This is a genomic window from Komagataeibacter ossonobensis, assembly GCF_057359305.1.
Map to the genome: position 1 here is coordinate 1 of NZ_JBXAYQ010000006.1, position 106554 is coordinate 106554.

Below are 106554 nucleotides of genomic sequence, written 5' to 3' on the forward strand. Positions count from 1 at the left end.
AAAAGCTTCAAAAAGAATGCCGCCTTTTTGAAAAAAGGCGGCACCCGAAAACTTTTACTGCTTTCTCAATAATCGCCCGGCGATCATTCGCCGCCGTTATCGGCGGGCTGGAACGGCATGACCGGGTATTTGCCGCTCTTGGCAATTTCTTCGGGATCTTCGGTCGCGGCGGGGAGGTACACCGACGGCAGCGCCTGATTCAGATAGGTCACGACCTGGTCGCTGATATCAAGGCTGTTGTCATGCAGGGCGGCAGTACCAGCCTGCAGCACCATGGTCATGCCGCGGGCTGAGGCAATGGCGCTGACAATCTGCTGCATTTCACGCTGCACCTGATTCAGGGCAACCTGCGCGTCTTCTTCCAGAATCCGGTTCCGGTTACCGAATTTGGTGCGATCGGCGTTCACGCGCTTCTGCAGTTCCTGCTGCTGTTCGGGCGTGGGGGCCTTGCCTGCCTTGATGATGGACTGGCGTAGGGCCTGAAGCTGTCCATCCTCGGCCCGGACGTCACGCACCAGTGCTTCGCGCCGGGTGCCCAGTTCGGTCTGCAGCTTCTGCACGGCAGTGGACTGCGCCATGATCTGCTGGGTGTTGAAAATGCCGATGACAGGGGCCACAGGCTTCGTGCCCGGGGGCAGCGGCTTGAATTCCGGCACGGGCGGCATGGGCAGTATGGGGGCCTGCTGCTGGCCGCCACCGGCATCCTGCGCCATGGCAAGGACAGGGGTCAGGGCAAGTGCCGCCCCACAAACCGCGCCACATAGCCGCGCGTATCCGGTCCGGGCCATAATGCTGCTGCGCATACCTGTCATTATCCGATCCATTATTGTTCCGCTATCGTGGTTTCTGCGTAGCGGATCGTATGGCGAATGAACATACCCGCACAGCCCAAAAAACGCATTTTCCCCTAAATGCGCTCCGCATCACAGCGTTACAGCCGCCAGATCAGCGGGGTATGCGACAGGAAAATCAGGCACAGCCCCCCAAGGAACAGGACACGGAACCCGCGATTGGCCCCTTTTTCCAGAAGTTCGTCACGGGTGATGATCTGCATGAAGGAATCGGATATGCCGCCGCGCGCCTCTTCCGGCAGGGCGGCCAGCCTGCCACGCCATTCGTTGCGGTGCCGCGCCTGCTCGGTATGGGAAATGTTGGCGCGGCGATAGAGGCTGTCCACGTATTCGTCCAGATCCTCGATCCGGAACATGACCCCGCTCTTGTTGCGCATGGCGGCGTGCGGCCCCGCATTCACCAGACGCAGGCTGCGCAGCCGCAGCAGCGTGATGCCCACATACTCCGCAGCCTCGCGCACCGACAGCATGCGCTTGAGGGGGAACATGTGAACTGTCGCCTGCGGATCGCCTACGCTATCGGATGATGGGGGAAGGCTCATGATGTCCCAAAGGGTCAACCATCCATCCGGACCAAGTCAATCGGAATATGGCCCCTGCCTGCCCGCCCGCGACATATGACCCATGCAGCGTGTCATGAGCCAGGTGCTAGCGGCAGACCCGTCGGCTGCCATCGGCGGCGATATAGGTGCCGGTCTGCGCATCGAAACACGCATTGGCGGCACAACTGCTGGTGGTGGGGGTGATGTCGGGGTGCACGGTGGCGCCGATGCTGTTCGCCTCCCGTGCGGCATGGCCACATAGCGGCGTATCCGCAGGGGCCGAAGGGTCATTGGTCAGGATGGTGCCCTGTGGCGGCGCGCCTTCTTCCCCCGTCAGTCCGGGGGCGAAATCCTGTGGCGGGATGCGCCCCGGCGTTGTGGCCTGCCCCACGGCGGGACGGGGGGCGGACCGGTGCGCCGCGTGCCCCGCGCATCCCGCCAGCAGCAGGGCGGCGCCCATGGCGCAGAATCGTGTCGTTATCGTCATGTTTCGTGCCCGTATGTGCATTACAGATCCAGATGCCCCTGCTGCCTGTCCTCCGCCCCGATGGGACGGGCGGCGACCTGGCCATCGGCAAAGGTCAGGGTCACCTGTTTCGCCCGGCGCGCCTGCGCCGCATGCGCCAGCGGTTTGCCCGCGCTGTCGGTCACCAGCACATAGCCGCGTTCCAGCACGGCCTGCGGGGAAAGGGAAGCCAGTTGTCCCGCCGCCCCGGCAAGGCGGCTGGCGCTGGCGCGCAACTGCGCCACCAGCATGGCGGGCGGCACGCGCAGCCCCCGCAATGTGGACACGCGGCGGTGCAGGTATCCGGCCATCGCCTGCTGGCACGCAGCATCAACCCGCGCAAGGTCGGCGCGGCGCAGTGCAAGAACCATCTGCGGCGCGGGCAGCCGGTCGGACGCATTGCGCAGGCGGCTGCGCAGCTGTTCCATGCGTGTCGGCAGCGCCAGATCCAGCCGGTAAGCCCGATCATCCAGTCGCCGCCGGGCGTTTTCCACCACGGCGGGCAGATCCGGCAGCCCCGCCGCCGCCCGGTCCAGACGCGCGCACGCCAGTTGCAGCGTGCGCCCAAGTCCACCGCGCAGGCGCGCGTCACGCTGCGCCAGGTCCGCCTCCAGTTCGGCACGCACCGGCACCGCCATTTCGGCTGCCGCCGTTGGCGTGGGCGCGCGACGGTCAGACACGAAATCAACCAGGGTCGTATCCGTTTCATGCCCGACGGCGGAAATGACCGGAATGCGGCACGCCGCCACCGCGCGCAGCACCGCTTCGTCATTGAAGGCCATGAGGTCTTCCAGCGACCCACCCCCACGCGCGACGATCAGCACATCAGGGCGCGGCACCGTGCCGCCACCCGTAATCGCGTCAAAACCCGTAATGGCATGGGCGATCTGTTCGGCGGCACCCTCCCCCTGCACCGCCACCGGCCAGACCAGAACGGGATGGGGAAAGCGGCGGGCAATGGTAGTGCGGATATCATGCAGCACCGCACCCTGCGGTGACGTGACCACCCCGATCACACGCGGCAGGAAGGGCAGTAGCCGCTTGCGGTCCGCATCGAACAGGCCTTCCGCCGCAAGGCGCAGGCGCAGGCGTTCGATCCGGGCCAGCAGCGCACCCTCGCCCGCGTATTCCAGCCGGTCGATCACCATCTGGTAGGAAGAGCGTTCGCCATAGGCGGAAATCCGGCCCGTGGCGATGACCTCCACCCCGTTTTCCGGCTTCAGCCCCAGCCGGGGCACGGTGCCCCGCCAGACGACGGAGGATAGCTTGCCCCCTTCATCCTTGAGCGCAAAATACAGGTGCCCGGACCGTGCACGCATGAATTCCGTGATTTCACCACGCACGCGAATGCGGCCGAACGTGCCTTCAAGCACACGGCGGATGGCCCCTGAGATCTCGGCGACCGAAAATTCAGGGGTATTGCCGCCCATGGCGCGGCCGGAGTCGGGAAACTGTTCATCCATCCGCGCAAGGTATGATAGAGACGGCCACCCCGAAAGGGCAGAGATGAAAAACGGGAGAAACGAGTGATGCGGGTGCTGCTGGTTGGATCAGGCGGACGGGAACATGCCATGGCCGCTGCCATTGCGCGGTCGCCATTGCTTGATGCCCTGTTCATTGCGCCGGGCAACCCCGGCACGGCAGTGCTGGGCACGAACTGTCCCGTCCGCGCCGATGACGTGCCGGGCCTGATCGCGCTGGCGCAGCGTGAACGCATCGACCTGATCGTGCCCGGCCCCGAAGCGCCGCTGGTGGCGGGCATTGCCGATGCCTGCGCCAAAGCGGGCATCGCCTGCGCCGGTCCCACGCAGGCTGCCGCCGCACTGGAAGGCAGCAAGACCTTTACCAAGGAAGTCTGTGATGCGGCGGGCATCCCCACCGCGCGGTGGGAACGCTTTGACGCGGCCGCCCCTGCGCTGGATTACGTGCGCCGCCATGGTGCGCCGGTCGTGGTGAAGGCCGATGGTCTTGCGGCAGGCAAGGGCGTGGTCGTGGCGCAGAGCGTGGCAGAAGCCGAGCAGGCGATTACCGACATGATGACCGACGGCACGCTGGGACAGGCGGGCCACAGCGTGGTGATCGAGGACTGCCTGATGGGCGACGAGGTTTCCCTGTTCGCCTTCTGCGCGGGGGAAACCGCCGTACTGATCGGTGCGGCACAGGACCACAAGCGCATTGGCGATGGTGACACCGGCCCCAATACCGGCGGCATGGGCGCGGTTTCCCCCCCCACCGGGTTTGACCACGCGCAGCAGGAAGCGGCGCTGGACCTGCTGGTGCGCCCCATGCTGCGTGAAATGGCGCGTCGCGGTACGCCGTTCACCGGCATCATTTTCGCGGGCCTCATGCTGACCCCGACCGGCCCACAGCTGATCGAATACAATGTCCGCCTTGGCGACCCGGAAGCGCAGGCCCTGCTGATCCGTCTGGAAAGCGACCTGCTGGCCGCCCTTGCCGCTGTGGCGAAGGGCCAGCTGGAACACACCGATATCCGCTTTTCCAGCCAGTCCTCGATAAGCGTGGTCATGGCCGCGCGTGGCTATCCCGGCAAGCCGGTGACGGGCGGCGTGATCCGTCATATTGCGGCGGCCGAGGCCATGCCGGGCGTGCATGTGTTCCAGGCGGGCACGAAACGGGATGCGGCGGGCGAACTAGTGGCGGCAGGTGGTCGCGTTCTGGCGGTCTGCGCCACGGGGGACACGCTACGGCAGGCGCGTGACCGGGCGTATGAGGCCATAAAGGCCATTGACTGGCCCGATGGCATTTACCGCCATGACATCGGCCTGCGCGCGCTTAACGCACAGGGCTGACCGTACGACCCTGCCGCACCATTTCCCCTGCATCCGCATGGATGTCGGGGGCGTTGCGGTAGAACCATGTTACGTTGCATAGACGCAACAGATGACTCCCGCCTGAAAAGCCGCTGCCATGCCCCCCCGATCCCCCCCTGTCCTGACCGAAGGCGAAGGCCTGCATGGCGCGGCCCGCGTCCGCGCTGTGACGGCGGTGGCGCTGTCGGTGCTGCTGGCGCTGCTGGATTACGCCATCGCCAACGTCGCACTGCCCACCATTGCGCAGGATATTCATGTCTCGCCCGCATCAGCGGTGTGGATCGTCAATTCCTACCAGCTGGCCAGCGTGGTCTCGCTCCTGCCCATGGCGGCACTGGGGTCACGCATCGGCTTTGCGCGGCTGTGCCAGATCGGGCTGGCGCTGCTGACGGTGGCGTCACTGTTCTGCGCGCTGTCGCATTCGCTGCTCATGCTGGCACTGGCGCGCGCGGTACAGGGCGTGGGTGGTGCGTGCATCATGAGTGTCAGCATCGCGCTGATCCGCTTCATCTATCCCCATGCCATCCTTGGTCGCGGCATTGCACTGAATGGCGTAATGGTGGCGCTGGGCGTAGGCGGGGGGCCGACGGTGGCCTCCATCATCCTGACGGTCGCCACATGGCCATGGCTGTTCCTGATCAACATTCCGCTGGGGCTGACGGCCCTTGTGCTGGCACTGGTTTCCCTGCCGCGCACGCCCATCAGCGCGGGCACGTTTGACGGGATCAGCGCCCTGCTGAACGTGCTGGCCTTTGGCGCGCTGATCATGGCGGGGGATTCGGTGGCGCACCATGCGGGCATGCCACAGGTCATCGTGCTGCTGTTGACCGGGATTGTCGCGGGCTGGCTGCTGGTGCGCCGCCAGCGTGGGCGCGCACATCCCATGTTTCCGGTGGACATGTTGCGTATTTCCGCCTTCCGCATGGGCACGCTGGTGGGATTCGTAGCCTTTGTGTCCTCCAACCTGTTCATGATCTCGTTTCCGTTCACGCTGCAGTCCATGTTCCATTACCCGCCATCCATCGTGGGGCTGCTCATGACACCGTGGCCGGTCGGCATCATGGCCGTCGCCCCCGTCATAAGCAGGCTGACGGACCGGGTACCGGCCGCCATCCTGTCATCAGTCGGGCTGTTCATGACTTCGATGGGGTTCCTGACGCTCTATTTCCTGCCGCCCCATCCGCAATGGTACGACATTGCGTGGCGCATCACGATCGCGGGCATGGGCTTTGGTGTTTTCCAGCCCCCCAACAACCGCATCATGATGATTACCGCGCCACCGGGGCGTTCGGGCAGCGCATCGGGCATGGTGCAGATCGCGCGCCAGTGCGGACAGGCCACCGGGGCCATGTGCGTGGCCATGGCCTTTGGCCTGATCGCGCATGACGCGGAACGTAGCTGCCTGGGCTTCGGGTCGGCTGTCGCCTTCATCGGCATGCTGTGCAGCGCCAGCCGGCTGATCAGCCGCCGGGCGGCATCGCCAACAATTTCAAAATAAAGGAAATTTCAAGGTATTGCGGTTTTTCAAAAAAGTGGCGTCCCTTGAAGCTTCTTGAAAAAAAGCTTCACCAAAAACGTCTTCACACAGGGTCAGGGGGCGGCGCGTTCGTCCACCCTGTCCACCACGCTTTCGACATCCGGCGCGCTTTTTCCCACAATCAGGTTCATCAGCACGCCCGACAGGATACACAGCAGCACGCCATTGCCCAGTAGCAGTCGCGCCAGCCCGTTCAGGTGGGTAAAAAGATCCGGGCACGCCATGGGCAGAACACCCAGACCGATGGACACGGCGGCAATCAGGCCATTGCGCGTGCCCTCGAAACGGACATGCAGCAGTTCGCGTATGCCACCAATGGTGGTCATGCCGAACATGACCAGACCACATCCCCCCAGCACCGGCGGTGGCAGGGCCGCGATCAGCGCACCCAGCTTGGGAAACAGGCCCAGCCCGATCATGACCACGCCAGCGGCGGCCACGACAAAGCGGCTGCGGATATCGGTTATGGCGATCAGCCCGGTATTCTGCGTAAAAGCGTTGTAGGGAAAGCTGTTGAACGTCCCGCCCAGCATGGTGGACAGGCCATCGGCCCGCAACGCGCCCGCAATGGTGGCGTCGGTCACCGGCACATCGACCACGCGGCCAATGGCCAGGCAGTTTCCGGTGGTTTCGGCCACGATGATGACCATGCTCAGCAGCATGATGACCACCGGCATGGCATGGAATTCAGGCAGGCCGAATGCAAAGGGCATGCTGACGGCAAACCACGGGGCATCGGCCACCATGCCATAATGCCCCATGCCGCACAGGGCCGCGAGGATACTGCCCGCGATCAGCCCCACCAGAACGCTGATATTGGCCACGAACCCCTTGCCCCATGCCTGCACCCCCACGGTGATGAGGATGGTGACAAACGCCAGGCCCAGGTTTGCAATACTGCCGAAACCGGGCGCACCGGGCGTGCCACCGCCAATCCACCGCCCCGCCACCGGCACCAGCGTCAGGCCGATGATGGTAATCAGGCACCCGATCACCACGGGTGGGAAAAACCGCATGAGCCGCGCCATGACCGGCGCCAGCACCACCATTGCCAGTCCCGCGCCAATGACCGCGCCAAAGACAGAGCGTACCCCGTATATCTGGCCGATCAGCAGCATGGACGCCAGCATGGCGAAGGATGACCCCTGCACAATGGGCAGGCGGGAGCCGAACCTGCCGATCCCGATGCTCTGTATGATCGTGGCGATGCCCGATGTCATCAGCCCGCAATTGATCAGCAGGACAGTCTGTGCCGGTGACAGATGCATGGCCGCGGCAAAGACCAATGGCACGGCGACCGTACCGGCGTACATGACCAGCGCATGCTGCAGGCCAAAGGCAAACAGCATGCCTGCGGGCAGCATTTCATCAACGGGGTGTACCGGGCCTGTTTTCACAATCCATTTCCCATACTGACTGCCCCCGCGTTTTCACCACGGCGGGACAGCATTGACACAAAGAACCCCGCCTTTTGGAAAAAAGGCGGGGTTTGCCGTGTGTGATGACGATCAGAAGGAAGTGGAAATCGTGCCGGTCATGGTGAAGCGCGGCTCGACCATGAAGGAGTTGCCGTCTGCTGCACGACCCGTGGGGCTGGATGCACCATAGAACACCGGGTAGCTGCCACTCTGGCTGCCGGCATGATAGATGGCCCCCATGGCCCCTGTCCGCACGATGGAGCCGGTCAGGTTGGTAAAGTTCAGCTTGAAAGAAGGCGACTTGGCATACATGAACGGCTTGAAGTGATACCCCAGCGACAGGGTATCGGTCACGTAGCCGGGCATGCGCTCACTGTTGTCCAGCGCGACAGACTGCGGACCCGTGTAGTGCACGGCAGCATTGGCAAAGAAACCCTTGTATTTATAGGTCAGGCCAAAGTTTGCCATCACATGCGGCGCCATGATGGCCTGCTGGCCTTTTGCCGCAATCGTCTTGCCGTAGCTGGCATCAAACGGGTTGGAGTCCACCACATTGGAATCCTGCGTTGCGTGCAGGTATTCAAACGAAGCGTAGGGACTGAACCCGTGGAACGGGCGGCTAGCGATCATGACGTCAAAGCCACGCATGGTCTGGTTGCCACCCTCGATCGGCATGTACTGGTTGGCGCCCAGATAGGTGCTGAGAATACGGTTCGTCACATTGTAGTTGAACAGTGACAGGTCAAGCATCACGTATTTGTCGTGATAGCGATAACCCAGCTCTTCCTTGATGGAATACTGGTTTTTCAGCATGGGTGAACCCGTCGTGGGTGACAGCCAGCCCAGATCCGTAGCACTCGGCTGACGGTAATCACCTTCGGCATTCACATAGATCTGGTGATGATCGTTGAAAGTGTAGCTGATGGAAAGCTGCGGCAGGGGTTCGGTCGTATTGGCGCCGTTATGGCCCGTTTGGTGCCCATTCTGGCCATAAACCCACTTGCGCGCATCGGAATTGGCTGCCCAGCCCTTGTTCCATGCATCAGACATGACGAATTTAAAGCCCGCATGGATCTGCAGCTTGTCGTTAAAGTACTTCGCGGTATCCTGAATGAACAGCGAATGCAGTTCATAACCGGCATCAACACCGGTAATACCGTACCCATTGGCGGCCGTACCCTGATATTGCTGCCAGTTGGGGCTGGGTGCTGCCCCGTTCGCCATGGTGTACCCGGTGGGATAATTCTGGATGGTCTGGTTGTTTTCATACCAGTACCCAAACGAAAGATGGTTGTGCCGATCGATGTCGTAACTCACCTTGGCGACCGCACCGACCTGCCGGGCTTCGTTTTCCAGGAAATAGCTGGTGTAGTTGCGGTTTTCGGACGCACTCCAGTTCTGGCCGTACAGGGTATTGTTCCCCGGTGAGGCATCCCACCCCTGACCGAAGCTGAAATAAGGCTGCAGGTCGAAGGCGAATTTTGCAGGCAGCACGACATGGATCGGCGCCGTCAGGAAGATCTGGTTCCAGTGGTCGTTATTGTTTTTCCAGTAGTTATCGCTGGTCGGGTCGGAATTACGGCCGTAACCGGTGCCCGTGTGCTTGTAGTTATAGAACGCCGTGCTGTCGGGATAGGCGTCGATGGTGAAGTCCTCGGAGTTCCATGACACAAACAGCTTGGCATTGGATCCGTTGGCCCAGTCCTTCTGCAGCCCGAAATCAATATGCTTGCGCTGGTTGATACCAGATCCCATCCACGAACGTGAATGCGTGTTGGAGAACGAGAAGTAGCTACGGATACCGGTCCTGCCGATGTCACCCGATTCAAGGCGGATGAACTCACGCGACATGTTGTTCGTCCCGTAGGAGAAATCGGTCATGCCACCGAATTTGTGCGATGCCGTGTGAGAACGTTCGTTCATCACACCGCCTGCAGCGGACATGGCGGGCAGGTCCGTGGCGGAACTGCCGGGCGTGACCTCCACACTTTCCAGGTTTTCGGAATCGATATCTTCGTTAAGGTACTTCGCCGCTGCTGCTGGTGCGCCATCCAGCATAAGTCCCATATCCAGATCAGTCAGACCACGGGTCTGGATCTGGCCGCCTTCCATGCCCGACGGGTCGGGTGTGGTCACGTTCATGCTGGGCAGGTTCTTGACCAGATCCAGTGCGGTGCTGGTCGGGCTGCGCATTTCGATGAACTGCTTGCCAATGGTCTGGACCGCATGCGGCGCCGTTTCCAGCCGCATCATGCCGCCGCCGCCATCACGCGCCTGACGGGACGAGGCGACACGGATCATTTCCGGCCCCTGATGGTCCACGATACCTGCAGGCTGTGCCGGGGCGGCAGCCTTTGGTTGTGCCGCCGCAACATGTCGGGGCGTGACATGGCGGTGCTGCTGCGCCGGTGTGGTGGTGGGCGTGGCCGTCTGTGCCCACGCATCCGCCCCCGTGGCGATACAGACGGTCCCCACCAGGCAGGACATGGCACGCAGCCGTGTCTTCAGCCCCGGCATCCGCAGACCGGCAAGTCCGGCGCGCGCTCCCGTGACCCGTACCTGACGTTTTACTGCGCTATAGATATCCCGGCCCGTCTTCATGTATTCCCCCGCAAATATATGTGGTGCCCGCGCTCACGGACACAGCCATACGGTTTCCAGTGGCAGCCATCCCCGTCTGCCTTCCTGTCCACAGCCCCGTCCCGTCCGGTCATGTGAAGTAATTACGGAAACTGAACATCCCGCCTGTCTGTTGACTTATGAAATACACATGCGCAGGCAAAGTTTAAAAAATGCAACACGCTGTTTATCTATCTGACCATAGGCCGCCGACCCCGACGGGTATCAGCACGTATCCCGCACAAATACAACGATTTTTGCATTTTTTCTGTTTTGGGGAACAGGTGTCGGGCGGCCTGGAACACGCTGAACAATGTGGTCTGTGTGTCTTTGATACCACAGGGTAAATCACCAGAATGCCTTAAAAAACAGCATTTCTTACGGCTGGAACCGGGCATAAAAAAACGGCCCCTCCCGAAGGAGGGGCCGTTGCGCTGATTGTTATACAGTAATCAGGAACTGACTGGCTTACTGCGCATCCATGAACTGATCGCTGCCCATGATACCCAGCTTGCTCACACCCAGGCGCTGCGCATCCGCCAGCACCTTCGCCACGACCTTGTAGCTGGCCAGGCGATCGGGATGGATGTGCATTTCCGGCTGGACCGGCTGGGCTGCCGCGTCCTTGAAACGGGCCTGAAGGTCCGCGTCACCGGCAACGGGTTCGCCATTCCACGTGATGGTGTTGTCAAAATCGATCGCCACCGTGTCCACAACCGGATCCGGAGCGGTGGAAGGCGGGGGATTGCCCTGCGGCAGATCGATCGAGACCGAATGCGTCTGGAGCGGAATGGTGATGATCAGCATGATCAACAGCACCAGCATGACGTCAATCAGGGGCGTGGTATTGATATCGACAATACCTTCGTCCTCGGTCGTGCTGTCTGAGCCGATATTCATGCCCATGGTCTACTCTCCCGAAATTGGCCGGGGCACACAGGCCCCGGCCGGGAATGGATATCAGCCGTGCGGCTGCTCGGTAATGAAGTCGATGTGGATGATACCCGCCTGCTGACAGGCTGCAATCACCTTGCCCACACCTTCATATTTCGCCGCCTGGTCACCACGGATCTGGATCTGTGGCTGCGGGTTTTCCGCCGCCACGTGTTCCAGATGGGATTCCAGGTCGGCATAACTGGTAAGCGGCGTTTCGTTCCAGTATGCCTGCCCCTGCGGGGTCACCGCGATGACGATGTTGTTCATCATCGTCCGGGTGGGCTGGTTAGCATCCATGGGGAGGCTAACCTTGATGGTATGTGTCGCGACGGGGATGGTGATCAGGAAGATGATCAGCAGCACCAGCATGACATCGACAAGCGGTGTGGTGTTGATGGCGGACACCACCTCGTCTTCATCGCTGCCACCTCCAACTTGCATACCCATGATCAGGCCACCCGGTTATCGATAGTCGTCGTGGTCGGGGAGTTGTCCGGATGAATGGTGATGTCCGCACCATGGCGATAACCACCCATCAGGATCGACTGCACGTCAGCGGCGAAGTTGCGGATCTTGTCCATTGCACCCTTGTTGCGGCGGACCAGCAGGTTGTAGCCCAGAACCGCAGGCACGGCGGTGCCCAGGCCGATGGCGGTCATGATCAGCGATTCACCAACCGGACCGGCAACCTTGTCGATCGAGGCCTGCCCCGCGATGCCGATGGCCGTCAGCGCGTGATAGATGCCCCAGACGGTCCCGAACAGACCCACGAACGGGGAGGTCGAACCCACGGTGCCGAGGAAGGCAAGGCCGCCCTGCAGCTTGGTCTGGATCACGTCAACCGAACGCTGGATGGACATGGTGGTCCAGGAATGCAGGTCGATGGATTCCTGCATCGTGCCTTCGTGGTGTTCGGCGGCCTTGACGCCGGTATCGGCGATATAGCGGAACGGGGAGTTCGCGGGCAGGGCGGCAGCACCGTCCTTGATGGAACCCTTGGTCCAGAAATCGCTCATCACCTGCTTGGCGGCGTTCATGACACGCGCCTGCTCAAAGAACTTGGTGATCATGATGTACCATGTGCCAAGCGACATGAAGACCATGATCAGCAGGACGCCACGGGCGATGAAGTCACCATTGGCCCAAAGCGCGCCAAGGCCGTACGGGTTACCCTCGGGCGCCTTGGGGGCGTCGGCCGGCGGGGCTTCAGCAGCGGGGGCAGGCGCAGGCGCCGGTGCGGCATCGGCCGGAGCGGCTGCCTGCGGGGCCGGGGCGTCCGCGCCGGGTGCCGGGGTGGCGGCAGCGCCGCTGCCATCGGTTGCAGGGGCGGAAACCGCCGGTGCCGTGGCCGCATCGCTAGCGGCCGGGGCGGCATCCTGGGCCAGCGCGGCAAGCGGGGAAGCCGCGCACAGCATGGCAGCGAAAGCAGCCGAGGCAACAAGAGTGTGTTTACGATGCAGTCTGATCATTTAACCAAAATCCTCTGGAGCAGGATGTTTTTTCCGAGGCGGCGGGGTGCTGCCGGCCCCCGCCGTGCCTGACCTAACATTCAGGCTCAGTCATTCAGACTGAACGTGATCGTATAGAGATGGTGGAACTCCTTGACGGGCACACCATTTTTGACAGCCGGCGCATAACGCGAACGGCGGACTGCCTTCAGCGCGGCGTCAGCGAATGCCTGACCGCCCTTTACATTGACCACCTGGCAGTTGCTGGTGACACCGCTGGGTTCCACGTCACATGCCACGGACACAACGCCTTCACGACCTTCTTCCGACATTTCTTCCGGATATTCCGGAACGACATGGTTCAGCGGCGACGTGCCGGCCATGTGATCGGGTACCGGCGGGGCGTTGGACACGGGCGCATCAGCCGGCGGGGTCGCCTTTGCGGGCGGCATCGCCTTCGGCGGCTTCGTGTGGGTCACCTTCATCGGCGGCGGCGGCGTCGGCACCTGGATCTTCGGCGGCGGAATATACGGCGGCGGCGGCTGCGTAATTTCCGGCGGCGGTGGCGGTGGCGGCGGCGGTGGCGGCGGTGGCGGCGGTTCCTTGATCATGTGGACCTGCACCGGCGGCCGCGGCGGTTCCTTGGGTGCATCCGGCGGGGAGCTAAGCCCGAACAGGAGCGCCAGCACCAGCAGCCCTTCAAACACCAGGACAAGCGCGAAAACGATTACCTTTTGTAGTCTATTATCACTCTGTTCCGCATACGTCATACCCATACCTCACTCAGAACGGCATAGTTTTAGGAAGGAATTATTACAGAATTTGTTCTGGATGTTCTGATTTCACCAATTTTACTACGGGAGTATGACCAGATTTCTACGAAACGACTGATGCGATCCGCCTTGTTCTCCCCGGCTCAACCCTGAAGCACGATACCCCCCCTTTCCGGCGGAACGGAAAGGCACGACCATCGCCACCTCCGGCAGTGCATATGCCAATGCATGGACATCGCATGCACCCTGCCCTGACAGGCCAAGCCACTCATTCATCACGCTTTATCCATAAACATTATTAACATCTCGAAATCAACCCTGATCTTGTATGAAATAATCTCGGTATGAACGTCCTGCCCGACACATCATGGCCCATGGCGCGAAACGCCTTATGAAACAGCCCCTGTCAGTGCCCGGCAGGCCAGTAAAAAACTCTTGCCTGCCAGCTTGATCAAAAAAAAATCCCAGTCAAGCAAACTGTTAAAAAATGAAGGAAAAAAATCTGCCATTCCTGCTGGAATGTCCCGTTTCCCCACAAAACGTTGCTATTTCGATACAAAATAGCAGTCGGCAAATATAAGCTGCAACGATAAATTCATTTCACTGTATTTTCAGGTGAAATGAATCAGCTCCCGTCCCGCCCTGTCCGGGTCGCCATGCCGCTGAAACGGGGCAGCGTTTCCGGTGCGGCCTGATAGGCCAGCGCCTCCCCCTGCTTCACCATTTCCAGACAGGCGGCGAACGTACTGCTCCATGCCGAACGCCGCTGTCCTGATGACATTTCGGCAGCCGGACCCGCGCGCACGGAATCGGGCAGCATCCGGTCCAGTGATACCGGCTCGTCACGGGCCTGCGCCAGACATGTGCGTACACGCGCGCGGGCGTCCTCCACGGAAAACAGGTCAAGCTGCACGGGGGCGTAGAACGGTGTCTCAACCGGCATGACGCCCCAGTTCCCGTCGAATACCGCAAGGCATCCCCACAGGAATTCGATCCGGTCCACTTCCCACTGCACCGATTCGTCCCCTTCGGGGGCAACCGCGCCGCCAAAGGCATGTACATCACGGCCAAGCTGTTCGCGCACCGCAAGCCAGCCGGCAAGGCGGACGGCATCCTCCGCCGCCAGAAGGCGGGTGCGCAGGTCGGCTGCTTCCTGTGTCGCCTGCTGCTGGCGCGGATCATCCGCAGGCAGCATGAGGCGCGAACGCAGCAGCAGCAGCCCCGACGCCATGACCGCCCACTGCGCCTTGATCCCCAGCGGCAGCGATGTATGCGTACGTGCCGCTTCGGCCAGCTGGTCGATCAGGGTAACGATATCCAGCCGCGCCAGGTCGATTTCGCGCGCATGCGCCAGTTGCAGCAGGTGCGACAGGCCACCGTGGTAGATATCGAGTACAATGACCGGGTCGCCATCGGGCAGCTTTCCGCTGAACAGGTCGGCCTGCCCCGTCATGCCAGCGACCGTTCCGACAGGCGGAATGTCAGGGTGGGATAATGTTCCTCCATCCGGCGGATCACGGGGGCAGGCGTGCCCATGCGGGTGAAAAAGCCATACACCATGGCCCGGTGGCCACGCGGCAGTCGGCGGCCCGCCTTGCGCCCCGGCAGATGGCGCACCTGCCGCGGCGCTTCGGTCAGGCCCCAGTTATCGCGCAGCCAGGACCGCGCATCGGGATGGGTGGCGCCAAGCTGGAGAATCCGCTCCGGCACCGGGACAAGCTGGTGGAAATCCAGCGGGCAGGCCTTTTCCGCCCGCAGGCCCAGCCGGGCGTGACGGGCCTCCGCCGCCGCGCGGAACTGGCGCGCCAGGATCCGGCAGCCGTCAATGGACAGCCCGGCCCGCCCGCGCGCGGGCGAATTGGCGCCGATCGCCAGCGCGAACATGTCTTCCTCCACCCGTTCGGCGTCAAACGGCCATGGGATCAGGCCGGGACCGGCGGCCTCCGCCACAAAGGCGTCCATGCCCGCATCCGGCCCGTAGACCAGCAGGTGCCACCATTGCCATGGCGAGGGTTCAGCCGGCTGCGGCCACGCGGAAAGCGGACGCCGCCCCCGTCTTCCCGGTGTGCGCCGCGCAGTCTCGGCGGTCTCCTCCTCCCGTGCGGTGGCAGGGGGCAGGTCAGCCCAGGGCAGGCGCAGGTTTTCAGTCATGGGCCAGCAGGCGTTCATAAGGGCGCAGGGCGCGCGGGTCACGATAACGGGTATGCTGGCATAGCGCGTCGGTTTCCATGCCCTGCCGCAATGCCGCGACAATATAGCCAGAGCGCAGGGCATGCGCGCTTAACGTCGCAACGATATCCGGCTGGATTTCCGCCATCAGCGCGCGGCGTTGCAGGATACGGGTCACGGCGTACGGGGTCAGCGCACGGCCGCCCACGCGCTCCCCCTTGGAAATGGCGCGGAACAGCGGTCCGGTCTGCCGGTGCGCCACATGCTGCCACGCGGCGAACGCCGCGGCAGGACACAGTGCGCCATCGGGTGACAGGGGCAGGGTGACGGACTGTGCGGCATCTTCTTCCCGAATGGTCAGCACGACCGCCGTACGGTCAACGCGCACGTCTTCCACCTGCAGTCCCACCAGTTCCGAACGCCGCAGCGCCCCCGCGAAACCGAACAGCAGCAGGCAACGGTCCCGCAGGCCCCGTGGGGATCCGTCCGCACAGCATTCAACCATGGCGCGCAGCATGTCCGGCGTCACCACCGCAGGCGGTGCGGCCTGGCGGCTGGCACGTTCGGTCATGTCTGTCACCGCCGCGCGGAGAACGGGGTCGGTCACGTCCCACGCCATGTCGTTAAAACGGTGCATCTTGCCAATCGCAGCCAGCCTGCGCCGGATGGTGGCAGGCGCGAATTCGGTCAGGCTGCGCAGATAGGTCGCCACGACCTGCGCTGTGGCGGGAATGGGGGACACGGCATGGACCGCGCACCAATTGGTGAAATGCACCCAGTCCGCACGATAGGCACGCAGGGTGGCCACGGCTTCGCGCGCGGGGGCGGCGATATCACTGGCCCCTGTCATGGGCTGCTCCTGTATCGTGACCGTGTCAGACCAGTTCCATCCGGTTGACATCCACCATGCCGAAATCCGTGATCTTGAGGTGCGGGATGACCGGCAGCGGCAGGAAGGCCAGTTGCAGGAACGGCTCATCAAGCTGACAACCCAGCGCGCGGGCGGCGGCGCGCAGTACCTCCAGCTGGTCGCGCACGGTCTCGAACGGGGCGTCGCTCATCAGGCCCGCCACCGGCAATGGCATGTCCGCCCCCACTTTCCCGTCGCGCACCACGACAAAGCCGCCGCCTGTTTTTTCCAGATGGTTGACCGCAATCGCCATATCCGCGTCATTCATGCCCACCACACAGATATTATGACTGTCATGCCCGACCGAGGATGCCAGCGCGCCCCCCGACAGGCCGAATCCCTTAACAAACCCGCGCCCGATATTGTCATTGTACCCATGCCGCGCCACCACGCATATGCGCGCGATATCCTGCGCCGGGTCAGGCTGGACAATGCCACCCGCCACCGGCAGGTCGGCATGCAGGAACGGGGTGATGATCTGCCCCGGCAGCAGACCGATCACCGGGCGCTGCGTGCCACTGCCCGCAATCTGCATGTCTTGCGCACTGACGGGCGCGGGCAGGCTTATGCTGTCAGTACCGACGGGGGGAATGATGTCACGCGTGGCAAACAGCGCATCATTCACCAGCCGCCCCGCGCTGATCACGTCCGATACCCGGCATTCCCGCAGGTCATCGAGCAGCACGATATCCGCCCGCCGGCCCGGCGCGATCATGCCCCGGTCGCGCAGGCCGAACGCGTTGGCCGCACTGAGCGAGGCGCTGCGATACGCCGCCAGCGGTTCCACCCCCAGCGAGATGGCAAGGCGGATCAGGTAATCCAGATGCCCCTCATGCGCGATTTCCAGCGGGTTGCGGTCATCCGTGCAGAAGGCGAAGAATGGCGATGTCACCGGATTGAGCAGCGGCACCAGCGCGCGCAGGTCCTTGCACACCGACCCCTCGCGGATCAGCACCATCATGCCCTTGCGCACCTTTTCCAGCGCTTCTTCCGCCGTCGTGGCTTCATGGTCGGTGGTGATGCCTGCCGACAGGTAACCATTGAGCTTACGCCCACGCAGCAGCGGCGCATGGCCGTCAATATGGCCGTCAGCAAAGGCCTCCAGCTTTTCCATGCAGACCGGGTCGCCATTCAGCACGCCGGGAATGTTCATGAACTCGGCCAGGCCAATGACCTTGGGGTGGTCGCGATACGGCAGCAGGTCAGCCGCCCCCAGTGTCGCACCCGATGTTTCAAGGGCAGTGGACGGAACACAGCTGGACAGGTTTACCCGCAGGTCCATGACCGTCCGCATGGCCGCTTCGGTAAAATAGTCCAGCGCCGGGCGACCCAGCACGTTGGCCATTTCATGCGGGTCGCATATGGCGGTGGTCACGCCATGGGGCAGGACGCAGCGGTCGAATTCAAACGGGGTGATGAGCGAGGATTCGACATGCAGGTGCGTGTCGATAAAGCCCGGCACGGCAATGCGGCCATGCCCCTCGATCACGTTTGTGCCCTCGTAATGATCCAGCGTGCCGACAATGGTGTCACCACATATGGCAATGTCGGTCGGCAGCAGTTCGCCCGTCACCAGATCGAACAGGCGGACATTGCGGATCACGGTATCCGCAGCCTTCCGTCCGCTGCCCTGTGCAATCCGATCGGAAATCACGCTACCTACCATGCTGTCCTGCTTCCCCGCAAAAGATGAATATTCACAAGCAGTCTAACACAACCGCGCGGCTGGCAAATCGGCACACGAATTCTTTTTCATCCCGCCCGTCCGCACCCCTTCCGACAATGTTGACAAGTACCGGGTGTTTCATGATCCTGAAATGACCAAGGGGAGTCCCGGCAAGGGGCTGAGATACCGCTGGCATGGGCCGACCATGCGCGCGGGGACCCTTCCGGGCGCACGATGCGTTCCGGGGAACCTGATCCGGCTCATACCGGCGGAGGGACTGGTGCAGACAATCGGCACGATGCGTCAGACCTGACGATACTGCGCACATGATCCATGTGCCGTTCCGGTTTTCTCCCCCACACCCCCTGTCGGAGAGAAAACGAGGAGCATTGTCATGACTACCGTTGCTTCGCCTTCATCTCCCGACCATGTCACCACCGGCCCCATCATGGGGTCCACCAAGGTCTGGTCCACGCCCGAAGGGCATGCGCATATCCGCGTACCCTTCCGCGAAATCGCCCTTGAACCCAGCGCCAACGAACCGCCTGTCCGGGTGTACGACACCTCCGGACCCTATACCGACCCGCATGCGCGGATCGACGTGCGCGCGGGACTGGAACCGGTCCGCACGCCATGGATCGCGGCCCGCAACCTGCCCACCATTACGCCACGCGCCGTCCGGCCCGAGGATAACGGCTTTGCCAAAGGCGAAAACCTGGTCCCTGCCTGCCCTGCGCCCCATACGGTGCATGAAGGCAGGCCTGGGCAGATGGTCACGCAGTACGAATTCGCCCGTGCCGGAATCATTACCGAGGAAATGATCTACGCCGCCCACCGTGAGAACCTTGGCCGCGCCACCATGGACGCAGGGGCCGAGGCACGCCGCGCCGATGGCGAGGATTTCGGGGCCGACATCCCCGCCTTCGTCACCCCGGAATTCGTACGGTCCGAAATTGCCGCAGGCCGCGCCATCCTGCCCGCCAACATCAACCACCCCGAACTCGAACCAATGGTGATCGGGCGCAACTTCCTGGTAAAGGTCAACGCCAATATCGGCAATTCGGCCGTGACCTCATCCGTGGCGGAAGAAGTGGAGAAGATGGTCTGGTCCATCCGCTGGGGCGCGGATACGGTCATGGACCTGTCCACCGGGCGCAACATCCACAATATCCGCGACTGGATCCTGCGCAATGCGCCGGTACCCATCGGCACGGTGCCGCTGTATCAGGCGCTGGAAAAGGTGGGCGGCGTGCCAGAGGACCTGACATGGGAAATCTTCCGCGACACGCTGATCGAACAGGCGGAACAGGGCGTGGACTATTTTACCATCCATGCCGGCGTGCGGCTGCAGCATGTGCCGCTTACGGTCAACCGGGTAACGGGCATCGTCTCACGCGGGGGGTCGATCATGGCGGGGTGGTGCCTGCACCACCACCGTGAAAGCTTCCTGTATGAGCATTTCGAGGAGATATGCGACATCATGCGCCGTTATGATGTCTCGTTCTCGCTGGGGGACGGCCTGCGCCCCGGCTCCATCGCCGATGCGAATGACGCCGCCCAGTTCGCCGAACTGGAAACGCTGGGTGAACTGACAAAAATCGCGTGGGCAAAAGGCTGCCAGGTCATGATCGAGGGACCGGGCCACGTGCCCATGCACAAGATCAAGGTCAATGTGGAAAAGCAGCTGCGTGAATGTGGCGAAGCGCCATTCTACACGCTTGGTCCGCTGACGACCGATATCGCGCCGGGGTACGACCACATCACATCGGGCATCGGTGCCGCCATGATCGGGTGGTTCGGCACCGCCATGCTGTGTTACGTTACGCCGAAGGAACATCTTGGCCTGCCTGACCGCAATGATGTGAAGGTCGGCGTCGTGACCTACCGCATCGCCGCCCACGCGGCCGATCTGGCCAAGGGGCACCCGGCGGCGCGCATCCGCGATGACGCGATCAGCCGCGCGCGCTTCGATTTCCGCTGGAATGACCAGTTCAAGCTATCGCTCGACCCGGATACGGCGTGTTCGTACCATGATGAAACGCTGCCGCGTGAGGCGCACAAGAACGCGCATTTCTGTTCCATGTGCGGCCCCAAATTCTGCTCCATGCGCATAAGCCACGACCTGAAGGCCAATGCACAGCGGCAGGCGGGGCTGGAACAGAAAAAGGCGGAATTCCGCAGCAACGGCAACCGGATCTATGTGCCGGTGGATGAAACGGCAACACCTGCGCAATAAGACATGGCCTGCCCCATGCCCGGTTGCATGGGGCAAAGCCGGTTACCACAAGACATGAAGGCGTTTTTGGTGAAGCTTTTTTCCAAAAGCTTCAAAGAATGCCGCCTTTTGAAAAAAGGCGGCACCCAAAAACTCCTGTTCTCCAAAACAATCTTCTAGCGGGAAATGGTGATGCAATCCGCATCGGACACCGGCGCTTCCGCTACCTTGATTTCCGCCGCCACACTGCCCGCCGCACGACGGATCATGAGGAACGGCCCCCACCAGGAACCGGCGATACGCCACTCCCCCTCGATCTCGCTTCCATCCGCGTTCAGCGTGCCTGTGTACAGCACGGCATGCTGGCGCACACCATCCTCATACGTTTTCGTAAAATGTACCCGGGTGCTGGTCCGCTCCCCCCGTACCGTGGCAATGAAGCATTCACCGGCATTGGCACCCGACGTGGCGCGCTCCGTCACCGTGCCACCTACATGACTACCGGTTTCGAACAGCGATGCAGAAAAAAACTCCGGCGTCAGTGTGTGGGGATAGCTGAACTGCCCGTCCCACTGTCCTGTTACATCCAGCATTTCTCCAGTCATCAGACCTGTTCTTTCCCTTAAAAATACCAAAAGTTCCGGGGTGCCGCCTTTTTCAGGAAGGCGGCATTTTTTCGAAGCTTTTTGTAAACAGCTTCACCAAAAAACTTTCCCATCTGGATACAGACGGGGCGGGACATGCCGTAACCGCATGACCCGCCCCCTGTCATGATGACCATCCGCCATGGCCAGGCGTGCAGGGCACACCGACCATGGCCGGAAGATCAGATAACCTTTTCCACCCAGCCATGGGTATCGGGCGCCGTGCCGCGCTGGATGCCAATCAGGGCGTTGCGCAACTTTTCGGTGACGGGACCGATACCCTTGCCATCGCCAATCACCACTTCGCCCTTGTGGCTACGGAAACGCCCGATGGGGGACACAACCGCCGCCGTGCCGCATGCAAACACTTCCTTCAGGCGACCGGACGCGGCATCGGCATAAAGCTGGTCGATGGCATAGGGTTCCTCACGCACGGTCAGGCCCATTTCACGCGCCAGGGTGAGCAGCGAGTCGCGCGTGATGCCACGCAGGATCGTGCCGGTCAGCGGCGGGGTGCCGACGGAACCGTCATCGAACACGAAGAACACGTTCATGCCGCCCATTTCCTCGATCCAGCGGCGTTCCACCGCATCAAGGAACAGGACCTGCGCACAGCCATGGCCCTTGGCTTCCTGCTGCGCCAGCAGGCTTGCGGCATAGTTGCCACCGCACTTGGCTTCCCCCGTGCCGCCGGGGGCGGCGCGGCAGAAATCGGACACCCACACGCTGACCGCCTCCGCACCGAAATACGCCCCCACGGGCGATGCAATGACCATGAACATGTATTCCGACGCAGGCTTCACACCCAGGAACGTCTCGCTCGCAATCATGTAGGGGCGGATATACAGGCTTTCATCGGGGTTGCCGGGCACCCATGCATGATCCACGCGCACCAGCTGGCGCACCGCCTCGACAAACACTTCATCAGGCAGGTCCGCCATCGCCAGCCGTTCGGCCGACTTGCGGAAGCGGGCCGCGTTGGCATAGGGGCGGAACAGGGTGATGCCGCCCCCGGCCGTACGGTAGGCCTTCATTCCCTCGAAAATTTCCTGCGCGTAATGCAGCACGGCCGCCGCCGGGTTCAGCGAAATCGGCGCATAGGGCTGTACGCGGGCGTCATGCCATCCCCTGCCTTCCACATAACGGATCATGACCATGTTGTCGGTAAAGACACGCCCGAAACCGGGATTGGCCAGGATCTCCGCCCGTCGCTGCGGCGAAACCGGTGATGTGCTGGGGGAAAGCGTAAAGGGAAGGGAAGTGGCGCAGTCCATAGCCGTCGTTTCTCTCTCATCATGGCGCTGGCGCGATATACAGGGCGCGCCCCTGCCCGCCACCAGATGCGGGCAACGTTAGCAGAAGTTCACCAGAACATTGTGCCGGTCAACCCCGGCGCATGCGCATGCGCCCTGCTTTTCATGCCTCACCCAGCATGAAACCAAGGGTCCGCAGCGCCTGTGGCAGATGTTCACGACCATGCAGCGCCTTCACATCACCCAGCCTTGCCACCACGCTTTCGCTCCATCCCCGCGCGGGCTGCCCCTGTGCCGCACGCGCGGCGCGCAGGCGTTCGTCATAGGCGTCGATGGTGGCGCGGTCATTGGCGGCGGCGGGATCGTACTGCTCGGCATGCAGGACGGCATGCTGCGGCAGGCGGGTGCGGATGGCGGTCGGCTTCTTGCGGTCGGGATAGCCCACGCTCATGCCGAATACCGCAAACGTACGCGCGGGCAAGCCCAGTTCCGCGGCAATGGCTTCGGGCTGGTTGCGTACCGCCCCCACATACACGATTCCCAGACCGTAGGATTCGAACGTGGCCGCCGCATTCTGCGCGGCGAAAGCGGTATCCATCACCGCGCCAAGGAAGGTATCCAGACAGTCCACCCCCGGCAGTGCCCGACCCTGTGCCTGCCCCACATGTTCCAGCCGCGACAGGTCGGCAATCCACGCAAGGAACAGCGGCGCCTGTGCAATGAAATCCTGATCCCCCGCGATTTTCGCCAGCCGGGCGCGACGGTCGGGGTCACGCACGGCGATCACGCTCCATGCCTGCAGGTTGCATGATGTCGAGGCCGACTGCGCCGCCGCCACCGCCGCTTCCACCACGCCTTCGGGCAATGGCGCCGGGCTGAAGGCACGGACGGAACGATGGGCCATGAGGCTGCGCGCCACCGGGCTTTCCGGCAGGGCACTGGCGGGCGGGCGGATGCCATAGCGCGCCTGCCACAACGCGTTCATGGAAGACAGGGCGGGAAAGGAAGAAACTGTGACGTCGGACATCGGCATGCCTCCTGCCTGTGCAATAGTGGCTGAAAAAGCAGCACACCACACAGCCCGCCCTGCGGGAAGCGTGGGAAGGTCACACCAGACCTGCGCTTTTTCATGTCAGCCCGCATACGGGGCACGACAGACAGAGGCGATTTGGAACCCGGTCGCAACCCGTTTTGAAATCCTTTTGTATATTCAACAATTTTCCAGACCGCGCGGCTTCACGATCATGCGAAATCACGCGGCTGTACATAGGAAGATGCACCTAAATCGGGCATGAAGGATGCATTGAACGTGGTCCCGCGTTCCATTTTCCCTTCATCATCACGGAAGACTGCCAGCATGTTCGATGCCCTCATGATCAGCCGCGCGGATGGCGTGGTCACGACCCGGCTGGAGCAGGTCGATCCCACGGCCCTGCCCGAAGGGGACGTGACGGTGGAAATCGATCATTCCAGCCTGAATTACAAGGATGCGCTGGCCATGACCCGTGGCGCGCCGGTCGTGCGCCAGTTTCCCATGATCCCCGGCATCGACCTGGCCGGGCGCGTGGTGCATTCCGATGATCCGGTTCACCGCCCGGGCGACCCGGTGCTGGCCACCGGCTGGGGTCTGGGCGAACGGCACTGGGGCGGTCTGGCCCGCATGGCGCGCCTGCCGGGGCGCTGGCTGCTGCCACAGCCTGCGGGCCTGACCGCGCGGCAGGCCATGGGAATCGGCACGGCGGGCTTTACCGCCATGCTGTGTGTCATGAGCCTGGAGGAAGGCGGGGTGACCCCCACCAGCGGCCCCATCATCGTCAATGGCGCAGGCGGCGGCGTGGGGGGCATGGCCATCATGCTGCTGGCGCAGCTGGGCTATCAGGTGACGGCGGTGACCGGGCGGCCACAGCTCCATGCCTACCTGACCGGGCTTGGAGCCACGGAGGTACTGCCGCGCGATACCCTCAGCCCCACCGGAAAGGCGCTGGAAACCGCGCGCTGGGCGGGGGGAATCGATGTGGTGGGGGGCGAGGCGCTGGCCACCATGTGCGCCTCTGTCCAGTACGGGGGCACGGTGGCGGCCTGCGGACTGGTGGGCGGGCTGACGCTGCCGCTGACGGTGGCGCCCTTCATCCTGCGCGGCATACGCCTGCAGGGAATCGACAGCGTGATGTGCCCGCGTCCACGCCGCATGACCGCATGGACCCGCCTTGCACGCGATATCGATCCCGCGCGGCTGGACAGCATGCTGCACGACGCACCCCTGGCCGACGCTATCGGGATCGCACCACGCATCCTTGCCGGTCATATCCGGGGGCGGACCGTCATCAATATGGGCTGATCCGTCCCTGAAAGACTTTTGCGATGCTGTTTTTTTAAAGCGGCCGCCGTTTTCCCAAGCTTTTTGAAAAAAGCTTCACCAAAAACTTTCTTATGATCCGCAGGATGTTTCCTGACTGGATTTTCAGGGCCATTTGGAATAATCGGCTGATAAATAAATCAGACGTTTCCGGAGGCCGCCTTTTTTCAAAAAGTCGGCTTTCCTGACCATACCTCAAGGAATGGTCCTTCAACACGCACAACAAAAAACGGCATGCCCACCGGGGCATGCCGTCCTTCATTCACCGTCGCGCCATCGCAGGCACGCCGCCCTGATTCAGTGGCAGGGGAAACCCAGCAGGTGACGGCCATCATGCACGAATTCATGCACGTAATGGCCGGAGATAAGGGAGGTCGCACCCTGCTCGGCCCCCACGAAATAGATCAGCAGCGACGCCAGGACGAGCCCGAACACACCCCACGGCAGCAGGTCGCGGACCGGGATGGAAACCTGCGGTGCAGCGACAGCGGTGCTGGACAGAACGGATGTATCTTGGCTCATACTGGTAACTCCATGGATCACGTGCGACCCGGAGCAGCATGCGGGGAACGCACCACATCAGGCCGCCCTTCCCATAACCGGATCTGGGTCCATGTTTCCAAAATTGACATGGAAGGTCAATCATTCCCTTGCATATCCCACCCCTTCCCCACACGCAGGGCGGCATGGCATGAACCAGACCCTGACCTGCATCGCGCTGCCCGTCCCCGCCTGCGTGCGCCATGGCGTTTTCCCGATGCATGGCGAAACATGTCCGCTGCCCGCCAGTCTTGCACGGCACATCCTGGATGCCGGACAGATCCTGTTTCCCCCCACCATGCCGGTTTTCGGCACAGACCCCGCCACGCCTGAACCGGCCCTGCACGCGCCGGATATGGGGGCATGGGCAGGACAGTCGTTAAAAGACCTGCCCCCCGCCGATCTTGCGCGCTGGATTGCCGATGCCGGTTTCGCCCCGCCGGGCGGGGAAAGCCGGGCGGCACACCTGCACCGCGTGGCCCGATGGCTTGAAACCCTGCCGCCCACACCCGCACGGGTCACGGTGGTGGCTGATACCACGGTCGTCCGTGCGATCGTGGTGGCCGCCCTTGGCGGAACCGCTTCCATGCTGTCGCGACTGGATATCGCGCCCCTGACCCGGACATGCCTGACCCGCCATGCGGCATGGCGCGTGGCTGTCTGTGGCGCACCACTGCCATGACCGCATGGCATGCGCCTGCACACCGGGTTTCTTTGACAGTGCGGGGATCAATCGTCTAAATCCGCCGCTGATGGTTCCCCCCCCGTGGGGGAGAATAGGGAAGACGGTGCGCCATACCGGCAATTCCGTCGCTGCCCCCGCAACTGTAGGTGGCTGTTTCCCGGCCCGGTCCGCGTCCTGCGGGCCAGCATGCGCCACTGGCCCCATGATCGGGACCGGGAAGGCCGCCGGGATCGAGGGCGCTGACCGCGGCACCCTCCGCCACAAGCCAGGAGACCTGCCATCATGTCCGCCCGCAGGTGGACATAACAGGACCGAATTCGATCGCATGGCCGGCGGGGTGCCCGGCACGCGACAGGCGACCGCCCTGCCCCCGCGCAGAACGCAAAGCCATGACCGTGCACCCCGCCCACCGCTGCCCGCGCGCAGCAACGCCGCGAAAGGGCATGCACCGTAATGAGCACTTCCGCACCATCCGAACCGACGGATCCCGGCCCCGTTCACCTGCATGTCTGCGTGACGTGCCGCCGTGGCCTGCCCGCATCCGACAACCCGCCCGGACGCCAGCTGCTTGATGCCATGCAGGCGCTGGCAGCGGATAATCCGCAGGTTGTAGTGCATGAGGTCAACTGCCTTGCCGCCTGCAATGACGGCTGCACCGCGGTGGTGGCCATGCCGGGCAAATGGGGCTGGCTGCTGGCCAATCTTGGCCCGGAAAAGGCAGCGGACCTCATGACCTATATCGCCGCTTACGGCGCGTCGCGCAGCGGCACCGTCATGCCATCGCGCCGCCCCGCCAGCCTGTCGGACATGGTGCGTGGCCGTTTCCCTACCGCCCTTTTTTCAGGAGCCTGATCGCCATGACCCCATCCACCACGGCCCCCGCCAAGGTACCCGTCACCGTCATCACCGGCTTTCTGGGGGCGGGCAAGACCACGCTGCTGCGCCACGTGCTGGCCAATGCAAAGGGCCAGCGCATTGCCATCGTGGTGAATGAATTCGGCACGCTGGGCATTGATGGTGACACGCTGCGCGCCTGCGGCGTGGAAGGATGCCGGGACGAGGATATCGTGGAACTGACCAATGGCTGCCTGTGCTGCACGGTGGCCGACGACTTCCTGCCCACCATGGAAGCGCTGCTGGACCGTGAGGCCCCGCCCGACCATATCGTGATCGAGACATCGGGGCTGGCGCTGCCCAAGCCGCTGCTCAAGGCATTTGGCTGGCCCACCATCCGCACCCGCATGACGGTCGATGGCGTGGTCACGGTCGTGGACGGCCCCGCCGTCGCCGCCGGCCGCTTTGCCGACGACCCTGAAGAAGTCGCCCGCCAGCAGGCCGCCGACCCGTCACTGGACCACGATAACCCGCTGGCGGAGGTGTACGAGGACCAGTTGCTGTCAGCCGACCTTGTGGTGCTGAACAAGACCGATCTCATGACCCCGGCACAGGCCGATGCGGTGGAAGCCTCCATCCGCGCCGAGATCCCGCGCGTGGTCAAGGTGGTGCGCGCGACCGATGGACAGGTTGACCCTGCCATCCTGCTGGGCCTTGATGCAGCGGCGGAAGACGACCTCGCCGCCCGCCCGTCGCACCATGATGCCGAAGGTGGCGAACACGAGCATGATGATTTTGAAAGCTTCGTCGCCCCCATCCCCGAACAGGACAGTGTGGAAGGCTTCATCGCCTGCCTGAAAACACTGGCCGAACAGCACGACATCCTGCGCATGAAGGGCTACGCCACGGTGCGTGGCAAGGCGATGCGCCTTGCGGTGCAGGGGGTGGGCAACCGCTTCCGCCACCAGTTCGACCGCGCCCTGACGCCGGGTGCACCGCGCACGGGCAGCCTTGTGGTCATTGGCCAGAAGGGCATGGACCAGTCCGCCATTACAGCAGCCCTGGCGCAGGGCTAGACGGCAGGCCAGCGGAAAACGGGGCAGCCACCATGCATCTGCTTGCACGTGAGGTCCGCACGCTGGAGGACGGCGAACAGGCGGAAGACCTGGGGCACGCCCCGGCGGATATCGTGTTCCTGTCCTTTTCGGACAGTGACCTTCTGTGCCTGAACGCGGCCCATGCGGCACAGGGCGCGCCAACTGCGACCCTGCGCACGGCCACGCTGTCGCGCCTGCTGCACCCCATGTCCATCGACCTGTACGTGGCCGATACGATCATGGAGTCGCGCTGCGTGGTGGTCCGGCTGCTCGGCGGCGTGGAATACTGGCGCTACGGTGCGGAAGAACTGTTGCGCGCGTGCCAGCAGGCCGGAATCCCGCTGGCCTTCGTGGCAGGCGACGGGCGTGATGACCCGCGTCTTGCCGCGCTTTCCACCGTGCCCGAATCCGTACGCACCCGTCTTGATACGCTGCTGCGCACCGGCGGCACGGCCAATATGCAGGCTGTCCTGCGGCTTATGGCGCATCTGGCCGGACGCGGGGCGGATGATGGAACCGCCCCTGTTCCCCTGCCGCCTGCCGAAGTGCTGCATGCTGCCGACCCGACACTACCGCTGCGGGCGATGGTGGTATTCTACCGCGCGCACCTGCTGGCGGGGGACATCGCGCCCATCACGCAGCTTGCAGCGCAACTGGCCCGCCACGGCATGGGGGCGGACCTTGTTTATGTCACGTCGCTCAAGAACCCCGATTCCGCGCGCGTCGTGGCCGCGCGGCTGGCGGCAAGCCCGCCGGATGTCATCATAAACGCCACCTTCTTTTCCGCCCGCGCGGGCGACGACAACCGCTCCCCGCTGGACCTTGCGGGCGTGCCGGTGCTGCAGGTGCAGCAGCCGGGCATTCCTTACACCGTATGGCGCGACAGCGTGCGTGGCCTGTCGCAGGCCGATCTGGCCATGCAGGTGGTGCTGCCCGAACTGGATGGCCGTATTCCCGCCTGCCCCATTTCCTTCAAGGAAGAAACGGCTCCCGGCCTGCCCGCGCGCCATGAACCCTATCCCGATGGCATCAACCTGACCTGCGCGCGCGCGGTGGGCTGGGCACGGCTGGGGCATGAACCGCCCGCCACGCGACGGGTGGGGATCATCCTGTCCGATTATCCCGGCGCGCAGGGTGCGCCCACGGGACAGACGGCGCATGCCGTGGGGCTGGACAGTTTCGCAAGCCTTGCACATATCCTGCGCCTGCTGCGCGACGGTGGTTACGATACGGGCCATGCCGCCCTGCCCACGCCGGACGCGCTGGCCCACATGCTGGCGCGCGCACCGGCACGGCCCTTCGTTTCCGTCGCCACATATCGCGCGTGGCTGACGGTACTGCCCGCAGCACTGCAGGATGCGCTGACGGCCTGCTGGGGCACGCCGGAAGATGACCCCACGGTCAGGGATGGCCAGTTCTGCCTGCGCCATGTCCATACCGGGCGTGTCCTCATGGCATTGCAACCCGATCGCGGGGCCACGACCGACCGGCATGCGGGTTACCATGACCCCGACACGCCGCCCCGCCATGCCTATGTCGCGTTCTATCTGTGGCTGCGCCATGAACGGCAGCTGGACGCCATGGTGCATCTGGGCACGCATGGCACGCTGGAATGGCTGCCGGGGAAGGCTGCGGCCCCTTCGGCCACGTGCTGGCCATCGGTACTGGCTGGCGGCATGCCCGTCATCTACCCCTTCATCGTCAACAATCCCGGCGAGGCAGCCGCCGCGCGGCGCAGACTGGGGGCCGTCACGATCGGCCACATGACGCCCCCCATCGTGCCTGTTGGCACGGCGGGGGCCGATACGGGCGATCTGGAGCGCCTGATTGACGAATATGCCGCAGCCGACGGGCTGGACCGCAGGCGGGGCGCGATCCTGCGCGGGGAAATCCTGCAACGCGCCGACAGCCTTGGCCTGCTGAATGAATCCGGCCTGACCCGCACGGATGACGAGGACGAAGCCCTCGCCCGGCTTGATGCCTATCTGTGTGACGTCAAGGATCTGCAGATTCGCGACGGGCTGCATGTATTCGGCAATCCGCCCCCGCGTGCGCCGGAACTGGCGCAGGCCATCGCACGATCATGCGGCGGGATGGCGACGGACGACATCACCCGGCACCTGCTGGCCTGCGGGGATGCCGAAAGCGCGGCGCTGCTGGCCGCCCTTGACGGGCGGTTTGTCCCGGCGGGACCGGCGGGCGCACCCACGCGGGGCCGGGCCGACGTGCTGCCCACGGGGCGCAACCTGTATGCCATGGACCCACGCGCCATTCCCACCCGCTCCGCCATGGTGCTGGCGCAGCGCACGGCGGCGCTTTTGCTGGAAGGGCACCTGCAGGATCAGGGCGAACCGCTGCGCAGCGTGGTCATCGACCTGTGGGGGTCGGCCAGCCTGCGCACGGGGGGCGAGAACCTGGCCCTTGCGCTGCTGCTGATGGGGGTGCGCCCGGTATGGGATGGCGCATCGGGACGGGTGACGGGAATCGAGATCATTCCCATGGCCGAACTCGACCGTCCGCGCGTGGATGTGACGCTGCGCCTGTCCGGCCTGTTCCGTGATGCCTTTCCGGGGCAGATCGCCCTGTTTGAACAGGCGGTACAGGCCGTGGCCGCACGCGGTTTCGAAGCCCCTGACCTCAATCCCCTGGCGGCGCAGGCGACGGGGCTGGACGGGACGACGTTGCAGGTCGCGACCGCCCGCATGTTTGGCGCGGCGCCGGGCAGTTACGGCACCGGGGTGGAAGACCCGCTGGCACATGGTGAATGGACGACACGGGACGATCTGGGTCAGGCATGGCTGAAGGGTTCGGCATGGACCTATGGCGGCGGGCGGGAGGGACAGCGCCAGCCCGACGCACTGGCCGCGCGCATGGCGGGGGCGGGGGTGCTGCTGCATGTGCAGGATAATGCCGAAACCGATATTCTGGAAAGTGCCGACATGGCCACCCATGAAGGCGGCATGGCGGCGGCGGCCAGCATGCTGGGCAATGCGCCGCGCCTGCTGCATGGCGATACCTCCCGCCCCGATGCGCCGCGCCTGCGCGCCACGGCACAGGAAGTGGCCAGGGTCACGCGCGGGCGGCTGGCCAACCCGGCGTGGCTGGCGGGCATGCGCCGCCACGGCTATCGGGGCGCTGCCGAAATCGCACGCGGGGTACAGGCCCTGCACGGGTTCGCCGCAACCGTGCCCGCACGCTTTGACCGGCAGTTTGACCTGACCTTCCGCGCCCTGCTGGATGATGTGGAAATGGACGCCTTCCTGCGCCATGCCAACCCTGACGCCCATGCCGCCATCCACCGCCTGCTGGCCGATGCCCTGCGCCGGGACCTGTGGCGGCCACGCAGCAATTCCGCCGCCATGCTGCTGGACCCGCAGCCATGACCATAGCCCCCACCGTGCGCGGCTGGTGCCCCGGCCTGCATACCCCGATGGAAGCGGCCGACGGCTGGCTGGTGCGTGTGCGCGCCCCGCTGGGCCGCCTGTCCGCGGCACAGGCCCGGCAGATCGCCCATGCGGCCCGGACCCATGGCAATGGGCTGATCGAACTGACCAGCCGGGGCAACCTGCAGCTGCGCGGCCTGACATCCGACAGCACCCGCGCCTTCGCCCGTGACATGCATGCGGCCGGTCTGGCCAGCATTGATGCCGCAACCGAGGCCCGGCGCGGGCTGCTGCTTTCCCCCCTGGCGGGAATCGACCCCAACAGCGCACCCGATGCGCCGCATGTGATCCACGCGCTGGATGCTGCCCTTGCCGCTGCCGATACGCTGTGCGGGCTACCCGCCAAATTCGTGATTGCGGTGGAATGCGGTGGACATATCCCGGCGGGTACGTTGCGGGGGGATATTGTTGCCCGCGCCACGGATACCGGATGGATGGTGGCGTGCGGCAATCGCGCCCTGGCCTGTGCCGGCGCGGATGTTGCGCGCATTGTTGTGGCCCTGGCGCATGCGCTGGCGGCGATGCAACCCGCCAGTCGTCCCCTGCGCGATCCCACGCTGGGGCAGGCCGCCTTTGCCCGCACCGGGATGGGCGATGCGATAACCGTCCCCGCCGCCCGTGCGCACCGGCCCGTACTGGCTGGCCCCCTGCCCGGTCATGCCATGGGGGTCGTACTGCCGCCCGGTCCCATTACGGCGGGCGTGTTCGAAGACATTGCACGGTGGTGCGACAAACGCGGCAACGGCCATATGCGCGTGGCCCCGTGGCGGATGATCGTGCTGGAACACTGCGCTGTACGGCCTGCCCTGCCCGGCCTGATTACGCGGGCTGATGATCCGCGCCTGCGTATATGGGCGTGCATCGGCACGCGGGGCTGTGCGTGCGCCGCGCGCGACGTCATTGCCGATGCCCGTGCGCTGGCCCCCGACCTTCCACCGGGTATCAGCCTGCATGTATCGGGCTGCGCCAAGGGATGCGCCCATCCGGCCCCGGCCGACATCACGCTGGTGGCGGGGCCGGACGGCTATGGCCTGTGCCCGCATGGCCGGGCGGACAATACGCCTGTGGACATCGGGCTTTCACTGGCACAGATACATCCGATCGTGCGGGGCTGGTCCCCGGCACGCACCGACGCCACCCCACGCCACGGGAGAACTGAACCGGCATGACCCCGCAGACGGAACCGTACGACTACATTCATGACGGGGCGGCGATCTATGCCCGTTCCTTTGCCATCATCCGCGCCGAAGCCGATCTGAGCGGACTGAGCGAGGCGGAAGCCCGCGTGGCCGTACGCATCATCCACGCCTGCGGCATGGTGGATGTGGTGAAATCCATCCGCATGTCCCCCGATTTCGTAAGCAGCGCGCGCACGGCCCTGCTGGCGGGCAAGCCCATCCTGTGTGACGCGAACATGGTCGCCCACGGCGTGACCCGCGCGCGCCTGCCTGCCGGCAACCCGGTCATCTGTACCCTGCGCGACCCGCGCACGCCGGTAATCGCCAAGGAAATCGGCAATACCCGCTCGGCCGCGGCAATGGACCTGTGGGGTGACCAGCTTGATGGCGCGGTGGTGGCCATTGGCAATGCGCCGACCGCCCTGTTTCACCTGCTGGAAATGATCCGCACGGGTGCACCCCGGCCGGCAGCGGTCATTGGCATGCCGGTCGGCTTTGTCGGTGCTGCCGAATCCAAGGAAGCCCTTGCGGAATTTGGTGACCTGCCATTCATCATCGTACGTGGCCGTCTGGGCGGCAGCGCCATGGCGGCGGCCACCGTCAACGCGCTGGCGAGTGAAGCGGAATGAACGCCAGTCCTGCTACGGGCCGCCTGTCCATCCTTGGCATGGGGCCGGGTGACCCGGAACTCATGACCGTCAAGGCTGCGCGCATACTGCGTGAAAGCCCGGCGGTGGCATGGTTCTGCCGCCATGACCGCCCCGGCCATGCCCGCCAGATCGCGGGCGACATGCTGCCCGAACAGGCCGAGATCCTGCGTTTCGCCTATCCCTTCACCACCGAAATCCCGGTCAGCGACCCGGCCTATCTTGTGCGCATGGCCGCGTTTTATGATGAATGCGCCGAACAGATCGCAACCCGCCTGCAAAATGGCCGGGACGTGGCCCTGCTGTGTGAAGGGGACCCGTTCCTGTTCGGATCGGCCATGTATGTGTTTGACCGGCTGCATGAACGTTTTGCCTGTACCATCGTGCCCGGCATTACCGCCATGGGCGGATGCTGGTCGGCGGCACGCCAGCCGATGGTGCATGGTGATGACGTGCTGTGCGTCATTCCGGGGACGCTGGATGCAGCAGAACTGACCACATGGCTGGAACGGGCGGATGCCGCCGTCATCATGAAACTGGGCCGCAATCTTGAAAAGGTACGCGACGCCCTGCGCCATGCGGGGCGCGAGGACCGTGCGATCTATGTCGAACGCGCGACCCAGCCGCAGCAGCGCTGGATGAAGCTGACCGACATGACGGGACCGGCCCCGTATTTCTCCATCATCCTGGTCCCCGGGCGGGAGGACGCGCGATGACGCGGACGGATGGGCGCATCTTCATCGTGGGGCTTGGTCCCGGATCGCCGGAACAGATAACGCCGCAGGCCAGTGCCGCACTGGCGCAGGCCACCGACCTGATCGGCTACGCGCCCTATGTCGCGCGGGTCGAGGCCGGGCCAGCGGTCGTGCGCCATGCCTCCGACAATCGCGTGGAACTGGACCGGGCACGCCATGCCATTGAACTCGCACTGGCGGGACGGACCGTGGCGGTCGTATCCGGCGGCGACGCGGGCGTATTCGGCATGGCCAGCGCGGTGTTCGAGGCCATCGACCATGGTCCCGTCGCATGGCGGGGGGTGGATGTCACGGTCATACCGGGTGTTTCCGCCGTGCTGGCCGCCGCCGCCCGGCTGGGCGCGCCGCTGGGGGGGGATTTCTGTGTCATTTCCCTGTCCGACAACCTCAAGCCACGTGAAGTCGTGCATCGCAGGCTGGCCGCCGCCGCGGGCGCGGGACTGGTCATTGCGCTGTACAACCCGCGGTCAAAGGCCCGGCCCGACCAGTTGGGCGAGGCGCTGGACCTGCTGCGCACCATCCTGCCCGGCGATGTGCCCGTAGCCTTCGCCCGCGCGATCGGTCGCCCGGATGAACGGGTTATCCTGACCGATATTGCCCAGGCCGATCCCGAACAGGTGGACATGAGCACGCTGGTGCTGATCGGCTGCCCGCTGACCCATGTGATTGACCGCGCGGATGGCGGCAAATGGCTCTATACCTCCCGCCGGGTGGAGGAGTCGTGCGCATAAAGGCGCTCCAGCCATGCCATGGCCCCCGCCGCGTCCGCCACGGTGGGGGCGGCGGCCACAGGCGGCCGGTCCACCATGATGACCGGCAGGCCGAGCGCGCGCGCTGCTGCCAGTTTGGCATAAGTGGCGGTTCCGCCCGAATTCTTGGTAACGATCACATCAATCCGTTCATCGCGCAGCAGGGCTTCTTCAGCCGCGGCATCAAAGGGGCCGCGCGCCTGCAATACCCGCGCACCGGGTGGCAGCAGGGATGCATCCGGCCGGTCCACACTGCGCAGCAGCCAGTCATGCACGCCTGCATGATGGAAGGGCAGCAGGTCCTTGCGCCCCACCGTCAGCAGCACACGACGCGGCGTACTGCCCAGCGCGCGGGCAGCGGCCTGCATATCAACCACCCGTATCCAGTGGTCCCCTTCAACTGGCGTCCAGCCGGGGCGTTCCACGCGCAGCAGCGCAATACCCGCCCGCGTACACGCCTGCACGGCGTTGGCGCCCATGCGCACGGCAAAGGGATGGGTGGCGTCAATGACCGCGTCAATCCGGTGCGCCAGCAGCCAGTCATACAGGCCATCCACCCCGCCGAACCCGCCAATGCGGACCGCGAGCCGGGGCAGCACCGGCGCGCGCGTAACCCCGGCGAGGGAAACCGTGGCATCAAAACGCGCGCGGGCATGTTCCAGCAGTCCGTAAAGCGCGCGGGCCTCCGTCGTGCCGCCCAGAACCAGAACCCGCATCTTTTCTCCCTCGCATGCAACGGGGCCTACGCATGACCACCCCATGGCTGCATGTTATCGGTATTGGCGAAGAGGGTGTCGAGGGGCTGCCCCCCGCATCCCGCGCCCTGATTGCGGGGGCCACGCTGGTGGTCGGGGGGTCGCGTCACCTGGCACTTGCGGCATCGGTGACAACCGGGCGCACGCTGGCATGGCCGCACCCCTTTGCCGATGGCATTGCCCAGGTGCTGGCCCATCGGGGGCAGCCCGTCTGCGTGCTGGCATCGGGGGATCCGTTCCTGTTCGGGGTGGGGACCACGCTGCGCCGTCATGTGCCGATGGGGGAAATGGCCTGTCATCCCGCGCCATCCTGCGTGGCGCTGGCGTGCAACCTGCTGGGCTGGGCGGAGCAGGACATAAATTTGCTGTCCCTGTGCGGTCGCCCGATGGAGGCCATGGCCCCTGCCCTGCAGCCCGGTGCGCGGCTGGTGGTACTGTCGGCGGATGAAGACAGCCCGGCGCGGTTTGCCCGCTGGCTGCATGAACGCGGTTTCGGGCCGTCCATCCTGCATGTGCTGGGTGCGCTGGGCGGGACAGGGCAGACACACCACACCGGCACGGTCGCGGACATGGCTGTGGCAGATGGGCCCCGTCCGCCCCGGCTGAACCTGATGGCGCTGGAAATCGTGGCCACGCGGGATGCGTTGGTCATCCCGTTGGCCTGCGGCCTGCCCGATGACCTGTTCGTCCATGACGGGCAGATCACAAAGCGCGAGATCCGGGCCGCGACCCTGTCCGCCCTTGCCCCGCGACGCGGCGAGGTACTGTGGGACATTGGCGGGGGATCAGGATCCATCAGCATTGAATGGATGCTGCGCCACCCGGCCAACCGGGCCGTCGCCATTGAAAAATCAGCCGACCGCCGGGCGCGTATCGCCCATAACGCCCTGAACCTGGGCGTACCCGGCCTGCATGTCGTGGCAGGGGAAGCCCCTGCTGTCCTGCCCACCCTTACAACCGATGGCCTGCCCCCACCCGACGCCATTTTCATTGGGGGAGGCATAAGCAATCCCGGCATGCTGGACGGTGCATGGCGCGCCCTGCGACCGGGCGGGCGGCTGGTCGCCAATGCCGTGACACTGGAAAGCGAGGCGGCGGTCATCGCCGCCCATGCCCGCTGGGGTGGTACGCTTACGCGCATGCAGGTGGAACGACTGGAGGCCATCGGGCGCTTCCACGGGTTCCGTCCCGGCATGACCGTGACCAGCTACGCTGTCACCCGCATGGCAGACGGGTCGGCATGATCGTCGCGGGACTTGGCCTGCGCAGCGGGTGTGCTGCGGACGTGATCCTTGACCTGCTGCGCAAGGCCCATGAACGCTGCGGCCTGCGGCCGGACCTTGTGGCCGTGCCCGCCTTCCGCTACCGCGAAGCCGGGCTGCAGGCCGCAATCACCCGGCTGGGCCTGACGCTGCGCGCCGTAACACCCGATGAACTGGCCGCCGCACAGCCACGCTGCATCACCCGTTCCGTCCGCGCGCAGGCGGCGTTGGGGGTGGCGTCGGTGGCGGAAGGCTGTGCGCTGGCGGCGGCGGGGGCACGGTCACGCCTGATCGTGCCGCGCCTGACCGGCACCCACGCAACATGTGCCATGGCACAGGGAGAAAATGCATGACCGTACATTTCATTGGCGCAGGCCCGGGTGCTGCCGACCTGCTGACCCTGCGCGGGCGCGACCTGCTGGCGAAATGCCCGGTCTGCCTGTACGCAGGCTCCATCGTGCCAACCGAAATGCTGGAACACTGCCCACCGGATGCACGGCTGGTGGACACGGCCCCCCTGACGCTGGACCTGATCGAAGCGGAATACCTCCGGGCCCATGCGGCAGGACAGGATATTGCCCGCCTGCATTCGGGCGACCTGTCGGTCTACAGCGCCGTGGCCGAGCAGATCCGCCGTCTGGACCGCCATAACATTCCATGGACCATGACACCGGGTGTGCCTGCCTTTGCCGCCGCCGCCTCCGTGCTGGGGCATGAACTGACGGTGCCCGAAGTGGCGCAGAGCGTGGTGCTGACCCGCGTCAGCGGCCGGGCATCAGCCATGCCGGAGCGGGAAAAGCTGGCGGCTTTTGGCGCGACCGGGGCGACACTTGCGATCCATCTGGCCATTCACGTACTGGACCAGATCGTGGCGCAGTTGACGCCGTTTTACGGTGCGGACTGCCCCGTGGCCATCGTGGCGCGGGCAACATGGCCCGACCAGTTGGTGCTGCGCGGCACGCTGGGGAACATCTGTGCAAAACTGGCTGAAAACCCGATCGAGCGCACGGCGCTGGTGCTGGTTGGCCGGGCGCTGGGCACGCATGATTTCCGTGAAAGCGCACTGTATAATGCCGATTATCACCGCCGTTTCCGGTCCTGACATGCTGCTGTCATCATGTATGGAAGAAAAGGAAACAGGTTTTCCCCAGACCTGAGAAACTTTTATGTTTATCAAGGCACTATTCTAGACTGAAGAAGGACCATACCGGGCTACAAGCTGGCCTGCGCGGTCGAACAGCAGCACATCCAGCATGCAGTCGCTTCCTGCCAGAACATCCCGCGCACGGGCCCATGCCCCACGCGCCACTGCCGGACCAAGGGGAAATCCCCCCTGCTGCGCCAGTGCGAAGGCGGCGGCGACGGAATGGGCCTGCGTAATGGCCGCCACCAGCATCTCTGGCGCCCCACTGCGGCGCGCCAGTTCCGCCAGACGGGTCATATCCGCCTGCCCCCTGCGCGAATGCAGGTCCAGAAACCCCTGCGCCAGCTTGGTCATCTTGGCCACGCCACCGCCAATGGTCACGCGGCCCACCGGGTGGCGACGCAGGTATTTCAGCAGGCCACCGGCAAAATCCCCCATCTCCAGCATGGCTTCTTCCGGCAGACCGTACAGCGCCCGCGTGGCCCGTTCCGATACATCGCCCGTACAGCCTGCCACATGCGGCAGGTCCAGCGCCCGCGCCACGTCCACGCCACGATGGATGCTGTCGATCCATGCGGCACACGAAAACGGCACGACAATGCCCGTTGTGCCCAGAATGGACAGGCCGCCCACGATTCCAAGACGGCCATTGAGCGTATGCCGCGCCATGTCCCGCCCACCTGCAATGGACACCGTGACCTGCACATCCGGCTCCCGTCCCGCCGTGTCACACAAGGCGGTACGGATCATGCGGCGGGGCACGGGATTGATGGCAGGTTCACCCGGTGGGATGGGCAGGCCGGGCAGCGTCACGGTCCCCACGCCGTCACCCGCCTGAAACACCACGCCGCTACCCGCCGGGCCACGGCGCACGTCCACGCGCACATGCGCGCCGTGGGTCACGTCCGGGTCGTCGCCCGCGTCCTTCACCACCGCCGCCCATGCGCCATCACCCGCATGCCCGTGGGCGGCCAGCGCAAAGGCCACATGCTGCCCACCGGGCAGGGTAATGGTCACCGGATCGGGAAATTCGCCCCCGCACAGCCCATTCCACGCGGCACGGGCGGCGGCGGTGGCGCAACTGCCTGTGGTCCATCCCCGGCGCAGGCTGGTATGGGTACGCTCCATCTGGGTGATCTTCTTTCCCTATGGGGGTAAAAGGTGGCTCCGCTCACCACGGTCTAGCAGGAACGGACACGATGACACGAGGGTTGATGATAGCCGCACCCCGATCAGGCGGCGGCAAGACCACGCTGACGCTGGCCCTGCTGGCCGCCCTGCGCCGCAGGGGCGTTGCGGTGCGCGGGGCCAAGACCGGGCCGGACTATATCGATCCCGCCTTTCATGAAGCACTGACCGGGCTTTCCAGCCTCAATCTGGATAGCTGGGCCATGCCATCCGCGCTGCTGGATGATGTCATGGCGCAGGCCTGTTCAGACTGCGAAATACTGGTGACCGAGGCCTCCATGGGGCTGTTTGACGGACTTATGGAGCCCCGTGGCGCCCGTGGCGCACCGGCGGATATCGCCGCGCGCTTTGACCTGCCGGTCATACTGGTGCTGGATATCTCGGGACAGGGGCAGTCGGCGGCGGCAACCGCGCTGGGCTTCGCCACGCTGGATCCGACCGTCCAGATTGCAGGCGTCATCCTGAACCGCGTCGGCTCCCCCCGCCATGCCGCCATGGCGACACAGGCCATTACCGCCACTGGCATACCGGTGCTGGGCGCGTTCGGGCGCGATACGCAGTTACAGATGCCCGAACGCCATCTTGGCCTGGTGCAGGCGCGTGAGCATGGCGGGCTGGACGAACTGGCGCACCGACTGGCCACACAGGCGGAACGCGAGCTTGACCTGGATGCCATACTGGCCTGTGCCCGGCCGCCACGTATCGCCCCCGCGGCGCCTGCGACCATCGCCCTGCCCCCGCCGGGACAGCGGATCGCGGTGGCGAATGATGCGGCCTTTTCCTTCCTGTACGCACATGTCGTGGCGGGCTGGCACCGGGCGGGGGCGGAAATCCGTCCTTTTTCACCGCTTGATGACGAAGGCCCGGATGAAGGATGCGATGCCTGCTGGCTGCCCGGCGGCTATCCCGAACTGCATGCCGGACGACTGGCAGCGGCAGGGCATTTCCGCCATGCGCTGGGACGGTTCGCGCAGACCCGGCCAGTGCATGGGGAATGTGGCGGCTTCATGGTGCTGGGGGAAAGCCTGACGGACAAGACGGGCGAAACCCACCGCATGACCGGCCTGCTGGGACATGCCACGTCCTTTGCCAGACGCCGCATGAACCTTGGATACCGTAGCGCCACCCTGCGCCATGACTGCGCCATCGGGCCTGCGGGCACCGTGCTGCGCGGGCATGAGTTCCATTACGCCACGGTTACCGACCCCGGCCCGGACGCGCCGCTGGCCAGCCTGCATGATGGCTATGGCATGGACCGTGGCACCGGCGGCGCACGACGCGGACATGTATCGGGCACGTTCTTCCATGTGCTGTCCACAGTGGAAACCATATCCTGACAGACAGTTCATCACCATCAGTTCATGGCCGGAGGTAATGGCAACATGCGGTCACGCGGTGGCATGACAGGCCAGACCGGGCGGAAGACCATGGGTCAGCATTCTTAATGCCACGTCACACCGTACGGGTTATGTCCCGGACAGCGCCATCCGGTTCCACACCCCTGCACGGCTTAAAGACTGTTTGAAAACAAATGGCTGATAAAAAACAATAAACATTTTCGGATGCCGCCTTTTTTTCAAAAATTCGGCGGTTTCCAAAGTTTTTTGAAAAAAGCTTCACCAAAAACTTCCTTATGATTTCTGGGTGTTTCCTGAGCTGACTTTCCAAACGGTCTCTTACCGAAAGATATATAAAATTGTTTTATATCAAGTGTATATGAAAACATGGCACGAAACGGGAACCCATCATCCTTTATTCGGAAATGGATGATGACCGGTATGAATGCAGGAAAATCGAGATTTATGGGGATGGACGCTTCGGCATTGCCGACAAAACGCGACCAGCAGGCGAAACATGGCTGGCCGACGTGAAATACCGCCCCTGTCTGAAATCAATAAAGATGAACAGTTTGAAGCCACGGAAATCAGCCGCACTGAATTCGAGAAAATATGGAATGGGTACAGCCATGGATTAGACAGCGGCAGGCATTCGGCCTGATCCGTACCCCCATGCCAGCACAGGCATGGGAAAGACCGGCCAGCGGCACCCACCATCCTGACAGCCTGCCGCACGGCGCGACCGGGACTGGCCGCCAGCACGGCGCCCGTGTCGTTACATGCGTCCCGGACATACCCGTACCCGCCATGGCGCAGGTATCGGAACAAACATGATGGACAACATTTCCACCAGTATTTAATAATAATTATCACTTACTGTTATTGTCCGGATAATTTCGCCTTATGCGACTGAGTGACCTGCCACGCGGAACCGACGCCGTGATTGACAGCGTTGATGACCACGGCAGCACCGACCCCGTGGCACAGAGACTGCGTGAACTCGGCTTCGTGCCGGGTGAGGCGGTGCGCATTGTCGCGACAGCCCCCCTAGGGGGTGACCCGCTGGCGGTGCGCATCGGCTTTACACGCTTTGCCCTGCGCCGCACGGAAGCAGCCCGCGTGAACGTACACACCGCGGGGGTGCAGGCATGACTGCCCTCAACATCGCGCTGGTGGGCAACCCGAACTGCGGCAAGACGGCGCTGTTCAACCTGCTGACCGGCAGCCGGCAGAAAGTGGCCAATTACGCCGGCGCCACGGTGGAACGCAAGGAAGGCTGGTTCACCACGCCCGCAGGCCGCACCGTGCGCCTGCTGGACCTGCCCGGCGCATACAGCCTGAACGCCACCAGCCCCGACGAGGCGGTGACCCGCGACGTCTGCGCCGGAACCTATCGGGGGGAGGCAGCGCCCGACCTGCTGGTCTGTGTTGCCGATGCGACGAACCTGCGGCTGCATCTGCGCTTCGTGCTGGAAATGCGTGCCCTTGGCCGCCCGGCGGTGCTGGCGCTGAACATGATTGACGCAGCACAGCGTGGGGGCATGGAAATCGACCTGCCGCGCCTGCAGGCTGAAATCGGCATGCCGGTGGTGCCCACGGTGGGCATCAGACGCGACGGGGCACGCAGCCTGCTGGCACAGCTTGATGGCGCACCACCGCCAGTACCCGTTCCGCTGCCTGCTGGCACGGACCTGCATGCAATGGTGCGCCAGATCCTGTCGGACTGCGTGACCCAGTCCACCCCCCTGTCCGACCGGGTGGAGGAACGGCTGGACCGCTGGGTGCTGCACCCGGTGTGGGGACCGGTCATCCTGATCGTGCTGCTGTTCTTCATGTTCCAGGCGGTTTTCGCCTGGGCACAGCCGCTGATGGACGGAATCGACGCGGGCATGGGCTGGCTGGGACAGCAGGTGGGGCAATTACTGCCTGATGGCGTGCTGCGCAGCCTGATCGTGGATGGCGTGATCGCGGGGGCTGGCAGCGTGGTGACATTCCTGCCGCAGATCCTGATCCTGTTTGCATGGATACTGGCGCTGGAGGAATCGGGGTACCTGCCCCGTGCCGCGTTCCTGCTGGACCGGCTCATGTCCTTTGCGGGACTGAGCGGACGGTCCTTCATCCCGCTGCTGTCCAGCTTCGCCTGCGCCGTGCCCGGTGTCATGGCCACGCGCACGATCCAGAATCCGCGCGACCGTCTGGTGACCATACTTATCGCGCCGCTCATGACCTGTTCGGCCCGGCTGCCGGTCTATACGCTGTTGATCGGGGCATTCATTCCCCATCGCAACATTGCCGGGCTTGTGAACCTGCAGGGGCTTGTCCTGTTCGGGCTGTATGCCCTGGGCATCGTGTCCGCCGTGGTGGTGGCGCGCGTGCTACGCTGGCGCAACCCCGACCGGCAGGAAGCCACCCTGCTTATGGAACTGCCGGCCTACCGGCTGCCCAATCCACGTGACCTTGCGCTGGGGCTGTGGGAACGGGCGCGTATATTCCTGATGCGCGTGGGCACGACCATTGTCTCGCTCACGGTGCTGCTGTGGGGGCTGTCCAGCTTTCCCGCCCCGCCGCCGGGTGCGCCGGGACCGGCCATCGACTGGAGCCTTGCAGGCCGGATCGGCCACCTGATACTGCCGATCTTCGCACCACTGGGTTTCAACTGGCAGATCTGCGTGGCCCTGATCCCCGGCCTTGCCGCGCGTGAGGTCGCGGTGGGCGCGCTGGCCACGGTCTATTCGCTGGGTTCCGGCACGGATACGGATCAGGCGGCCATCCAGCTTGGGCAGATGCTGCCCACACACTGGAGCCTGGCCACCGCCCTGTCGCTGCTGGCATGGTATGTCTATGCGCCGCAATGTGTCGCGACCCTTGCGGTCATCCGGCGGGAAACCGCATCATGGCGGGTGGTGGCGCTGGCGGCGGGATACCTGTTCGCCCTGGCCTATGTGGCGGCATTCCTGACCTACCATATCGCACGGATGTTCTGATGCACCTGGCCACACTGTTCCAGACGCTGCTGGCCTGCGGGCTGGTCGGGGCCTGTGCGCTGTACTGGGCAGGCCGGCTGTTTCCCCTGCTGGCGCAGAAGGGCTGGCGGCAGATGGCGACCGTGCTGCGGCATGTCCATGCCCCGTCCGCCCTGATCCGTCATGCCGACCGGCACGCAACCCCACGCACCGGCGGGGGCTGTGGCGGGTGTTCGGGCTGCAGTGGCAAAACCTGCGCGCCCGACAGGCCCGTCAGGTAAAGATACGCATTTTAGAGAAATGACCAGATGGATCAGTGCGACAGGATGGGGTATATAGACCATCCGGTTTGTCATGATTATGCGGCGCCATGGTAATTTTTTATATAAATTCAGAATAAAAATTATTCTATATAATATGAGATATATGCCTTTCGGTCATATGATATCCGCTTGCCCACTGCTACCACCGCCCTGCCTGCCTTGATATGTATAATGGCATGCAAGGCAAGCAGCGTGACCATACCGTTCCATGACTTTACGCCCCCCGATCCGCACGGCTTGCGGCGACGGGCTGCCCTTGTCCCTTTTGCGAGGTAATTCAATGTCCAAGCCTAACCTGAGCGCTGAAGTCCTGATTTCGGCACTGGAACAGGCCATAGACGCAACCGTTATTATTGATGACCAGAACCATGTCATCTTTTTCAATAACGCTGCGGAAAACCTGTGGGGCCTGGACAGGAAGGACGTGCTTGGCCAGAATGTGAACGTGCTGGTACCCACGCAGCAACGCGGTGGGCATGACGCGTTCGTAAACCGCAGCCGCGCCAGCGGCCAGAACCGGATTGTCGGTACATCGCGGGAGGTGGATTTCACCCGCAGCGATGGGGAATACATATGCGGTGAACTGTCGCTGTCGAAGGTCGTCACGCATGATGGGCGTGTCTTCTTCATGGGGGTGATGAAGAACGTCACCAATGAAAGCCAGCAGCGCAAGATCCTGATCCTGCAGAATGACGTGCTGCAGGCGCTGGCCAGCGACATGATGATACAGGACGTGGCCGATTTGCTGTGCCGCCGGGTGGAAAGCTTCGTGCCCGGCACGGTGGCGGTCCTCATGCTCATCACCGCTGATGGGCAGTTGCGCGTGCTGTCCAGCCCGACCCTGCCGAAGCGGTACCGGACATCACTGGAAAGCCTGTACATTTCCTCCTCCGAACTGGAAAAGCTGCGGGTGGATCCCAACTACGCCACGCGGCTGGTATGGGACAGCTATCGTTCGCTCGGCATCTCACTGGGGCTGCAGCAGTGCTTCTGCACGCCGGTCTGCACGCGTTCGGGTCAGGTCAAGGGCATTTTCGCCCTGTATGCGCGTGAGGATCAGGGCCGCAACACATGGCCGCAGCGCATCGTTGATTCATGCATTCCCTTCTGTGCGCTGGCGTTCGAGCAGAATGCAACGCAGGAACATATTTCCCATCTTGCCAATTTTGACAGCCTGACCGGGCTGCTCAACCGCTCCTCGGTCCACAAGGTGATCGAGGGCATGATCAACAAGCAGGATGGCAACCGCCAGTTCGCCATCTTCATGCTCGATATCGACCGTTTCCGCGATATCAACGACGCGCTGGGCCATGTCTATGCCGACCAGTTCCTGGTCGAGATCGCGGCCCGTATCCGTGCCATCGCGCTGGACGGGTATGTCATCAGCCGCTCTGGTGGGGATGAATTCGTGGTGGTGGTGCCCAACTGCCCCACCAAGGAAGCCACGGAGTTTGCCGAACGCCTGCTGGCCACCATCGCCAAGCCCATGCAGATCGGGCAGAATACGCTGACGATTTCCTGCTCGATCGGTATCAGCACATACCCCGATAACGGGCCGGACAGTGAATCCCTGCTCAGCACGGCGGATGTAGCGCTGCGGCAGGCCAAGGAAAACGGGCGCGGCACCTTCCGCTTCGCCAACCTGGAAAAGAACCAGGTGGCGCAGGACCGGCTGGTGCTTGGCTCGGCGCTGCGTGATTCGCTGGCCAAGGGCATGCTGAACCTGCATTACCAGCCGCAGGTGCGCACGCATACGCTGGAACTCAGCGGGGTGGAGGCCCTGTCGCGCTGGCACCATCCGACACTGGGCAACATCTACCCGTCCCGCTTCATCGCGGTGGCGGAGGAAACCGGCCAGATCGAGGCCATCGGCCGGTGGTCGCTGCTGGAAGCATGCCGCCAGATCGTGAAATGGGACCGCGACGGCATCCATGTCCCCACCGTGGCGGTAAACCTGTCGGCGGTACATTTTCGCAACCGCGCACTGCCTGAACACATCGCGGCCCTGCTGAAGGACCATGACCTCAAGCCCGCGCGGCTGACGGTGGAAATCACCGAAAGCGTGATGATGGACAACAGCCGCGATACCGAGGAAGTGCTGCAGTCCATCCGCAACCTTGGCTGTGGCCTGTCGATGGATGATTTCGGCACGGGGTATTCGTCACTGTCGCGGCTGACGCGCCTGCCGCTGACGGAAATCAAGATTGACCGCAGCTTCATCAATGAGTTCGAGCATGATACCAACGCGCAGGCCGTGACCATGGCGGTCATCGGCATCGGTTCGCGCCTGGGCATGACGGTGGTGACCGAAGGGGTCGAGACTGAACAACAGTGGCGCCTGCTGGAAGAACTGAACTGCGATGTGATGCAGGGTTATCTGTTCGCCAAGCCGCTGGCCCCTGATGACCTGGAAAAATGGGTCAGGCAGCACAAGACAATCCGTGAAATCATGCCGGCCAAGCCTGCCGCCAAAAATGTTTCCGACAAGAAGAAATAATCCTAGACTGCTTACAGGTAATTCCCCGTTTCCTGCTCCGTATCCGAGGTACCAGAATGTCCGCACACCATGATAACAGGCTTCGCGCCCTAACGCATGAAGATGCCGACTTCTGGGCGGATGTGGTTGATAATGTCCTTATTGTCGCCGTGACCGACCGCAAGGGGGTCATTACCTACGTCAACGACAAATTCTGCAAGATCAGCCAGTACTCCCGCGAAGAACTGCTGGGCCACACCCATCGCATCCTGAATTCGGGGGAGCATAACAAGGCTTTTTTCCGGGACATGTACCGGACCCTGTATTCGGGCCAGACATGGCATGGCAACCTGTGCAACCGCGCCAAGGACGGCAGCCATTACTGGGTGGCGACCACCATCATTCCCCACAAGAACGCACAGGGGGAAATAAGCGGGTTTGTCGCGACCCGTTTTGAAATTACCGAACTTATGAACACGAAGGTACGGCTGAAAAAACAGGCCGCGACCGACATGATGACCGGCCTGCTGAACCGTGGCGGGTTCAACGCCAGCCTGATCACCGCCGTGGAAGCGAGCAAACGCCGCAATGCCGACCCGCAGGTGCTGGTGATGTTCGATCTTGACGGCTTCAAGCCGGTCAATGACATCCACGGCCATCACGCGGGTGATGAGGTACTCAAGACCATTGCGACGCGCCTGATCGAACTGATCGGGTCGCAGGATACGATCAGCCGTCTGGGCGGGGACGAGTTCGCGGTGATCCTTCATCACAGCCTGAAGACCATGCCGCTGCAGACCATCCTGAGCAAGATCCAGAACCTGCTGGAGGAACCGATCATGCTGGACAGCGCCACCGTGCGCATTTCCGGCAGTATCGGGGCCACCCCCATCACCGGCGAGGAATCGCTGGAAGCCTTGCAGAAGAACGCCGATGTCGCGGTCTATGCCGCCAAGCAGGCGGGGGGCAAGCAGGCGCGCATGTTCACGCCCAGCCTGCACAAGACCACGATGGAACGCGCCAAGATCCTGTCGGAAGCCCGGCAGGGTGTCGCGGAAAAACAGTTCGAGGTTTACTACCAGCCCATACTGAACGCCCGGACCGGCCGGATCGAACAGGCGGAAGCCCTGATGCGCTGGCATCATCCCGAACGCGGGCTGCTGTCCGCCGGTGCGTTTACCGATGTATTCGCGGATTCGGCGCTGGCCCAGATCATGGAAACGCATCTGGTGCAGTCCTTCCACGATGATATCCAGAAATGGAAGGAAGCGGGCCTGCCCAGCCTGCGGCTGGCGGTCAACCTGTCGCATCTGGACCTGCTGAACCTTGAACAGCAGATCGACCTGTTCAGCGAGATCCGGCAGCTCAACCTCGACCCCAGCACCTTCATGTTGGAAGTCACCGAACAGATGCTGCAGGGACGGCGTGCGGAAAAAAGCCGCCTGCGCCTGCGCGGCCTGGCGGAAGACGGGTTCGGGCTGGCCATGGACAATTTCGGCTACGGCACGGTGCGGCTGTCCACGCTAAGGGAACTGCCGCTGCAGTCGCTGAAGCTGGACCGTTGCCTGGTGCGCAATATCGGGTCGGATAGCAAGGCACGCAGCCTGCTGGCCTCGCTCATCAAGCTTGGTCATGGCTACAACCTGGCCGTAACGGTGGAAGGTGTGGAAACACAGGAAGAATTTGATACCGTGCGCGCACTGGGCGTGGACTATGTGCAGGGCTTCTTCATCTCGCGCGCGGTTTCCGCCACGGAACTGATCCGCATCACGCGTGAGGATGCATGGAACCCTGCCCCTACGACCGCATGAACCCGCGCGCCAGACCATAAAGAAGTTTTTGGTGAAGCTTTTTTCAAAAAGCTTCAGAGAATGCCGTCTTTTTGAAAAAACGCGGTATCCAAAGATTTTTATTCTTTGTCATGGATAAGTAATATAGCGTGGCTGGAGCTGTCGAAACAGCCCACACCTAACAACCAACCGCATGGATAGCGTAATTTATTCAATAGTTAGAAAAATAATTAGAAAATAATAAATATAATAGAAATGATTCTGAATAATTAAATTTTAATATGATGCCTTGATACAAATAAAAAACCACCCGGCAGGTTTGCTGCCGGGTGGTTTTTATTTCTGGCGGGCCAGTTCAGATATGGATGGCGCGCTTGTCCACATCCATCGCTGCTTCCTTGACCGCCTCGCTCAACGTGGGGTGAGCGTGGCAGGTGCGCGCGATGTCTTCCGACGATGCACCGAACTCGATCGCCATGGTGCATTCGGCAATCAGTTCGCCCGCCATCGGGCCGATGATATGCACGCCCAGCACCTGATCGGTGGTTGAATCGGCCAGAACCTTCACAAACCCGTCCGTCATGCCGATGGCGCGTGCGCGGCCATTGGCAGTGAAGGGGAATTTGCCAACCTTGTAGGAAACACCTTCTTCCTTCAGGTTTTCTTCGGTCTTGCCAACGGTTGCGACCTCCGGCCATGTGTAAACCACGGCAGGGATGGCGCCATAATTCACATGACCGGCCTGACCGGCCAGCAATTCGGCCACGGCAACGCCTTCTTCCTCGGCCTTGTGCGCCAGCATCGAGCCTGCGATCACGTCGCCAATCGCATAGATGCCCGGCACGCTGGTGGCGTAATGCGCATCGGTCACGATACGGCCGCGCTTGTCCAGTTCGATGCCGGCTTCTTCCAGCCCGAAGCCCTTGCTGGCCGCCGTACGGCCAATGGCCAGCAGCACCACGTCGGCTTCCAGCGTTTCCGCCGTCCCGCCCTGCGCGGGTTCCACGGTCAGGGTCACGCCCTTGGCCGATTTTTCCGCCTTGGTGACTTTGTGGCCGAGCTTCATCTTCAGGCCCTGCTTGGTCAGGATGCGCTGGAAGGTCTTGGCGATCTCGTTATCCGTGCCCGGAACCAGACGGTCGAGGTATTCGATGACCGTCACGTCCGCGCCCAGACGATGCCATACGCTGCCCAGTTCAAGCCCGATCACGCCGCCGCCGATCACCACCATCTTCTTGGGAACAGCGGACAGTTCAAGCGCGCCAGTGGAGGTGACGATCTGCTTTTCGTCCACGTCAACGCCCGGCAGGCCCGCGCTGTCGCTGCCGCTGGCAATCACGATGTGCTTGGCCGTGACCGGCTTGCCATCGACCGTGATGCGGCCCGTACCCTCGACCTTGCCTGTGCCCTTCAGCCAGGTGACCTTGTTCTTCTTGAACAGGAATTCCACGCCCTTCACGTTGGCGTCGACCACGGACTGCTTGCGCGCCATCATCTTCGCCAGATCCAGCTTCACGCTGTCGATGATGATGCCCATATCGGCATATTCATCCTTGGCGGCGTGGAAGTTCTCGGACTGCTGCAGCAGCGCCTTGGACGGGATACAGCCAACATTGAGGCAGGTGCCCCCCAGCGTCGCACGCTTTTCCACGCATGCCACCTTGAAACCAAGCTGGGCCGCGCGGATGGCGCATACATAACCACCGGGACCGGCGCCGATCACGATCACATCGTAATCCGTCTCGGCCGGGGCTGCGGCAGTGGCCTTGGGTGCGGGTGCGGCAGCAGGGGCTGCTGCGGCCGGTGCGGGCTGGGCCGGTCTGGCGGCAGCCGGGGCCGCCTTCTGGCCACCAGCGCCGGGGGTCAGGGTGGTCAGCACGGTGCCAACCTCGACCTCATCACCTTCTTTGACGGCGTGCGCACCCAGTACGCCCGCCTGCGGGGCGGGGACTTCCACGCTGACCTTGTCGGTTTCCAGTTCGGCGATCGGTTCATCCGCGTTCACGGCGTCACCGGGCTGTTTCAGCCACTTTGAAACGGTCGCCGTGGTCACACTTTCGCCCAGCGTGGGCACCTTGATGTCGATAGTCATGTCTATTCAGTCCTGCTTGCTATGCGGTTGCGCGTAGGGGCCGCGCATGGGCACGGCCCCGGCAGGCATCAGACCTGCAGCAGCAGACGGCGCGGGTCTTCCACGTTCTGCTTGACCCGCACAAGGAAGCTGACCGCTTCCTTGCCATCCACGATCCGGTGATCGTAGGTCAGGGCGATATACATCATCGGGCGGATCACCACCTGCCCGTTCACGGCAACCGGACGGTCCTGAATGGCGTGCATGCCAAGGATGGCCGACTGCGGCGCGTTGATGATGGGCGTGGACATGAGCGAGCCATAGATGCCGCCATTGGTGATGGAGAACGTGCCGCCGGACAGTTCATCGATCTTCAGCGTGCCTTCGCGCGCCTTCTTGCCAAAGCCTGCGATGGAGCTTTCGATCTGGGCGAAGCTCATCTTGTCCGCATCGCGGATCACGGGCACGACCAGCCCGTTGGGACCGCCCACGGCAATGCCGAGGTTGACGAACTCACGATAGATCACGTCATCGCCGTCGATTTCGGCGTTGATGGCCGGGAATTCCTGCAACGCCGCGATGACCGCACGGCTGAAGATGGACATGAAACCCAGCTTTACGCCGTTATGCTTCTTGATGAACAGTTCCTTGTATTCGGCGCGCATCTGCATCACCGCCGACATGTCCACTTCGTTGAATGTGGTCAGCAGGGCGGCGGTGTTCTGCGCATCCTTCAGGCGGCGGGCAATGGTGCGGCGCAGGCGCGTCATCTTCACGCGTTCTTCACGCGGGTCGTCCTGACGCGGCGGACGGGCGGCGGCGGCAGGCTGGGCCGCACGCGGCTGCGACAGGAACGACTGCACGTCACCCTTGGTGATACGGCCGTCCTTGCCGGTGCCGGTACCAACCTGTGCTGCGGACACGCCCTGCTCGGTCATCATCTTGCGCGCGCTGGGAAACGCCACGGCTGCCGCCCCCTGTGCCGCGACATCGGACGGCGGGGTTGCCGGACGGGCAACCGGGCCGCTGGCGGCAGGCTGGGCCTGCACACCCGCGGGGGCGGCTTCCTTTTTCGGCGCGGGTGCTGCGGCGGGCTTGGGGGCCGCACCGCTTCCGGCCTCGATGGTGGACAGTACGGTGCCGACCTCGACTTCCTCACCTTCGGGGACCAGCAGCGGGCCAAGCACGCCAGCCTGCGGGGCGGGGACTTCCACGCTGACCTTGTCGGTTTCCAGTTCCACCAACGGATCGTCTTCGTTCACGGCATCGCCCGGATGCTTCAGCCATTTTGCAACGGTTGCTGTGGTAACACTTTCGCCCAGTGTCGGTACCTTGATATCGGCAGACATCTTTTGATTCCCAATCCCTTGGCCGCCCTGGCGCCCCAATCGTGCGCCCAGTCGGCCTTATCGTTATTCAGGGGAACGGCCAGAACGCCGTTCCCGTATCCTTCATGCGTAAAACGCGTGGCCCTCAGGCACTGACGCCCAGCGCCTTGTTCACCAGCGCCGTCTGTTCGGCGACATGGACCTTCGCAAGGCCCGTGGCGGGGCTGGCCGCCGCCACGCGCCCGACATAGGTCGGTCGTGTGCTCTTGTGGCCCACGGATGTCAGCACGCCTTCGATCAGGCGATCGACGAAGTTCCATCCACCCATGTTTTCCGGCTCTTCCTGACACCAGATCACCTTGGCCTGCGGGTAGCGGGCCAGTTCTTCCGCCAGCAGTTTTTCGGGGAAGGGATAGAACTGTTCCAGCCGGATGATGGCGACGTTATCCAGCTTGCGCTCACGGCGCTCGGTCAGCAGGTCGTAATAGACCTTGCCCGAACAGATCACCACGCGGTCCACCTTGGCGGGGGCGGCGATCTGGTCGATTTCACCAATGACCGGCAGGAAGCGCGTGCCCGGACCGAAATCCTTCAGTTCCGATACCGCCAGCTTGTTACGCAGCAGGGATTTCGGCGTCATGATGATCAGCGGCTTGCGGTAATCCAGGAACAGCTGGCGACGCAGGGCGTGATAGTAGTTGGCCGGCGTGGTCAGGTTGCACACGCGCATGTTGTTTTCCGCGCAGAGCTGGAGATAACGCTCCAGACGGGCAGAGGAATGTTCCGGCCCCTGCCCTTCGTACCCGTGCGGCAGCAGCATGACCAGGCCGGACATGCGCAGCCACTTGGTCTCACCCGATGCGATGAACTGGTCGATGATGACCTGTGCGCCGTTGGCGAAGTCACCAAACTGCGCTTCCCACAGCACCAACGCATTCGGGTCGGCCAGCGAATAGCCATATTCGAACCCGAGCACGCCGAATTCGGACAGCAGCGAGTTGTAGATCTCGATCGCGGCCTGATCCTTGGCGATGTTGTTCAGCGGCACATAGGTGTTCTGGTTGATCTGGTCGATCAGCACCGCATGACGCTGACTGAAGGTGCCGCGCTGGCAGTCCTCCCCCGACAGGCGGACATGGTGCTTGTCCAGCAGCAGCGTGCCGAAGCCAAGCGCCTCACCCGTGGCCCAGTCAATGCCCACGCCCGTCTCGAACATCTTGGCCTTGGCCTTGAGCTGGCGGACGATCTTGGAATTGGCGTTGAAATCATCGGGCACATGCGCCAGCGCCGCCCCCACTTCCTTCAGCCGCTCAATGGCGACACCGGTTTCCGGTGCGGGGCGGGTGGCGTCCACCGGCGGCGGCTTCAGCCCCTGCCATGCACCTTCCAGCCAGTCCGCCTTGTTGGGCTTGTAACCCTGGGCTGCCTGATAGGCTTCTTCCAGTTTGTTGTGGAAGCCGTCCCACTCGGCCGTGACTTCCGCCTCGGTCAGCACGCCTTCACGCACAAGGCGGTCGGAATACAGCGTGCGGATGGTCGGGCGCGCGGCAATGGCCTTGTACATGGTGGGCTGGGTGAATGACGGCTCATCGGACTCGTTATGACCGTGGCGGCGATAGCCTACGATGTCCAGCACCACGTCGGATGCGAACTTCTGGCGGAATTCGGCCGCAAGGCGGGAACAGTAGATCACCGCTTCCGGCTCGTCACCGTTCACGTGCAGGATCGGGGCCTGCACCGCCTTGGCCACGTCCGTGCAGTAAAGCCCGGAGAAGGAATGGACCGATACGGTGGTGAAGCCGATCTGGTTGTTGACCACGACATGGATCGTGCCGCCGGTGCGGTAGCCGATCAGCTGCGACATGGCCAGGGTTTCATACACGATGCCCTGCCCGGCGAATGCCGCGTCACCATGCAGCAGCAGGCCCATATGACGGCCGCGCTGGTGGGGATCATCATCATCCTGCGTCGCGCGGACCTTGCCGATCACGACCGGGTCCACCGCCTCAAGGTGCGAGGGATTGGGCTGGAGCGAGATATGGACCGGGGTGCCGCCAATCTCCACATCGGTGGAGGTGCCGAGATGGTATTTCACATCGCCCGACCCCTGCACGTCGTCCGGCTTGAAGGACGCACCGGCGAATTCGCTGAAAATGGCGGTGTAGGGCTTGCGCACGATGTTGACCAGCGTGTTCAGGCGACCACGATGCGGCATGCCGATTGCGACCGAGCGCACGCCGCCGGCAGCAGCCTGATCGATGATCGCGTGCAGCGCGGGGATGGTCACGTCCTCACCCTCAAGGCCGAAGCGCTTGGTGCCGACATAACGCTTCTGGCAGAAGGACTCGAAGCCTTCCGCTTCGGTCAGCTGCTGCAGGATGACCTTCTTCTGCTCGGGGCTTGCGCCCTTGCGCCAGTTGTCACCTTCCAGCCGCGCCTGCACCCACATGCGCTGCTCGGGGTCCTGGATGTGCATGAACTCGGCGCCGATCGGCCCGCAATAGACCGAGCGCAGGGCATCGAGCACCTGGTTGATGGTCGCGGTGTCGGTTCCGATCAGGCTGGCGACGGTGTGGCCAAGGTAGATCGGGCGATCAAGGTCCTTGGGGCCGAAGCCATAGGTTGCGGGGTCCAGGTCGGCATGGGGCTGGGGCACCTGCAGGCCCAGCGGGTCCAGCCGGGCCTCAAGGTGGCCACGCACGCGGAACGCCCGGATCAGCTGGGTGGCGCGCAGGCTGTCATCCGCAGCCGCCCGCAGCCCTTCGGCCGTTACACCCGCCGGCTTCCTGCCATCCGGCAGGGGGGCGGGTTCATCACCGGTGATGATGTGCGGCCGTGGCGCCCAGGACGCCCCTTCCGCATCATGAACGATTTCCGGCCCGTCCTCGTGCAGTTCCTGGAACAGGGAGGCAAAGGAAGGATCGACGCTGTTGGGATCGGCCACCCAGCGCGCATACAATTCAGCCAGATAGGCCGTATTGGCGCCGCTGAATGCGGTCGAAAGAATATCTACGCCCGCCATATTGAAGACATCTCCTCGCTGGCGGCCTTTTTTGGCCGCGCTATTGTCGGGTCCGGCATGCAACGTTCACCGGCCCGATTTGTATCGCTACCCTAGCCGCACCCCTGCCGGGATACCGCCATCATTCATCAGGATCAGGTCTGCTTGCCGCGCATACTGACATTTTCGTGCCTGCCCTCCCGATCCGGGGAAACCGGTCTGCCAAACATCCCTATCCGCGGCCTTGGTCCCGGCTGATGCGAACTTGCCCATACCCAAGCAAAGACAGTCCGGCTTGCCTACCGCCTGACCAGTCACACCACCGCCATAACCGTCACGATGGCGTGACCCTTTCATCCCCGGGCGGCCTTACGCGTTCAGGTGCGGCAGCTGCATGTAGGCGGCACTCTGCATTTCCTCCAGACGGGATGCCGTGCGTTCGAACGCGGTCGCCCCCTGCCCTTTGGCATAGATGGCGTCGGGCCGGTCCTCGGCGGAGGCGAACAGCTTGACGTTCTGTTCGTACAGCGTGTCGATCAGGACGATGAAGCGCCGTGCCTCGTCAAAATTGTCCGGCCCCATGCGGGGGACGCCGTCAAGGACAAGGTTGGGAAACCGCGTGGCCAGCGCCAGATAGTCGCCCGCGCCAAGCGGCCTGCCGCACAGATCGGCAAAGCTGAAGCGCGCGACCGGGCCTGCCGCCCGTTCCACCTTCAGGCTGCGGCCCATGATGTCCAGCGTGACCGGCACGACTGGCGCGCCATCGGCCAGCCGGGTGAAGATCGAGTCGAGTTCACGGCGCGCCGCGTCATCGACGGGAATGATCCATGTCTGCATGCCGCGTGCATTGCCCCGGCGGTAATCACGCGGGGAATCGAGGATGACGGTATCCACTTCCTTCAGGATGGCGGCAATGAACGGCTTGAAGGCATCAGCGCCCGGACGGTCCTGGAACAGGTCCTCGGGCTTCGTGTTGGATGTGGCCACCACCACCACGCCATCAGCGAACAGATAGTCGAACAGGCGGCCAAGGATCATGGCGTCGGCAATGTCATTGACCTGGAATTCGTCAAAGCACAGCAGCCACGCCTCCTGCGCGATCTGGCGCGCCAGTGGCGGAATGGGATCGGTCAGGCCGGGGTCCGCCGCCTTCATGTCATGCAGGCGCTGGTGCACGTCCTGCATGAAGCGGTGGAAATGGACCCGGCGCTTGTGTTCCACCGGGGCCAGGCTGAAGAACAGGTCCATGAGCATGGTCTTGCCCCGCCCCACCTGCCCCACCATGTAGACGCCGCGCGGACGCCGGGTTTCAGCGGGGGCATGTCCCGACAGGCCCAGCCGGGCCTTCAGCCCGCCCAGCCAGCCCGAGGCCGGTGGCGCATGCTGCTGGACCACCGGGTGGTAGTCGCGCAGTTCCCGCCACAGGCGGTCCAGCCTGCGGGCGGCCTTTTCCTGTTCCGGGTCACGATCAAGACGGCCGGAGGCCACACGGGCCTCATAGGCGGCGAGGGGGCCAGTACCTGCGGGCAGCGCCGCAGCGGACGGGCGGGCGGGGGCGATATCTGTATCCATGATATTTCGGCGATAGTCCGTAACAAACCCCCCATCAAGGCCACAAACTCGCCAAACTGTGTCATGACAGGGGTTCTCTCCATCTGGTGAACTGAAACCATCCAAAATGGAGAGTTTGTGATGACTGACTGGAATGCCTATCGCGCCCATCTGGGCGACTCTATCAAGGCCTTTGCCGCGCTGTCCCCCGACACGATCAAAGGACTCCAGACACTCGATGGCGCTGCCGCGCGCACTGGCCATCTGGATGCCAAGACGCGCGAACTGATCGCGCTGGCGGTGGCCGTGACCACGCGGTGCGACGGCTGCATATCCGTCCATTCCACCGCGGCGGTGAAGGCAGGGGCGACGAAAGCGGAAATTGCCGAGGCGCTGGGCGTTGCCGTGGCCCTGAACGCGGGGGCCGCCACGGTCTATTCCAGCCGGGTGCTGGATGCGGTGGACACGGTCACCGGCTGACACCCGCACGCATTATCTTGCAGGGGGACGTGTCCGGGCCTAATCTGCGGGTCGTTTACTGACCCGCTTGCAGAGATGGCATGATCCAACCCGTCACCCCCGACTATGCAGCACTGGAAGCAGCCGCGGTCTCCACCGCGCCATTCGCTCATGTGGTGGTGCCGCATTTCATCGGGCCGGATGACCTGCATGCCCTGTCGGCCAGCCTGCCCGATATCCGCTCCGGCGGGTCCTTCCCGCCGGGCGCCCTGACGCTGTCGCCGCTTATGGCGCAGCTGGTGCGCGAACTGGAGGGACCACGCCTGCGGGACCTGATCGCACGCAAATTCGCACTGGATCTGGACACCGCCCCGACCATGCTGACGCTGCGCGGGCGCACGCGGGCGAAGGACGGACGCATCCACCGCGATTCCGACAGCAAGCGCGTGACCGTCCTGCTCTACCTGAACGCTGCCGATGACGCGGCGTGGTCACGCCACGAAGGCTGCCTGCGGCTGTTGCGCAATGCGCATGACATTGAGGATTTTGCCGCCGAGATCCCGCCCGTCAACGGCACGCTGCTGATCTTTCCCAACGGGCCGGATACATGGCATGGGCACCGGCAGTATGTCGGCCCGCGCCACACCATCCAGCTGAATTACATGACCAATGATGCCCGCGCACGCAACGAACTGCGCCGTCATCGGTTTTCTGCCCTGACAAAACGCCTGCCGTGGGTTGCCTGAAACCATGCACGGCCATTGTTTCGTCACGGACGGCGGTCATGTTTGTCCCGTCATCCGCCTTCACGACATGTCGAGGTACTCAAAGTCCATGCATCTGCGCAAATTGACCGCTTCCCTCCTGTCAGCCAGCCTTGCGCTGGGCATACTGGCGACAGCCGTACCCGCCGCGCAGGCCCAGCCATGGCATGGCGGCCCCCGTGGCGGGCGTGGCGGGCCGCCGCCCCCGCCGCCGCGTGGCGGTTATTATGGCGGCCACCGTGGCGGTGGTGGGGCGGGTCTGGCGGTCGGCAGCGGCCTGGCCGGACTTGCGGTTGGCGCCATGCTGGGAAGCACGCTGGCTGAACGTGGCGCCGCCGCCCCGCCGCCAGCCTATTATCCCACGCCCGCGCCAGCCCCGCCGCCGCCGGCCTATTACCCGTATGGTGGCGGTTACTGACAACCGCAGCCCTGACACATCCCACGCACACTGATACACACTGCGAAGGAAAATACCCAACATGATGTTCCGTCGGTTCCTACCCGCCGCTGCCCTCCTGATGCTGCCAGCCATGGCCATGGCTGCCGACCAGCAGCCCGCGGCCGCCACGCAGACAGAAGCAGGCACGCCCAACCCGACCGCGCCCCTGGCCCACACCCCGCGCGATCCCGCGCCGGAACAGGTGGAAGCGCATATCAAGACGCTGCATGACGAACTGGGCATCACCAAGAAGCAGGAAGCCCTGTGGGCTCCCTTCGCACAGGACATGCGCGACAACGGGCAGCGCCTGCATGACGCGATCGAGGACCGCCGCAGCAAGCTGCCGACCCTGAACGCCGTGGAAAACATGCAGTCCTATGCCGAACTGGTGATCGAGCGCGCGCATGACATGCAGACGCTGAACACCGCTTTCGCATCACTGTATGACAGCTTCTCCAAGAAGCAGCGCAAGCATGCCGATACCCTGTTCCGTGAAGGCGACAGCGAACACACCGCCGCACAGCAGGCCAGGGCCGCAGACGCTCAGGGTGGTACGGCACCGGCCGCGCCCCCCGCGCAGTAACGCATCTTGCGTCAGGGGACGGGATTTCCGTCCCCATCCCGCCCGCTGTCGCGGGCGGGGGCTGGATACCGCATCACGACAGGGTCGTGAGCGGATCCAGCCAAGCCCTGAACCATTCAGGCGCGATCAAGCGGGTACCACGTCCGCCCGTCACGACGCAGCAGTTCATCCGCCCCGCTGGGGCCTGATGTACCCGCTTCGTATATTTCCGGCCCCGCCGTATCCTTCGCCCATGCCTGCAGGACGGGATCGACCGCCTTCCATGCCGCCTCGATGTTATCAGCGCGCTGGAACAGGGTTTCATCCCCCATCAGGCAGTCATACAGAAGGGTTTCGTACCCGACATTGGGGGACTTGGCGAACACGTCCTCATAACGGAAGCGGGCCTGCACATCGGTCAGGTCCATTTCCGGCCCCGGCTTTTTCGCCCCCAGTTCCACCGTCAGCCCCTGGGCTGGCTGGATGTTGAGGATAATGCGGTTGGGGGGCAGTTCCTCCGTTTCGGTTTCACGGAACATAAGCATCGGTGGCTTGCGGAACTGCACCACGACCTCGGTCCGCCGGCCGCCCAGCCCCTTGCCGGTGCGCAGGTAGAACGGCACCCCCGCCCAGCGCCAGTTATCCACATGCAGCTTCAGCGCCACATAGGTTTCGGTGTTGCTGTGCGGGGAAACGCCAGGACTTTCGCGATAACCGACCATGGGTTTGCCCTCCACCGTGCCTGCCGCGTACTGGCCGCGCACGGCATCCGCCGGGTTGATCGGGGTCACGGCCTCGAACAGCTGTTCCTTGGCGTTGCGCACGCTTTCGGCGTCAAACGTGTTGGGCGGCTCCATCGCCACCATGGCAAACAGCTGGAACAGGTGGTTGGGCACCATGTCGCGCAGCGCGCCGGTGGGTTCGTAAAACGCGCCGCGCTGTTCCACGCCAATGGTCTCGGCTGCGGTGATCTCGACATGATCGACATATTCGTTGCGCCACAGAGGCTCGAATATCAGGTTGCCGAATCGCATGGCGAGGATGTTCTGCACCGTTTCCTTGCCCAGGAAGTGGTCGATGCGGAAGACCTGCGACTCCTCCAGCACCGACAGCACCCGGCGGTTGAGCGCCTGCGCCGAAGCCAGGTCGGAACCAAATGGCTTTTCAATCACCACACGGCGGAAGACGTCATCTTTCTGTTCCACCACCCCGGCCTTGCCCAGTGTTTCCACCACCGTGGCGAAAAACCGCGAGGGGATGGCAAGGTAGAAGATGGCGTTGCCCGGCAGCTTGGTACCCAGCTGGCGCAGGGCGTCCACGTCACTGAAATCGGCCTGCACGTATTCCAGGCGCTGCGCCAGCCAGTCCCACTGCTGCGCATTGATGCTGGCGGGATGGAATTCGGCATTCGGGTCGTGGGTGAAGGACTGCATCATTTCAGCCAGCCCGTCACGCCACTGCGCGGTGGAACTGGCCACGCGGTCCACACCGATGATGCGGAAACCGTCATCGAGCAGGCCGTTGCCCACCAGATTGTAAAGCGCGGGCATCAGCAGCCGCTTGGTCAGGTCCCCGTGCGCCCCGAAAATGACCAGGGTGCATGCCGGTGCCCTGCGCGCGCCGGGGGACATGGTTTTGGAAGTGTCAGATGATAAGGCCATGATCTCTCTAACCGTTCTTGCCTGCGCCCTGTACCGGAACGGATGGTGGCGGTCAGCCTGTCCGATATGGCGCGATGGGCCAAGCGTGCACCCGGCACGCGGAAACGGACAAGGCCTATCACCGCATGGGACATGCCACCTTGACCTTACCCCCGATTCGATTCCCGGTCCGGCGGGGTCCGTGCTGCTTGCGCCTTTGGCACACAGGCTCTACGTGTCGATACAGTTACGACTAACGGCCCGTCCGCCCGGATGGACCGGCATGACAGGACAGGAAAGAAGATTATGGGTTACCGCGTTGCGGTGGTGGGCGCCACCGGCGCTGTGGGGCGCGAGATCCTCAAGACTCTGGCCGAGCGCCAGTTCCCTGTGGATGAGATCGTGGCCCTTGCGTCCGCCCGTTCGGCGGGCAAGGAAGTCTCCTTTGGCGATAAGAAGGTACTGAAGGTCCAGAACCTGGAAACCTTCGACTTTACCGGCTGGGATGTCGCCCTTTTCTCCCCCGGTGGGGCGGTTTCGGCCGTGCATGCGCCGCGGGCTGCGAAAGCGGGCTGCATCGTGATTGACAACACCTCCCACTTCCGCATGGAGCCGGACGTGCCGCTGGTGGTGCCCGAGGTCAATCCCAACGATGTGAAGAAGGCGAAGCGCGGCATCATCGCCAACCCCAACTGCTCGACCATCCAGATGGTGGTTGCCCTCAAGCCGCTGCATGACCTGTTCACAATCAAGCGCGTTGTGGTCGCCACCTACCAGGCTGTTGCCGGTGCGGGCAAGAGCGGCATGGACGAACTGTTCAACCAGTCGCGCGGCAGCCTGGTGGGCGACCCGCTGAAGGCCGAACAGTTCACCAAGCAGATCGCGTTCAACTGCATTCCCCACATCGACCGTTTCATGGATGACGGCGCGACCAAGGAGGAATGGAAGATGACGGTCGAGACCCGCAAGATCCTCGATCCCGACATCGCGGTCTTCGCCACCTGCGTGCGTGTTCCCGTGTTCATTGGCCATGCCGAGGCCATCAGCGTCGAATTCGAGGAACCCGTTGATATCAAACGCGCCCGCGAGGCCCTGCGCGAAGCGCCGGGCGTGGTGCTGCATGACAAGCGCGAGGACGGCGGCTACGTCACCCCGCTTGAGGTCGTGGGCGAGGATGCGACCTATGTCTCGCGCCTGCGCATCGACCCGACCGTGCCCAATGGACTCGGCTTCTGGTGCGTTGCCGACAACCTGCGCAAGGGGGCCGCGCTGAACGCGGTCCAGATCGCGGAAACGATGGTCGCACTCGACCTGCTCGGGCACTGACCGGCAGGCCACAGGGCAGGTAGGGATGGCGGTGCAGCGGGGCTGTACCGCCATGCGGCGGGGGTCACGTCTCTCAACCTCGTGTTCCGGGCGTGCGTTGACCCCGCCTTCCGTGCGGCGTAGGACCGAATTCAGACAAGGCAACGGAACAAACCGAAGCCATAACAGGGAAATTGACGAGACGACCATGCAGGATGTCCGTGATGCGCTCTATGTAGGGCAGCGAAGCGACGGAACTCTGACCAGGCGGCCTATGTCCCCACACCTCCAGGTCTACCGCTTCCGTCTTTCCATGTTCCTTTCAATCGCGAACCGCGCTGCCGGTGTCGCCGCTGCGGGCGGTTCGGCACTTGGCCTGTGCTGGATCAGCGCGGCGGCAAAGGGACCCAAATCTTTCAGCAAGGTCCAGAAGGTGACCGGCAACCCGCTGGGGCAGATGCTGCTTGCGGGGTGGGCGCTGGCGCTGGTCTATCACTTCGTGGCGGGGATACGCCACCTGGTGTGGGATAGCGGCTATCGCTTTTCCAAGAAGGAAATCAACGAGGATGGCCCCGTGGCCGTGGGCGTGACAGTGGGTACCACGCTGGCGCTGGTGGCCGGTATCCTTGGTGTCGCGATCTGTCGTTCCCGCAAGAAGGCATCCTGACCATGAGCAATCTGAAAAAGCCGCATGTCACGGTCATGCGTTCCCAGCTTTCGCGCGCGCGCGGCCTGGGTTCGGGACAGGCCGGTGTTGGCCACTGGTGGGCGGAACGTGCATCGGCGGTAGCACTTGTGCCGCTGTCGGGCTGGTTCGTGATCCAGGTGTTCCGCCTGGCCGGGGCATCGCAGCCGGAAGTGGCGAAGTGGGGCGCACGCCCGCTGAACACCACCATGATGCTGTCGCTGGTGATCCTGACCTTCTACCACACCCAGCTTGGGCTGCAGGTCATCATTGATGACTATGTGCATGGCAAGGCGCACCTGCCTGCGGGCCTGCTGATGAAGGGGATCGTCTTCCTTCTGGGTCTGTTCGGCACGGTTTCCGTACTGAAGCTGGCGCTGGCCGGCAGCAGCCGGGGCAGGATTGCCGCGGGCTGAGGCCCACGCAATCGCCTGAGCAGAACATGACATTCGCGGACCGGCGGGCCGCAATACCGGCCGGCCGTCCGAACGAGCATCGGGACACGTCCAAGAAATGAACGCGACCACTTCACCACTCACCGGCTCCTACAGGATCGTTGACCACGCATATGACGTGGTTGTCGTAGGCGCTGGTGGCTCCGGCCTCCGGGCCACGCTGGGCATGGGGGCTGCTGGCCTCAAGACCGCCTGCGTGACCAAGGTTTTCCCCACACGCAGCCATACCGTCGCAGCACAGGGCGGCATTGGTGCATCGCTTGGCAACATGGCCGAGGATAACTGGCGCTGGCACATGTACGATACCGTCAAGGGATCGGACTGGCTGGGCGATCAGGACGCCATCGAATACATGTGCCGCGAGGCGGTGCCCGCCGTGCAGGAACTCGAGCACATGGGTGTGCCGTTCTCCCGCACGGAAGATGGCAAGATCTACCAGCGCCCCTTCGGTGGCCACATGCGCAATTATGGCGAGGCCCCGGTGCCCCGCGCCTGCGCCGCCGCCGACCGCACGGGCCATGCCATCCTGCACACGCTTTACCAGCAGTGCCTGAAGCATAACGTTGAATTTTTTGTCGAATACTTCGCCATCGACCTGATCATGGATGACGACGGCGCATGTCGCGGTGTCATGGCATGGTGTCTGGAAGACGGCACGCTGCACCGTTTCCGTGCGCAGAAGGTTGTGCTGGCGACCGGTGGCTATGGCCGTGCCTACCACTCGTGCACCTCCGCCCATACCTGCACGGGCGATGGCGGCGGCATGGCGATCCGCGCCGGCATTCCGATGCAGGACATGGAATTCGTGCAGTTCCACCCCACCGGCATCTTCCCCGCGGGTTGCCTGCTGACAGAAGGCTGCCGTGGTGAAGGTGGCTACCTGACCAATTCCGAGGGCGAGCGCTTCATGGAACGCTACGCGCCCACCGCCAAGGACCTGGCGTCGCGTGACGTGGTTTCCCGTGCCATGACCATCGAGATCAATGAAGGTCGCGGCTGTGGTCCGGAAAAGAACTACATCATGCTCCACCTCGAGCATCTTGGCCCCGAGATCCTGCATGAACGCCTGCCCGGCATTTCGGAAACGGCGCGTATCTTCGCCGGTATCGACGTGACCAAGGAACCGGTGCCGGTCCTGCCGACGGTGCATTACAACATGGGTGGCATTCCCACCAATTACCATGGTGAGGTCATCCGCCCCACGGCCGATGATGTCGATGCGGTGGTGCCCGGCCTTATGGCGGTGGGTGAAGCAGCCTGCGTATCCGTGCATGGCGCGAACCGCCTTGGCACCAACTCGCTGCTTGACCTTGTGGTGTTTGGCCGTGCCGCCGCCCAGCGCGCCGCCGCCACCACCAAGAGCGAGGAAGTGATCCCGCCGCTGCCCGAAGGCGCCGGTGATGCGGCAATCGCACGCTTCGACCGCCTGCGTTACGCCAAGGGCAAAACCCATGTGGCCGATATGCGCAGCAAGCTGCAGCGCACCATGCAGAAGCATGCCGCCGTGTTCCGCAACACTGAAAGCCTTGCGCAGGGTGTGGAGAAGATCAAGGAAATCTGGTCGGAAATTCCCGATATCTCGATCAACGACCGCTCGCTGATCTGGAACAGCGACCTTATGGAAGCGCTGGAGTTCGAGAACCTGCTGGCCAACGCCACCGTCACCATGGCCGGGGCCGACGCCCGTCACGAAAGCCGCGGCGCACAGGCGCATGACGACTATCCCGACCGTGACGACAAGAACTGGATGAAGCACACCGTCGCCCACATGACCGACAAGGGCGATGTCACGCTAAGCTACCGCCCCGTGCACATGAAAACGCTGACCAACGATGTGCAGGTCTTCCCCCCCAAGAAGCGCGTCTACTGACGTAACGGCGGAAAAGGAACGAGACGATGGTCGAATTCAGGCTGCCAAAGAACAGCACGGTGGGCAAGGGCCGCATTTTCACCGCCGCCCCCGGCGCTACCAATGTCAAGAACTTCCGGATCTATCGCTGGAGCCCGGATGACGACAAGAACCCCGTGGTCGATACCTACGAAATTGATCTGGACAAGATCGGGCCGATGGTGCTCGACGCGCTGATCCACATCAAGAACGATGTCGACTCCACCCTGACCTTCCGGCGTTCGTGCCGTGAAGGGATCTGCGGGTCGTGCGCGATGAACATCGCTGGCGAAAACACGCTGGCGTGCCTCAAGCCCATCCGGGATATCGAGGGCGATATCGCGATCTACCCGCTGCCGCACATGCCGGTCATCAAGGATCTGGTACCCGACCTGGATGGTGCGTACGCCCAGCTGCGTTCGATCGATCCGTGGCTGAAATCCGACACGCTGCCGCCGCCGGATTCCGAACGCCGCCAGAGCATCGAGGAACGTGCCGAGCTGGATGGCATGTGGGAGTGCATCCTGTGCTTCTGCTGCTCCACCTCGTGCCCGTCCTACTGGTGGAATGGCGACCGCTACCTTGGCCCGGCAACGCTGCTGGCGGCCTATCGCTGGATTGCAGACAGTCGTGACGAACATGCGGGCGACCGTCTGGATGCACTGGAAGATCCGCTCAAGCTGTATGCCTGCCGCACGATCATGAACTGCACCCAGACCTGCCCCAAGGGCCTGAACCCCGCCAAGGCAATTGGCCGGATCAAGGAACTGCAGCTGGAACGCAAGGCGTAACAGCCGGTCACTTCATTCGTGATTGACGCAGAAGGCGCTGGATGTGAAAAATCCAGCGCCTTTTTCGTCTCCACCCGTTTGAAAGGACAAGGCTGGTGTTTGAGGGAAACCTGTCCACCCCCGCCGGCCGAAGCCGTGCATGGATCGACAGCCTGTTCGTTGATCATGCGATCCTGCGGCAGACATGGACCAATTTCCGCGTGGTCATTCCCGGCCGCGTCTATCGCTGCAACCATCCCACCCCGTGGCGGCTGCGGCTGGCCACCCGTCGCTACGGGCTGAAAACGCTGGTCAACCTGCGCGGGCACCGCAAATGCGGGTCGGATGCCCTGTCGCGCGAAGCCGCCCACCAGATCGGGCTGACCCATATCGACATGGCGTTTGAAAGCCGCAACGCCCCCCACCGTGACCGCATAGAGCGGTTTGAACGGATTTACCGCGACATCCGCTTTCCCATGCTCATGCACTGCAAGTCCGGTGCGGACCGCACGGGGCTGGCGGCGGGACTTGTCATCCTGTTTGAAGGGGGAACGGCGCAACAGGCGCTGCGCCAGCTTTCATGGAGGAACGGGCATTTCAACAGTTCACGCACGGGCGTGCTGGATGCCTTCTTCCTGCGTTACGCAGCGGAGGCGGAAGGACGCCTGCCCTTCATGGACTGGGTCCGTACGGAATATGATGAAGACCGGCTGCGCGCGGATTTCCGTGCCGGGAAAATCGCGTCCTTCATGACCGATCAGGTACTCAGACGGGAATGACCCGCCGTTCAGGACGCGCCCATGGAACGGACAAGGTCAAGGACACGACGGCGGGTGCCACTATCCTCGATCCCGTAATAGGCCCGCACCAGTTCAATGGTTTCGCGACGTGAAAGCAGGGTCAGGTCATCCTGCGCCATCGTGGGCAACGCGGGTGACAGCAGGCTGGTGGCGGGTTCGGCCATGCCCTGCGCATTGCCGGTATCGGGGTGGTCCGCATCATCTGGCCGCGCGGGCAGGTCCGCGAAAAAAAATCCTACCGGAACATCCAGCACGCATGCCAGATCATACAGGCGCGACGCCCCCACACGGTTGCGCCCGCGTTCGTATTTCTGCACCTGCTGGAAGGTCAGGCCCAGGGCATTGCCCAGTCGTTCCTGTGACATACCAAGCAATGTACGACGCAGGCGGATACGGTTGCCGACATGCACATCTACAGGATTGGACGTAGCGGACATTTTCCCCGTCACAATAATGGTCTTGCCTCCCCTGCCTGCTATTCCCAGACCGACTGGAAATTAAGATATCTCAACCGTCTACATGTGGACGTTAAGAATTTTTAAATCAAGAACGGCTACAATAAATCCGTTATTTATATGAATTTCCAGAGGATGATGCTCAGGCATTACATAAAATACCCTGCGCTACCTATCTGGCAGCAATTTAGGAAAATATTCATGCATATAAAATGCATTAATTAAAGAAACTTTTTGAAAATAACTCATTGATAAATAAAAACAAAAATTTTTTGGGTATCGCCTTTTTTCAAAAAGGTGGCGCTTTCTGAAGCTTTTCGAAAAAAGCTGCATCAAAAACTTCCTTAAAACTTTCACGATGCCGCCAGGATCATCGGTTGAACAGGCCCGTTTGTCTAGACGGCCCTGTCCCGCATAATGCCGCGCCAAAGACCACACAGTCCCATCACACATGCCAGCAGTAACGGCACCAGGCGCCCATAACGACCAAAGAAAGTACAGGGCAGCGCATCGGGGAGCGCATGAACCAGCACGCCCTGCCTGTCCCAGCCCAGCCGGGCCAGTTCATGACCGCGTCCATCGAACACGGCTGAAATACCGGTATTGGCGGCACGGGCCACGGGCAAGCCTTCTTCCACCGCGCGCAGACGCACGGCGGCAAGGTGTTGCCGGGGGCCTGCGCTGTTACCGTACCAGGCATCATTGGTACTGTTCATAAGCCAGTCAGGCCGGTCGCGGGGATCGGCGACCTGTCCTGAAAAAATCACTTCGTAACAGATCAGCGGTCCAACAGGAGTGATCCCGGGCAGGTGCCATGTCCGCACACCAGGGCCGGGGGTCATGCCCTCACCCGGCACGACATGGAAGGGCAGGAAGGCAGGCTGGTATTCCCCAAAGGGGACCAGATGCGCCTTGTCATACACAATGCTGCCTGCCGCATCGGGCGGCATCAGGGCGACCATGCTGTTGCGCCAGTGATGATCGTCCTCCAGCCAGCGCACGGTGCCGATAATGCCGACCGCCGCCCCCTGCCCTGCCCGCAGGATCATGGGACGCGCGATATCATCTTCCAGCAGCAGTCCCGGAAAAGCTGATTCCGGCCATGCGAACACAACGGGCCGCGTATCGCCCGCCTGCTGAAGGCCCTGTCCCACCCCCTGATGGGTCAGGGCGAGGTACCGGCGAAAGATTGCTACGTCCGAATTGCCCGCGATCTTGTCGGTTTCCGGTACGTTGCCCTGCACCAGCACGATTTCGGGATTATGGAGATAGGTGTCGTGTATGCTGCCGAACCGTACCGCACCACAACCGACCCACGCCACCATAAGCGCAAGGCACGCCCAGCGGCCGATCCGACCATAAAGCGGGGCCAGCGCCACGATACAGGTCAGCAGCGTCAGGCCATCCACCCCGATCCATGCGGCAGGCTGGATCATGATATCCCCCGCAAGACCGGGGAATTCCCACACGCTGCCCGGCGGGTTCCATGGAAAGCCGCTGAACACGTACACGCGCGCCATATCCGTCAGTGTCCACAGCGCGGACAGGACCATAAGCCGCCCGGTGCCACGTGGCACCAGTCGGCTCAGCCCGGCGGACAGGGCGCTCAAGGGGGCAAGGATCAGCGCACAGCCCGGCGATGCCAGCGGCACCAGCCACCAGAAATCATCCGCGCGCAGCAGGATGGCGTACATGAGCCAGTACAGGCCCACGGTATAAAGCCCCATCGCAAACATGAAGCCGCGCCGCGCGGCCCCGCGCCAACCGGCCGCATGATCAATCGCCAGCGCCAGCAGGCAGAAGGCGACAGGCAGGACCACAACGGCATGCAGTGGCGGAAACGCAAGGGCATACACCCCACCCGCCAGCAGCATGACCAGATCCGCCCGCCACCCGTGCAGGCGCGCAAGCTTCATATACAGAGTGTACAGGGACATCATGGAGCGCCGCGATCCGCTCCCCCGGGGATTGCGGGGCTAGTCCAGCGCGTCACGCAGGCGACGTTCATAGTGCCGGTAATACTTGTCTGCCAGCAGTTCGCTCTTGACCAGTACCGCGACATCGGTGGTGTTGAACTGCTCATCGATCACGGCGCCATCACCCACGTAACCACCCAGCCGCAGGTAACCCTTTATCAACGGTGGCAGGCGCGCAAGCGAACGCCGGTGGTCCAGCACCTGCGGGTCCGCGCGCAGCATTTCCACCCGGCGTTCGGACAGGGCGCGCACGCGCAGCGCGGGCGGGGCGAGGTGGTTGTGGTACAGATAGGTCAGTTCATCCGACAGCGCATCGGGATTGGTGCCCGGCAGGCTGGCGCAACCGAACAGGACATCAATACGGTGCAGGAAGATATAGGAGGCAATGCCACGCCACAGCAGTTGCATGGCCGCGCGCCCGCGATAGTTCAGGTCCACGCATGACCGCCCCACTTCCAGCAGCCGGCCGGGAAATTCGGTCAGGGGAGAAATGTCATATTCACTGGAGGTATAGAATTTGCCCAGCCGCCTGGCCGCATCCCCCTGCATCAGGCGATAGGTGCCAACCACGCCCTTGGCGCCAGACGAAATGGCATGGTCGATCACCAGAAGGTGATCGGCATATTCATCGAATTCGTCCACATCACGCTTCAGACGCGCGGTACGGGAATCGGGCTTTGCCCCCATTTCCTCATAGAACACGCGGTAACGCAGTGCCTGGGCCGCGTCGCGTTCCTCATCCGTCGTGGCGATCCGGACACCAAGGTTGCCACCACGCAACTCAGGAAAACCGTTGCGTTCAAGGTCCAGTGTAGAAAGGGACTGTATGGTTTTCTCGATACTCAAGGCCGTGACCTGCCTTTCTGCTGCGTTTGCGCCATCTGGCCCGTCTGTTCTTCTGGCACGTCGGGCAGCCTGCGTGCAAACAGTTCCAGCCGATGTGATACCAGTTCGAACCCGAGTTCGGCCGTGATCCTGCGCAGCAGTTCGGCGTGGTCGGCATGAGTGAATTCCACCACCTGACCACTTTCCACATCAATCAGGTGGTAATGATCGCCTTCTTCCGTGGCTTCGTACCGGGCACGACCGCCACCGAAATCCCGCCGTTCCAGAATGCCGTTTTCTTCCAGCAGGCGCACGGTGCGGTACACCGTGGCAACCGAAATACGCCCGTCCAGCTGGGATGCGCGGCGGTAGAGTTCCTCCACATCCGGGTGGTCATGGGCTTCAGACAGAACGCGCGCGATCACCCGTCGCTGGCCTGTCATTTTCAGGCCGCGTTCGGTGCACATGCGCTCGATGCGGGTTTGTAGTCCGTTACTGTCTGGTGCCATGTTTACGGGCGTAGCCGATCATGCAGATACCTGTCCACACTACCACACTATGTGTGGTTCAGTCCTCACGTTTGGTGCCAAGCCCGATCTTGCGCGCAAGCGACGAACGATGGCTGGCATAATTGGGGGCCACCATGGGGTAATCATGGGGCAGGCCCCAGCGTTCACGGTATTCATCGGGTGTCATGTTATAGGCGGTCTTGAGGTGACGCTTGAGCATCTTGAGCTTCTTCCCGTCTTCAAGACAGACGATATAATCGGGGAAAACCGATTTCTTCAGGGGCACGGCCGGCACCGGCTTCTCCGGCACGGGTTCCGTGCGTCCAAGCGAAGCCACGGCTTCGTAAACCCGGTGAATCAGATCGGGAAGGGTATCCGCATCCAGCTCGTTGCGGGATACGTACGCCGAAACGATTTCGGCAGCGAGTTCCCGCAATTCAACTTCTGCTGCTGCATCAGCCATCAATCTGATCCTGTCACTCTGGAATAATGATATATCCTATATAAATAATTCCAGACGGATCGCAACCGGTAACAACAAAGGTTTCATGGTAATATGTCTGATATTGGTATGGCAGAAATAGATATCACCCATGAAGTATGCCCCATGACTTTCGTTCGCACACGGTTGGCACTTGACAGACTGCCCGCCGGGGAAAAACTGCTTGTCCGCCTGCGTGGCGCAACGCCACTGGACAACGTTTCACGCAGCCTGAAGCTGCTTGGTCATGTCGTAGAAGAAATACAGACAGAAACAGATGGCATGACACATCGGCTGACCGTGCTCAAATCGCCCGCCGCATGACACAGGCATCCATTCCATCGGGGTAATAGTGACGACGGATTCCCGCCTGCGCAAATCCGTTCGCGCGATACAGCGTCATGGCGGGAATGTTATCCATGGCCACTTCCAGAAACAGGGTCCGCGCGCCCGCTTCCGCTACCTGCCGCATGCAGCGCGCCAGCAGGTCACGCCCGATCCCGCGCCGCTGCCATGCCGGGTCCACGGCAAAGGTCAGGATCTCGGCCTCGTCAAACAGGGTGCGGGCCATGATGAAGCCGGGCGCGTCCCCCGCCGCCATCACGACACAGACACCCGGCATGTCCAGCAGGGCCTGCATGGCCTGCGCGTCCCACCGGTGGCTGGGGGGAAACGCCCGCGCATGGATATGCGCCAGCAACGTGGCCTGCGCACCGGCAGGCCGGGGGGACAGGGTCATGGCGTGTCGACGGGGGCGGGTCGCAGGCCTGCCGCAGGCAGTTTGGCTTCCGGCGCATCGACATAGAGTGGCTGGGCCGCGCGGGGCGGCAGATCACCACGGAAACGACGCAGGGCCACCGTGGCGATGGCCATGGGGTCAGGCTGCGTCAGGGTGCATGTCCGCACGTCCCTGCGCTGCGGCAGGGCCTGCGCCGCCTCTTCCGCCGCATTGCCGGCCAGCAGCACGGGACCAGGCGGCAGTTCAAGCGTATCAAGCATATGGGCGGACACGCTGCCCGCATCCTTCCCGTCCGCCAGCGTCTCGACAAACACACGCCCCCGCCGCGCAACGGTGCAGCATAGCGGGCGGGCCGCCAGTGGCCGGGCCACGTCCTGCAGGGCGTCGGCCATGGCTTCGCCCCCTGTCATGCCCACCACGGCGCAGCCACTGCCTGCGGAAAGCCCATGGGCGAATGCCAGCGAGGCCCGCAATCCGGTAAACGAACCCGGCCCAACAACCACGCCCACCACTTCGGGCATGGCATGGGTCCAGCCGCATTGTGCAAACAGTTCGGTCGCCAGCAGGGGAAACTGTTCGGCAGCCCCCCGTCCCGTGGCCGTCCGGGTTGCCAGAACGGACAGTGCCCCGTCATCATCCAACGCAAGGCAGGCAATCACGGCCTGCGCCTGCGTACCGGTGGCGCTGCCGTCCATCACCAGAATCCGCATGACCTATACAATCACGCAGGCATCATCGAAATCGGGGCGCGGCGCGCGGGCAGTCGGCGGCGGCGCGTCCGTATAGCCAAGACAGACAAGGAAATTGGCCTGCCAGCCCTTCTGCGCCAGGAAGCAGTCTTCCACCATCGCGCCATCAAACCCCGACAGCGGCAGTACCGACAGGCCCAGCGCACGGGCGGCCATGATCAGATATCCCCCCTGCAACGTGCCGTTGCGAAAGGCCGTTTCCTCCGCCAGTCCCACATCCGCCGCGAACCACTGCCGCACATCCGGGGCGGGGTTGAGCGTATCCATCCGATCAAAGAACAGCGGGTCATGCGCCACGATCACGGTGACCGGCGCAGTCATAACGCGCTGCACGTTTCCCGCCGAAAGGGCGGGACGCAGGCGTTCACGGCAGCTTTCGGTGGTAATGAACACGAAACGCGCGGGACAGCAGTTACCTGATGTCGGGCCAAGGCGGACCAGATCGTACAACTGCCGCAGCGTCTCCTGCCCCACGGGCCGGTCATTCCACGCCACCGGCGTGCGTGCGTTGCGAAACAGAAGATCAAGCCCAGCGTCATCAAGCGCCATGAAACATTCCCAGACTACCCGCAGGCCTGCCGATCAGGCCTCTACCTGCTCTACCGATACCACTTCCGGCACGTAATGGCGCAGCATGTTCTCCACCCCGTGCTTGAGCGTCGCGCGCGACGACGGACAGCCCGAACACGCTCCCTGCATGGTCAGCCGCACCACACCGTCCCGATATCCCCGGAATACAATGTCACCGCCATCACCCGCAACGGCGGGACGTACGCGGGTATCCAGCAGTTCCTTGATCTGCTGCACGATTTCCTCATCCCCCGGCGCGATCAGGTCCTCGACCACCTGCGCGTCGCTTTCCACCACCGGCTGTTCCGTCGCCAGGTAGTCCGCCAGCACGGACAGCACCTGCGGGCGCAGGTCGTCCCATTGTGTTGCGTCGCTGCGGGTCACGGCCACGAAGTCATTGCCGAAAAAGACGCGCGCCACACCGTCCAGATCAAACAGAAGGTCCGCAAGGCGGGACCGCCCGGCCACGGAATCGGGACTGATGAAATCAGCCGTGGCCCCGTTGGCCATGATCTCGCGCCCCGGCAGGAACTTCAGCGTTGCGGGATTCGGGGTATCTTCTGTTTCGATGAACATTGCTCGGTCTTCCAGACATGACGGGAAAGCGGGACATGCAAACGTACTTCCCAAGTCCTGTTATATGATCGACCCGCGTGTAAATCCAACCCCACGCAGGAAAGCCAGACCCGCTTTTAGCTACCGGGACGTATCACAGCATTGCGTGGCAGGACAATTTCCGCGCACAGGCCACCATGGGCCCGGTTATACAGGTGGAAACAGCCGCCATCACGCTCCACCTCGCGGCTGACGATCGCAAGCCCCAGCCCCAGCCCACCCGTGCTGCGCGAACGCGACCCCTCCACCCGGTAGAAGGGTGTCGTCACGCGCCCGATCTCGGCTTCCGGTAGGCCGGGACCATTGTCTTCCACCCGGATGCACAGCACTTCCGGCCCCACCGTCAGGCTGACATGCGCATTGCCGCCGTAATTCACCGCATTGTCGATCAGGTTGCCCATCACGCGCTTGAGCGCCAGCGGACGCACCACGGCCTGCGCCTGATCCGGCCCGTCATAGGTCACGTCGCGACCCTGATCGGCGTCATCATCCACCCGTGTCGCAAGGATCGAGGCCACATTGGCCGACCGCGCGGGTTCGGGGTCCTTTTCCCCCGACAGATAGGCCAGCACGCCGGCAATCATGGCCTCCATTTCCGTGACATCGGCCTCGATTTCCTTCTGCGCGTTCGCATCATCCAGAAAGCCCGCCCGCAACCGCAGGCGGGCCAGCGGCGTGCGCAGGTCGTGGGATACGGCGGCCAGCGCCTCGGTCCGGTCGACGATCAGGCGGTTGATGCGTTCCTGCATCTCGTTGATGGCACGGGCAAGGTAGCGTACCTCCCGCGGGCCCTTGTTCTCCAGCGGCACCCACCGGCCGGACCCGACCGTATCGGCCACATCCGCCAGTGCGCGCAGCGGCATGCTCAGCGCACGCACCAGCATGCCCGCCGCCAGCAGCACCGCCCCCGCCAGGATCGCCGCCGAGACAATGCCCCGCCGCATATGGTGGGGCTGCAGGATGGCGGGAGCGAGAAAGCCCATGTAACTGCCATCGGGCAGGCGCAGCGTGCCGCGCACATCCTGCGTCGCCGCGATCGTGCCCGACAGGTTCAGCGCGTCCCCCTGCAATGCCGTCAGAGGCCCGGCCATGCGGTCATGCAGCTTGCGCAGCGATGGGGGTTCGACCTTCATCACCCCCTGCTGCGCGGGGGTGCGCCAGTCCACCGTCAGGTCATTGGTGGACAGCATGGCCGCCAGCACCATGCGTTGCGACGTGGGTGTCGCGGCCAGAACGCGGGCATCGATCACCAGCCGTTCCCCCACCTGTTCCAGCTGGGCATCATCTATGGTGTAGGTCTCGGCTTCCTCATAGAAGACGGAACTGCCGACAAAGACGAGTGCGACCGCAGCCAGCAGCACGAACATGACGCGCCCCACCAGCCCACGTGGCCACAGCGTGATCCGCCGTGGCACGGGCTCTGTCTCACGCGGGGGCTGTAAGGTCCGGGTCGTATTCACGCCCCTGTTCCCGTCAGACCCGCTCCACCTCCGACGTGAAGATATAGCCCATACCCCGCACGGTGCGGATCAGCCCGTCCGAGTCCGGCCCCAGCTTGCGCCGCAGGCGGCTGACCAGCACGTCCACGCTCCGGTCCGACACGTCCCCCAGCCGGGTACGTGACAGTTCCAGCAGACGGTCGCGGCCAATGACGCGCTGCGGATTGTCAAGGAAGCTGGTCAGCAGATCATGCTCCGCCCCCGAAATCTCCACCGCCGCACCGGACGGGTCCGTCAGTTCACGGCGGCGCAGGTCCAGTGTCCAACCGGCGAAACGCACGGTTTCCTTGCGCTGACGGCCCGCACTGGGGGTCGTGACCCCACCGCCACGACGGCGCAGCACCGCGCGCACGCGGGCCAGCAGTTCCTTCTGGCCAAAGGGCTTGGGAACATAGTCATCCGCGCCCAGTTCCAGCCCCTGCACGCGGTCCAGTTCCTCGCCACGCGCGGAAACGATAATGACCGGCACTTCGGTCAGTGGTGCCTCGCCCGGCGCCACCGGGTCGGGCTGTGCGCGCAGGCCACGGCACAGGTCCAGCCCATTGGTGCCCGGCAGCATGACATCAAGGATGATCAGGTCAGCCGCCTGCGCGCGCAGCGCATCCCACATTTCAGGACCGTCCTGCACACCACGCACGCGGTAGCCATCGCCCTGCAGGGCGCGGACGATCAGGGTGCGCATGCCAGGGTCATCTTCCACCACGAGGATACGGGCGGGCAGATCATCAGTGGCAGGTATCTGTGTCATTCTCTCGGCCATGGTTCGGTTCAGGGACAGTCATGATGCCATTCATGCGACAGTCACCAGCATATCCAACGCACCGGGCCGGGATAAGACCATCGTTCATATCATAAAATGTCAATCATGACCGGATACGAAAAAAAACGGGGCGCCGGACGAATCCGGCACCCCGCATGGCAGACAACCTGCTGGATGGTGTCAGTGTGCGGCGGCGGCGGCTGAATTCAGCTTCAGCACCCAGAACTGGGCGATATCGCGCGCGCCGTTCGTGCCTTCCACGCTGTTGAAGGTGGCGATGGCGGCATCCTTCTTCCCCGCAGCGGCCTGCGCCAGGCCAAGGTGCAGGCGCGCGATGTTCACGTCCGATGGCCCCTTGGCGAGACCCTGCTGCATCAGCGCGATGCCCTTGTCGCCCTGACCGAACAGCACGTAATTATAACCCGCCGTCAGCATGGCGTTGCCAGTGGTGGCCTGCGCCGCCGCCGCATCCAGCCCGGCCTTGCGGTCGGCGACACTCTGCGTCACCAGCGCCTTCAGCTTTTCCTCACGCGGGGCGCTGGCGTCATGGCCCAGCACACCGGTGCTGTAGCCCTGGTTGATGATATCAAGCGCAAGCTGCGGCAGCCCTGCCTGCATGGCCAGTTCGGTAATGTCCATATACTCGGCCGAGGTCTTGACCAGACCGGCTTCCAGACGCACGCGGTCGATATCCAGACGCAGCCCCGGAGCCATGTTCGGGTTGCTCAGGACCGAATGCACCACCTGTGCCCAGTAATCGGGCTTGGGGTAATAGGTGGCCAGCAGCACATAGGTTTTTGTCAGCGCCGCATTGTCCTTCAGCTGCGCCTGGCATGCGGCCAGAAGCTGAAGCTGGTTTTCCGTGGGCTTGCCACCGGCCTTGATCGTGTCGTCAATCTGCGCCTGCTGCACGCGCGCGGCGTTGGCGTAATCATGCTGCAGGTAATATGCCTGGATCAGGATCATCAGCATCTGCGGGTTCTTGCCACCCGCCTTGATGTACTTTTCCGTGACCGTGATCGCCGTGGGGTAATCCTTGGCGGTGAAGGCCATGCTGCCTTCGGCCAGCGCCATCTGTTCCTTGGTCGCAGCCGGCGTGCGCGGGGATGCGATCAGCTTGTCATAGGCCGAAATCGCGGCGGGCACATTGCCGGACTGGGCGGCGACGGCGGCACGCATCTGCGCGATGGTGTAGGATTCGTACTCGGACTTGCCGGTCACGGCATCCGCCGCGTCAACATCGGCCATGGCCTGCGGGTACTTCTTGGCGGCCAGCTCGGTCTGTGCCTTCTGCAGCGCCGTGCCGACCTTTTCCCCCAGCTGGTCCGCCGCATACGCACCGTGAACGGGCAGCACGCCCGCCAGCGGCAGCGCCATCATGACCCCGGCCAGCAGGCGCCCGCGCAGCTGGAACAGCGATTTGGATGTGATGTTTTTCAACTGGATGTCCTTCCATGAACGGGTCATGGCCCGATTGATCGGCCAGGGCATCACGATGGACCCGCGCGGCCCATCATTCAATCCGCCCCTGACCGATGGCGACACGGCAGGCCGCATGATATGCGCCTGCCGTGTCACGACGTGAAATCAGATCATGCGCGGGTGTCGGGCTTATTCAGCGGCGTCGTGCGTTTCATGGCGATAGCCACCCATCAGGATCGACTGCACGTCGGCGGCAAAGTTGCGCACCTCATCCAGCGCACCCTTGTTGCGGCGGACCAGCATGTTGTAGCCCAGAACCGCAGGCACGGCGGTGCCCAGGCCGATGGCGGTCATGATCAGCGATTCACCAACCGGACCGGCAACCTTGTCGATCGAGGCCTGCCCCGCGATGCCGATGGCCGTCAGCGCGTGATAGATGCCCCAGACGGTCCCGAACAGGCCCACGAACGGGGAGGTCGAACCCACGGTGCCAAGAAAGGCCAGGCCACCCTGCAGGCGGTTCTGGATGAAATCAACCGAACGCTGGATGGACATGGTGGTCCAGGAATGCAGGTCGATGGTTTCCTGCATCGTGCCTTCGTGGTGTTCGGCGGCCTTGATACCGGTATCGGCAATGTAGCGGAAGGGCGATGCGGTATCGAGCAGCGCAGCACCTTCCTTGATGTCATGCGCGGGCCAGAATTTCGCCTTCACTTCCTTGGCGTCCTTAAGGATACGCGCCTGCTCGAGGAACTTGGTAATCATGATGTACCATGTCCCGACAGACATCACGACCATGATGATCAGCACGGTACGCGCAATGAAGTCACCATTCGACCACAGCGCACCCAGGCCATACGGGTTGGAATCGGCCGCAGCCGCGGGGGTGGCGTAGGCAAGGGCGGGTAATGCAGTCAGCAGCGCGGCCGCGATGACTTGATTACGATGCTGTCGGGTCATTTACCTGAAATCCTCTGACGAAAAGGCCATGGGTCTGGCCTGCAACACATTTCATGACTGTTATCTGACCAGTCCGGGAGATGAAAATCAATCCACCTGTATCGATTTCGGAACAATTTCCAGCATGTGGACCCGCCGGTCACGCCCGATGACAGGTGCGGGAATGACGGGAACCACAGGCTGGACCATGACCGGGCGCACAGGCGGCGGCGCGGGTGGGACGGGTGGCATCGGCTCGGGAATGATCCGCAGCGTCACCGGCGGCAATGGGCGATAGGGTTCGGGAAACATGGGCTTGGCCTTGGGCCGCAACCCATAGGCCAGCATTGACAGGACAACGACATGGACCGCAATGATCACGCCCACCACGCGCACGTACGGCGTGCGCCGTCGCTGCCTGGCCGCATAATCCAATCCCATGACTTCGTCAGACCACATGCCATTCCCATCCAGACGCCACCAGCCAGCGCCCTTGGACCGGGGCTGCGCGCCATTAATTGCCAGACGCTGATTGGGCGTGGTCGGGGCGTATGTGTCAAGCCTGATATGCAACAGGTGCGGAACAAATTTCCTGTTGCGGAACAATGGTTCCCGCTCCGGCATGAAAAAACCCCACGACCGGAAGCCGTGGGGTGTGTGCATGAACGGACTGCCGCGGTTACTGCGCCTGCGCGCTGGCTTCCGACCGGGTCGCCCCCACGCGGGCGGCAAGGGCGGCGGCCATGAAGTCATCCAGGTCACCGTCCAGGATGGCGTCCGGATTGGTCTTTTCCACGTTGGTCCGCAGGTCCTTCACCAGCTGGTACGGGGCCAGCACGTAGGAACGGATCTGGTGCCCCCAGCCGATATCGGTCTTGTTCGCCTCGGTCTGGGCGGCGGCGGCCTCGCGCTTCTGCAGTTCCTGCTCGTACATGCGCGCCTTCAGCATGGTCATGGCCGTGGCGCGGTTACGGTGCTGGGACCGGTCGGTCTGGCACGCCACCACGATCCCTGTGGGGATGTGGGTGATGCGGATGGCCGATTCCGTCTTGTTGACGTGCTGGCCGCCCGCGCCGGATGCGCGGAACGTATCCACGCGCAGGTCGGCTTCGTTGATCTCGATCTCGATCGAATCATCGACCACCGGATAGACCCATACGGACGCAAACGATGTCTGTCGCCGTGCCGCCGCGTCAAACGGCGAGATCCGGACAAGGCGATGCACGCCCGCCTCGGTCTTGAGCCAGCCATAGGCATTGGGACCACTGACCTGAATGGTGGCGGACTTGATGCCGGCCTGCTCCCCTTCCGAACTTTCCATCATGGTCACCTTGTAACCATGCTGTTCAGCCCAGCGGGTGTACATGCGCAGCAGCATTTCGGCCCAGTCCTGCGCCTCCGTCCCGCCCGCGCCGGCATTGACCTCAAGGTAGCAGTCATTGCTGTCCGCCTCACCCGAAAGCAGGCTTTCCGTCTCGCGCCGCTTGGCTTCTTCCGCAAGCGCACGCAGGCTGGACAGCGCTTCGGCCACGACAGCCGAATCGCCTTCCATTTCCGCCAGTTCCACCAGTTCGAGCGTATCGTTCACATCGGCTTCCAGCCGCTGCACGCCCTCGATCTGGTTGGCCAGCAGCGTGCGCTCGCGCATGAGCTTCTGGGCAGCTTCGGAATCATTCCACAACTCGGGGTCTTCGGCCCGGTTGTTCAGCTCCGCAAGGCGGTCGATTGCGACATCCCAGTCAAAGATGCCTCCTCAGCAGTGCCACCGACTGCTTGATCTGGTCGTTCAGGGCCTCTGTCTCGGCAGACATGGGCTTGCTCCTCGCTCAACGGTAAACAATGCGGGCATGCGCGCGGCCGCCCGGCATAACGGGCGTCAATACAGGCCACCCATGCCAATGTCACCCCCGGAAGGCTGGGATGCGGCGGGGCCGGACGGTGCGACGGGATGGCCTGCTGATGTGCTGCCATCCCCCGCCACCGCCGGGCTGCCCGGCATGGTACCCATGTCGGTTTCGGAATCAGGCATGTTTTCAGCACCGGTATCCGCCGCCGTCAGCGCCATGCCCGAACCCGCGCCAAGGTCAACACTGACCCCCGGCACCTGTCCGGGCTTGAAGGCGTCGATCGCCATGCCCATCCCGGTATCGTAACGGGCCAGCTGTACCCCCTCGGGCACGCGGAAATCAAGGCGCGGGCGGGTGGCCAGCGCCGCCTTCATCACCTGGTTCCAGATCGGGCCGGCGATCACGCCGCCGGTCTCGTTCTTGCCCAGGGACTGCGGGGTATCGAACCCGATCCACACCACCGTCACCAGATCGGGGGAAAAGCCCGCGAACCATGCGTCATTGAAATCCTGACTGGTGCCGGTCTTGCCCGCGATGGGCCGGTCAATGCCCGCGCCCGCGCGCACGCCGGTGCCGCGGCGCACCACGTCCTGCATCATCGCCACGATCTGGCTGGCGGACGTGGCCGAGACAACCTGCGGCCGGGTATCCTCCATCTGCGGGCCATCGGTGGCCATGCTGCCGGCCTTCCACGTTATGCCATCGGGGCGCCATACGACGTTGCCGTTACGGTCCTTGATGTCATCCACCAGGGTGGGCATGACCAGCCTGCCGCCATTGGCGATGGTGGCATAGGCGGCGGCTTCACGCATGACGGTGGTTTCCACCGCCCCCAGGGCTGCTGGCAGCACCAGCGGCATGGAATGGACAAGGCCAAGCTTCTGCGCCAGATCGGCCACCGGTTTCATGCCGATCTGTGCGGCAAGGCGGATGGTGACCAGGTTGCGTGATTCCCGCAGCGCATCATGCAGCGTGGTCGGGCCCCAGAAATCCTTTTCATAATTGTTGGGATGCCATTCGCCATAGCTGACGGGGGAGTCATCGAATTTCTGCGAAGGGGAAATCCCCTGCTCCATCGCCGCCAGATAGACGAAGGGCTTGAACGACGACCCCGGCTGGCGCGCCGCCTGCGTTGCACGGTTGAACTGTGATTCCCTGAACGACCAGCCCCCCACCATGGCCATGACGCGCCCGGTATGCACGTCCACCGTGGCCAGCGCACCTTCCACGCGCGGCACCTGCCGCACGGCAACGCCGCCGCCATCGGCCTGCGGTTCGATCAGGATCACGTCACCTTCCTGCAATCCCTTGCCGGTGCGCATCCATGTCCGGTCACGTGCCAGCAGTTCACCGGTATGGGGAATGACGGGATCATGCCCCTCCAGCCAGCCCACGCGCCCGGTGGTGGCGGACAGCACAACTGCGACCCGCCACTGTTCCAGCATGGCGGCGGGTGCTGTGACATGGGCCAGCGCATTGGCCCAGTCGCCGCTGGCATCCGCTGCATCGATATGCGTGAACGCGCCACGCCAGCCACCATGCGCGCGATCATAACGCAACAGCCCGTCACGCAGGGCGGTCGTGGCCACCTGCTGCAGATGGGAATCGAGCGAGGTATGAACCGACAGCCCGCCTTCCATCGTGGTGCCGATGCCGTAGCGTTCGATCAGTTCCCGGCGCACTTCCTCGGCAAACCATTCGGAACCGGGGACCGGGCCGGGCCGGGTAAAGTTGGCGGGCACCAGCGGCTCCTGCTGGGCCGTGCGCGCTTCCTCGGGCGTGATGACCTTCAGGTCCGCCATGCGGTCCAGCACCCAGTTGCGCCGGTTGGTCGCCGCCTGCACGAAGCGGTGGGGATTATAGTTGGTGGGCGACTTGGGCAGCGCGCCAAGGAAGGCGGCCTCGGCATTGTCCAGCTGGTCCAGCGGCTTGTTGAAATAGGTCTGGGCCGCAGCCCCGATGCCGTAGGCCCCTTCGCCAAGGTAGATTTCGTTCAGGTAGATCTCGAGGATCTGTTCCTTGCTCAGCGTCTGCTCCAGCCGCATGGCCAGCAGTGCTTCCTTGATCTTGCGGTCGATGGAGACCGCATTCGACCCCAGCAGCATGATGCGCGCGACCTGCTGCGTGATGGTGGACGCCCCGATGGGACGGTGCTTTGTCCCGTGCATCATCATGTCGGTCAGGCCCGCGCGCGCGATGGCCATCGGATCAACACCGCCATGGGTGAAGAATTTCTGGTCTTCCGCCGCAAGGAAGGCATCGCGCACACGTTCGGGTATGGCGCTGTAGGGCACGAATATGCGCCGTTCCGCCGCCAGTTCCGCCATGACCTGATCATCGCCCGAATACAGGCGGCTCATGACCGGGGGCTGGTAGGTACGCAGGCCGTCAACCGTGGGCAGGCCCTCGCTCAGGCGTTCATATTCCCCCCATGCCAGAAGGGCCGCCCCACCGCCACCCAGCAGCAGGACGGCAAGCGCGCTGCCCGCCAGCCAGCGCACCATGCGGTAACGCGGGCGGCGCGGGCCGCCAGCGCCGGGGCGTGAGGGTCCATCAATCCGGCCATCACGGCCTGATCCGTCAGCAAGCGTCATCCGGTATCCAATAGGGAAAGAAAGGGGCGGTTGTGTGTCGAGACCCCTGTCTAGCATTGTCCGCCGCCGCCGTCGCCCCCGATCCGCCGCCCTGTTGGCGTGCCGGCCGCTTACGCGCCGTTACGGCTGGCCCATTCCGCGCGCCCATCATTATCAAGCTGCTGGAATTCCTCATGGCTCAGTTCAATGGCGGTGGCAGCGGCGTTATCGGCCAGATGGTCGGGACTGCTGGTGCCGGGAATGGGCAGCATGACCGGCGCACGGCGCAGCAGCCACGCCAGCGCGATCTGTCCGGGCTGCACGCCCTTCTCGCTGGCCAGGCGGGTCAGCAGCGTGTCCCCTCTGGTCAGGCTGCCCGCCGCCAGCGGCGCCCACGGGATGAAGCCGATATTTTCCTTCGTGCAGTAATCCAGCACGTCTTCGGAATAGCGGTTGACGAGGTTGAAGCGGTTCTGGACCGTGGCGACAGGGAAATACAGCCGCGCGCGTTCGATCATCTCCACCGTGACTTCCGACAGGCCGACATGGCGGATCAGCCCCTGCGCGCGCATGGCGGCAATGGCCTCGAACTGCCGTTCAGGCGTGCAGTCAGGCCCCACGCGGTGCAACTGCCACAGGTCGATGCGTTCGACCCCCAGCCTGCGCATGCTCATCAGCACGCACTGCCGCAGGTAATCGGGGTTGCCAACCGGTTTCCAGATATCGGGACCGTGGCGTGTATGGCCGCCCTTGGTGGCGATGATGGTGTCCGTGTAGGGATGCAGCGCCTCGCGGATCAGGTCCTCGCTGACAAACGGGCCGTACGCATCTGCCGTATCGACGAAGTTGATGCCCAGTTCCGGCAGGCGCCGCAGGGTGGCCAGTGCCGCAGCCCGGTCGGCGGGTTCACCCCATATGCCCTTTCCCGTAATGCGCATGGCGCCAAAGCCAAGCCGCGTGACCTCCAGGTCACCACCAATCATGAACGATCCGGACTGCCTTGCATCGGGCGTGAACATGCCATTCTCCTTGCGCGTTGGGCGACCATGCGCCTGCGTGGGCGCCGGGTGCGTGTGGCTGGTCTGTGTCCCCATTAAGGACCGCGGGCGGCGTGGGTTGCATTGCAATCCCGTCGCCTCAGCCCAGCATCCGCCCGATCACCCGCGCCGTGTAATCCACCACGGGAATGATGCGGGCATAGTTGATGCGGGTGGGGCCGATCACGCCAATCGCGCCGACAATGCGGTTGGAATCGGTGCGTGCGGGGGCCACCACCACCGACATGCCCGCCATGCCGAACAGCCCGCTTTCCGCCCCGATGAAGATCCGCACCCCTTCGGATTCGCGCGCAAGGTCCAGCAGGCGCAGCATGGTTTCCTGTGTTTCCAGCCGTTCAAACAGCATCTGGATCGTGGTCAGGCGTTCGATTTCCGTCACATCGGCCAGCAGGCGGCCCTGCCCGCGTATGAACAGGGTGCCGCCGCGCTCGTCCGCGTCGCTCCATGTTGCCAGCCCGCTTTCCACCACTTCCGCCGTCAGGTGGTCCAGTTCGTTGCGGTTGGCCGTCATGTCGGTGCTGACCGTCTCGCGCAGGCGGTCCAGCGTCTGGCCCGACAGGTGGGCGTTGAGGTAATTGCCCGCCTCCACCAGTGCGGATGGCGGCAGGCCGGGCGGGGTCTCGATCACGCGGTTTTCCACCTGCCCATCCGCGCTGACCAGAATGACCAGTGCGCGCCCCGGACCCAGCGCCACGAATTCGATATGCTTGATGGTGGTGCCATCACTCTTGGGGGCCATGACCAGCCCCGCCGCCGATGACAGGCCCGACAGCATGGACGATGCCTGCGCCAGCGTATCCTCCAGCGAACGGCCCTTTACGTCCAGCATGCCCGCGATGCTTTCACGCTCCTCCTCGCTCAGGTTACCGAACTGTAGCAGGCCATCGACAAACAGCCGCACGCCCTTTTCCGTGGGCAGCCGCCCTGCCGATGCATGCGGCGAAAACAGCAGCCCCGCATCGGTCAGGTCCGCCATCACATTGCGAATCGTGGCGGGAGAAAGCGACAGCGGCAGGCGCTGCGACAGGGTGCGCGACCCCATCGGTTCGCCCGTTTCGACATACTGCTCCACGATCTCACGCAGGATCGCGGCAGAACGCGCATCAAGCCCGGACAGCAGGGCGGGCTGTGATACCTGTGGCCGGTTTTCCATCGCCATGCCTCCCGTGTTGCACGTATCCATTCACCATGCGGACCATCCGCGTCCCCATCATAGCAGATCCTGCCGCGTCCTGCCCACGCGGGACTGGAAATCGGGACGGGTTGCAGGCTATGCCGCCCCATTACCTTGCGGAGTTTTACGCCCATGCGCCCATCCGGCCGTGCCATTGACGCCCTGCGTCCCGTCTTCATCCAGCCCGGCTTCGCCCACCATGCCGAAGGGTCCGCCCTGATCCGCATGGGCGGGACCGAAGTCCTGTGCGCCGCCACGGTGGAAACGCGCGTGCCCTCCTTCCTGCGCGGCAAGGGGCAGGGCTGGGTCACGGCGGAATACGGCATGCTGCCGCGCGCCACCCACAGCCGGGGCCAGCGCGAGGCCGCACGTGGGAAGCAGACCGGCCGTACACAGGAAATCCAGCGTCTGATCGCCCGTGCCCTGCGCGCGGTGGTAGACCTGAAGGCACTGGGCGAAATCTCGGTCACGGTGGATTGCGACGTGCTGAACGCCGATGGCGGCACGCGCTGCGCCGCGATTACCGGGGCGTGGGTGGCCCTGCGCCTGGCGCTGGAAAAACTGGTACGCGACGGCACCCTGCCCGCCCTGCCGATCAAGGGACAGGTCGCAGCCATATCGTGCGGGCTGACGGATGACGGCCCGGTTCTGGACCTGGACTACAGGGAAGACAGCACGGCGAGCGCCGACGCCAATTTTGTCCTGACCGCCGATGGCGGCATCGTGGAAATTCAGGGTACGGCGGAAAAGGATCCCTTTACCGAAGCGCAGTTCAATACCCTCATGCGGCTTGCCCGCACCGGCACGGCTGAACTGTTCCGTATCCAGACCGCCATCGTGGAAGAGGCATTAAAGGCATGAACACATCCCCCACCCGCCTGAACCGTGGCGACACACTGGTTCTGGCCACCCATAACCGGGGCAAGATCGCGGAATTCGCGGCCCTGCTTGCGGGATACGGCATCCGTGTCGTCTCCGCCGGAGACCTGTCGCTGCCCGAGCCGGAGGAAACCGCCGACAGCTTTACCGGCAACGCCGCCATCAAGGCCGCTGCGGCAGCAAAAGCCGCCAACCTGCCCGCACTGGCTGATGATTCGGGTTTCTGTGTCGCGGCGCTGGATGGCGCGCCGGGCATTTTCTCCGCCCGCTGGGCTGGCCCGAACAAGGATTATCCTGACGCCATGCGCCGCATCCATGACCAGATGGGGGATAACCCGGACCGCAGCGCATGGTTCATTTCCGTCCTGTGCCTTGCATGGCCAGACGGGCGGGCCGAAACCTTTGAAGGACGCATTGACGGCCATGTCATCTGGCCGCCGCATGGGGAAAACGGCCATGGCTATGACCCCATCTTCGCCCCCGGCAGCGGCACCCGCAGCTTTGCCGACATGACGGATGTGGAAAAGAACACCATCAGTCACCGCGCACTGGCATTTGCGCTGTTCCGCGATGCCTGCCTGCCCGCGACAGCATAAAGAAAAAGCTTCAAAGCACGCCGCCTTTTTGAAAAAAGGCGGCACCCAAAAACTTTCATCATTCCCGATCATGATGAAAAAAGGCCGGTGCCCTTAGGACAACCGGCCTTTTCCACAGGTTTCATGATCGCGTTAACGCCCGGTCATGATCCGTTCCAGTAATTGCGCCACGGTGGGCACGAAGCCGTTGGCATAGAACGGGTCGGTCGCAAAACGCCATGCGTTCGTGCCGCCGAACATCAGGTTGTGGTCAATCACATCCGCCTGATCCGGCCCATGGGCATGGGCCGCCGCCTGCAACGTTTTCTGGATGCAGTAGGAACGTGGGTCCGCCTTGTGCCCGTTGGAATAGGCAGGCGGCTTCTGTGACCAGTTGGAAAAACGGCATTCCGACAGGCAGCCCATGCAGGCCCCCTGATCGGCCAGGATTTCCCGCGCCTGTTCCGGAGCCACGAACACCAGCGTATTATCCGGTGTGCGCATGGCCTCGGTATGGCCTTCCTCGATCCACAGCCGCGCGCGCTGCGCATCAGCCGGGGTGACATAAACCTGCCGCCCCCGTGCACCGATGGCCAGCGCCGCCGTATGTTCGCCCATCGCTTCAGGGGAGAACGGAATCTGCCGTTCCGACCGCCCCCGCAATTCGCGCAGGAACGAATTGTTCACCGCAGACGAATAAAAACCGGTGGGTGAGAAACGGTTGAGGAATACATCCCCCTTCTTCAACGTCAGCAGACGCTGCTTCCACGCATCGGGAATCGGGCTTTCGCGCGTCAGCAGCGGCCGGGTGCCGAACTGGAACACGATCGGACCCAGCTCGGGGTTGTCGATCCAGTCCTGCCATTCCTCCAGCCACCACACGCCACCGGCCATGATGATGGGGGTGTCATCCAGGCCAAAGGCCCGCATCTGCTTGCGCAACGCCAGCACGCGGGGGAACGGGTCTTCCGGCGCCAGCGGGTTTTCGGTGTTGGACAGGCCGTTATGGCCACCCGCACGCCACGGGTCTTCATACACCACCGCACCCAGCAGTTCGGCCGTCTTGTGGTACGAACGCCGCCACAGGGCATTGAACGCACGGGCGGATGATACGATGGGATAATAATGGATACCGAACCGCGCCGCGATTTCCGACAGGCGGTATGGCATGCCCGCGCCACAGGTCAGGCCCTGGATCATACCCGGCGCACCCTCCAGCACCCCGTTTATGACGCGTTCCGCACCACCCATTTCCCACAGGATGTTGGCATGGATACGTCCCTTGCCCCCTGCGATTTCATGCGCGATGCGGGCCTGCGCGATCCCGCCGCGAATGGCGTAATCAATCAGTTCCTCGTGCCGCTCGCGCCGTGTCCTGCCATGATAGATCTGCGGGACGACGTTGCCATCTCTGTCATAGGAATCGGCATTCACGATCGAGACCGTGCCAGCCCCCCCGGCTGCCGCCCAGTGCCCGGCGGATATGCCGGTTGAGATCGAGACGCCCTTCCCCCCTTCGACCAGGGGCAGAATATCCGTCCCGCCCATACGGATCGCATTGATCGGCTTCATCACCATTCCATCGTCATGTGTCTGCCCGCGCGGCGGGGCGCCCATGCCGGGCGCATCCCGCCGCCGGGTGTCATACAGGCCGGAGCCGCGTCTTAGCGCGCGGGCGCACGGCCGGGCTTCGCGCCCACTGTCTCGGTGATATCGGCACCGGTGTCCTGATCGACCACGCGCATGGACAGCTTGACCTTGCCGCGATCGTCAAAGCCCAGCACCTTCACCTTCACCTCGTCTCCCTGCTTGACGACATCGGTCGTCTTGGAGACACGGCCCTGCGCCAGTTCGGAAATGTGAACCAGCCCGTCACGGGGGCCGAGGAAGTTGACGAACGCACCGAAATCAGCGGTCTTGACGACCTTGCCGTTATAGATGTGCCCCACTTCGGGTTCCGCCACGATGCCACGGATCCGTTCGATGGCCTTTTCAGCCTGATCATCGGACGACGCGGCGATCATGATCGTGCCGTCATCGTTGATGTCGATCTTCGCACCCGAATATTCAACGATCTCACGAATAACTTTACCGCCCTGACCGATCACGTCGCGGATCTTTTCCTTCGGAACCGAGATCGTGGTGATTTTCGGCGCGGAAGAAGATACATCCGTGCGGCCTTCGGTCAGCGCCTTGGCCATTTCACCCAGAATGTGCAGGCGACCCTGACGGGCCTGACCGAGCGCGATCTTCATGATTTCCGGCGTGATGGACGTGATCTTGATGTCCATCTGCAGCGCGGTCACGCCCTGTTCGGTGCCCGCCACCTTGAAATCCATGTCGCCAAGGTGATCTTCATCGCCAAGGATGTCGGACAGGACGGCGAAGTCCTCGTCTTCCTTGATCAGGCCCATGGCGATACCGGCCACCGGGCGCTTCAGCGGCACACCGGCATCCATCAGCGCAAGCGACGTGCCGCACACGGTCGCCATGGAGGACGAGCCGTTGCTTTCCGTGATCTCGGACACCACGCGCATGGTGTACGGGAAGGTATCCTTGCCCGGCAGCAGCGGGTGGATCGCACGCCATGCCAGCTTGCCATGACCGATTTCACGACGGCCGGGGGAGCCCATGCGCCCGCACTCACCGACCGAGAAGGGCGGGAAGTTGTAATGCAGCATGAAGTTGTTGCGATATTCGCCTTCCAGCGCATCCACGATCTGCTCGTCCTGGCCGGTGCCAAGGGTCGCGACCACAAGGGCCTGCGTCTCGCCACGGGTGAACAGGGCGGAACCATGCGCGCGCGGCAGGATGCCGACTTCGGACACGATCGGGCGGATCGTTTCCAGGTCACGGCCATCGATACGGAAACCGGTATCCAGCACTTCGGTGCGGACCACGTCGGCTTCCAGATCCTTGATCATGGGCTTGGCGGCATCGGCGTCGGCCTCCCCGATCTTGGCAAGGATGGCGTCACGGGCTGCGGCAACCTTCTTGTAACGCACCTGCTTGGCGCGTTCCTTGTAGGCATCGGCGATCAGGGCGCGACCGGCCTTGTCCACCTTCTTGCGCAGCTTGATTTCCTCAGCCGTCGGCTCGGCCAGTTCCCATGGGGCCTTGGCTGCGCTTTCGGCCAGGTCAATGATCGCATCGATCACCGGCTGGAAGGCTTCGTGACCGAACGTCACCGCACCCAGCATCACTTCCTCGGACAGTTCCACGGCCTCGGACTCGACCATCAGGACGCCTTCGGACGTGCCGGCCACGACCAGGTCCAGTTCGCTTTCCTTCAGCTGGGAAATGGTCGGGTTCAGCACATACTTGCCGTTGCTGTAACCGACGCGGGCCGCACCCACGGGGCCGAAGAACGGAATGCCCGACAGCGTCAGCGCGGCCGAACAGCCGATCAGCGCCACGACGGCGGGGTCATTTTCCATGTCGTGGCTGAGCACGGTGGCGACGACCTGCACTTCATTGCGGAAGTTTTCGGGGAACAGCGGCCGGATCGGACGGTCGATCAGGCGGGAGTTCAGGACTTCGGCCTCGCTCGGGCGGCCTTCACGCTTGAAGAAGCCACCGGGGATCTTGCCCGCGGCGTAAGCCTTTTCCTGATAATTGACCGTCAGCGGGAAGAAATCCTGCCCCGGCTTCACGCTCTTGGCGCCAACGGCGGTGCACAGCACCACCGTGTCGCCATAGGTTACGACAACCGCGCCGTCGGCCTGGCGGGCGATCTTGCCCGTTTCCAGCACCAGCGGGCGGCCGCCCCATTCGATTTCCTTGCGAAAATAATTAAACATCCAGACAACCCTGTCCGTTGACTGCCGCAATGCAGGCGGGCCGGACATTGGAACGTTGATGGCAGCGCCTCGGACGGCATGGAGCGATGACGACACATACCGCCAGAACACCATGTGGCCTGAAACGCTGCGATCCGGTCCGGATATCTCCGCCGTGGCGTCGGCAGCGTGTTGATGGCACCCGTCTGATCACGGATGCCGGAAGATAGCCGACCCGACCGGACACGGGCATGCGGGTGCATGCGCCGTGTCCGTGCGGGCCGTATGGCAGGAGCGCATTATGACCGCGTTCCCGCCATGTCGCAAATCAGCGACGCAGGCCAAGACGCTTGATCAGCGTTTCGTAACGGGCCTGGTCCTTGCGCTTGACATAGTCCAGCAGGCGGCGGCGGCGGCCGACCAGCATCAGCAGGCCACGACGCGAATGGAAATCCTTCGCGTGGGTCTTCAGGTGATCGGTCAGGTTCACGATCCGCTCGGTCAGCAGGGCAACCTGTACTTCCGGCGAGCCCGTGTCCGTCGCGGCATTGCGGTATTCGCCAATAAGCGCCGTGCGGCGTTCAGCAGTAATCGACATCGTCATCTCCATTGATCATTCAGTTCACAGCATGCGTACCGATCGCAGCAGGCCCCCTTCGGGACGGCACAGCCCGACCACACGCGCCCCGTCCATCGCACGCACGACACCGCTGCGCGGGTCGGTGTGTTCCGGCATCCGGTCCGCCAGCTGGTTCAGGTCAATCGCCTGGCCAAATGACAGGGCATCCGCTTCCTCACGGGTCAGGGCCAGCGCCGGGATGTCGGCCAGCGCGGTCGCGACCGGAAGAAGCAGATCCGGTGGAGCAGGCGCGTTGTCGGCGCTTGCGACAATTTTGTCCAGTGGAATCGCATGGGTTTCATCAAAAGGCCCGACGTTCAGCCGCCGCAGCGCCGCAACATGCCCCACCGTGCCGCAGGCCAGGGCGATATCACGGGCCAACGCGCGCATGTACACGCCCTTGCCCGATTCCACCTCGAACACCGCCGTATCGGCATCGGGGCGCGCAATCAGTTCAAAGCGGTCGATCCGCGCGGGACGGGGGGCCAGTTCGGGCGCATTGCCCGCGCGCGCCATATCATAGGACCGCTTTCCCCCGACCTTCAGTGCCGAGAAGACCGGCGGTACCTGCATGATGTCGCCACGGAAGGCGGCAAGGGCGGCTTCAAACGCGGCATTGTCGGGCCGCACGTCGGATACTGCGGTCACGCTGCCTTCTGCATCATCACTGTCGCGCGCTTCCCCGATACGCAGGGTGAAATGGTATCGCTTGGTACCGTCCATTATATAAGGCACGGTCTTCGTCGCCCTGCCAAAGGCCACGGGCAGCAGTCCCGTCGCCAGCGGATCCAGCGTGCCGCCATGTCCCGCCTTGGCCGCGTCAAACAGGTAACGCACGCGGCCCACGACCTGGGTCGAGGTCATTCCCAATGGCTTGTCCACTATCAGCCAGCCATCCAGCGGGCGTCCACGTTTGCGTCCCATTGCAGGCACCTTGATCAATGAGGGGGGAATGCCGTGCGTTTAGACGAGGCACGCATGCACGGCAATGCCCCATTCCGTCACTGGGGCTGGCCGGCTGCGCCATACATGGTAAAAGGCGAAGCGGGCACATGCCTGCCATCCCCGCAGCCCGCTTTGCCAGTCGTGGATGTAGTGTCATCTTGCAGCAAACGGACACATGGCCAGATGTGTCCGCAATCGTTTTTTATTCTGCGTCTAGGGAGACCTGAACACCATGGCTGAACGGCAGACCACGGTCGGTGCATTTGTGTTGGGTGGAGCCCTGCTTGGTGTGACGGCCATAGCGCTGTTCGGACAGTTTCATCCCTTTTCCCCCACCAGTCGGGCCGTGGTGGTGTTCGACAGCCCCATCAACGGACTGGGCGTAGGCGCGCCCGTCACCTTCGATGGGGTGCAGGTCGGTCACGTGGACCATATTGCCGTCCAGTTCGATCCCCAGACGCATCAGGCCTATATTCCCGTTACCCTGGAACTGCAGGCCAATGGCGCGCACATGGCGGGCAGCCATGGCAAGGTGCTGGACAGCCGCGAACTGCCGAAACTGGTGGAAAACGGACTGCGCGCCGAACTGCATATGCAAAGCTTTGTCACGGGTCAGGAAGAAATCGACCTGACCTTCGACCCCAGCGTGCCCGCGCATCTGCACCCCGGTATCAGCCCGCTGCCGGAAATCCCGGCGCGTGAATCGGAAATGCAGAAGCTGACCGATGCGCTGACTGCGCTGCCGCTGAAGAATATCGCCAACAATGCCGACGCCATGCTGGTCAGCATCCGTACGCTGGCGGACAAGCTGGACAAGGACCTGCCCCCGCTGGTGGACAGCGTGCGCGCCACGTCCGACCATACGCGCGTGACGGTGGATACCGCGACCGATGCGATCCGTGACCTGGACCACCATATGGATACGACGCTGGCATCCATCAACAATCTGGCTGATACCGGCACGGCGCAGCTGGATGCGCGTGGCAACGAACTGCATACCCTGCTGGTCAATTCCAATGAAACCGTGACCGAGGCCAAGGGCGCGCTGACTGGCCTGCATGACATTACCGCACCCAGTTCGGCCGATCGTGCCAATATCGATTCGTCGCTGCGTGATCTTGCCGCTGCTGCTTCCGCCCTGCGTGGATTTGCCACTGATGTGGAACGCAACCCGCAGCTGCTGCTGATGGGACGACGTAACTGATCCCTTCCCCATATCAGGACCATAAAAAGGCCGGTCATGGCATAATGCCAGACCGGCCTTTTTTTATAGGAATACCAGAAGTTTTCGGGTGCCGTCTTTTTTCAAAAAGGCAGCGTTCCTTGAAGCTTTTTACAAAAAGCTTCACCAAAAACTTGTGTTCAATGGAAAGTCGATTCAGTTACAGGCCCGGGAGGATTCAGTCCTCCAGATCGCGCCTGACTTCTGGCTGACGCAGCATGTTATCGACTTCCATCGCATAATCCAGCGCCGTATCAGGCTGGAAATGCAGGTCGGGCACACCCCGTAGCCGGAGCGCATGTGACAGGCGCGTGCGCAGGAAAGGCGTCACGCGCTTGAGCGCGGGCAGCAGTTCCGCCACATCGCTACGCCCCAGTCGTGCCACGAATACAGTGGCATGCTTGAGGTCGGGCGAGATACGCACCTCGGTAACCGTAATGCGCACATCCGCCAGATCCGGGTCACGGAATTCGGTGCGGGCAAAGATTTCCGCCAACACGCGACGGACTTCTTCCGCCACGCGCAACTGGCGCTGCGAGGGGCCTGATGCGGAATGGCCGACAAGTTTCCCTGCCGGCCCGCTCTCGCTCATCCCTTTTCTGGATGAATTACGGCTCATGCCGGGACGAGTTCCATTTCATAACATTCGACCACGTCACCCTCGCGCAGGTCATTATACCCGGCAAAGGACAGGCCGCACTCGTAACCGCGCGCCACTTCCTTGACGTCATCCTTGAAGCGCTTGAGCTGGCTCAGCTCGCCTTCATGGATCACGACGTTGTCACGCAGCAGACGCACGCCACAGCCACGCTTGACCACGCCTTCGGTCACGTAACAGCCAGCGACCTTGCCCACCTTGGTAATTTCGAAAACCTTGCGGATTTCGGCGTAACCCAGGAACTTCTCGCGATGCTTGGGCGCGATCTTGCCACGGACCAGCTGCTCCACATCATCAGCAACCTGATAGATGATGGAGTAGTAGCGGATATCCACACCTTCACGCTGCGCCAGTTCACGCGCCTGCGCCGTGGCGCGGACATTGAAGGCGATGATGACGGCACCGGACGCCTTGGCCAGCTGCACATCACTTTCGGTGATCTGGCCGACAGTCGCATTCAACACGCGGATCTTGACTTCCTCATGCTCCAGCTTCTGCACCGTGGCTTCCAGCGCTTCCGCCGAACCCTGCACATCTGCCTTGATCAGGACGGCGACTTCCTTCTGCGCACCGGCCTGGATACGGGCCAGCATCTGGTCCAGTGTGCCACGTGCGGCGGTCTGGCCTGCTGCCGTGCGTTCCTTGATCACACGCTGACGGAATTCCGAGATTTCACGTGCGCGGTTCTCGTTTTCCACCACCACGAACGGTTCACCCGCACCCGGCACCCCGGTAATACCCAGGATTTCAACCGGCATGGACGGACCGGCTTCACCCAACTGGCGATTACGGTCATCGATCATGGCGCGGACGCGGCCCCATTCAGCACCGGCCACCACGATATCGGTGCGGCGCAACGTGCCCTTCTGGACCAGAACGGTTGCAACCGGGCCACGACCACGGTCAAGGCGGCTTTCAATCACCGAACCCTCGGCAACGCGATCCGGATTGGCCTTCAGGTCAAGGATTTCGGCCTGCAGCAGGATTGCTTCCTCAAGCTTGTCCAGCCCGGTGCGCTTGAGCGCCGAGACCTCGACATCCTGCGTGTCGCCACCCATGCTTTCCACCACGATTTCGTGGTTCAGCAGTTCCTGACGCACCCGGTCGGGGTTCGCACCCGGCTTGTCGCACTTGTTGATCGCCACGATGATCGGGGCATCGGCCGCCTTGGCATGCTTGATGGCTTCGATCGTCTGCGGCATCACACCGTCATCCGCCGCAACCACCAGCACCACCACATCGGTCACCGATGCGCCACGGGCACGCATGGCCGTAAAGGCTTCATGGCCCGGCGTATCGATGAAGGTGATCTTCGCACCCGACGCCAGTGTAACCTGATACGCACCGATATGCTGCGTGATGCCACCCGCTTCGCCATTGGCGACATCGGTGGTGCGCAGGGCGTCAAGTAGCGAGGTCTTGCCGTGATCGACATGACCCATGACGGTCACCACCGGCGGACGCGGCTTGAGATCCTCGGCCTTGTCCTCGATTCCTTCGATGCCGATTTCAACATCGCTGTCGGACACGCGGCGCACGCGGTGACCGAATTCCTGTACCACCAGTTCAGCGGTATCGGCATCAAGCGACTGTGTAACCGTCGCCATGACGCCCATTTTCATCAGCGCCTTGATGACCTCACCCTGACGGGCGGCCATACGGTTGGCGAGTTCCTGCACCGTGATGGTTTCAGGCAGGACCACGTCACGCACCACACGGACCTGATCGGAACGCAGGCGTTCCAGTTCGGCCTGGCGGCGTTCACGCTCACGCTGGCGGCGAACGGATGCGAGCGAACGGGTCTTGTCGTCATCCCCTTCGATCGCGGCCTGCACGTCAATGCGACCGGCGCGACGGCTATCATTGTTCTTCTTCGCACCGCCCGAGGGGCGGCGGCCGGGTGCGGCATTGCCGGGACGGCGGCTGGGACGACGTTCTTCCTCGCCCCCATCCGCACGACCGCTGCGCAGGCGCAGCGTTTCCCCCGCACCAGCGGCGGTACGTCCGGCGCCACCTGCAGCGTTGCCAGCACCTGCCGGACGCGCCGGGCGCAGCGGCTGTGCCGGCATGATCGCCCGTTCGGCCAGCGGACGCAGGCGCTGCATCGGCGGCGCCAGCGTGACCTCGCCGGGAATTGGCACGGAAGAGACAACCGGGCCTTCCGGCTCGGTGGACTCGACCGGTTCGGACTTGCCCTGCGCCGCGGCACTGCGGGCTTCCTGTTTACGGGCCTCGGCCTCAGCTGCGGCATCTGCCTTTGCACGTGCCTCTTCTTCGGCACGGCGGGCATTTTCCTCTTCCTGGCGACGGGCTTCTTCCGCAGCGGAAAGGATCGTGATCTTTTCCTGCTCGCGCGCATCCTTTTCGCGCTGGATGGCGGCGCGGCGCTGTTCGTCCAGCACGCGCTGGCGGGTTGCCAGCTCGGCTGCCGTCAGCGCGCGACCACCCCGTCCCCCGGCGCGACCGCCAGCCGGCCCCGATCCGTTACCTGCGGCCCCGGCCCCGCGCTTCTTGCGCACCTCGACCTGAACCACCTTTGAACGACCATGGCTGAAGCTCTGTCGCACGGAACCGGCATCCACCGTCCGTCCGACTTCCCTACGGCCCGCCGGCCGCAGGGACAAGCGTCCCTTACCCTGATCCTGATCGTTGCCTTCGCTCATGTACCCGCCTGTTCACACCGTCCGGCGGAACACTCCGCCGAATTCGGGCTGGCCCTGCCGGACAAACCCGCAAAACGTTCACTCTCGATCCGGAATCGGCGCGCCAGTTCACCATGCAGCATCGCTGCATGAACAACATGGTCGCGGCCAAATGCCGCACCCAGACCCGATGCCGTAGGAACAACCGTAACCGGAAGGTCCCGTGCACCAGACAAAACTCTCTTCCTCTCGTCGGGGCTGCCATCGGCTGCCTGGATAACCAGACCGGCCCGACCGCCCACAACCCACTCACGCACCTTGGCAAAACCACAGACAATCTGTCCGGCCCGCCGTGCCAGTCCCGCGACATCCATCATGCGCCGCAGCAACCCGTCTTCAACAAGATGGGTCAGGTCAGGGTGAATAACAACCCTTCCCCGTGCCGCGCGAGCGAATGCGCCACGTGTGCGTGCTGTTTCTAACACATCCGCACGCGCGCTCAACCAAATTCCCCGTCCGGGCAGACGTGCGGAAAGATCAGGGATCACGACTCGGTCGGGGGAAATGACAAATCTGATCATTTCCTCCTTCGGCAGCCGGACGCGGGTGACGGCACAGCGGCGCAGCGGACCGCGCTCTTCATGTTCCATGTCGCCCGCGTCTTCCGCGGTCAGATATTCCTGCTCAGACGTCGGACGTCTCCTGCTCGCCGGCCTTGTCGTCTTCATCAAACCAGTGCGCACGCGCCGCCATGATGATTTCATTGGCCGCATCCTCATCAATGGCATCGCTGCCGAGGATTTCAACCAGTTCATCACCGGCCAGATCGGCCAGGTCATCAAGCGTCTTCACGCCTTTTTCACCCAGCGTCACCAGCATCTGGTTGGTGAACACGCCCAGTGCCGCGATGTCATCAGTAACACCCAGCGCCCGGCGCTTGTTATCCAGTTCTTCTTCCTGACCCGCAAGGTAGCCTTCGGCGCGGCGGACCAGTTCACTGGCCACGTCTTCGTCAAAGCCTTCGATGTTGGCCAGTTCCTCGGAGTCGGCAAAAGCCAGTTCCTCGATGGAATGGAACCCTTCGGTCACCAGCAGGCCCGCAATGACGTCATCAACGTCCAGCGCCTCGACAAACAGGTTGCTGCGGCGGCGGAATTCTTCCTGACGGCGCTCCGATTCCTCGGCTTCGGTCAGGATGTCGATGTCCCAGCGCGTCAGCTGGCTGGCAAGGCGGACATTCTGCCCACGCCGCCCGATGGCAAGGCTGAGCTGGTCATCGGGGACGACAACCTCGACCCGGCCGGCTTCCTCATCCATCACCACCTTGCTGACTTCTGCCGGGGCCAGGGCGTTGACGACAAAGGTCGCGGCCTGCGGGCTCCACGGAATGATATCGATCTTTTCGCCCTGCAGTTCCTTCACGACTTCCTGAACGCGGCGACCACGCACACCCACGCAGGCACCGACCGGATCGATCGATGCATCGCGGGAAATGACAGCCATTTTCGCGCGCGAGCCGGGGTCGCGGGCCACGGCCTTGATCTCGATGATGCCATCATAGATCTCGGGCACTTCCTGCGCGAACAGCTTGGCCAGGAAGGCCGGATGCGTGCGGGACAGGAAGATCTGCGGGCCGCGCGGCTCGTCACGCACATCATAGATGTAGGCGCGCACACGGTCGGAATTGCGGAAGCTTTCGCGCGGGATCAGTTCATCACGGCGCAGCAGGGCCTCGGCATCGCCGATCTCGACCAGCAGGTTGCCGTATTCCGTGCGCTTGACGGTACCGTTGACGATCTCGCCCACGCGGTCCTTGAAGTCATTGAACTGGCGGCGGCGTTCATATTCGCGCACGCGCTGGACAATGACCTGCTTTGCCGTCTGCGCCGCGATGCGCCCGAAGTCGATGGGCGGCAACGGGTCGATCAGGTATTCACCCAGCTGGATCTCGGGCTTGAACTTGCGCGCGATGTACAGCGGGATCTGGGTTTCCTCGTTTTCCACTGCCTCGACCGCTTCGGTCCAGCGCGACAGCCGGACATCGCCCGTCTTGCGGTCGATGGTGGCGCGGATATCCTTTTCATGGCCGTATTTCGCGCGGCCGGCCTTCTGGATGGCCTGCTCCATCGCTTCCAGCACTTCTTCACGGTCGATCGACTTTTCCCGCGCTACGGCATCGGCAACCAGCAGCAGTTCGGGACGGGCAACGGACGTATCCATCAGTGTCTCCACAACATCGTTCAGTTGGCCTTGCGCGCCGGCTTGCGGTCGGGCTTGCCAGGGGCCTTCTGCGTTCCGGCCGGGGCAGTTTCGTCCCCCGGCCCGTTTTCGTCGCTGGCGGCATCCGGCTTCATCATCCGGGCGCTCGCCTCGATCAGTTCATCGGTCAGGACCAGCCGCGCCTTGCGCATTTCGGCAAAAGGCAGCGCGACCTCGGTCCCGTCATCCAGCCGCATCAACCCATGGCCGTCACGCGCACCCAGCACGATACCGGCAAAGCGCTTGCGGCCATCAATGGGCATGTTCATCTCGGCGCGGGCAAGGTGGCCCGCGAAACGGTCCCAGTCCTTGGCGCGCGTCAGGGGACGGTCGATCCCGGCAGACGAAATCTCCAGCGTCCAGGCGCCCGGCAGCGGGTCCTCGACATCCAGTATCGCACCCACCGCATGGCTGATCTGTTCGCAGTCCTCGATGGCGATGAGCGTGCCATCCGCACGGTCCGCCATGATCTGCACCGTTGGGGATTCGCGCCCCAGCACCGCCACGCGCACAAGGTCGAAGCCCATGTCGGCCAGCGCGGGCGCGATCATTTCGGCAATACGGGCATCAAGGCCCGTCAGGAATGGCAGATCAGCGTCCAATGCAAAAAAGGCAGCCCTGCGGCCACCCCCCAAAGAAAAAACCAGAGATGAAGGAATTGCCCGTAACATAGGTCACGCCCACCGTAACCGCAAGAACTATATCTGTGGCTGAACGTTACATTTCCTGCATCTTAACGTCTTGCCATATCCCGTCACAGACCCACATTATGCACGCATGACGCCCTTGAACTCACCGCCGGAACCCGCACGGGAACGCAGTGAACGCTCATCCAGCCGCAGGCTGGTTGTGGTGGGGCTGATCGCGGCCGTTGTCGCGGGCGGCGGCTTGGGCACGGGCGGCTTCATGGCCGCGCGTGAAGGCGGCAGCGGCAGCCAGACACCCCCCGTCGCGGCCGAGGCCGGTGGTGGTGGCACCAGCGACGGCACGCATCTCATGCTGAACGCCCCGGTCCAGAACCAGCCGGACATGATGGGCCAGATGCCCATGATCTCCCCCGACCGGGCGGCGGAAATGCTGCGCCAGACCTCCTATTCCATACAGCAGCAGGCCGAAATCCTGGCCGCGCTGAAGCGCCGCGACATCATCCTGGCCGACATGCCCATGTATGACATGGCAGGGGGCAACGCGGTGGTGAACGTGCAGTCGCTGGGACTGGTGCAGACCGTGCATCTGGGGCCGCGACCCAAAAGCGTCATCCTGCCCATCCGCGTGGCAGGCAACGTGTCCATCACCGCGGCGGGGGACCCGGGGCCGACCGGCATTCATGCGGGGGCGGTATTCGTGCCCGGCCCCACGGCACTGCCCGTGCTGACGCGTGACACCGAAATCGTGATCGGGGTAGTCGTACAATGAAACCGCTCTATCCCGCGCTGATGGAGCGGCTGGTACCCCTCATCATGGTCATTTTCCTGGTGTTGGGCAGCTTTCAGGCCGCGATGGCGTTGCATCTTTCGCTCGCCAGCCTGCGGCATTTCATGGAATGGTGTGCCCCGGCCTATCCGGTCGTGGCAGCGGCCAGCGCCCTGCTGGCGCTGACCGGGCTGTGGTTCGAGAACCGGGCCGAAAAACTGGCCCGCAAGGGGATCCGACGCAGACGGGGATGGATAATGGACGTACTCGCCAGGCTGACCAATCGCAGCGCGCTGGAGGAAATGCTGGCGCGCGAACAGAAAGAAACCGTGATCGACGCGGAGGAACTGGCCGCAAGCCTGCGTGCCCGCGTGATCGGTCAGGACCAGGTGTGCGAGGACGTGGCGACCCAGCTGCGCCGCCGTCTGGCGCTGCAGGTGCGGGGCAAGCCGGTGGGGATTTTCCTGCTGGCAGGCCCCCCGGGCACGGGCAAGACCTACCTGTCCAAGCAGCTTGCGCGCCAGCTTGACCGTCCCCTGCTGAATTTTGACATGACGCAGATGAGTTCCCCCCACGCCGCAACCCAGCTGTTCGGCTCCCCCAAGGGCTATGTGGGATCGGACACATACGGCAAGCTGACCGGCGGGCTGAAGGAAAAGCCCGACGCGGTGGTGCTGCTGGATGAAATCGAGAAGGCGCATCCCGACGTTTTCAAGAAATTCCTGACCGCGTGGAACGATGGCCATGTGACCGAGGCCTCCACCGGGCAGCAGATTTCCACCGTGCGCTGCATCTTCATGCTGACATCCAACATCGCCACCGAAGCGCTGACCGAAATCGCGGACAGGCTGGTTGATGAACCCGACAAGATGCGCGCCGAATCGGTCGAAGCCCTGCGCCAGGCCGGTTTCGCACCGGAAGTGCTGAACCGTCTGGACCGTATCTTCATCTTCCGTCCGCTGGAAGGACTCGACATCGCGCGTGTCTCGGCGCTTGAGATCGAAGCCATGATCGACAGCTATGGCCTGAAGGTCGAAACCGGTGGCATTGACCCCGCCCTGCTGTTTGAAGTCATGCGTCGGCAGGATCGCATGGGGCCTGCCGCCAGTGCGCGTGACCTAGCGCGATCCATTGAGGACATGATCAGCGACTCGCTCATCACCGCCCGCCAGCAGGGGGCGAAACTGGTGCGCATCGTCTCCAGTGAAGACGGCGTGGTGGCCGAAATCGCGGATGCCGACCGCGACGCCCAGCGCGCGCCGATCAGTTCCTGATCCATGCGCATGGTATCCTGTTTCCGGCCTCGACCGGGCCGCGTGGCCCGCGCCTTGGATTGCTGAATGTCTGCTTTTTCGCGCTTATGGCATCGGGCACCAGCATGGCGGTTCTGCCTGTACATGATCCTGCCGTTCACGGTGCTGACGCTGATCTTCCCGCCGGCCTATCTTATGCGCCTGATTCCCCGGCTGTCGGCGCTATCCTCCAGCATTCATAACCGGCTGGGCATGCATGACGCCCCGGCCAAGGGTGAAGGCGGCGGGGACGGCAATGGGGAGGACGGGGTGATCACCATGATGCCGATCACCGACCGGCTGACCAAGGCGATCCCGTTTGCAGGTCGCATCCTGCCGTTGCCCGAGGGCACATGGCACCCGGTCATGAACATTATCAACGGCCCGCATGGGGAAGTGCTGGAAAATGTGCTGATCCGTGTGGAAGGTCATGTCGTCACCGGCATGATCGGGGCGGAAGGCAGTACCCAGCCCGTGCCGGAAACGGCCATTACGTCCATTGATTCCAGCTGCCATGACGACCGGAACTACATGTCCCGTGTCCTGACCGCCCACCCGCCATCAATGGAATGCTGGTTTACGACGGCGGTCTATCCCGCCTCGATCAACCGCACGGCCATTATCGCCAACCGGCTGAGGGAAGAAGGGTTCATCCTGCCGCCCGTGCTGCTGAAGGCAGGGTGGAGTTACAGCACGCCTGCCGGTGACCACAACGTCAATGTCGAGACGGTGACCATCTTCCTCAACCCCGTGAATACCGACAGCACCAAGATGCTGCGTACGCCCGATTACTGGGCCAAGGACACATTGGGCCAGCAACCCGCCGCCAGCGATTTCGTCAAGCGTACGAATACATGGATGACAGGCTGGGCGCAGGTCCTGCATGACGGGTTCAACAGCGATATGCTGGCCTCAAGCGATGAACAGCGCGCCCGTCTGGCGCACGATCCTGCCGCATCCCAGCCCGGCCGGGGCAGCCCGCTGGACTAGGCAACCAATTCCAGAACAAATTCTTGATAAAGACAGAAGTTTTTGGGCACCGCCTTTTTTCAATAAAGGCGGCGTCCCTGAAATTTTTTTTAAAACCTAGCCCTGTCGCAATACGTCCGAAATCTCGATCAGGAAATCCAGCACGGTACGGGTGCGCAGTGGCAGGTTACGTGGCCCCGTATGGACGGCATAAAAAGGCAGTTCCGGTATCGTCCATTCCGGCAACAGGTGCTTCAGGCGCCCGGCCGCAATGTCTTCTTCCACCTGGAATGTCGGCAGCATGCCAATCCCCAGCCCCGCACGGACGGCCTGCAGCACGGCCTCGCTGCTGTTGGCGCGAAAGGGACCACTGGCGGCGACCGTGGTTTCGGCCTCGCCCTTGCGGGCAAACTGCCAGTCGTGGCGGGTGCCGCCATAGCTGTAGGCAATACAGGGGTGATTGAGCAGGTCACGCGGATGTTCGGGCGTACCGCGGCGGGCAAGATAGTCGGTTGACGCCACAACACAGCGATGGACCGAGCCAAGCCTGCGGGCAATCAGCGACCCTTCGGCAATGGAACCGATGCGGATGGCAAGATCCAGCCCTTCTTCCACCAGATCACCGAATCCGTCACGCATGACCAGTTCAACCGACAAGTCGGGATGTTCCTCCAGCAGGGCGCTCAGCCGGCTGGTCAGGTACAGGCCGAACGCCGTCGTCACCCCCAGACGCACCAGCCCCGAAACCGAAGCCCGCCTGCGGCCAAGGGCCGTTTCCGCCGTTTCCAGGATTTCCAGCACTTCATAGGCATGCGGCAGCAGGCTGCGCCCGTCTTCCGTCATCATCAGGCTGCGGGTGGTCCGGGCGAACAGGGTCGCGCCGTAATGGGCTTCAAGCAACGCAATATGCCGGGAAATGGTGGGCTGGCTTGCCCCCGTTTCCCTTGATACCGCCGAGAATGAACCCGTGGCGGCCACACGGACGAAGCTATGCAAGGCAGAAAGCAGATCCATGAAGCCCCAGCGTCCTCAACTATGTTATTACATAGTCATAGTTTTAAACGGCATCCTATTTATGCACAATACAGAGAAAAGACACCACCGATATGTGTAAAATGCAACGGTAACCCCGGCAACCTATGCTGAATATGCATATATGCCCTGCCCATAAAAAAAACGGCGGCCCGTGTGATACGGACCGCCGCTTCTGACATTCCATCCCGGCCGGAACCGGGACGGATCGTATGATTACGCGGCCTTGGTCATGCCACGCAGAACGGTCTGGAGAATACCGCCATTGCGGAAATACTCCACCTCATCCAGTGTATCGACACGGCACAGCAGCGGAACATCCTGCTTGGAGCCATCGGCGCGGGTGATGGTCATGGTCATGGTCATACGCGGCGTGATCTTGTCCAGACCGCGGATTTCGAAGGTCTCGTCACCCTTCAGGCCCAGCGTCTTGCGCGTCGTGCCCTCTTCAAACAGCAGCGGCAGCACGCCCATGCCCACCAGGTTGGAACGGTGGATACGCTCGAAGCTTTCCGCAACCACGGCGCGCACGCCCAGCAGCAGGGTGCCCTTGGCCGCCCAGTCACGTGAGGAGCCCATGCCGTATTCCTTGCCGCCGATCACGACCAGGGGCACGCCCTCCTTCTTGTATTCCATCGCCACATCGTAGATGGAGCCTTCCTTGCCGTCCGGGAAGTGCTTGGACACGCCCCCTTCGGTGCCGGGCAGCATCTCGTTCTTGATGCGGATGTTGGCAAACGTGCCACGCACCATCACGCGGTCATTGCCACGACGCGACCCGTAGGAATTGAAGTCCTTCTTCGCGACGCCATGCGCTTCAAGATACTTGCCGGCAGGCGAGCTTTCCTTGATCGCACCAGCGGGCGAGATGTGATCGGTCGTGATGTTGTCACCCAGCAGCGCCAGCAGGCGCGCGCCGACGATGTCGCCACGCGGCTTGGGTTCGGGCGTGATGTCCTGGAAGTACGGCGGGTCCTGCACGTAGGTGGAGGATGCATCCCACTTGTACGTCTCGGAACCGGTGGCGACCTTCAGCGCCTGCCATTCCTTCGTGCCCTGGCTTACGTGCTTGTAGCGGTTGATGAACTCCTCACGCGTGATGGCGGAGCCCATCAGGGCGGCGATTTCATGGTTGGTGGGCCAGATGTCCTTCAGGTACACCGGCTTGCCATCCTTGGAAGTGCCCAGCGGCGTGGTGGTGATGTCCTCACGCATGGTGCCCAGCAGGGAATACGCCACGACCAGCGGCGGGCTGGCGAGGTAATTGGCGCGCACGTTCGGCGAGATACGGCCCTCGAAGTTACGGTTACCCGACAGGACCGACACCGCAACCAGCTTGTTGCCTTCGATCGCATCGACGATGTGATCTTCCAGCGGGCCGGAGTTGCCGATACAGGTCGTGCAGCCATAGCCCACGGTGTTGAAGCCCATCGCGTCCAGTTCGGCCTGCAGGCCCGCGCGGTTCAGGTAGTCGGTCACAACCTGCGATCCCGGTGCGAGCGAGGTCTTGACCCACGGCTTGGGCTTCAGGCCCAGCGCACGCGCCTTTTTCGCCACCAGACCAGCCGCGATCAGCACGGCGGGGTTGGAGGTGTTGGTGCACGAGGTGATGGCCGCGATCACCACGTCGCCATGGCCGATCTCGTAATTGGTGCCAGCCACCTTGGCCTTCTTGTTCTTGTCGGCTTCGGGCACGCCAAGGCTGCCGGTCAGCTCGGTTTCGAACGCCTTGTCCGCACCCTTCAGCACGACGCGGTCCTGCGGGCGCTTGGGGCCGGCAATGGACGGCACGATGGTCTCAAGGTTGAGTTCCAGCGTATCGGTGAACACGGGGTGCGCCGATTCGGCATGACGGAACATGCCCTGCGCCTTCAGGTATTCCGCCGTCAGCTTGATGCGGTGTTCCTCACGACCGGTCTGGCGCAGGTAATCCAGCGTCAGGTCATCAACCGGGAAGAAGCCGCAGGTCGCGCCATATTCCGGGGCCATGTTGGCAATGGTCGCACGGTCGGCAACCGGCAGGTGGTCAAGGGCGGGGCCGAAGAATTCGACAAACTTGCCGACAACGCCCTTCTTGCGCAGCATCTGCGTGACCGTCAGCACCAGGTCGGTGGCGGTCGCCCCCTCAGGCAGCTTGCCAACCAGCTTGAAGCCGATCACGTCAGGGATGAGCATGGCGATCGGCTGGCCCAGCATCGCGGCTTCCGCCTCGATCCCGCCAACGCCCCAGCCCAGCACGCCCATGCCATTGACCATGGTGGTGTGGCTGTCAGTGCCGAACAGGGTGTCGGGATAGGCATAGTCCTTGCCATCCACATTCGCCGTCCACACCGCCTGCGCGATGTATTCCAGGTTCACCTGGTGGCAGATCCCGGTGCCCGGCGGCACGACGGAGAAGTTTTCGAACGCTTCCTGGCCCCAGCGCAGGAAGGCGTAGCGTTCGCCATTGCGCTCGAACTCGATGGTCACGTTGTCCTGCAGCGCTTCGGGCGAGCCCGCCACGTCCACCATGACCGAATGGTCGATCACCAGGTTGACGGGAACCAGCGGGTTCACCTTCTGCGGGTCGCCCTTCAGCTTCAGGATACCGTCGCGCATCGCGGCCAGATCGACCACGGCGGGAACGCCGGTGAAATCCTGCATCAGGATACGCGCGGGCTTGAAGGGAACTTCCTTCGTGCTGCGCCCTTCCTTCAGCCATTCCGCAATGGCCTTGGCATCCTCAACCGAATAGGAATGCCCGTCCTCGAACCGCAGCACGTTTTCCAGCAGCACTTTCAGGCTGACCGGCAGGCGGCTGACGGAACCGATCGTCTTTTCAGCTTCCGGGATTGAGAAATAATGATAGGTCTTGCCGTCCACATTGAGTGTGCGGCCCGTTTTCATTGAGTCGTGCCCAACCGTCTTCATTGGCTTTGTTTCCTCCGAGGCATCAGCAACGGATCGTCCCGTATGACCGCTTTCCCCCGCCCCACTTCCACAGGTGCGGGATTTGCGGCCTTGTCGGGGACAACCTGCTTGATCTCCCAACGGGGGTAGAACATACCCGGACGCGGTTGCGACACAAGCTGGAGCCGGTAACAAGAAACCGGGAGCAGGCATTTTTTTCGCCTGCCTGCCCCATCACCCACCGATCGGAGGATTTGCGTCATTCCTGCCTTTACTCCCCCCGGCCGTCCCCTGCTGGAAGTGGAAAATATATCGGTTTTCCGCGGTGAACGGCTGGTTCTGGACCGTGTCGGCTTTACGTTGGATGCAGGTGACGCCCTGCTTCTGACCGGGCCGAATGGCGCGGGCAAGTCCACCTTGCTGCGTGTGCTTGCGGGTTTGCGCAAACCTGAAGGCGGCCATGTCCTGTGGTCCGGGGTCGATGCGCTGGCCGATCGCAGCCAGCATGCCGGACGGGTGGCCTATCTGGGTCATCAGGACGCCCTGAAACTGGGGCTGACATTGCGTGAAAACCTGACGCTGGCGGCGCGCGCCAGTGGCGGGAATCCTGATTTGTGCATGAAATCGCTTAATATTTCCGGGCTGGCCGATCTGCCCGCGCGCATGCTGTCAGCGGGGCAGAAACGCCGCGCGGCACTGGCGCGCGTCCTGCTGGCGCAGGCCCCGCTATGGCTGCTGGATGAACCCAGCCTGGGGCTGGACATCAACACGATGGGCCTGCTGGGCACGCTGTTTGCCGCCCACCGGCAGGCTGGCGGAATTGTGATTGCAACCACGCATGTTCCCCTGCCCCTTCCCAATGCCCGCACGCTGGCGCTGCCGGGCCTGAACGAATCCGACATCCCGCAACCGATGGAGGATTTCCCCGAGGACGACCTGCTGTGAAATTCCAGATTCCCTCCCTCATCATGGCCATTCTGGAACGTGACCTGCGGCTTGCCCTGCGCCATGGGGCGGACACGCTGGGCGCGGTGCTGTTCTTCATCCTTGCGGGCGCGCTGTTTCCGCTGGCCCTTGGCCCCTCGCCCGAACTGCTGCGGCGCATGGCGCCGGGCATTGTCTGGGTCTGCGCGCTGCTGGCGGCCCTGCTGCCGCTGGACCGCCTGTTCGGTGCGGAACTGGAGGACGGGTCACTGGACCAGCTGCTCATGACCGGGCTGCCCGCCTCCCTCATCGCGCTGGCGAAAATGATGGCCCACTGGCTGACCACCGGCCTGCCGCTGCTGCTGGCGGCGGGACCGCTGGCCATCATGCTGGGCATGCCCTCAGGCAGCATGGTCGTGCTGCTGACGGGGCTGTTCCTGGGCACGCTGATCCTGTCGCTGATCGGGGGCATGGCGGCATCGGTGGTGCTGGGCGCGCGACGGGGCGGCGTGCTGCTGCCGCTGCTGGTGCTGCCGCTGACCACGCCCGCGCTGATCTTTGGCGCGGCGGCGCTGGATGCGGCACAGACCGGCCTGTCCTGGGGGCCGGACCTTGAACTGCTGGGCGCCTTTCTGGCGGCGGCGATTCCCCTGTGCCCGCTGGCGGCGGGGGCCGGGCTGCGCGCCGCAGTGGAATAGGAAAAGTTTTT

95 protein-coding genes, 1 pseudogene and 1 riboswitch are annotated in these 106554 nt (G+C 63.3%); of the genes and pseudogenes, 42 read left to right on the top strand and 54 right to left on the bottom strand.

Features of this window, described 5'->3' with window-relative positions; all coding sequences use genetic code 11:
* Positions 1–83: 83 nt before the first annotated feature.
* The 4 genes from AC1RQ9_RS06270 to xseA form a co-directional block, all read right to left on the bottom strand.
* Positions 84–803, bottom strand: a complete 720-nt coding sequence (locus AC1RQ9_RS06270) for an OmpH/Skp family outer membrane protein (RefSeq protein ID WP_193733314.1) — start codon at positions 801–803, stop codon at positions 84–86.
* 128 nt (positions 804–931) lie between these two features.
* Positions 932–1339, bottom strand: coding sequence for a DNA-binding protein (locus AC1RQ9_RS06275; RefSeq protein WP_193733313.1), 408 nt, complete (start codon positions 1337–1339; stop codon positions 932–934).
* A gap of 160 nt (positions 1340–1499) precedes the next feature.
* Positions 1500–1853: a BA14K family protein gene (locus AC1RQ9_RS06280; protein WP_193733312.1), complete on the bottom strand. Its 354-nt coding sequence runs from the start codon at positions 1851–1853 to the stop codon at positions 1500–1502.
* A gap of 47 nt (positions 1854–1900) precedes the next feature.
* A complete protein-coding gene (gene xseA, locus AC1RQ9_RS06285; RefSeq protein WP_485986036.1) occupies positions 1901–3361 on the bottom strand; it encodes an exodeoxyribonuclease VII large subunit in 1461 nt (486 codons plus the stop codon).
* A 66-nt stretch (positions 3362–3427) separates the two neighbouring features.
* Here xseA and purD point away from each other — a divergent pair, with 66 nt between their 5' ends.
* Both purD and AC1RQ9_RS06295 read left to right on the top strand, forming a co-directional pair.
* Positions 3428–4708 carry a phosphoribosylamine--glycine ligase gene (gene purD, locus AC1RQ9_RS06290; RefSeq protein WP_485986105.1) on the top strand — a complete coding sequence of 427 codons (1281 nt, stop codon included), beginning with the start codon at positions 3428–3430 and terminating at the stop codon, positions 4706–4708.
* A gap of 118 nt (positions 4709–4826) precedes the next feature.
* The gene (locus AC1RQ9_RS06295) at positions 4827–6227 is read left to right on the top strand and encodes an MFS transporter (RefSeq protein ID WP_485986038.1); all 1401 of its coding nucleotides are present in this window, start codon (positions 4827–4829) and stop codon (positions 6225–6227) included.
* 92 nt (positions 6228–6319) lie between these two features.
* Here AC1RQ9_RS06295 and AC1RQ9_RS06300 read toward each other — a convergent pair whose 3' ends face one another.
* From AC1RQ9_RS06300 to ade, 10 genes are all read right to left on the bottom strand, one after another.
* Positions 6320–7663, bottom strand: coding sequence for a uracil-xanthine permease family protein (locus AC1RQ9_RS06300; protein ID WP_485986039.1), 1344 nt, complete (start codon positions 7661–7663; stop codon positions 6320–6322).
* A 111-nt stretch (positions 7664–7774) separates the two neighbouring features.
* Positions 7775–10285 carry a TonB-dependent receptor gene (locus AC1RQ9_RS06305; protein WP_485986041.1) on the bottom strand — a complete coding sequence of 837 codons (2511 nt, stop codon included), beginning with the start codon at positions 10283–10285 and terminating at the stop codon, positions 7775–7777.
* A gap of 486 nt (positions 10286–10771) precedes the next feature.
* Positions 10772–11209 carry an ExbD/TolR family protein gene (locus tag AC1RQ9_RS06310; RefSeq protein WP_193733277.1) on the bottom strand — a complete coding sequence of 146 codons (438 nt, stop codon included), beginning with the start codon at positions 11207–11209 and terminating at the stop codon, positions 10772–10774.
* A 54-nt stretch (positions 11210–11263) separates the two neighbouring features.
* Complete coding sequence (locus AC1RQ9_RS06315) at positions 11264–11686, bottom strand: ExbD/TolR family protein (protein WP_010508229.1); 423 nt, start codon at positions 11684–11686, stop codon at positions 11264–11266.
* Between the two features lie 2 nt (positions 11687–11688).
* A complete protein-coding gene (locus AC1RQ9_RS06320; RefSeq protein WP_485986042.1) occupies positions 11689–12708 on the bottom strand; it encodes a MotA/TolQ/ExbB proton channel family protein in 1020 nt (339 codons plus the stop codon).
* An 86-nt stretch (positions 12709–12794) separates the two neighbouring features.
* Entirely contained in the window at positions 12795–13463 is a 669-nt protein-coding gene (locus AC1RQ9_RS06325) for an energy transducer TonB (protein WP_019085681.1), read from the bottom strand.
* Positions 13464–14085: 622 nt separating this feature from the next.
* Positions 14086–14913, bottom strand: a complete 828-nt coding sequence (locus tag AC1RQ9_RS06330) for a segregation and condensation protein A (protein WP_485986043.1) — start codon at positions 14911–14913, stop codon at positions 14086–14088.
* Positions 14910–15611, bottom strand: a complete 702-nt coding sequence (locus AC1RQ9_RS06335; RefSeq protein ID WP_485986044.1) for a hypothetical protein — start codon at positions 15609–15611, stop codon at positions 14910–14912. The genes AC1RQ9_RS06330 and AC1RQ9_RS06335 overlap by 4 nt, the downstream gene beginning before the upstream one ends.
* Positions 15604–16479: a tyrosine-type recombinase/integrase gene (locus AC1RQ9_RS06340; protein ID WP_485986045.1), complete on the bottom strand. Its 876-nt coding sequence runs from the start codon at positions 16477–16479 to the stop codon at positions 15604–15606. The genes AC1RQ9_RS06335 and AC1RQ9_RS06340 overlap by 8 nt, the downstream gene beginning before the upstream one ends.
* A gap of 25 nt (positions 16480–16504) precedes the next feature.
* Positions 16505–18205, bottom strand: a complete 1701-nt coding sequence (ade, locus tag AC1RQ9_RS06345) for an adenine deaminase (protein ID WP_485986046.1) — start codon at positions 18203–18205, stop codon at positions 16505–16507.
* A gap of 394 nt (positions 18206–18599) precedes the next feature.
* Between ade and thiC the strand changes: the two genes are divergently transcribed.
* Positions 18600–20441: a phosphomethylpyrimidine synthase ThiC gene (thiC, locus tag AC1RQ9_RS06350; RefSeq protein ID WP_485986047.1), complete on the top strand. Its 1842-nt coding sequence runs from the start codon at positions 18600–18602 to the stop codon at positions 20439–20441.
* Between the two features lie 155 nt (positions 20442–20596).
* Here the strand turns inward: thiC and AC1RQ9_RS06355 are convergent, their stop codons facing one another.
* The 3 genes from AC1RQ9_RS06355 to AC1RQ9_RS06365 all read right to left on the bottom strand — a co-directional run bounded on the left by AC1RQ9_RS06355 (position 20597) and on the right by AC1RQ9_RS06365 (position 23344).
* Positions 20597–21025, bottom strand: coding sequence for a hypothetical protein (locus AC1RQ9_RS06355; RefSeq protein ID WP_485986048.1), 429 nt, complete (start codon positions 21023–21025; stop codon positions 20597–20599).
* A gap of 221 nt (positions 21026–21246) precedes the next feature.
* Positions 21247–22338, bottom strand: a complete 1092-nt coding sequence (locus tag AC1RQ9_RS06360; RefSeq protein ID WP_193733267.1) for a branched-chain amino acid aminotransferase — start codon at positions 22336–22338, stop codon at positions 21247–21249.
* Positions 22339–22480: 142 nt separating this feature from the next.
* On the bottom strand, positions 22481–23344 hold the full coding sequence (locus AC1RQ9_RS06365) for a nitroreductase family protein (protein WP_485986049.1): 864 nt from the start codon (positions 23342–23344) through the stop codon (positions 22481–22483).
* A 330-nt stretch (positions 23345–23674) separates the two neighbouring features.
* Between AC1RQ9_RS06365 and acuI the strand changes: the two genes are divergently transcribed.
* The gene (acuI, locus tag AC1RQ9_RS06370) at positions 23675–24655 is read left to right on the top strand and encodes an acrylyl-CoA reductase (NADPH) (protein WP_485986050.1); all 981 of its coding nucleotides are present in this window, start codon (positions 23675–23677) and stop codon (positions 24653–24655) included.
* 315 nt (positions 24656–24970) lie between these two features.
* On the opposite strand, the gene AC1RQ9_RS06375 is transcribed toward acuI, so the two are convergent.
* Entirely contained in the window at positions 24971–25195 is a 225-nt protein-coding gene (locus AC1RQ9_RS06375; protein ID WP_193733256.1) for a CbtB domain-containing protein, read from the bottom strand.
* Positions 25196–25364: 169 nt separating this feature from the next.
* Here AC1RQ9_RS06375 and AC1RQ9_RS06380 point away from each other — a divergent pair, with 169 nt between their 5' ends.
* The 8 genes from AC1RQ9_RS06380 to cobJ all read left to right on the top strand — a co-directional run bounded on the left by AC1RQ9_RS06380 (position 25365) and on the right by cobJ (position 34583).
* Complete coding sequence (locus AC1RQ9_RS06380) at positions 25365–25895, top strand: histidine phosphatase family protein (RefSeq protein WP_485986051.1); 531 nt, start codon at positions 25365–25367, stop codon at positions 25893–25895.
* Positions 25896–25949: 54 nt separating this feature from the next.
* Positions 25950–26194: riboswitch (cobalamin riboswitch) on the top strand.
* Positions 26195–26351: 157 nt separating this feature from the next.
* Complete coding sequence (locus AC1RQ9_RS06385; RefSeq protein WP_485986052.1) at positions 26352–26750, top strand: DUF1636 domain-containing protein; 399 nt, start codon at positions 26352–26354, stop codon at positions 26748–26750.
* A 5-nt stretch (positions 26751–26755) separates the two neighbouring features.
* Positions 26756–27808: a cobalamin biosynthesis protein CobW gene (gene cobW, locus AC1RQ9_RS06390; protein WP_485986054.1), complete on the top strand. Its 1053-nt coding sequence runs from the start codon at positions 26756–26758 to the stop codon at positions 27806–27808.
* 32 nt (positions 27809–27840) lie between these two features.
* On the top strand, positions 27841–31212 hold the full coding sequence (gene cobN, locus AC1RQ9_RS06395) for a cobaltochelatase subunit CobN (RefSeq protein WP_485986055.1): 3372 nt from the start codon (positions 27841–27843) through the stop codon (positions 31210–31212).
* Positions 31209–32441, top strand: coding sequence for a precorrin-3B synthase (gene cobG / locus AC1RQ9_RS06400; protein WP_485986056.1), 1233 nt, complete (start codon positions 31209–31211; stop codon positions 32439–32441). Before cobN ends, cobG begins: the two co-directional genes overlap by 4 nt.
* Positions 32438–33079: a precorrin-8X methylmutase gene (locus AC1RQ9_RS06405; RefSeq protein WP_485986057.1), complete on the top strand. Its 642-nt coding sequence runs from the start codon at positions 32438–32440 to the stop codon at positions 33077–33079. The genes cobG and AC1RQ9_RS06405 overlap by 4 nt, the downstream gene beginning before the upstream one ends.
* Positions 33076–33813: a precorrin-2 C(20)-methyltransferase gene (locus AC1RQ9_RS06410; RefSeq protein ID WP_485986058.1), complete on the top strand. Its 738-nt coding sequence runs from the start codon at positions 33076–33078 to the stop codon at positions 33811–33813. Before AC1RQ9_RS06405 ends, AC1RQ9_RS06410 begins: the two co-directional genes overlap by 4 nt.
* Positions 33810–34583, top strand: coding sequence for a precorrin-3B C(17)-methyltransferase (gene cobJ, locus AC1RQ9_RS06415; RefSeq protein ID WP_485986059.1), 774 nt, complete (start codon positions 33810–33812; stop codon positions 34581–34583). The genes AC1RQ9_RS06410 and cobJ overlap by 4 nt, the downstream gene beginning before the upstream one ends.
* Here cobJ and AC1RQ9_RS06420 read toward each other — a convergent pair.
* Entirely contained in the window at positions 34547–35317 is a 771-nt protein-coding gene (locus tag AC1RQ9_RS06420) for a cobalt-precorrin-6A reductase (protein ID WP_485986060.1), read from the bottom strand. The genes cobJ and AC1RQ9_RS06420 overlap by 37 nt on opposite strands.
* Before the next feature lie 32 nt (positions 35318–35349).
* On the opposite strand from AC1RQ9_RS06420, the gene cbiE reads away from it, so the two are divergent.
* From cbiE to cobM, 3 genes are read left to right on the top strand one after another with little or no spacing between them, the layout of a single operon-like run.
* Entirely contained in the window at positions 35350–36600 is a 1251-nt protein-coding gene (cbiE, locus tag AC1RQ9_RS06425; protein ID WP_485986061.1) for a precorrin-6y C5,15-methyltransferase (decarboxylating) subunit CbiE, read from the top strand.
* Positions 36597–36971 carry a cobalamin biosynthesis protein gene (locus AC1RQ9_RS06430; RefSeq protein WP_193733245.1) on the top strand — a complete coding sequence of 125 codons (375 nt, stop codon included), beginning with the start codon at positions 36597–36599 and terminating at the stop codon, positions 36969–36971. Before cbiE ends, AC1RQ9_RS06430 begins: the two co-directional genes overlap by 4 nt.
* Complete coding sequence (cobM, locus tag AC1RQ9_RS06435; RefSeq protein ID WP_485986062.1) at positions 36968–37720, top strand: precorrin-4 C(11)-methyltransferase; 753 nt, start codon at positions 36968–36970, stop codon at positions 37718–37720. Before AC1RQ9_RS06430 ends, cobM begins: the two co-directional genes overlap by 4 nt.
* An 84-nt stretch (positions 37721–37804) precedes the next feature.
* On the opposite strand, the gene AC1RQ9_RS06440 is transcribed toward cobM, so the two are convergent.
* A complete protein-coding gene (locus tag AC1RQ9_RS06440; protein WP_485986063.1) occupies positions 37805–38890 on the bottom strand; it encodes a cobalt-precorrin-5B (C(1))-methyltransferase in 1086 nt (361 codons plus the stop codon).
* Between the two features lie 71 nt (positions 38891–38961).
* Between AC1RQ9_RS06440 and AC1RQ9_RS06445 the strand changes: the two genes are divergently transcribed.
* The 8 genes and pseudogenes from AC1RQ9_RS06445 (at position 38962) to AC1RQ9_RS06480 (ending at position 47860) form a co-directional block, all read left to right on the top strand.
* Positions 38962–40287, top strand: a complete 1326-nt coding sequence (locus AC1RQ9_RS06445; RefSeq protein WP_485986064.1) for a cobyrinic acid a,c-diamide synthase CobB — start codon at positions 38962–38964, stop codon at positions 40285–40287.
* A 425-nt stretch (positions 40288–40712) separates the two neighbouring features.
* Positions 40713–40948 (top strand): annotated as a pseudogene (locus AC1RQ9_RS06450) (DUF6881 domain-containing protein).
* Complete coding sequence (locus AC1RQ9_RS06455) at positions 40900–41121, top strand: hypothetical protein (RefSeq protein WP_485986112.1); 222 nt, start codon at positions 40900–40902, stop codon at positions 41119–41121. Before AC1RQ9_RS06450 ends, AC1RQ9_RS06455 begins: the two are co-directional and overlap by 49 nt.
* A gap of 69 nt (positions 41122–41190) precedes the next feature.
* On the top strand, positions 41191–41439 hold the full coding sequence (locus AC1RQ9_RS06460; protein ID WP_010508194.1) for a FeoA family protein: 249 nt from the start codon (positions 41191–41193) through the stop codon (positions 41437–41439).
* Positions 41436–43271: a ferrous iron transport protein B gene (gene feoB, locus AC1RQ9_RS06465; RefSeq protein ID WP_485986065.1), complete on the top strand. Its 1836-nt coding sequence runs from the start codon at positions 41436–41438 to the stop codon at positions 43269–43271. The genes AC1RQ9_RS06460 and feoB overlap by 4 nt, the downstream gene beginning before the upstream one ends.
* The gene (locus AC1RQ9_RS06470; protein WP_193733240.1) at positions 43271–43531 is read left to right on the top strand and encodes a DUF6587 family protein; all 261 of its coding nucleotides are present in this window, start codon (positions 43271–43273) and stop codon (positions 43529–43531) included. Before feoB ends, AC1RQ9_RS06470 begins: the two co-directional genes overlap by 1 nt.
* Positions 43532–43853: 322 nt before the next feature.
* A complete protein-coding gene (locus tag AC1RQ9_RS06475; protein WP_485986066.1) occupies positions 43854–46070 on the top strand; it encodes an EAL domain-containing protein in 2217 nt (738 codons plus the stop codon).
* 56 nt (positions 46071–46126) lie between these two features.
* Positions 46127–47860: a putative bifunctional diguanylate cyclase/phosphodiesterase gene (locus tag AC1RQ9_RS06480; protein WP_193733238.1), complete on the top strand. Its 1734-nt coding sequence runs from the start codon at positions 46127–46129 to the stop codon at positions 47858–47860.
* Positions 47861–48194: 334 nt separating this feature from the next.
* Here AC1RQ9_RS06480 and lpdA read toward each other — a convergent pair whose 3' ends face one another.
* From lpdA to zapE, 4 genes are all read right to left on the bottom strand, one after another.
* Positions 48195–49931, bottom strand: coding sequence for a dihydrolipoyl dehydrogenase (gene lpdA, locus AC1RQ9_RS06485; protein ID WP_485986067.1), 1737 nt, complete (start codon positions 49929–49931; stop codon positions 48195–48197).
* Positions 49932–49999: 68 nt separating this feature from the next.
* Complete coding sequence (gene odhB, locus AC1RQ9_RS06490) at positions 50000–51259, bottom strand: 2-oxoglutarate dehydrogenase complex dihydrolipoyllysine-residue succinyltransferase (protein ID WP_193733236.1); 1260 nt, start codon at positions 51257–51259, stop codon at positions 50000–50002.
* Between the two features lie 124 nt (positions 51260–51383).
* Positions 51384–54260: a 2-oxoglutarate dehydrogenase E1 component gene (locus tag AC1RQ9_RS06495; RefSeq protein ID WP_193733235.1), complete on the bottom strand. Its 2877-nt coding sequence runs from the start codon at positions 54258–54260 to the stop codon at positions 51384–51386.
* 348 nt (positions 54261–54608) lie between these two features.
* Positions 54609–55811 carry a cell division protein ZapE gene (gene zapE / locus AC1RQ9_RS06500; RefSeq protein WP_485986068.1) on the bottom strand — a complete coding sequence of 401 codons (1203 nt, stop codon included), beginning with the start codon at positions 55809–55811 and terminating at the stop codon, positions 54609–54611.
* A gap of 120 nt (positions 55812–55931) precedes the next feature.
* On the opposite strand from zapE, the gene AC1RQ9_RS06505 reads away from it, so the two are divergent.
* The 4 genes from AC1RQ9_RS06505 to AC1RQ9_RS06520 all read left to right on the top strand — a co-directional run bounded on the left by AC1RQ9_RS06505 (position 55932) and on the right by AC1RQ9_RS06520 (position 58035).
* Complete coding sequence (locus AC1RQ9_RS06505) at positions 55932–56270, top strand: carboxymuconolactone decarboxylase family protein (protein WP_010509207.1); 339 nt, start codon at positions 55932–55934, stop codon at positions 56268–56270.
* 80 nt (positions 56271–56350) lie between these two features.
* Positions 56351–56995 (top strand): 2OG-Fe(II) oxygenase, encoded by a 645-nt coding sequence (locus AC1RQ9_RS06510; RefSeq protein WP_193733234.1) that lies wholly within the window; start codon positions 56351–56353, stop codon positions 56993–56995.
* A 103-nt stretch (positions 56996–57098) separates the two neighbouring features.
* A complete protein-coding gene (locus tag AC1RQ9_RS06515; RefSeq protein ID WP_227672698.1) occupies positions 57099–57431 on the top strand; it encodes a hypothetical protein in 333 nt (110 codons plus the stop codon).
* Between the two features lie 61 nt (positions 57432–57492).
* Positions 57493–58035 carry a Spy/CpxP family protein refolding chaperone gene (locus AC1RQ9_RS06520; RefSeq protein ID WP_193733232.1) on the top strand — a complete coding sequence of 181 codons (543 nt, stop codon included), beginning with the start codon at positions 57493–57495 and terminating at the stop codon, positions 58033–58035.
* Positions 58036–58151: 116 nt separating this feature from the next.
* On the opposite strand, the gene zwf is transcribed toward AC1RQ9_RS06520, so the two are convergent.
* Positions 58152–59675: a glucose-6-phosphate dehydrogenase gene (gene zwf / locus AC1RQ9_RS06525; protein ID WP_485986071.1), complete on the bottom strand. Its 1524-nt coding sequence runs from the start codon at positions 59673–59675 to the stop codon at positions 58152–58154.
* A gap of 285 nt (positions 59676–59960) precedes the next feature.
* On the opposite strand from zwf, the gene AC1RQ9_RS06530 reads away from it, so the two are divergent.
* From AC1RQ9_RS06530 to AC1RQ9_RS06555, 6 genes are all read left to right on the top strand, one after another.
* Positions 59961–60980, top strand: coding sequence for an aspartate-semialdehyde dehydrogenase (locus AC1RQ9_RS06530; RefSeq protein ID WP_193733230.1), 1020 nt, complete (start codon positions 59961–59963; stop codon positions 60978–60980).
* Positions 60981–61233: 253 nt separating this feature from the next.
* Positions 61234–61626 (top strand): succinate dehydrogenase, cytochrome b556 subunit, encoded by a 393-nt coding sequence (gene sdhC, locus AC1RQ9_RS06535; RefSeq protein ID WP_010514767.1) that lies wholly within the window; start codon positions 61234–61236, stop codon positions 61624–61626.
* A gap of 2 nt (positions 61627–61628) precedes the next feature.
* Positions 61629–62060, top strand: coding sequence for a succinate dehydrogenase, hydrophobic membrane anchor protein (gene sdhD, locus AC1RQ9_RS06540; protein ID WP_193733229.1), 432 nt, complete (start codon positions 61629–61631; stop codon positions 62058–62060).
* A 97-nt stretch (positions 62061–62157) separates the two neighbouring features.
* Positions 62158–63969 carry a succinate dehydrogenase flavoprotein subunit gene (sdhA, locus tag AC1RQ9_RS06545; RefSeq protein ID WP_485986072.1) on the top strand — a complete coding sequence of 604 codons (1812 nt, stop codon included), beginning with the start codon at positions 62158–62160 and terminating at the stop codon, positions 63967–63969.
* A 26-nt stretch (positions 63970–63995) separates the two neighbouring features.
* Positions 63996–64778, top strand: a complete 783-nt coding sequence (locus AC1RQ9_RS06550) for a succinate dehydrogenase iron-sulfur subunit (protein ID WP_010509197.1) — start codon at positions 63996–63998, stop codon at positions 64776–64778.
* Positions 64779–64873: 95 nt separating this feature from the next.
* Positions 64874–65536, top strand: coding sequence for a fused DSP-PTPase phosphatase/NAD kinase-like protein (locus AC1RQ9_RS06555; RefSeq protein ID WP_485986074.1), 663 nt, complete (start codon positions 64874–64876; stop codon positions 65534–65536).
* Between the two features lie 8 nt (positions 65537–65544).
* Here the strand turns inward: AC1RQ9_RS06555 and AC1RQ9_RS06560 are convergent, their stop codons facing one another.
* From AC1RQ9_RS06560 to AC1RQ9_RS06580, 5 genes are all read right to left on the bottom strand, one after another.
* Positions 65545–65994 carry a helix-turn-helix domain-containing protein gene (locus AC1RQ9_RS06560; protein ID WP_485986076.1) on the bottom strand — a complete coding sequence of 150 codons (450 nt, stop codon included), beginning with the start codon at positions 65992–65994 and terminating at the stop codon, positions 65545–65547.
* 413 nt (positions 65995–66407) lie between these two features.
* A complete protein-coding gene (lnt, locus tag AC1RQ9_RS06565) occupies positions 66408–67952 on the bottom strand; it encodes an apolipoprotein N-acyltransferase (protein ID WP_485986077.1) in 1545 nt (514 codons plus the stop codon).
* A gap of 36 nt (positions 67953–67988) precedes the next feature.
* Entirely contained in the window at positions 67989–68834 is an 846-nt protein-coding gene (locus AC1RQ9_RS06570) for a GNAT family N-acetyltransferase (RefSeq protein WP_193733224.1), read from the bottom strand.
* Positions 68831–69322 (bottom strand): Fur family transcriptional regulator, encoded by a 492-nt coding sequence (locus AC1RQ9_RS06575; protein ID WP_019090652.1) that lies wholly within the window; start codon positions 69320–69322, stop codon positions 68831–68833. Before AC1RQ9_RS06575 ends, AC1RQ9_RS06570 begins: the two co-directional genes overlap by 4 nt.
* A gap of 58 nt (positions 69323–69380) precedes the next feature.
* Complete coding sequence (locus AC1RQ9_RS06580; protein ID WP_485986078.1) at positions 69381–69785, bottom strand: Ros/MucR family transcriptional regulator; 405 nt, start codon at positions 69783–69785, stop codon at positions 69381–69383.
* A 93-nt stretch (positions 69786–69878) separates the two neighbouring features.
* Here AC1RQ9_RS06580 and AC1RQ9_RS06585 point away from each other — a divergent pair, with 93 nt between their 5' ends.
* Entirely contained in the window at positions 69879–70127 is a 249-nt protein-coding gene (locus AC1RQ9_RS06585; protein WP_193733223.1) for a sulfurtransferase TusA family protein, read from the top strand.
* On the opposite strand, the gene rimI is transcribed toward AC1RQ9_RS06585, so the two are convergent.
* The 13 genes from rimI to hrcA all read right to left on the bottom strand — a co-directional run bounded on the left by rimI (position 70108) and on the right by hrcA (position 83733).
* Complete coding sequence (gene rimI, locus AC1RQ9_RS06590) at positions 70108–70542, bottom strand: ribosomal protein S18-alanine N-acetyltransferase (RefSeq protein WP_485986080.1); 435 nt, start codon at positions 70540–70542, stop codon at positions 70108–70110. The two genes, AC1RQ9_RS06585 and rimI, sit on opposite strands and share 20 nt — an antisense overlap.
* The gene (gene tsaB, locus AC1RQ9_RS06595; RefSeq protein WP_193733221.1) at positions 70539–71252 is read right to left on the bottom strand and encodes a tRNA (adenosine(37)-N6)-threonylcarbamoyltransferase complex dimerization subunit type 1 TsaB; all 714 of its coding nucleotides are present in this window, start codon (positions 71250–71252) and stop codon (positions 70539–70541) included. The genes rimI and tsaB overlap by 4 nt, the downstream gene beginning before the upstream one ends.
* 3 nt (positions 71253–71255) lie before the next feature.
* Positions 71256–71840: a malonic semialdehyde reductase gene (locus tag AC1RQ9_RS06600; protein ID WP_485986083.1), complete on the bottom strand. Its 585-nt coding sequence runs from the start codon at positions 71838–71840 to the stop codon at positions 71256–71258.
* Between the two features lie 33 nt (positions 71841–71873).
* A complete protein-coding gene (locus AC1RQ9_RS06605) occupies positions 71874–72437 on the bottom strand; it encodes a NifU family protein (RefSeq protein WP_193733219.1) in 564 nt (187 codons plus the stop codon).
* 116 nt (positions 72438–72553) lie between these two features.
* Complete coding sequence (locus AC1RQ9_RS06610; RefSeq protein WP_485986107.1) at positions 72554–73843, bottom strand: ATP-binding protein; 1290 nt, start codon at positions 73841–73843, stop codon at positions 72554–72556.
* Positions 73844–73949: 106 nt separating this feature from the next.
* Positions 73950–74723: a response regulator transcription factor gene (locus AC1RQ9_RS06615; protein ID WP_193733218.1), complete on the bottom strand. Its 774-nt coding sequence runs from the start codon at positions 74721–74723 to the stop codon at positions 73950–73952.
* Between the two features lie 192 nt (positions 74724–74915).
* Positions 74916–76313 carry a tetratricopeptide repeat protein gene (locus AC1RQ9_RS06620; protein WP_485986086.1) on the bottom strand — a complete coding sequence of 466 codons (1398 nt, stop codon included), beginning with the start codon at positions 76311–76313 and terminating at the stop codon, positions 74916–74918.
* A gap of 33 nt (positions 76314–76346) precedes the next feature.
* On the bottom strand, positions 76347–77117 hold the full coding sequence (locus AC1RQ9_RS06625; protein WP_010509183.1) for a MotA/TolQ/ExbB proton channel family protein: 771 nt from the start codon (positions 77115–77117) through the stop codon (positions 76347–76349).
* Positions 77118–77204: 87 nt separating this feature from the next.
* A complete protein-coding gene (locus tag AC1RQ9_RS06630; protein WP_485986088.1) occupies positions 77205–77759 on the bottom strand; it encodes a hypothetical protein in 555 nt (184 codons plus the stop codon).
* Positions 77760–77775: 16 nt separating this feature from the next.
* Positions 77776–78907 (bottom strand): peptide chain release factor 2 gene (gene prfB / locus AC1RQ9_RS06635; protein WP_193733216.1). Its coding sequence is split into 2 segments (ribosomal slippage): positions 77776–78837 and positions 78839–78907, totalling 1131 coding nucleotides; the frame shifts between segments, so codons are not numbered across the junction.
* A gap of 65 nt (positions 78908–78972) precedes the next feature.
* On the bottom strand, positions 78973–81537 hold the full coding sequence (locus AC1RQ9_RS06640) for a penicillin-binding protein 1A (protein ID WP_485986091.1): 2565 nt from the start codon (positions 81535–81537) through the stop codon (positions 78973–78975).
* A gap of 110 nt (positions 81538–81647) precedes the next feature.
* A complete protein-coding gene (locus AC1RQ9_RS06645) occupies positions 81648–82535 on the bottom strand; it encodes an aldo/keto reductase (RefSeq protein WP_485986092.1) in 888 nt (295 codons plus the stop codon).
* A 118-nt stretch (positions 82536–82653) separates the two neighbouring features.
* Positions 82654–83733 (bottom strand): heat-inducible transcriptional repressor HrcA, encoded by a 1080-nt coding sequence (gene hrcA, locus AC1RQ9_RS06650; RefSeq protein WP_193733260.1) that lies wholly within the window; start codon positions 83731–83733, stop codon positions 82654–82656.
* A gap of 147 nt (positions 83734–83880) precedes the next feature.
* Here hrcA and rph point away from each other — a divergent pair, with 147 nt between their 5' ends.
* Positions 83881–84609, top strand: a complete 729-nt coding sequence (rph, locus tag AC1RQ9_RS06655) for a ribonuclease PH (RefSeq protein WP_010509172.1) — start codon at positions 83881–83883, stop codon at positions 84607–84609.
* The gene (gene rdgB / locus AC1RQ9_RS06660) at positions 84606–85223 is read left to right on the top strand and encodes an RdgB/HAM1 family non-canonical purine NTP pyrophosphatase (RefSeq protein WP_485986093.1); all 618 of its coding nucleotides are present in this window, start codon (positions 84606–84608) and stop codon (positions 85221–85223) included. Before rph ends, rdgB begins: the two co-directional genes overlap by 4 nt.
* A gap of 132 nt (positions 85224–85355) precedes the next feature.
* Here the strand turns inward: rdgB and AC1RQ9_RS06665 are convergent, their stop codons facing one another.
* From AC1RQ9_RS06665 to truB, 4 genes are all read right to left on the bottom strand, one after another.
* Positions 85356–86774 (bottom strand): NAD(P)H-dependent flavin oxidoreductase, encoded by a 1419-nt coding sequence (locus tag AC1RQ9_RS06665; protein ID WP_485986109.1) that lies wholly within the window; start codon positions 86772–86774, stop codon positions 85356–85358.
* A gap of 92 nt (positions 86775–86866) precedes the next feature.
* The gene (pnp, locus tag AC1RQ9_RS06670) at positions 86867–89002 is read right to left on the bottom strand and encodes a polyribonucleotide nucleotidyltransferase (protein WP_485986095.1); all 2136 of its coding nucleotides are present in this window, start codon (positions 89000–89002) and stop codon (positions 86867–86869) included.
* Between the two features lie 307 nt (positions 89003–89309).
* Positions 89310–89579: a 30S ribosomal protein S15 gene (rpsO, locus tag AC1RQ9_RS06675; RefSeq protein ID WP_025439775.1), complete on the bottom strand. Its 270-nt coding sequence runs from the start codon at positions 89577–89579 to the stop codon at positions 89310–89312.
* 24 nt (positions 89580–89603) lie between these two features.
* Positions 89604–90524 (bottom strand): tRNA pseudouridine(55) synthase TruB, encoded by a 921-nt coding sequence (truB, locus tag AC1RQ9_RS06680; RefSeq protein ID WP_485986096.1) that lies wholly within the window; start codon positions 90522–90524, stop codon positions 89604–89606.
* A 253-nt stretch (positions 90525–90777) separates the two neighbouring features.
* On the opposite strand from truB, the gene AC1RQ9_RS06685 reads away from it, so the two are divergent.
* Positions 90778–91749 (top strand): MlaD family protein, encoded by a 972-nt coding sequence (locus AC1RQ9_RS06685; RefSeq protein WP_193733209.1) that lies wholly within the window; start codon positions 90778–90780, stop codon positions 91747–91749.
* 196 nt (positions 91750–91945) lie between these two features.
* Here AC1RQ9_RS06685 and rbfA read toward each other — a convergent pair whose 3' ends face one another.
* Genes rbfA through rimP form a run of 5 tightly spaced genes read right to left on the bottom strand, consistent with a single transcriptional unit; the run spans position 91946 to position 97928 of the window.
* Entirely contained in the window at positions 91946–92359 is a 414-nt protein-coding gene (gene rbfA, locus AC1RQ9_RS06690) for a 30S ribosome-binding factor RbfA (RefSeq protein ID WP_485986110.1), read from the bottom strand.
* A gap of 23 nt (positions 92360–92382) precedes the next feature.
* Positions 92383–95088 carry a translation initiation factor IF-2 gene (gene infB, locus AC1RQ9_RS06695; RefSeq protein ID WP_485986097.1) on the bottom strand — a complete coding sequence of 902 codons (2706 nt, stop codon included), beginning with the start codon at positions 95086–95088 and terminating at the stop codon, positions 92383–92385.
* Positions 95085–95795, bottom strand: a complete 711-nt coding sequence (locus AC1RQ9_RS06700; protein ID WP_193733207.1) for an RNA-binding protein — start codon at positions 95793–95795, stop codon at positions 95085–95087. The genes infB and AC1RQ9_RS06700 overlap by 4 nt, the downstream gene beginning before the upstream one ends.
* A complete protein-coding gene (gene nusA, locus AC1RQ9_RS06705) occupies positions 95752–97287 on the bottom strand; it encodes a transcription termination factor NusA (RefSeq protein WP_193733206.1) in 1536 nt (511 codons plus the stop codon). Before nusA ends, AC1RQ9_RS06700 begins: the two co-directional genes overlap by 44 nt.
* A gap of 20 nt (positions 97288–97307) precedes the next feature.
* The gene (gene rimP / locus AC1RQ9_RS06710) at positions 97308–97928 is read right to left on the bottom strand and encodes a ribosome maturation factor RimP (protein ID WP_193733205.1); all 621 of its coding nucleotides are present in this window, start codon (positions 97926–97928) and stop codon (positions 97308–97310) included.
* Positions 97929–98112: 184 nt separating this feature from the next.
* Here rimP and AC1RQ9_RS06715 point away from each other — a divergent pair, with 184 nt between their 5' ends.
* The 3 genes from AC1RQ9_RS06715 to AC1RQ9_RS06725 all read left to right on the top strand — a co-directional run bounded on the left by AC1RQ9_RS06715 (position 98113) and on the right by AC1RQ9_RS06725 (position 101021).
* Positions 98113–98742 (top strand): hypothetical protein, encoded by a 630-nt coding sequence (locus tag AC1RQ9_RS06715; protein WP_193733204.1) that lies wholly within the window; start codon positions 98113–98115, stop codon positions 98740–98742.
* Positions 98739–100013: an AAA family ATPase gene (locus AC1RQ9_RS06720; protein WP_485986099.1), complete on the top strand. Its 1275-nt coding sequence runs from the start codon at positions 98739–98741 to the stop codon at positions 100011–100013. Before AC1RQ9_RS06715 ends, AC1RQ9_RS06720 begins: the two co-directional genes overlap by 4 nt.
* Positions 100014–100079: 66 nt before the next feature.
* Positions 100080–101021, top strand: coding sequence for a hypothetical protein (locus AC1RQ9_RS06725; protein ID WP_227672694.1), 942 nt, complete (start codon positions 100080–100082; stop codon positions 101019–101021).
* A gap of 96 nt (positions 101022–101117) precedes the next feature.
* Here the strand turns inward: AC1RQ9_RS06725 and AC1RQ9_RS06730 are convergent, their stop codons facing one another.
* Together AC1RQ9_RS06730 and acnA are read right to left on the bottom strand one after the other, a co-directional pair.
* Complete coding sequence (locus AC1RQ9_RS06730) at positions 101118–102014, bottom strand: LysR family transcriptional regulator (protein WP_485986101.1); 897 nt, start codon at positions 102012–102014, stop codon at positions 101118–101120.
* A 234-nt stretch (positions 102015–102248) separates the two neighbouring features.
* The gene (gene acnA, locus AC1RQ9_RS06735; protein ID WP_193733201.1) at positions 102249–104942 is read right to left on the bottom strand and encodes an aconitate hydratase AcnA; all 2694 of its coding nucleotides are present in this window, start codon (positions 104940–104942) and stop codon (positions 102249–102251) included.
* A gap of 279 nt (positions 104943–105221) precedes the next feature.
* Between acnA and ccmA the strand changes: the two genes are divergently transcribed.
* Together ccmA and ccmB are read left to right on the top strand one after the other, a co-directional pair.
* A complete protein-coding gene (gene ccmA / locus AC1RQ9_RS06740; protein ID WP_193557700.1) occupies positions 105222–105866 on the top strand; it encodes a heme ABC exporter ATP-binding protein CcmA in 645 nt (214 codons plus the stop codon).
* 23 nt (positions 105867–105889) lie between these two features.
* The gene (gene ccmB, locus AC1RQ9_RS06745; protein WP_039734178.1) at positions 105890–106543 is read left to right on the top strand and encodes a heme exporter protein CcmB; all 654 of its coding nucleotides are present in this window, start codon (positions 105890–105892) and stop codon (positions 106541–106543) included.
* Positions 106544–106554 lie beyond the last annotated feature (11 nt).

Coding starts and splice junctions, on each gene's coding strand:
- AC1RQ9_RS06320 (WP_485986042.1), bottom strand. CDS start 12,708: ATGATCAGACTGCATCGTAAACACACTCTTGTTGCCTCGGCTGCTTTC.
- AC1RQ9_RS06615 (WP_193733218.1), bottom strand. CDS start 74,723: ATGACACAGATACCTGCCACTGATGATCTGCCCGCCCGTATCCTCGTG.
- AC1RQ9_RS06440 (WP_485986063.1), bottom strand. CDS start 38,890: ATGGAGCGTACCCATACCAGCCTGCGCCGGGGATGGACCACAGGCAGT.
- thiC (WP_485986047.1), top strand. CDS start 18,600: ATGACTACCGTTGCTTCGCCTTCATCTCCCGACCATGTCACCACCGGC.
- AC1RQ9_RS06335 (WP_485986044.1), bottom strand. CDS start 15,611: ATGACTGAAAACCTGCGCCTGCCCTGGGCTGACCTGCCCCCTGCCACC.
- AC1RQ9_RS06610 (WP_485986107.1), bottom strand. CDS start 73,843: ATGTTCGTGCTGCTGGCTGCGGTCGCACTCGTCTTTGTCGGCAGTTCC.
- AC1RQ9_RS06600 (WP_485986083.1), bottom strand. CDS start 71,840: ATGGCGCTTGATGACGCTGGGCTTGATCTTCTGTTTCGCAACGCACGC.
- zwf (WP_485986071.1), bottom strand. CDS start 59,675: ATGGCCTTATCATCTGACACTTCCAAAACCATGTCCCCCGGCGCGCGC.
- AC1RQ9_RS06365 (WP_485986049.1), bottom strand. CDS start 23,344: ATGTCCGACGTCACAGTTTCTTCCTTTCCCGCCCTGTCTTCCATGAAC.
- AC1RQ9_RS06330 (WP_485986043.1), bottom strand. CDS start 14,913: ATGACGGGGCAGGCCGACCTGTTCAGCGGAAAGCTGCCCGATGGCGAC.
- AC1RQ9_RS06510 (WP_193733234.1), top strand. CDS start 56,351: ATGATCCAACCCGTCACCCCCGACTATGCAGCACTGGAAGCAGCCGCG.
- AC1RQ9_RS06275 (WP_193733313.1), bottom strand. CDS start 1,339: ATGTTCCCCCTCAAGCGCATGCTGTCGGTGCGCGAGGCTGCGGAGTAT.
- AC1RQ9_RS06730 (WP_485986101.1), bottom strand. CDS start 102,014: ATGGATCTGCTTTCTGCCTTGCATAGCTTCGTCCGTGTGGCCGCCACG.
- rimI (WP_485986080.1), bottom strand. CDS start 70,542: ATGACCCTGTCCCCCCGGCCTGCCGGTGCGCAGGCCACGTTGCTGGCG.
- AC1RQ9_RS06575 (WP_019090652.1), bottom strand. CDS start 69,322: ATGGCACCAGACAGTAACGGACTACAAACCCGCATCGAGCGCATGTGC.
- rdgB (WP_485986093.1), top strand. CDS start 84,606: ATGAACACATCCCCCACCCGCCTGAACCGTGGCGACACACTGGTTCTG.
- AC1RQ9_RS06645 (WP_485986092.1), bottom strand. CDS start 82,535: ATGTTCACGCCCGATGCAAGGCAGTCCGGATCGTTCATGATTGGTGGT.
- AC1RQ9_RS06305 (WP_485986041.1), bottom strand. CDS start 10,285: ATGAAGACGGGCCGGGATATCTATAGCGCAGTAAAACGTCAGGTACGG.
- AC1RQ9_RS06420 (WP_485986060.1), bottom strand. CDS start 35,317: ATGCGGGTTCTGGTTCTGGGCGGCACGACGGAGGCCCGCGCGCTTTAC.
- AC1RQ9_RS06530 (WP_193733230.1), top strand. CDS start 59,961: ATGGGTTACCGCGTTGCGGTGGTGGGCGCCACCGGCGCTGTGGGGCGC.
- lpdA (WP_485986067.1), bottom strand. CDS start 49,931: ATGACTATCGACATCAAGGTGCCCACGCTGGGCGAAAGTGTGACCACG.
- purD (WP_485986105.1), top strand. CDS start 3,428: ATGCGGGTGCTGCTGGTTGGATCAGGCGGACGGGAACATGCCATGGCC.
- AC1RQ9_RS06720 (WP_485986099.1), top strand. CDS start 98,739: ATGAAACCGCTCTATCCCGCGCTGATGGAGCGGCTGGTACCCCTCATC.
- AC1RQ9_RS06375 (WP_193733256.1), bottom strand. CDS start 25,195: ATGAGCCAAGATACATCCGTTCTGTCCAGCACCGCTGTCGCTGCACCG.
- zapE (WP_485986068.1), bottom strand. CDS start 55,811: ATGGATACAGATATCGCCCCCGCCCGCCCGTCCGCTGCGGCGCTGCCC.
- AC1RQ9_RS06630 (WP_485986088.1), bottom strand. CDS start 77,759: ATGCACACACCCCACGGCTTCCGGTCGTGGGGTTTTTTCATGCCGGAG.
- AC1RQ9_RS06430 (WP_193733245.1), top strand. CDS start 36,597: ATGATCGTCGCGGGACTTGGCCTGCGCAGCGGGTGTGCTGCGGACGTG.
- cobW (WP_485986054.1), top strand. CDS start 26,756: ATGACCCCATCCACCACGGCCCCCGCCAAGGTACCCGTCACCGTCATC.
- AC1RQ9_RS06445 (WP_485986064.1), top strand. CDS start 38,962: ATGACACGAGGGTTGATGATAGCCGCACCCCGATCAGGCGGCGGCAAG.
- AC1RQ9_RS06640 (WP_485986091.1), bottom strand. CDS start 81,537: ATGACGCTTGCTGACGGATCAGGCCGTGATGGCCGGATTGATGGACCC.
- AC1RQ9_RS06470 (WP_193733240.1), top strand. CDS start 43,271: ATGCACCTGGCCACACTGTTCCAGACGCTGCTGGCCTGCGGGCTGGTC.
- cobM (WP_485986062.1), top strand. CDS start 36,968: ATGACCGTACATTTCATTGGCGCAGGCCCGGGTGCTGCCGACCTGCTG.
- AC1RQ9_RS06380 (WP_485986051.1), top strand. CDS start 25,365: ATGAACCAGACCCTGACCTGCATCGCGCTGCCCGTCCCCGCCTGCGTG.
- odhB (WP_193733236.1), bottom strand. CDS start 51,259: ATGTCTGCCGATATCAAGGTACCGACACTGGGCGAAAGTGTTACCACA.
- AC1RQ9_RS06520 (WP_193733232.1), top strand. CDS start 57,493: ATGATGTTCCGTCGGTTCCTACCCGCCGCTGCCCTCCTGATGCTGCCA.
- AC1RQ9_RS06665 (WP_485986109.1), bottom strand. CDS start 86,774: ATGAAGCCGATCAATGCGATCCGTATGGGCGGGACGGATATTCTGCCC.
- AC1RQ9_RS06340 (WP_485986045.1), bottom strand. CDS start 16,479: ATGACAGGGGCCAGTGATATCGCCGCCCCCGCGCGCGAAGCCGTGGCC.
- cbiE (WP_485986061.1), top strand. CDS start 35,350: ATGACCACCCCATGGCTGCATGTTATCGGTATTGGCGAAGAGGGTGTC.
- rpsO (WP_025439775.1), bottom strand. CDS start 89,579: ATGTCGATTACTGCTGAACGCCGCACGGCGCTTATTGGCGAATACCGC.
- AC1RQ9_RS06315 (WP_010508229.1), bottom strand. CDS start 11,686: ATGGGTATGCAAGTTGGAGGTGGCAGCGATGAAGACGAGGTGGTGTCC.
- AC1RQ9_RS06505 (WP_010509207.1), top strand. CDS start 55,932: ATGACTGACTGGAATGCCTATCGCGCCCATCTGGGCGACTCTATCAAG.
- AC1RQ9_RS06360 (WP_193733267.1), bottom strand. CDS start 22,338: ATGGACTGCGCCACTTCCCTTCCCTTTACGCTTTCCCCCAGCACATCA.
- AC1RQ9_RS06325 (WP_019085681.1), bottom strand. CDS start 13,463: ATGGGTATGACGTATGCGGAACAGAGTGATAATAGACTACAAAAGGTA.
- AC1RQ9_RS06550 (WP_010509197.1), top strand. CDS start 63,996: ATGGTCGAATTCAGGCTGCCAAAGAACAGCACGGTGGGCAAGGGCCGC.
- sdhC (WP_010514767.1), top strand. CDS start 61,234: ATGTCCCCACACCTCCAGGTCTACCGCTTCCGTCTTTCCATGTTCCTT.
- AC1RQ9_RS06475 (WP_485986066.1), top strand. CDS start 43,854: ATGTCCAAGCCTAACCTGAGCGCTGAAGTCCTGATTTCGGCACTGGAA.
- xseA (WP_485986036.1), bottom strand. CDS start 3,361: ATGGATGAACAGTTTCCCGACTCCGGCCGCGCCATGGGCGGCAATACC.
- cobG (WP_485986056.1), top strand. CDS start 31,209: ATGACCATAGCCCCCACCGTGCGCGGCTGGTGCCCCGGCCTGCATACC.
- AC1RQ9_RS06605 (WP_193733219.1), bottom strand. CDS start 72,437: ATGTTCATCGAAACAGAAGATACCCCGAATCCCGCAACGCTGAAGTTC.
- ccmB (WP_039734178.1), top strand. CDS start 105,890: ATGGCCATTCTGGAACGTGACCTGCGGCTTGCCCTGCGCCATGGGGCG.
- tsaB (WP_193733221.1), bottom strand. CDS start 71,252: ATGCGGATTCTGGTGATGGACGGCAGCGCCACCGGTACGCAGGCGCAG.
- AC1RQ9_RS06280 (WP_193733312.1), bottom strand. CDS start 1,853: ATGGGCGCCGCCCTGCTGCTGGCGGGATGCGCGGGGCACGCGGCGCAC.
- AC1RQ9_RS06405 (WP_485986057.1), top strand. CDS start 32,438: ATGACCCCGCAGACGGAACCGTACGACTACATTCATGACGGGGCGGCG.
- AC1RQ9_RS06685 (WP_193733209.1), top strand. CDS start 90,778: ATGGCTGAACGGCAGACCACGGTCGGTGCATTTGTGTTGGGTGGAGCC.
- AC1RQ9_RS06580 (WP_485986078.1), bottom strand. CDS start 69,785: ATGGCTGATGCAGCAGCAGAAGTTGAATTGCGGGAACTCGCTGCCGAA.
- pnp (WP_485986095.1), bottom strand. CDS start 89,002: ATGTTTAATTATTTTCGCAAGGAAATCGAATGGGGCGGCCGCCCGCTG.
- AC1RQ9_RS06455 (WP_485986112.1), top strand. CDS start 40,900: ATGGAATGGGTACAGCCATGGATTAGACAGCGGCAGGCATTCGGCCTG.
- acnA (WP_193733201.1), bottom strand. CDS start 104,942: ATGAAGACGGTTGGGCACGACTCAATGAAAACGGGCCGCACACTCAAT.
- AC1RQ9_RS06410 (WP_485986058.1), top strand. CDS start 33,076: ATGAACGCCAGTCCTGCTACGGGCCGCCTGTCCATCCTTGGCATGGGG.
- cobN (WP_485986055.1), top strand. CDS start 27,841: ATGCATCTGCTTGCACGTGAGGTCCGCACGCTGGAGGACGGCGAACAG.
- ade (WP_485986046.1), bottom strand. CDS start 18,205: ATGGTAGGTAGCGTGATTTCCGATCGGATTGCACAGGGCAGCGGACGG.
- AC1RQ9_RS06460 (WP_010508194.1), top strand. CDS start 41,191: ATGCGACTGAGTGACCTGCCACGCGGAACCGACGCCGTGATTGACAGC.
- AC1RQ9_RS06295 (WP_485986038.1), top strand. CDS start 4,827: ATGCCCCCCCGATCCCCCCCTGTCCTGACCGAAGGCGAAGGCCTGCAT.
- AC1RQ9_RS06480 (WP_193733238.1), top strand. CDS start 46,127: ATGTCCGCACACCATGATAACAGGCTTCGCGCCCTAACGCATGAAGAT.
- feoB (WP_485986065.1), top strand. CDS start 41,436: ATGACTGCCCTCAACATCGCGCTGGTGGGCAACCCGAACTGCGGCAAG.
- rbfA (WP_485986110.1), bottom strand. CDS start 92,359: ATGAGCGAGAGCGGGCCGGCAGGGAAACTTGTCGGCCATTCCGCATCA.
- sdhA (WP_485986072.1), top strand. CDS start 62,158: ATGAACGCGACCACTTCACCACTCACCGGCTCCTACAGGATCGTTGAC.
- AC1RQ9_RS06355 (WP_485986048.1), bottom strand. CDS start 21,025: ATGACTGGAGAAATGCTGGATGTAACAGGACAGTGGGACGGGCAGTTC.
- AC1RQ9_RS06495 (WP_193733235.1), bottom strand. CDS start 54,260: ATGGCGGGCGTAGATATTCTTTCGACCGCATTCAGCGGCGCCAATACG.
- acuI (WP_485986050.1), top strand. CDS start 23,675: ATGTTCGATGCCCTCATGATCAGCCGCGCGGATGGCGTGGTCACGACC.
- AC1RQ9_RS06270 (WP_193733314.1), bottom strand. CDS start 803: ATGCGCAGCAGCATTATGGCCCGGACCGGATACGCGCGGCTATGTGGC.
- AC1RQ9_RS06585 (WP_193733223.1), top strand. CDS start 69,879: ATGTCTGATATTGGTATGGCAGAAATAGATATCACCCATGAAGTATGC.
- sdhD (WP_193733229.1), top strand. CDS start 61,629: ATGAGCAATCTGAAAAAGCCGCATGTCACGGTCATGCGTTCCCAGCTT.
- hrcA (WP_193733260.1), bottom strand. CDS start 83,733: ATGGCGATGGAAAACCGGCCACAGGTATCACAGCCCGCCCTGCTGTCC.
- lnt (WP_485986077.1), bottom strand. CDS start 67,952: ATGATGTCCCTGTACACTCTGTATATGAAGCTTGCGCGCCTGCACGGG.
- AC1RQ9_RS06385 (WP_485986052.1), top strand. CDS start 26,352: ATGAGCACTTCCGCACCATCCGAACCGACGGATCCCGGCCCCGTTCAC.
- nusA (WP_193733206.1), bottom strand. CDS start 97,287: ATGGATACGTCCGTTGCCCGTCCCGAACTGCTGCTGGTTGCCGATGCC.
- rph (WP_010509172.1), top strand. CDS start 83,881: ATGCGCCCATCCGGCCGTGCCATTGACGCCCTGCGTCCCGTCTTCATC.
- AC1RQ9_RS06560 (WP_485986076.1), bottom strand. CDS start 65,994: ATGTCCGCTACGTCCAATCCTGTAGATGTGCATGTCGGCAACCGTATC.
- cobJ (WP_485986059.1), top strand. CDS start 33,810: ATGACGCGGACGGATGGGCGCATCTTCATCGTGGGGCTTGGTCCCGGA.
- AC1RQ9_RS06625 (WP_010509183.1), bottom strand. CDS start 77,117: ATGACCCGACAGCATCGTAATCAAGTCATCGCGGCCGCGCTGCTGACT.
- AC1RQ9_RS06310 (WP_193733277.1), bottom strand. CDS start 11,209: ATGGGCATGAATATCGGCTCAGACAGCACGACCGAGGACGAAGGTATT.
- truB (WP_485986096.1), bottom strand. CDS start 90,524: ATGGGACGCAAACGTGGACGCCCGCTGGATGGCTGGCTGATAGTGGAC.
- AC1RQ9_RS06700 (WP_193733207.1), bottom strand. CDS start 95,795: ATGAAGACGACAAGGCCGGCGAGCAGGAGACGTCCGACGTCTGAGCAG.
- AC1RQ9_RS06725 (WP_227672694.1), top strand. CDS start 100,080: ATGTCTGCTTTTTCGCGCTTATGGCATCGGGCACCAGCATGGCGGTTC.
- infB (WP_485986097.1), bottom strand. CDS start 95,088: ATGAGCGAAGGCAACGATCAGGATCAGGGTAAGGGACGCTTGTCCCTG.